General features: G+C 46.5%; 85 protein-coding genes. 68 read left to right on the forward strand and 17 right to left on the reverse strand.

The features are described 5' to 3' along the window. Positions 1 to 191: 191 nt before the first annotated feature. Positions 192 to 1142, reverse strand: a complete 951-nt coding sequence (locus FS818_RS21920; RefSeq protein ID WP_145334690.1) for an aldo/keto reductase — start codon at positions 1140 to 1142, stop codon at positions 192 to 194. A gap of 110 nt (positions 1143 to 1252) precedes the next feature. After that, the gene (locus FS818_RS21925) at positions 1253 to 2257 is read right to left on the reverse strand and encodes a Gfo/Idh/MocA family protein (RefSeq protein ID WP_145334692.1); all 1005 of its coding nucleotides are present in this window, start codon (positions 2255 to 2257) and stop codon (positions 1253 to 1255) included. A gap of 118 nt (positions 2258 to 2375) precedes the next feature. Here FS818_RS21925 and FS818_RS21930 point away from each other — a divergent pair, with 118 nt between their 5' ends. The 3 genes from FS818_RS21930 (at position 2376) to FS818_RS21940 (ending at position 4387) form a co-directional block, all read left to right on the forward strand. Beyond that, a complete protein-coding gene (locus FS818_RS21930) occupies positions 2376 to 3215 on the forward strand; it encodes an AraC family transcriptional regulator (protein ID WP_145334694.1) in 840 nt (279 codons plus the stop codon). A 139-nt stretch (positions 3216 to 3354) separates the two neighbouring features. Further along, positions 3355 to 3762, forward strand: a complete 408-nt coding sequence (locus FS818_RS21935) for an RrF2 family transcriptional regulator (RefSeq protein WP_090924327.1) — start codon at positions 3355 to 3357, stop codon at positions 3760 to 3762. Between the two features lie 172 nt (positions 3763 to 3934). Next, on the forward strand, positions 3935 to 4387 hold the full coding sequence (locus FS818_RS21940) for a nuclear transport factor 2 family protein (RefSeq protein ID WP_145334696.1): 453 nt from the start codon (positions 3935 to 3937) through the stop codon (positions 4385 to 4387). A 177-nt stretch (positions 4388 to 4564) separates the two neighbouring features. Here the strand turns inward: FS818_RS21940 and FS818_RS21945 are convergent, their stop codons facing one another. Continuing rightward, complete coding sequence (locus tag FS818_RS21945; protein ID WP_145334699.1) at positions 4565 to 5932, reverse strand: MFS transporter; 1368 nt, start codon at positions 5930 to 5932, stop codon at positions 4565 to 4567. Positions 5933 to 6139: 207 nt separating this feature from the next. Here FS818_RS21945 and FS818_RS21950 point away from each other — a divergent pair, with 207 nt between their 5' ends. The 6 genes from FS818_RS21950 (at position 6140) to FS818_RS21975 (ending at position 10428) form a co-directional block, all read left to right on the forward strand. After that, a complete protein-coding gene (locus FS818_RS21950; RefSeq protein WP_145334701.1) occupies positions 6140 to 6466 on the forward strand; it encodes an ArsR/SmtB family transcription factor in 327 nt (108 codons plus the stop codon). A 181-nt stretch (positions 6467 to 6647) separates the two neighbouring features. Beyond that, complete coding sequence (locus tag FS818_RS29415; protein ID WP_145334703.1) at positions 6648 to 6842, forward strand: hypothetical protein; 195 nt, start codon at positions 6648 to 6650, stop codon at positions 6840 to 6842. A 140-nt stretch (positions 6843 to 6982) separates the two neighbouring features. Beyond that, positions 6983 to 7897, forward strand: a complete 915-nt coding sequence (locus tag FS818_RS21960) for a helix-turn-helix transcriptional regulator (RefSeq protein WP_260984783.1) — start codon at positions 6983 to 6985, stop codon at positions 7895 to 7897. Next, positions 7890 to 8888: a cysteine peptidase family C39 domain-containing protein gene (locus tag FS818_RS21965; protein ID WP_145334707.1), complete on the forward strand. Its 999-nt coding sequence runs from the start codon at positions 7890 to 7892 to the stop codon at positions 8886 to 8888. The genes FS818_RS21960 and FS818_RS21965 overlap by 8 nt, the downstream gene beginning before the upstream one ends. 67 nt (positions 8889 to 8955) lie before the next feature. Continuing rightward, complete coding sequence (locus FS818_RS21970) at positions 8956 to 9990, forward strand: hypothetical protein (protein ID WP_145334709.1); 1035 nt, start codon at positions 8956 to 8958, stop codon at positions 9988 to 9990. 249 nt (positions 9991 to 10239) lie between these two features. After that, positions 10240 to 10428 carry an aspartyl-phosphate phosphatase Spo0E family protein gene (locus tag FS818_RS21975; RefSeq protein WP_123065934.1) on the forward strand — a complete coding sequence of 63 codons (189 nt, stop codon included), beginning with the start codon at positions 10240 to 10242 and terminating at the stop codon, positions 10426 to 10428. On the opposite strand, the gene FS818_RS21980 is transcribed toward FS818_RS21975, so the two are convergent. Continuing rightward, on the reverse strand, positions 10400 to 10675 hold the full coding sequence (locus FS818_RS21980; protein ID WP_145334711.1) for a hypothetical protein: 276 nt from the start codon (positions 10673 to 10675) through the stop codon (positions 10400 to 10402). The genes FS818_RS21975 and FS818_RS21980 overlap by 29 nt on opposite strands. A gap of 486 nt (positions 10676 to 11161) precedes the next feature. Between FS818_RS21980 and FS818_RS21985 the strand changes: the two genes are divergently transcribed. The 4 genes from FS818_RS21985 to FS818_RS22000 all read left to right on the forward strand — a co-directional run bounded on the left by FS818_RS21985 (position 11162) and on the right by FS818_RS22000 (position 16949). Beyond that, a complete protein-coding gene (locus tag FS818_RS21985) occupies positions 11162 to 12895 on the forward strand; it encodes a DUF6138 family protein (protein ID WP_145334713.1) in 1734 nt (577 codons plus the stop codon). Between the two features lie 100 nt (positions 12896 to 12995). After that, the gene (locus tag FS818_RS21990) at positions 12996 to 14108 is read left to right on the forward strand and encodes a formylglycine-generating enzyme family protein (protein WP_145334715.1); all 1113 of its coding nucleotides are present in this window, start codon (positions 12996 to 12998) and stop codon (positions 14106 to 14108) included. A 6-nt stretch (positions 14109 to 14114) separates the two neighbouring features. Beyond that, positions 14115 to 14843 carry a hypothetical protein gene (locus FS818_RS21995; protein ID WP_145334717.1) on the forward strand — a complete coding sequence of 243 codons (729 nt, stop codon included), beginning with the start codon at positions 14115 to 14117 and terminating at the stop codon, positions 14841 to 14843. 135 nt (positions 14844 to 14978) lie between these two features. Next, the gene (locus FS818_RS22000; protein WP_145334719.1) at positions 14979 to 16949 is read left to right on the forward strand and encodes a hypothetical protein; all 1971 of its coding nucleotides are present in this window, start codon (positions 14979 to 14981) and stop codon (positions 16947 to 16949) included. 152 nt (positions 16950 to 17101) lie between these two features. Here FS818_RS22000 and FS818_RS22005 read toward each other — a convergent pair whose 3' ends face one another. After that, complete coding sequence (locus FS818_RS22005) at positions 17102 to 18208, reverse strand: stalk domain-containing protein (protein ID WP_145334721.1); 1107 nt, start codon at positions 18206 to 18208, stop codon at positions 17102 to 17104. Between the two features lie 207 nt (positions 18209 to 18415). Between FS818_RS22005 and FS818_RS22010 the strand changes: the two genes are divergently transcribed. After that, positions 18416 to 19300, forward strand: coding sequence for a phosphotransferase (locus FS818_RS22010; protein WP_145334723.1), 885 nt, complete (start codon positions 18416 to 18418; stop codon positions 19298 to 19300). A 17-nt stretch (positions 19301 to 19317) separates the two neighbouring features. Here FS818_RS22010 and FS818_RS22015 read toward each other — a convergent pair whose 3' ends face one another. After that, entirely contained in the window at positions 19318 to 19524 is a 207-nt protein-coding gene (locus FS818_RS22015; RefSeq protein WP_090924310.1) for a hypothetical protein, read from the reverse strand. A gap of 395 nt (positions 19525 to 19919) precedes the next feature. Here FS818_RS22015 and FS818_RS22020 point away from each other — a divergent pair, with 395 nt between their 5' ends. From FS818_RS22020 to FS818_RS22050, 7 genes are all read left to right on the forward strand, one after another. After that, on the forward strand, positions 19920 to 21560 hold the full coding sequence (locus FS818_RS22020; protein WP_145334934.1) for a copper amine oxidase N-terminal domain-containing protein: 1641 nt from the start codon (positions 19920 to 19922) through the stop codon (positions 21558 to 21560). 237 nt (positions 21561 to 21797) lie between these two features. Then, positions 21798 to 22250, forward strand: a complete 453-nt coding sequence (locus FS818_RS22025; RefSeq protein ID WP_090924309.1) for a disulfide oxidoreductase — start codon at positions 21798 to 21800, stop codon at positions 22248 to 22250. A 42-nt stretch (positions 22251 to 22292) separates the two neighbouring features. Continuing rightward, positions 22293 to 22736: a FixH family protein gene (locus FS818_RS22030; protein WP_186331815.1), complete on the forward strand. Its 444-nt coding sequence runs from the start codon at positions 22293 to 22295 to the stop codon at positions 22734 to 22736. A gap of 86 nt (positions 22737 to 22822) precedes the next feature. Continuing rightward, positions 22823 to 24319 carry an alpha/beta hydrolase family protein gene (locus FS818_RS22035; RefSeq protein WP_145334727.1) on the forward strand — a complete coding sequence of 499 codons (1497 nt, stop codon included), beginning with the start codon at positions 22823 to 22825 and terminating at the stop codon, positions 24317 to 24319. Between the two features lie 33 nt (positions 24320 to 24352). Continuing rightward, the gene (locus FS818_RS22040; protein WP_311280906.1) at positions 24353 to 24745 is read left to right on the forward strand and encodes a MerR family transcriptional regulator; all 393 of its coding nucleotides are present in this window, start codon (positions 24353 to 24355) and stop codon (positions 24743 to 24745) included. Between the two features lie 162 nt (positions 24746 to 24907). Continuing rightward, positions 24908 to 25234 carry a hypothetical protein gene (locus tag FS818_RS22045; RefSeq protein WP_145334731.1) on the forward strand — a complete coding sequence of 109 codons (327 nt, stop codon included), beginning with the start codon at positions 24908 to 24910 and terminating at the stop codon, positions 25232 to 25234. A 65-nt stretch (positions 25235 to 25299) separates the two neighbouring features. Continuing rightward, positions 25300 to 25497: a hypothetical protein gene (locus FS818_RS22050; RefSeq protein WP_145334733.1), complete on the forward strand. Its 198-nt coding sequence runs from the start codon at positions 25300 to 25302 to the stop codon at positions 25495 to 25497. Positions 25498 to 25622: 125 nt separating this feature from the next. Here FS818_RS22050 and FS818_RS22055 read toward each other — a convergent pair whose 3' ends face one another. From FS818_RS22055 to FS818_RS22070, 4 genes are all read right to left on the reverse strand, one after another. Further along, positions 25623 to 26300, reverse strand: coding sequence for a M14 family metallopeptidase (locus FS818_RS22055; RefSeq protein WP_145334735.1), 678 nt, complete (start codon positions 26298 to 26300; stop codon positions 25623 to 25625). Positions 26301 to 26407: 107 nt separating this feature from the next. Then, on the reverse strand, positions 26408 to 27376 hold the full coding sequence (locus tag FS818_RS22060; RefSeq protein ID WP_145334936.1) for an ABC transporter ATP-binding protein: 969 nt from the start codon (positions 27374 to 27376) through the stop codon (positions 26408 to 26410). A 63-nt stretch (positions 27377 to 27439) separates the two neighbouring features. Then, on the reverse strand, positions 27440 to 28240 hold the full coding sequence (locus FS818_RS22065; protein WP_145334737.1) for an ABC transporter permease: 801 nt from the start codon (positions 28238 to 28240) through the stop codon (positions 27440 to 27442). Further along, complete coding sequence (locus FS818_RS22070; protein WP_145334739.1) at positions 28237 to 29013, reverse strand: ABC transporter permease; 777 nt, start codon at positions 29011 to 29013, stop codon at positions 28237 to 28239. Before FS818_RS22070 ends, FS818_RS22065 begins: the two co-directional genes overlap by 4 nt. Positions 29014 to 29320: 307 nt before the next feature. Between FS818_RS22070 and FS818_RS22075 the strand changes: the two genes are divergently transcribed. The 10 genes from FS818_RS22075 (at position 29321) to FS818_RS22120 (ending at position 38617) form a co-directional block, all read left to right on the forward strand. Further along, positions 29321 to 30163: a DegV family protein gene (locus tag FS818_RS22075; protein WP_145334741.1), complete on the forward strand. Its 843-nt coding sequence runs from the start codon at positions 29321 to 29323 to the stop codon at positions 30161 to 30163. Between the two features lie 249 nt (positions 30164 to 30412). Further along, positions 30413 to 31129 carry a response regulator transcription factor gene (locus FS818_RS22080; protein WP_145334744.1) on the forward strand — a complete coding sequence of 239 codons (717 nt, stop codon included), beginning with the start codon at positions 30413 to 30415 and terminating at the stop codon, positions 31127 to 31129. 2 nt (positions 31130 to 31131) lie between these two features. Beyond that, positions 31132 to 32070 (forward strand): sensor histidine kinase, encoded by a 939-nt coding sequence (locus FS818_RS22085; RefSeq protein ID WP_145334938.1) that lies wholly within the window; start codon positions 31132 to 31134, stop codon positions 32068 to 32070. Between the two features lie 193 nt (positions 32071 to 32263). After that, positions 32264 to 33187, forward strand: coding sequence for an ABC transporter ATP-binding protein (locus tag FS818_RS22090; RefSeq protein ID WP_145334747.1), 924 nt, complete (start codon positions 32264 to 32266; stop codon positions 33185 to 33187). Next, positions 33180 to 33887: an ABC transporter permease gene (locus FS818_RS22095; RefSeq protein ID WP_186331816.1), complete on the forward strand. Its 708-nt coding sequence runs from the start codon at positions 33180 to 33182 to the stop codon at positions 33885 to 33887. The genes FS818_RS22090 and FS818_RS22095 overlap by 8 nt, the downstream gene beginning before the upstream one ends. 117 nt (positions 33888 to 34004) lie before the next feature. Next, complete coding sequence (thiD, locus tag FS818_RS22100; RefSeq protein WP_145334753.1) at positions 34005 to 34817, forward strand: bifunctional hydroxymethylpyrimidine kinase/phosphomethylpyrimidine kinase; 813 nt, start codon at positions 34005 to 34007, stop codon at positions 34815 to 34817. A gap of 291 nt (positions 34818 to 35108) precedes the next feature. Further along, complete coding sequence (locus tag FS818_RS22105; protein WP_145334756.1) at positions 35109 to 35789, forward strand: response regulator transcription factor; 681 nt, start codon at positions 35109 to 35111, stop codon at positions 35787 to 35789. Then, positions 35786 to 37549 carry a sensor histidine kinase gene (locus FS818_RS22110; RefSeq protein ID WP_145334759.1) on the forward strand — a complete coding sequence of 588 codons (1764 nt, stop codon included), beginning with the start codon at positions 35786 to 35788 and terminating at the stop codon, positions 37547 to 37549. The genes FS818_RS22105 and FS818_RS22110 overlap by 4 nt, the downstream gene beginning before the upstream one ends. A gap of 21 nt (positions 37550 to 37570) precedes the next feature. Continuing rightward, complete coding sequence (gene pssA / locus FS818_RS22115) at positions 37571 to 38116, forward strand: CDP-diacylglycerol--serine O-phosphatidyltransferase (protein ID WP_123065912.1); 546 nt, start codon at positions 37571 to 37573, stop codon at positions 38114 to 38116. Positions 38117 to 38131: 15 nt separating this feature from the next. Beyond that, a complete protein-coding gene (locus FS818_RS22120; RefSeq protein ID WP_145334762.1) occupies positions 38132 to 38617 on the forward strand; it encodes a DedA family protein in 486 nt (161 codons plus the stop codon). Positions 38618 to 39866: 1249 nt separating this feature from the next. On the opposite strand, the gene FS818_RS22125 is transcribed toward FS818_RS22120, so the two are convergent. Together FS818_RS22125 and FS818_RS22130 are read right to left on the reverse strand one after the other, a co-directional pair. After that, entirely contained in the window at positions 39867 to 40529 is a 663-nt protein-coding gene (locus FS818_RS22125; protein WP_397351803.1) for a transcriptional regulator, read from the reverse strand. A 446-nt stretch (positions 40530 to 40975) separates the two neighbouring features. Continuing rightward, positions 40976 to 42166 carry a cation:proton antiporter gene (locus FS818_RS22130; RefSeq protein ID WP_145334765.1) on the reverse strand — a complete coding sequence of 397 codons (1191 nt, stop codon included), beginning with the start codon at positions 42164 to 42166 and terminating at the stop codon, positions 40976 to 40978. 382 nt (positions 42167 to 42548) lie between these two features. On the opposite strand from FS818_RS22130, the gene FS818_RS22135 reads away from it, so the two are divergent. The 5 genes from FS818_RS22135 to FS818_RS22155 all read left to right on the forward strand — a co-directional run bounded on the left by FS818_RS22135 (position 42549) and on the right by FS818_RS22155 (position 46191). Continuing rightward, on the forward strand, positions 42549 to 43133 hold the full coding sequence (locus tag FS818_RS22135) for a DUF420 domain-containing protein (RefSeq protein WP_397351804.1): 585 nt from the start codon (positions 42549 to 42551) through the stop codon (positions 43131 to 43133). A gap of 154 nt (positions 43134 to 43287) precedes the next feature. Then, positions 43288 to 44031 carry a 2,3-diphosphoglycerate-dependent phosphoglycerate mutase gene (gene gpmA / locus FS818_RS22140; RefSeq protein ID WP_145334768.1) on the forward strand — a complete coding sequence of 248 codons (744 nt, stop codon included), beginning with the start codon at positions 43288 to 43290 and terminating at the stop codon, positions 44029 to 44031. A 326-nt stretch (positions 44032 to 44357) separates the two neighbouring features. Continuing rightward, positions 44358 to 44540, forward strand: a complete 183-nt coding sequence (locus FS818_RS22145; protein ID WP_145334771.1) for a hypothetical protein — start codon at positions 44358 to 44360, stop codon at positions 44538 to 44540. A 264-nt stretch (positions 44541 to 44804) separates the two neighbouring features. Beyond that, positions 44805 to 45713 (forward strand): aldo/keto reductase, encoded by a 909-nt coding sequence (locus FS818_RS22150; RefSeq protein ID WP_145334944.1) that lies wholly within the window; start codon positions 44805 to 44807, stop codon positions 45711 to 45713. A 151-nt stretch (positions 45714 to 45864) separates the two neighbouring features. Next, positions 45865 to 46191 (forward strand): thioredoxin family protein, encoded by a 327-nt coding sequence (locus FS818_RS22155; RefSeq protein WP_145334774.1) that lies wholly within the window; start codon positions 45865 to 45867, stop codon positions 46189 to 46191. Between the two features lie 75 nt (positions 46192 to 46266). On the opposite strand, the gene FS818_RS22160 is transcribed toward FS818_RS22155, so the two are convergent. Beyond that, the gene (locus FS818_RS22160) at positions 46267 to 47157 is read right to left on the reverse strand and encodes a DMT family transporter (protein WP_145334776.1); all 891 of its coding nucleotides are present in this window, start codon (positions 47155 to 47157) and stop codon (positions 46267 to 46269) included. A 203-nt stretch (positions 47158 to 47360) separates the two neighbouring features. Between FS818_RS22160 and FS818_RS22165 the strand changes: the two genes are divergently transcribed. Further along, the gene (locus FS818_RS22165; RefSeq protein ID WP_145334779.1) at positions 47361 to 48251 is read left to right on the forward strand and encodes a LysR family transcriptional regulator; all 891 of its coding nucleotides are present in this window, start codon (positions 47361 to 47363) and stop codon (positions 48249 to 48251) included. A 79-nt stretch (positions 48252 to 48330) separates the two neighbouring features. Then, complete coding sequence (locus FS818_RS22170; RefSeq protein ID WP_123065904.1) at positions 48331 to 48513, forward strand: hypothetical protein; 183 nt, start codon at positions 48331 to 48333, stop codon at positions 48511 to 48513. Positions 48514 to 48683: 170 nt separating this feature from the next. Here the strand turns inward: FS818_RS22170 and FS818_RS22175 are convergent, their stop codons facing one another. Then, positions 48684 to 49472 carry an undecaprenyl-diphosphate phosphatase gene (locus tag FS818_RS22175; protein WP_240037061.1) on the reverse strand — a complete coding sequence of 263 codons (789 nt, stop codon included), beginning with the start codon at positions 49470 to 49472 and terminating at the stop codon, positions 48684 to 48686. 243 nt (positions 49473 to 49715) lie between these two features. Here FS818_RS22175 and FS818_RS22180 point away from each other — a divergent pair, with 243 nt between their 5' ends. The 27 genes from FS818_RS22180 to FS818_RS22310 all read left to right on the forward strand — a co-directional run bounded on the left by FS818_RS22180 (position 49716) and on the right by FS818_RS22310 (position 89508). Further along, positions 49716 to 50348, forward strand: coding sequence for a TetR/AcrR family transcriptional regulator (locus FS818_RS22180; protein ID WP_145334782.1), 633 nt, complete (start codon positions 49716 to 49718; stop codon positions 50346 to 50348). Positions 50349 to 50494: 146 nt separating this feature from the next. Further along, on the forward strand, positions 50495 to 51355 hold the full coding sequence (locus tag FS818_RS22185) for a transporter substrate-binding domain-containing protein (protein ID WP_145334785.1): 861 nt from the start codon (positions 50495 to 50497) through the stop codon (positions 51353 to 51355). A 31-nt stretch (positions 51356 to 51386) separates the two neighbouring features. Then, the gene (locus FS818_RS22190; RefSeq protein ID WP_123065900.1) at positions 51387 to 52031 is read left to right on the forward strand and encodes an amino acid ABC transporter permease; all 645 of its coding nucleotides are present in this window, start codon (positions 51387 to 51389) and stop codon (positions 52029 to 52031) included. Between the two features lie 15 nt (positions 52032 to 52046). Beyond that, positions 52047 to 52793, forward strand: coding sequence for an amino acid ABC transporter ATP-binding protein (locus tag FS818_RS22195; protein ID WP_145334787.1), 747 nt, complete (start codon positions 52047 to 52049; stop codon positions 52791 to 52793). Positions 52794 to 52867: 74 nt separating this feature from the next. After that, positions 52868 to 53290, forward strand: a complete 423-nt coding sequence (locus tag FS818_RS22200) for an OsmC family protein (RefSeq protein ID WP_090924948.1) — start codon at positions 52868 to 52870, stop codon at positions 53288 to 53290. 287 nt (positions 53291 to 53577) lie between these two features. Further along, a complete protein-coding gene (locus tag FS818_RS22205) occupies positions 53578 to 55368 on the forward strand; it encodes a cache domain-containing sensor histidine kinase (RefSeq protein ID WP_145334789.1) in 1791 nt (596 codons plus the stop codon). Next, on the forward strand, positions 55361 to 56968 hold the full coding sequence (locus FS818_RS22210; RefSeq protein WP_186331817.1) for a response regulator transcription factor: 1608 nt from the start codon (positions 55361 to 55363) through the stop codon (positions 56966 to 56968). The genes FS818_RS22205 and FS818_RS22210 overlap by 8 nt, the downstream gene beginning before the upstream one ends. A 137-nt stretch (positions 56969 to 57105) precedes the next feature. Then, positions 57106 to 60129 (forward strand): glycoside hydrolase family 2 protein, encoded by a 3024-nt coding sequence (locus tag FS818_RS22215; RefSeq protein WP_186331818.1) that lies wholly within the window; start codon positions 57106 to 57108, stop codon positions 60127 to 60129. Between the two features lie 299 nt (positions 60130 to 60428). Next, positions 60429 to 61412: an ABC transporter permease gene (locus FS818_RS22220; RefSeq protein WP_145334795.1), complete on the forward strand. Its 984-nt coding sequence runs from the start codon at positions 60429 to 60431 to the stop codon at positions 61410 to 61412. A 15-nt stretch (positions 61413 to 61427) separates the two neighbouring features. Then, complete coding sequence (locus FS818_RS22225; protein WP_145334797.1) at positions 61428 to 62330, forward strand: carbohydrate ABC transporter permease; 903 nt, start codon at positions 61428 to 61430, stop codon at positions 62328 to 62330. Between the two features lie 243 nt (positions 62331 to 62573). Then, positions 62574 to 64253, forward strand: coding sequence for an ABC transporter substrate-binding protein (locus FS818_RS22230; RefSeq protein WP_145334799.1), 1680 nt, complete (start codon positions 62574 to 62576; stop codon positions 64251 to 64253). Positions 64254 to 64649: 396 nt separating this feature from the next. Beyond that, positions 64650 to 66350 (forward strand): ABC transporter substrate-binding protein, encoded by a 1701-nt coding sequence (locus FS818_RS22235; RefSeq protein ID WP_145334800.1) that lies wholly within the window; start codon positions 64650 to 64652, stop codon positions 66348 to 66350. A 163-nt stretch (positions 66351 to 66513) separates the two neighbouring features. Further along, complete coding sequence (locus FS818_RS22240; protein ID WP_145334946.1) at positions 66514 to 68199, forward strand: ABC transporter substrate-binding protein; 1686 nt, start codon at positions 66514 to 66516, stop codon at positions 68197 to 68199. Positions 68200 to 68601: 402 nt separating this feature from the next. Continuing rightward, positions 68602 to 69948 carry a GH1 family beta-glucosidase gene (locus FS818_RS22245; protein WP_145334802.1) on the forward strand — a complete coding sequence of 449 codons (1347 nt, stop codon included), beginning with the start codon at positions 68602 to 68604 and terminating at the stop codon, positions 69946 to 69948. A 340-nt stretch (positions 69949 to 70288) separates the two neighbouring features. Continuing rightward, complete coding sequence (locus FS818_RS22250; protein WP_090924956.1) at positions 70289 to 70552, forward strand: hypothetical protein; 264 nt, start codon at positions 70289 to 70291, stop codon at positions 70550 to 70552. A 322-nt stretch (positions 70553 to 70874) separates the two neighbouring features. Beyond that, positions 70875 to 71846, forward strand: coding sequence for a ubiquinol oxidase subunit II (cyoA, locus tag FS818_RS22255; protein WP_145334804.1), 972 nt, complete (start codon positions 70875 to 70877; stop codon positions 71844 to 71846). Between the two features lie 21 nt (positions 71847 to 71867). Beyond that, positions 71868 to 73838 (forward strand): cbb3-type cytochrome c oxidase subunit I, encoded by a 1971-nt coding sequence (locus FS818_RS22260; RefSeq protein ID WP_145334806.1) that lies wholly within the window; start codon positions 71868 to 71870, stop codon positions 73836 to 73838. Then, a complete protein-coding gene (gene cyoC / locus FS818_RS22265) occupies positions 73839 to 74459 on the forward strand; it encodes a cytochrome o ubiquinol oxidase subunit III (RefSeq protein WP_090924959.1) in 621 nt (206 codons plus the stop codon). It abuts the gene before it with no gap. After that, the gene (gene cyoD, locus FS818_RS22270) at positions 74460 to 74789 is read left to right on the forward strand and encodes a cytochrome o ubiquinol oxidase subunit IV (protein WP_090924960.1); all 330 of its coding nucleotides are present in this window, start codon (positions 74460 to 74462) and stop codon (positions 74787 to 74789) included. 238 nt (positions 74790 to 75027) lie between these two features. Then, complete coding sequence (locus tag FS818_RS22275) at positions 75028 to 80637, forward strand: fibronectin type III domain-containing protein (RefSeq protein WP_145334808.1); 5610 nt, start codon at positions 75028 to 75030, stop codon at positions 80635 to 80637. A gap of 316 nt (positions 80638 to 80953) precedes the next feature. Continuing rightward, complete coding sequence (gene kduI / locus FS818_RS22280; RefSeq protein WP_090924443.1) at positions 80954 to 81793, forward strand: 5-dehydro-4-deoxy-D-glucuronate isomerase; 840 nt, start codon at positions 80954 to 80956, stop codon at positions 81791 to 81793. Positions 81794 to 81816: 23 nt separating this feature from the next. After that, a complete protein-coding gene (locus tag FS818_RS22285) occupies positions 81817 to 82575 on the forward strand; it encodes a DeoR/GlpR family DNA-binding transcription regulator (protein WP_145334811.1) in 759 nt (252 codons plus the stop codon). Between the two features lie 80 nt (positions 82576 to 82655). Next, positions 82656 to 83408, forward strand: coding sequence for a 2-dehydro-3-deoxy-D-gluconate 5-dehydrogenase KduD (kduD, locus tag FS818_RS22290; RefSeq protein WP_145334813.1), 753 nt, complete (start codon positions 82656 to 82658; stop codon positions 83406 to 83408). A gap of 40 nt (positions 83409 to 83448) precedes the next feature. Further along, on the forward strand, positions 83449 to 84297 hold the full coding sequence (locus tag FS818_RS22295; RefSeq protein WP_145334815.1) for a sugar phosphate isomerase/epimerase family protein: 849 nt from the start codon (positions 83449 to 83451) through the stop codon (positions 84295 to 84297). Positions 84298 to 84543: 246 nt separating this feature from the next. Further along, positions 84544 to 85851 carry a homocysteine synthase gene (locus FS818_RS22300; RefSeq protein ID WP_145334816.1) on the forward strand — a complete coding sequence of 436 codons (1308 nt, stop codon included), beginning with the start codon at positions 84544 to 84546 and terminating at the stop codon, positions 85849 to 85851. 572 nt (positions 85852 to 86423) lie between these two features. Further along, positions 86424 to 88535 (forward strand): heavy metal translocating P-type ATPase, encoded by a 2112-nt coding sequence (locus tag FS818_RS22305; protein WP_397351805.1) that lies wholly within the window; start codon positions 86424 to 86426, stop codon positions 88533 to 88535. 163 nt (positions 88536 to 88698) lie between these two features. Next, the gene (locus tag FS818_RS22310) at positions 88699 to 89508 is read left to right on the forward strand and encodes an alpha/beta fold hydrolase (RefSeq protein ID WP_145334818.1); all 810 of its coding nucleotides are present in this window, start codon (positions 88699 to 88701) and stop codon (positions 89506 to 89508) included. A gap of 144 nt (positions 89509 to 89652) precedes the next feature. Here the strand turns inward: FS818_RS22310 and FS818_RS22315 are convergent, their stop codons facing one another. After that, positions 89653 to 90384 (reverse strand): ZIP family metal transporter, encoded by a 732-nt coding sequence (locus FS818_RS22315; RefSeq protein WP_090924449.1) that lies wholly within the window; start codon positions 90382 to 90384, stop codon positions 89653 to 89655. 257 nt (positions 90385 to 90641) lie between these two features. Between FS818_RS22315 and trxB the strand changes: the two genes are divergently transcribed. Beyond that, positions 90642 to 91583: a thioredoxin-disulfide reductase gene (gene trxB, locus FS818_RS22320; RefSeq protein ID WP_090924450.1), complete on the forward strand. Its 942-nt coding sequence runs from the start codon at positions 90642 to 90644 to the stop codon at positions 91581 to 91583. 90 nt (positions 91584 to 91673) lie between these two features. Next, entirely contained in the window at positions 91674 to 91904 is a 231-nt protein-coding gene (locus tag FS818_RS22325) for a glutaredoxin family protein (RefSeq protein WP_111268376.1), read from the forward strand. Positions 91905 to 92122: 218 nt separating this feature from the next. Here FS818_RS22325 and FS818_RS22330 read toward each other — a convergent pair whose 3' ends face one another. Beyond that, on the reverse strand, positions 92123 to 92320 hold the full coding sequence (locus FS818_RS22330) for a hypothetical protein (RefSeq protein ID WP_123065878.1): 198 nt from the start codon (positions 92318 to 92320) through the stop codon (positions 92123 to 92125). Between the two features lie 154 nt (positions 92321 to 92474). After that, the gene (locus FS818_RS22335; protein WP_145334820.1) at positions 92475 to 93638 is read right to left on the reverse strand and encodes an ROK family transcriptional regulator; all 1164 of its coding nucleotides are present in this window, start codon (positions 93636 to 93638) and stop codon (positions 92475 to 92477) included. Between the two features lie 447 nt (positions 93639 to 94085). Here FS818_RS22335 and xylA point away from each other — a divergent pair, with 447 nt between their 5' ends. Continuing rightward, complete coding sequence (gene xylA, locus FS818_RS22340) at positions 94086 to 95402, forward strand: xylose isomerase (protein WP_090924454.1); 1317 nt, start codon at positions 94086 to 94088, stop codon at positions 95400 to 95402. Positions 95403 to 95687 lie beyond the last annotated feature (285 nt).

Genomic DNA, 95687 nt, shown 5'->3' on the forward strand with positions numbered 1-95687 from the left:
TGCGTGGTAATATTGCCAAAATATCTGGCCCAAGCTAATGTTGCGCTACATATAGCTATCCCCAAAAAAGGGACCAAGGCAGAAGTGCACTGCCTTAATCCCTTTTTTGTTCAGTCATTTGTAATTTGTTCAATGACTTATGTTTTTTATGTTTAGCGGATTTAAAGCTTTTAAAGTTTCAGATATAAACCTCAGACGCCTGCTGGCTTAATTTCACTCGCCAGATCGATCCAGGCGATCTCTTCCGAAGTTAGCGTGATGCGGGAGCCTTCGTCACAGGAGAGCAACTCTGCTTGATTCTGTGCACCAATTAAGGCACAGGTCGGGAAGGACTGATTCAATACATATGCTAACGCAATCTGAATCGCCGTTGTATTCTTGGATGCAGCCAATTCCCCGGCACGACGAAGTCGTTCCCAGTTGCCATCGCTGTAGAATACACGCACCAAGTCCGCATTGTCGCGTACCTCTGGTGTGAATCGACCAGTGAAGAAACCGCGAGCCTGGGAAGACCAGGACAGGAGCGGCAGTTTTGTTTGCTCATGCCATGCGAGCGTTTCGGCATCCGCCGATACACAGCCTGCCCAGAATGGCTCGTTCGCTTTGGCGAGACTGAGGTTTGGACTGCTGAACGTGAATCCTTTGAGACCATGGGAGGCGGCATAAGCGTTAGCTTCTTCTAACCGTTGCCAGGTCCAGTTAGAGGCGCCGATGGCACCGATTTTGCCAGACTCGATGTGTTCGTTCAGTGCCTCCAGAATGGCAGCCACAGGCATGTTAGGATCATCCCGATGCAGTGCGTATAGCTCGACATGCTCCGTCTGTAAACGCTCCAGACTTTCAGTTAGGTCTTTGCGAATGGCATCCGCATTCACGCGAGGGCCGTTCTGGTCATGGTGTGCCCCTTTGGTGAGAATAACCATCTGGTCGCGATTGCCGCGTTCCTTCATATAACGTCCCAGTACCTCTTCGCTCTGACCGCCGCAATAGATGTGCGCTGTATCCACCGTGTTGCCGCCGATCGCCAGAAACGCATCCAGGTTTGTTGCAGCTTTCTCATACGTATCATGGAAGAAATAATCTGTTCCTTTGATTAGCCTTGAGACTTTTTTGCCAGCACCGGCGATTTCAATATATTCCATAGATAAACCGTCCTCTCTTATATAAAGGTTACAATTCGTTTGGGAGTGCTTTGCAGTTCCTTACTGTTCTTTGCAGTATATTGTAGAGCATATAGTCTCTGGTTCGTGCCTCACAACGTAATTCGTGTACGTTCTTCTGCCGAGCGAAGACAAGCTTCAAGGACTTTCATATTGGCTGCCGCATCGGAAGGAGCGAAACGAAGTCCCTTGCCTTGAAGTACAGCGCGAGCCATATCGTCACCTTGTAATGCATAATGATTGACCTGTGGCACCTCAACCTCACGGCGTTCACCGCCTGCCGTAACATAGAAGTTAGAACTGCTGTCTGTACGGGCAATATAGGCAGAAGGGACTTCGATAATACCGTCAGAGCCAAGCACCTCTAGCGTATTACGGAAGGCTGCCCACATACTGCTGTCAAACGTAACGCCAACATGGTTATCGAATTCAAGCAGTCCGGAAGCCATCATATCCACCTGATCATGCTCTGGTGAGAACATACCGATAACAGTCACGGCCTTCGGCTCCTGTCCCAGCAGGAGGCGAGCCGCACTAATGGAGTAACAGCCGATATCGTACAGCGCGCCGCCGCCCCATTCCTTACGGAAACGAACATTGCCGGATGACCCGGAATTGTTAAACGAAAACGTACTGTGGATGCCACGGATTTCGCCAATCTCGCCGCTGGCAATAATCTCCTTAATCTGGTCATAACGCGGGTGATGGCGGTACATAAACGCTTCGGCCAGATGCACGCCTGCATCAGCACAAGCTTCAACCATCTCGAGCGCTTCTTTTTCCGTAAGAGCGAGTGGTTTTTCGCATAAAATATGTTTGCCAGCCTGTGCTGCGCGAATCGTCCATTCCCGGTGCAGATGATTCGGAAGTGGAATGTAAACGGCATCAATTGAATCATCTTCCAAAATGGCTTCATAGCTTCCGTAAGCCTTTTCAATTCCAAGTTTATCAGCGGTTTGCTGTGCTTTATCAAGATCCCGGCTGGCAATAGCGGTAACCTCGTTCAACTCCGATTGCTGCAAGCCAGGAATGACGGAACCTATTGCAATGTTGGCGCTGCCGAGAATGCCCCAGCGTAACTTTTGAACAGAATTCATAACTTGTTTCCTCCTGTATTTGAATGTATATTGTGATTATAAAGAATAGATGAATGAATTAAAATGATAATATATTGAATTGAATTAACACAATATTGTTTAATGGGGTGAACCGACCATGATGAGACAAACCGTATTGCTGACCCTGCAGGATATCCCCTATTTCTGTTATCCTGAGTCCGTTGGACACTATACGGATCATGCCCAGCACGCTGTATTACGTGAGGCAGGGGTGCTTAATAATTTTAACATTCACTATGTTGCGGCAGGCAAAGGATATGTAGAGGCTGATGGGGTGGTGCATGAGCTCAGGGCAGGTCAAGCAGTGCTTTATTTCCCGCATCAGCGGCAGCATTATTATAGTAGCGAAGATGAGCCGTGGGACGTACGCTGGGTTCATTTTTATGGGGAACGGTTGCATGATTATATGCTGGAACGAGGCTTGCACCGCAACCTTTTATGGACGCTGAGACAGCGTACTTCCTGGGAAGACGCTCATCTGGCGTTGCTTGAAGAGGTGGAACAGAACCGGATGCTTCGTCCAGCCCAGTTGTCCACGTTGACCTATGCTTTGCTGGCGGAATTTGTACAGCATGCGGTACCGCTCAAGAACACACGCACCACGAGCAAAACGGAGAGCAGAGTGCTGTCGTTATTGCCGCAGATGCAACAGGAGGCTTGTGAGCCTTTTCTGTTACAAGACTGGGCGGATCGCGCAGGAGTGAGTACGTATTATTTTTGCAAAATGTTCAAGAATGCCGTAGAGATGACGCCAATGGAGTTTATCACACGTTCCAGGTTACAGATGGCCAAGCAATGGCTGCTTGAACGACCGTCGGCTAACATTGGGCAGATTGCCGAGGAAGCGGGATATCCCAATGCAAGTTATTTTAACCGCCAGTTTATGGCGCACGAGGGCATGACACCTACTGATTACCGTGGGCTTTACCATAAATAAGAAAAAAAATGGATGAAGCAAACTTCCAGCAACGCTGAAACGCCATCTACCTTGCGACTCTCATGTGTATTCGTTTGACAGAGCCTTCAATCAGGTCTATTATGGATAAATTAAATCCGTATATATGAGGTGTCCTCTCATGAAATATTCCAAAGCGACCAACTATGCGTTGCATACGATGTTATATCTGGTTAGCACTGCGCCCGAGCAACTGATTAGCGTGCATCAACTGGCTGAATTCCAGAAAGTATCTCCAACGTACTTGTCGAAAATATTGACCAAACTGGTTAAAGCGGGCATGATCGAATCCACTTCCGGTGCCAATGGCGGTTATCGACTTAGTCGCAAGAACCCTGATCCTTCTTTTCTGGAAATCATTCATGCCATCGAAGGCAAGGCTTCCTTGTTTGAATGCTCACAGAATCATAATGCAGCGTGTTTGATCCAGCAGGTGATGGTTCAGGCGGAAGAAGAGATGGAAAGTTTCCTGCAACATAAAAAAATGTCTGAGCTCGCGTCCCAGATGAGGGAAGCTCATTCGCTGTAATCTTTACCGCTCTAGTGTGGCTCTTGAATGTTTCTATTCCAGTAAGATTGGGTAATGCTTTTAGATTTCTCACTTGTTGCAACGTTGTGCCTGACAGAAGGGCAATGCTACAATAAGGAAGATATTATCTATACATACTTAATCACATCTTACATCTCTGGAGGGAATACACATGAGCCAAACGACGGCGATGACGGAACTGGAGCAACTGCTTGCACTTGAAAATATTAGAAATACCAAGGCGCGTTACTGCCGCTATATCGATACGAAAGCATGGGACGAACTCGTTGACGTATTTGCTCCCGATGCCGTTGCCGATTTCAGTACGGAAGGCAATCCGATTCCCGTTCTGACTGGACGTGACACGATTGTACAAGTGTTCCGTGACCTTGTAGACCCGGCGGTGACTGTGCATCACGTACATAGTGCGGAGGTGGAGTTTGTATCTGCGACTGAAGCCAAGGTTATTTCTCCGATGGAGGACTGGGTGACGTTCCCGGAAGGCAACGAGAACAAATCTTTCCACGGATTCGGGCATTATCACGAAACATTTGTCAAGATCGATGGACAGTGGCGTATTCAGCATACCAGCTTGAAACGTTTGCGTCTGGATCTGTTCGAATAAGCAACCGCTAATTGATTATACAATTCACACGGAGAGTCTGATCTTGATCAGGCTCTTTGGTTTTGTTTTCTTTGCAACGATGACATCATTAAACATATCCCCGAGAAAATAAAAAAAACCAGAAGACCTGTCGGATGACAGTGCCTTCTGGCTTGGTCAAGCTAATCCAATTTCGAATTAGGCTACAGTACGTTTCCGTGACTGCATTCTCAGATAAATTTGCGAAAATATAACGGATGCGAGGCCCACCACGGTCATGCCCCAGAAAATAAAGCTATACGCCGAAGATAGCTGCATGTTCTGCATCGCGGTCAAAGCGACTCCGGTTACAGCTACGCTGAATGCACCGCTGAAAAATTGACTTAGCTGGAACAGTCCCATGCCTGCGCCCACTTGATCCATGGACAGATTGCCTGATAATTCGTTGGATACGCTAGTCGTCAATGATGAGAAACCGACGCTGAGTAGCATATATACAACCATGATGGCGTAGATGCTTTGGTCTGCAAACAGAGCGAACAGTCCGGCAGCGGCCAGGAGCAGCCAAGGAGCAAACTTCAATAACAACGTATTGCCATGACGATCAATCATACGCCCGATGCGGTTTGACAGCAGCATGGACACAAGCGCACCCGGGAAGATGACAAGTCCCGATTGTGCCGGTGTCAGTCCATAGAGATGTGCAAGAACCTGCGGCAGCAGGAACAAGGTAGCGAAGTTATTAATGTAAGATACGATTCCCAGCGAGCTGAGGATCATATATTTCTTGTCTTTGAACAATGCCGGTTGCACAAACGGATCAGCTGCACGGCGAATGCGGAACCAGAACAGCAACAGTGCGCTTACCCCGATGATGAGTGTAATGATCTGGCGAGAAGTCAGAAATAACAGAATCCCGGTTGTACCGATGGCAAGCAAAACCGCGCCTAGCATGTCGAAGGAACCCTTTTGCGGCGTCTCTCGCGGTAACAGTTTATAAAAAACAGGGATTAAAAACAGTGCTAAACCGGTAACGATAAACAGATCATGCCATCCCAAAAACTGTGTAATGCTTCCGCCAAGCACCGGGCCAAGTCCCAAACCCAGCGAACTGGCGGACATGATGACGGCCATGGATTTACCCCGGCGTTCATTCGGAATGTAGCGGGTAATCAGCACAATCGCAAGTCCCGGAACGGAAGCTGCACCTGCGGCTTGAACCAGACGCGCAATGAGCAGAATAATGAAGTGGTCACTGAAGAAACCCAAGACAGATGCGGTTCCAAGCAGTGTAAGCCCGGTGGTAAACAGGGTGCGTATCGGCACAAAATCGGACAAACGTGAGAATGTAATCGAGGAAATCGCAAATACGATGGAATAACCCGTAACAATCCAGGAAGAAGCAACAGAGGTCAGCTTGAATTCAGCCGCAATTTTAGGCAGAGCCAGATTAAACATCATCGTGTTCATCACGACGAGTACAACGGTGAAACCAAGTAATGCCACAATTAATCCTTCTTGTATGCTAGTCCGTTCCATCGGAGTTGCCGTAGCCGTGTTGTTCATAAAAACCTCCTATCGTGATGTGTATTTCGCAACATTTCAGAAACGGTGTGTAACATTTGCAAAATGGTGTATAATGTCAGCCCCTGTGTTCCACAACAAGGGATGCATGCGAAATGATATAAGTTCGATTGGTATCGAACATTAGAAATATATCATGGATGTATGTTAGAATACAATGCATAGTCTTAAAAAAAAGGAGACTGCCTTATGAAAATTTTACATCATCCACAAGTGGCGGATATTGAGCTTTCTTCAGTGCTTTATGCGCTCAGCGACCCGACACGGCTGGGCATTGTGGCTGAATCCGCCAGAAGCGGGGAGCAACCATGCAGTCATTTTCATGCTCGTGTTGTGAAATCAACGATGTCGCACCATATTCGTACTTTACGGGAGGCGGGTGTCATTCGCGTCCGAGTACAGGGTACACAGCATTTTATTACACTACGGTCGGAGGATCTGGAAGAGAGATTTCCAGGGTTGTTACAGCCTCTTCTCCAAGCTGCAGCACTGACAAGCACAGAATCGGCTGAATGAATGTCCTTTCTTCTATATGAAGAAGGGGCATTTTTTATTTTTGGGATAGATGCCCATGAAAGACTCCATATTGAACTCGATAAAAGATTGCTCCTGATGCGACATTCTGTGTCGTCCCAATGCCTCTATAATGATGGTGAACAAAAACACATAAACCCTATTGAAAAGAGGTTCACAATCATTGGCTAAAACAAAAAGAGGTCGCGTTCTGTGGAGTCTTCCGTCCAGAGGTCGGGGAACATGTCCAATATGCAAGAGTACACGAATCAAATTGTTGTATACGCAAACGAAAACAGATGGCACGAGTCTGAAAGTTTGCAAAAAATGCTCCAAAGCCGTGCAGTACAGAGTAGATCTGGCAGAAGCAAATGTATAGCGTTGAAAGCTAACATACGTGTACGTAAATGTTATACGGATAACCTGTCATGGCCTGTTCTTCGGAACAGGCTATGCCCTTTTGTTATAATACAGGAATAAACGTTGGAATGATTCAGGGGGTGAAATCGCTTGAGTAGTATGCATCGGATTCATTGGTTCGATGAACAGATTCGAAGCGGGCGTTTTCCGAACAGCGGTGGCCTGGCCCAACAATTCGAGATATCTCGGCGTCAGGCGCAGCGTGATATTGAATATATGGTAAATACCCTCAGAGCCCCATTGGTGTATGTAGCCAAGTATCGAGGGTATTGTTACGAGGATCAGACCTTTCGTTTGCCGCATTTATATATGACGGATGAGGAACAAGGCGTTCTCAAATATCTGGCTCACCGATATCGGCATTATGACTATGAGCATTCGGATACGGTGAAACGGGTGGCACACTTATTGGAACGTTTTACGATGGAGGAGCATCTGCCCAAAGAGCAGTATCCGGTGTTTGCGGCATCGCCCAGGCACCTTCAATGGTTTAAATTGTTGTCCCATGCGATAGAGGATGCACGAAAAGTGCATATCTATTACAAGAATCATGAGGGGGAGCACCAGATCACCTTCTGTCCAGTGAAGCTGACTGCCCAGTTTAATGCAGACTATGTAGTCGGTTATGAGACAGACCCGCTACAACAGACACCGATTCGGCTGGAAAGCATCATGCAGCTGACGCTACTGGACGAACGCTTTGAATGCAACCAGGATACATGGATCAGTAGCTGGGAAGATACGTTGCCTGTGCGGAAACCGTTTGTGGCCGAGATTCGTTTCCGTGAAATGCAGCGATCAGAGCTGTGGCAAGGGTTCCGGATTCGGGAGCGAAAGGGTCAGGTCTGCTGGATAGAATTTTACGATGCGGACGTATTTTTGCAACATCTGTACGCCGCGGAGTGGGAGGAACTACTCTCCCCGGGATGGCTCAGACGCAAGCTGATGAAGCGGGTAGAAGAAATGACAGAGCGGCTTAGCAGGGGACAGAAAGGGAGAGAACAGGATGGCTGAGAACATGCTGGAGCATCTGGTGATGACAAGGGAATCCAAATCATTTGTGGACAGCCTACATGCGATTTTGCGGCATACAGGTCAATTCCAGGGTGAGAAGTATATGCTTGCAGGGTATACCGGCATGGCCTTTAAATTATCGGTTCATAAGAGATTACTGCCGATGTCGGTAACGGCATACGGACAGTGGGGAGTGTCTCATCAAGGCGGAATCGACAATCTTGGCCTATTTACAATATATGATGGGGGACGCAGTCGCCATCCGACATTTGCCTATTATCAACAAGATGCTGTGAATTGGATCAAGCGTAGTCTGGATGAAGGCAAAGGCGTCATCTACTGGATGCCCGAATTTGGTGTCATTTATGGATACGATGATGCAGATCGGGTCTTTTATGTGCAGGATGGTTGGAGCAAAGAGCCGCATATTTTACTGTATGATAATTTCGGATTGAATTTCACCGGTTTCTGGTACTGCCAGATCTTTGGTGACCAGGTACAGCTTACAGAACAGGAGATGGTGCTGGAATCTTTACGCCTGGCAATGGAGGATTGGGATATTCCGTACCGTTTGTTACCTGATCGGGATATTGCTTCGGGCAGGCAGGCATATGACGTATGGATCGAGGCACTGCGCTCTGGAGTTTACGATGGTGCAGGAGCAGCCTACCTTCTGGATTCGTACTGCCAATCGCGTACCGAGATTCAAATGTATTTACATGATGTTCGCGGCTTATGGACTGAACTGGATCTGGCATTAACGTGTTATACCCAGATTGCTGAACGCATCCAGCAGATGAGATCATTTCTGGTAAGGGAAGAAAACGGGCTTGTACTGCGGGAGGATACCAATGAGCAACTTGCGCAGTGGCTTGGACAGGCGAAGTTACTTGAAGAACAGGCGGTTGATTCTTTTCGTAATATATCCGCGCAGTATGCCGATCGTAAACGATCTACGGTACCCCGCTGGGGCACACACTCCGCACGTTAGAACTGGGGATGGGGACGTACGATGAAGAAAAGGAAGGCAGAATGGATGCAGGAATGGGGCTCAAAGAATGAATAAAATGAGGTTATTGACTGATTTAGCTGATTTAATGCAGCGACTACCTCAGAGCAATTCGGAGATCACAAACACGGATGCATGGCGATACGGGGCAGGCACCTATGCAGATGCGTTATATCCTATTTTATTACACCAAAAGTGGACACATCTTCCGCGCTATATGATTGCAGGCATGACAGCAAGTCTTTTTCGTTTCGTGGTGGACCGTCGTCTGACGACAGAATCCATCTCGGCATATAACTGGATGGCAGAGAACTTTGTTGCTGCTGATTTCATCGGCGTGACAGCGAGTCAGGCTGCCGGGTTTTCCTTTGAACCGACGTTCCCACTCTATCAGAAGCAGGCATTGCATGATATTAAGGCCTCGATTGACCGGGGAACCGGGGCGGTGCTGTGGCATGATCAATTTGTGGTGGTTGTCGGATACGACGATGACGAGGAAGTCCTGTTTCTCTGCACAGGAGATGATCCTGACATGCTTCGTTTACCCTATTCCTTAGTCGGCCGGAATAACTCACCCTATTGGTATTATCAAGTGTTGGAAGCTCACCAATCCATCGATATGTGGGAGGTATGCAAGGAGTCGTTAATCCAGGCTGTATACAAATGGGAAACGCACGACTATATGCTGCCAGCGCAAGATTACGCTTGCGGTTCTGCCGCATACACCGCGGTTGCGGAGGTGCTGCAGTCCGGAAACTATGAGAGCCATCAGGCGGCAGCGGTGCTTCGCTATTATGCTTATACAAGAGGGGACATCGCCTCATATGTCAGAGCGCTTGAACATTTATCGCCGCATATGGATCAAGTCATTGTAAAATATACACAGCTCGCTGATCTCTATGCATCTATTGTTGAAGTACTGGATGATTCCGCGGCATGGGATGCAAGGGAACCGGAAAGTGTGCAGCAAGTTATTGAACTGATTCGAAACGCAGGGGGTACGGAACAGGCTGCCATTGATGCAATTAAACATGCTTTTCCTGAAACGATCAACAATCGCTTCTCGGATATTGGGCTCAGATAACAATACGACACTTTAACATTGAATAAGCTGTACATCTAGACATGTTAGACACCAGAAAGGCGATAAGCCAATCTGGTGTCTTTTTTGCATATCATTCGAGTTTCGAACTCAATAAGGATAAAAGCTGCTTTTAGAAAAATAATATATAAAATTTGAAATAAAGGTAATCTGAATCCCACTTCATTCCGAATATTATAATATATGGTCTTATTTGGATGATGAATTCAAGGAATGAATGGGGGCAGAACGATGGTACGGAACCCGGAAACCCTTCAGGAATGTATCGAAAACGCAAGGTTGAGACTTTACCAGATGGCAAACCAATATACGAGTCTGCAACATCCGGAAGTCATTCGTCAGTCGATGGTGCTGGATGAATTAATTAACGAATATAACGATGCCAAACGCTTTATTTCACAAAGGAACCATCATAGCTAGGGTCAAGTGTACGAACGGCAGACTGAACCTCCGAAACAAGTCGTCCGCGTTCTTCGTAGAGCGGCATCTCTTCTTTAAACTGAAAGTGAATCGTTCGGACATCGCCTTCAGAGAATGTTATTTTTTGTGACTCTAATTCAATGAAAAATGAGTCATCAAACCTAAATCCGTCTCGATCCCGGTAGCAGTACATATAGTCAATATCCTTTTCTTCAACCACTAACACACCTTCTTCTGTCAACTTCATCATGGTATCCTCCTTCATAAGTGTGGAATGCAATATCTATTTACATTATATAGCATCTGTTAAAATTTGGGGATAGCTATATCATACATAACCTGAATATTTTATAACCTGAATGATTTCTGTTTTGCTTAGCTGTAGGAGTTTAGTCTTCAAGTAATCGTACGAAAGTCCGACAAGGATATAGGCAATTTCATAAATACACTGAAACGACGTTGTTAACATCTCATTTCGGTGTATTTTTTGTGCTTCCTCCGAAGTTTCACGCCAGAGAAGGAACTCTTGATCAGAAGCAAGTAGGGGACAACCGTGCGTAAGACTTATTGTTGCGAGTATGACCGAGCGTGTAAAATATAGTTTGAATGCGAACGTTAATGCGCATTTTTATCATTCAATGTACAGACTGCTCAGGCAGTTTGAGATAGAAGCCGTCGTGGTGTTGGAGCAAGAGTACATACAACATGTTTTACGAGAAAGGCAGGAGATAGAATGACAGCAGCATTGGAACAAGCTCTGGAAGAGATGATTCAGGCCATTCATGAATGGTTTGATGAGCAAACGGCACGTAAGGATTTAGAGCAGACGATCCAACGAACGAAACTGCAGATGGGCATATTCGATGATATCTTTGTTTTGTACAAGCCGGGAAGAACGATCGTGGATAGCCTGGATATGGGATGGGATGAAGGCTCATTATCGACGCAGGCGATCCGGTTTACAGAAGAAATGGTACGCGCCGAAATCCAGCCAAGGCTGGTTGAAGTGGTTCAGGAAAAATTGGCTGAATGGGCAGATACACCGCTGATTGATTACCGGTTTACGTTTAGAGGGAAGTTTCCTACAAGCAACGGGATGCTGAAACTGACGTTGCTGGAATACATCAACGAAGAGAAAAGACAGCAGCTGCTGGAACGAATTCGTACGTATACAGAGCATAAACTGGAGAATGGTGTGTACCCGACCAAGCCGCTTGAAACGACTTTTTTGGCAAAACATCTGCTTGATCCCGTGTTGTTTCCATCCATGGATGCTGCATGGGTCATTAAACAATATGAACAGATTCAAACGTTGAATAAGGAACGGAAAGAGGCTCTCGCCGAGCACCGTCATACGATCATTTATGCGCTCACGCTATGGGCGGAGAAGCAGTTTTTGCCACAGTATTTCGACGTGAAGATATCAGAATATTGTGAAAATGAATACACGTTGAAGCCGGATCAGAAGCTGGGCGGACTTGTTAAATATATAAATATAAGTAAGGATAAGGAAATGGATCAGGATTTCGATCTGGCTCAGGCTCAGGATGAGGGTTCACACCCCATCGATCTGCTCCTCTATGCAGCGGTGATGATTTTGCGTTTCGAACCTAGCTACAGCAAGCCAAGGGGGCTTAAATTTCTGGAACTCGCGAAGCAGCTCGGTAGTGAGCAGGCAGATCGGATGTTAACTGAGGGCAGTGGTGCATATAAGCCGGAAGATACCTATGTTAAAACGGAGCAGGTGGAGTGCCAGGCCAATGATGTTTTTGCGAGGATAACGATTCAGATACATCAGAAAGGACCAGGAGCATATCAACAGGCGATAGCCTTTATTATTCGTTTGCTGGAGCAGGGTTTCCCCAAGAGTTATCACATCAAACTGAAATCAAAAGTAAAACAGTATCTTCCAATCAAGGGACTTGCCAAATCAGATACACACCGATTCTTTGCAAATGCTCTGGAATATCCGGAGCTGTATTCACTTCTGGAACAATACGCACGAGTAGCCATCCAGGAATTTGAGTTTTATGCTGATACAGAGGGGGAGAAGAGTGGAATGCCTGGAAGCTATGCAGCTTTTGGGCTTGGACTTACGAGCGAGCAGTATTTTCCTCTGATTCACGATTATATGGGGCAGGTCGATGATGAGCATCAGATGATTCAGGACAAATTTATTGCTGCCTTTGCCGATAAATATGGGGTGACAGCAGACTCAGTGCCGGTTCTCGTTCAGAGTTTGCGGCGTTCAACGGACGGACTGAAGCTCAAATTGCTGCCGGAGTTCGAGCAGGAAGAGAAGCTTGAATGGCTACTGGAACAGGTTCAAGAGTTGGAATCCTATGAAGTTCAGCGTGTGCTCTATCCGATTTTTGGCAAGGTGGAGAAACTGGTCGCACTGGCTCGCAAGGCGGAGGGGAAACGAAAAGAATTATTACTGAGGCTGTCGAAGGCCGCAGGCCAATAAACGATTCTTTTACCAATTAAACCAATTCATATAAATGACCTTGGCGATCCATTGAATAGTACAGTAGACACCATGAGATGTGATGAAAGGTGGAGTTAGGATGGAAGCTTTAACAAGAAGCGTCTGGCAGGGGCTGTCCGAGCAGGACAAGCAAGAGTGGATGCAACGTATTGTGCTCCAGTTGCCTGAAGGGATGCAGTATGAGGGATTGCAGACGTTCGAACGCTATGGGCAGCGGACTCAGACCGGAGTGTTTACACACGATGAGCAGCGATTCGTATTTGTTCCAGGTGATCAGGTAACATTAGGCTGGGAAAAGTGGCATCACGGAATGGATGAGCAAACGACTGCTGATCTGCACGAAACTGCAAGCAGTTACGGGATTGAGGACGTACAATCGTTTCTGGCAGGCCAGATGTCACCTGTGAGAGCGGTCAATATTGGCCCGATGCTTGTGGAGTGTGAGACCACCTCCCTGGGGTGGATTGAGGTAACCGAGGAAGAAGCATTTGCTCAGGAGCATGATGACTTTCCTAAAGCCTTAGCCGAATTCAAGGAATCAGGGCTGAATGAATATGAACTTCATCTGGAATTCAAACTGATTCAAGACCAAGGAGAGGTTCGCATTCTCTGGTTTAATGAAGGGATCGAACTGGAGGACATTGTAAAGGAAGAAACAGCGGCTGGATTCAGTTTGTTGACGGAAGACGAGTGGGAGTATATCTATGGTGGAGGTTGCCGCACGTTATTCCCTTGGGGAGACAGCTTTGACTATACGATGAGATTAAGACATTTGGGAATACCTCAAAATCAAGATCGGCTAGATCAATCGTTTGTTCATTCAGAAAAAGATACAGATACAGCTGTGGATACTGGGACAGATGCACTTACGGAGCCGACTGAATCCTCGCGAGCTGGAGCAAATCATCACCAGTATGATTTGGAGTTGCCGAATTTCTTCGGTATACAGTTTACCGGAGATCCATATAAATACGAGCTTACGCTGGGTGCAGATGATGAAGTGATGCCAAAAGGCGGAGATGGCGGGGCTCTGATCTGTGGAGGAACAGGGCCATTGCTTAGCTTCCTGCCTGCTGCTTCGGTGTTTTTTCGGGATATGAATGTGGATGAGCTGGATTGGGAGGAAGTGATGGATGCGTTGTATTATCGCCGGGTCATCCGTCTGAGGGATGTAAAGATTAATGGAGAGTAGTGTAGTATGGCGGAGTACATGACAAACAACAATCAAACAGAACCTTCGGATGATGAGGTGAATGCTACAAATGGTGCCGTGATGTTTAAGGGAAAAACCTATCCGAAGGAAACGTTCGAGAACTATTTGGTTATTTATGCATCCGATGGAATTCGGCTGAGTGCCGGCACGCTGGTTTTGTTTTTTCTGAATGTATTTCTGCTTATTCCGATCTTTAGTGTTCCATATCAATCTCTTTATGCATATCTTCTATTGCCACCATTAGCGATCTTGAACCTGTGGGCCATCGCTCTAATTATTGCTCCACGCAGACTTCAATTAAATTATGTATTGTTCCGGGGTGTATTTGGACTTGTGTGTTCAGTCAGTTTTATGGTGGTTATACAGAAGTTTGCGTACGGGACGTTGGGTATGACAACGCCATGGTATGTGATTGGTTCTTTCGTGATGTATGTATTTACTTTAATTCAATATGTGAGGTTTCGTTTGCAAAAATTAAAGCAGTCGCCTCGGCTTAACAAAATAGACAAAAACTTCAGGATGCCTATCGCTGTCATAGCCGTGATTTCAGGAGGGGCATACCTGATGGCTAACATTTCACTGGCTTTCTTTACAGAACAGACGGTAGTCGTTATTTTGATTTGCGTATATAACATGCTTATCTTTGTTGTGTTTCACTTTGTTATGGACTTGCATCGGTATTACTGGCTGCGCCGAGTCATGAATGAAAAATGAAGCTAAACGAATATCTCGTTTTTTATTTATGAATAAAGTTTTCATATATGGAATAATTAGTGATGAAACTTTCAGATAAAGGAAATATACTTAACAAGTCTCAATCCAATCCATTATATAGAGAAGGAGTTAAGTATGTCCAAAGAGTACAAGTGGTTTGTAGTCAGTGTTGTTGTTATATTTATCTTGATGTCTAACGTGTATGGATTCTCCGAGGCATCCGCTGCCTCACTTTCTCCAAGTGCACAGACTGGAGAACGAGTGAGCTCATCTGCGGATCGGGTGCAACATAACATTCGTTTTGCAATCCGAGGCACCGAAGTTGAAGTTTCGACCGTGAAGACCAGTTTTGATACCGGTGAAATGAAAAGAAACAATTACCATTTTACAGATCCAGCGGTTCTTCCACGAATACATACGGGTGTGACGACAACCTCTCACCATTATGATCCGATCGTCAGTGATACATCATCAGGTTTAAAAGGATACATGGTTTATTACGCAACGGAAAAGAACGAGCAATACTATGTTTTGTATGAGTATGATTATAGTTCCAACACCCTTCGCAAGGTTTATGAGAGTGAAAATCGTATATATATCGAACCGCAGCTGGGCATGTTTTACACCATGTACGAGAAAAATGCAGTGAAATATCAGTATTATTCGATGGCAACGGGAAAAAAAGTATATGCTCACGGGAAAATATATAAAGAAAGAGAGATTACTGACACGAAATATGCGGTATCGCCAATACCGAAGAATCGTGATTTCGGAGTATATTGTACATCGACGTTAAAAGATTGCCACTATCTGGAGTATGGTGGAATAAAGGGACAGAAGGCCAAAGTCAGCAATTTACAGATGATGCATGATATGAAGACAAAGCTAACATCAAAAACATTCCAAGCAAGTTCAGATGTGCAACTTAGCGTTTCGCAGGGAAATGTACATGATCGGAAATCGGATTGGACTGTGATTGCAACCAAGAATGGCAAAAAAACGACACTGATTAAAGAGCGTGTTGGCTATGTACATTCCTTTGTATCCCCTGAAAGAAAGACATTGGTATTGGTCACAGAGAGTGGTCTGGATAGTAAAATGGAATCGTCCAAAGTACATCTCTATGATCTAAAAACACTAAAGAAAATTCGCTCCTATGACTCACCGTATAAAGCTCGTACAGAAAGTATCCAATGGGTCACCGAGGATGAGTATGTAATTGAGCAATACTTTTCCAATCCAGGCGGATATCCGCCATCTTTATATGTAATTTCCGAGAACAAACATCTCAAATTGAGATATGACACTTATCGTGACTGGAAAAATCACTGGAATTCGTTTCAGTTTTCTACGATTTTCTTTCCAATGGAGCCTGTAGCAATTAAGTCCGGTAATGGCGTATTAGCGTATAAAGGCCAGCCATCCTTCTATATGGGAGGTCAGAATTATGTTCCTTTGCAAGAATTTACGCAAGCCTTCCATATTCAATATCAGCTGAGCAAAGACCGGATCACCTTTACTCGTGGTCAGCGCTCTTCCAGCATAAACAAACTTTCGAGTCAATCAATAACTTTATACAATCAGACCTTTATTCCGTTAGGTCAATGGAATAAGGATCTGGGATTGAAAGTTTCAGAAACGAAGGGCGGAATTCATAGTAGAGAATTAATTTTGAGTGATGAAGAAAAGGGTACTGAACTGGCAATGGCTCCTAAAGATCTTGCGTTTCGAGCATATGCACGATGGATGAAGAGTGTTGGCGACGGTTACCAGTTAGATATGGTAAATACAAGAACAGTGGAATCACCAGTATCGGACCGGTTAGAAAGTGTAGTGTTAAATTTTGACGGTACGATCACGTATGATTATCCTGAATCAACTTTGACTGAATTATGGTTTACCAGTCAGGATTTTAATACCGTCATTGGAACCTTGTCTGTATCCGATATTCCCGAGAAAAAGTGGGGGTTCACCACAGCTAAAATCCCTGCGAATGTCATACAAGACGGAATTGTGAATGTAATTGTTCCTAGGAAAAAAGGAATTTCAACCTATGTGCACTCGGTGAAACTTCCACCCCCGTTTGATAAAAACAAATTTGAATAGGCATGATCATAGGTACAGCCTCCGGGCTGTACTTTTTTCATGAACAAAACACATACCAGATCGGCTTTTACGTCTGGAGAACGGATGAGCCGAAATGGTGTGTGTTTTATTGTCAGTGCTTATCTTATGGTTTTCCCTCAAATATGAAACGTTTATTTTATTTTTTGCACAGCCACTGCCATTTGCTCCAGTTGGGTATGCGTCAATTGGTTATTTGGCGAGCTGAGTGTTACATATCGATCATCCAGCTTGAACGTAAGTATGTCGGTTTTGTCCGGAGTGTACCATTTGGCAGATACGCCGTTAGGCAATTTTACTGTTTGGCCATCATAGCTGAACGAGTAGTCTCTAGGAGACACCGTTACATTCATGCGGTTAAAGACAAAATTCACACCATCTCCGCCGGCACCCACGCTTTTGAATGCATCTCCCGCAACCATGTGTTGTGGTGCATAAGCGGTGGTGAAACCATCGAACTGAGCAAATGATTTACGGATCTGTTCCAGTTGCTGTTTGGAGTAACTTACATTTTCAAAAGCAGTAATGCCTTGATCATTGCCGCCCTTTACTTTTTGTACAGAGACAGCGACTTGTTGCAACTGTGTTTGGGACAGCTTATGATCTGGCGAGCTGAGTGTCACATACCGATCATCCAGCTCGAAGGTTAACATGCCGATATCGCTCGGTGTATACCATTTTGCACGAACACCGTTGGACAGTTTAACCTCTTTGCTCGTGTAGCCGTCCGAATAATCTCTTGGAGAAACATCCACTTTCATGTGATTGAAAATGAAGCTTACTCCATCTCCGCCTGCGGCTACGCTTTTGAATGTATCACCTGTAGCCATTTGCTGCGGCGCATAGGCTGTTTCGAAGCCGTCGAATTGAGCAAATGCCTTCTGGATCGCTTCTTTTTGCGTTGCGGTATAGGTTACATTGCTTAGTGCAGTTGGATTGCTGTTCGCTTTACCAATAATCACTTGTTTATTGGCACCATCATAAGTTACAGGCACATGCAGTGCATCAGCCAGTGCGCGAACCGGCAGATAAGTCGAGTTATTGTACGTGATTGGAGCCAGTTTTTTACCGTTCCCGTCAGTCGGCGAGTAGGCTGCACCGTCTACATTAAAGCCGATCCCATGATTGAGGTAAGCCGAGATTTTCTCTAATTGCGTTCCGGCGTATACACCGGCTGCTCCGGTTAAGGTCATACCCAGCACCATCATTGTAGCTACGGATTTCTTCATGTTTTTCTTCATCATATATCTCTCCTTTAAGTTGGGGTTATTTGTTGTCTTGCTGTTCCTTATGGCTTTATATTACCCCCCGAACTTATCCAGAATAATTCTGAATTATCTCCAACTTGTAAACATGTGTAACGATCTTTGCATCATGATGGGCAGTTGTTATGTAAAGGTTATAGGGGAAGCATCTTGTTTGAGTTTCATCATCAAGGAGGGACATGGATGGATCATCGCGTTATGAAAGAGTTTATTGAAGAGTTTTATGATATTGGTCGGATACAGCGCGTGGAAGTGATGAAACAGGGGACGAGCTCTGAAGCCAAATGCATTGAGTCTTCAGCAGGTAGATTTGTGTTGCGTAGACTTAGAGATGAGCAGCAGGCTGTAAACGAAGAGAGATTTCATCACGTCCTGTCATTGCAAAACATCTCTCCAGCAATGGTGATTGCGCGGAACGGGTTGTCCTATGCTCATTGGAATGATGAGATATATAACTTGCAGCACTATGTAAAAGGGACGATACCATACGATCATGCAACGATGGATTTTGTTTTGTTTGGAAAAATGCTTGCACGCTTCCGCCATGCCGCTCACAAACTTGAAATCGTGGATCAGCCGGATCGTTTTGCGTTATCTCTATTATGGTCACAAGTCCGTGATGAAGTCAGGGGATCTTCGTCAGCTATTATCGGTTTACTTGAGGGGCATGTAGAGCAATGTACAGAGTATGTCGTGAGAAATGATAGCCTGATTCACGGTGATCTGGGGGTGTGGAATATGTTATTTATGAAACAAAAGACGCTTTTGATCGATTTTGGAGAGGTGAGAAGAGGTGATCCGCATTTTGATGTGGCTGCCGCGCTTACTTCGATGATCCCTGCAACCGCAAGAACGAATGAGTGTTTATCAATGATAGAAGAAGTAATGAAAGGATATGCTGAGGCCGGGGGACTGCTCACGAGAGAACGGTTGTATGAACATATTCACCTTTGGATGCTGCGCGGCCGGTTGGCATTGATCAGGGAGAGGGGAGTTACCTCCCCGATGGTGCAACACATGGAACGAGGCGTGCGAAGAGTTGCCGTATTCAAGGAGATATTACTTTAGCCTTCAGAGGATCACGATCAGTTGTACAAATACAGGACAAATCCGCCTATGCCCAGTACGATGGCGCCGACGTATACATATGTAAGTTTACTCAGATTTTGCCGTGTACGGCGATCATATTCGGGGTTACTGATGCGATTGGCTTTCGAATTCCCGATGATAAGCGTAGCAATCCCGCCAAATAAGGCGATGCCGATAACCAATGCATAAGGTAGCCAAGTCATGAGTCGACCTCCTTCTCCAGTCGATAGAGAGCGTTTGCCTCTATTGTATCTCAGGTTCACTCGCAATGTAAGCTATTATTGAGAAATATAGGAAATTTGTGTGATCTGAATTTAAAGGATTTACATGGACATGTAGATGAATAGCGAATCGGAATCTAGACAGTATATTGAAGTTTGAGTTGTATGTTTTAGACTCAGATCACTAGAATTTTAATTTTTTTTAGATAAAAAAACATAGATGTATCAAGCGTTTGCGGCTTTCTTTATCGAAAGCTTCAATTTTTTTTGCCTGCGGAGTGATCCAGAATGGAAAACCGTGCGTTACACCCTATGAAGACAACGACAAAGAAACAAAGGAACCAAAAACATACTTAAGGAGTGACTCACCAATGAAGATGAAAATGAAAACATTTATTGCACCAGTACTTAGCTTGTCGCTGTTAATGCCAGGAATCGCGGGAGCTGCTGCTGCACCCCAGACTTCCACTTCCATGACCATGATGAAAGCATCCGTGAACACCCCTGCGGCTGACCTGAGAGCGAATCTGGATCATCTGTTGTCTGAACACTTTGCTCTTGCGGTGACAGCTATGGCGAAAGCTTATGATGGAGCCAAAGATGCAGATGCAGCGTACAAAGCACTCGACCAGAATGCACTGGATATGCAACCGGCGATTGCTTCGCTTTACGGTGAAGCGGGTGCCAAAGAATTCGAACGCATTTTCCGCGCACATAACAAGTATACTGACGATCTGGTGAAAGCAACCAAGATGGGTAACCAGGCTGGCATCAAGCAAGCTCAAGATAACATCAACGGATTTGTGGATGAATTCTCCACATTCCTGAGCACGGCGACAGAAGGCAAATTGCCGAAAGACGCAGCAAAACAAGCATTGAAAGTGCATGAAGATCTCGTGCAAAAAGTATTCGACGAGTACGTAGCTGGAGATTACACCGATGCATACAAGGCATATCGTGAAGGCTTCAAGGAGATGTTTGACGTAAGTAAGGCACTTTCCACCGCGATTACGACACAGATGCCAGAAAAATTTAACAATACCAAAGCAGATACCAAAGCAGCTGACCTGAGATCTGCGCTCAACCACTTGGCTTCGGAACACTTTGCGCTTTCCGCTCTGCAGATGCAAGAGCAATATGATGGACGCACAGCGGCATCGAATGCCCTCGTAACCGCAGAAGCTGGAAATACAGCGGACTTCAAAGCTGCGATTGCTTCCATTTATGGTAATGAAGGAGCGAATGCGTTCGAAAAAATCTGGGTGACTAACCATGTTAACGCTCAGAGTGATTATGTTAAAGCGGTAAAAGATAATGATGCTACCGCCCGTGCAGCTGTGCAAAAACGGATCGACGGATTTACAACAGAGTTTGCTACATTCCTGGATTCCGCAACAGCGGGCAATTTGCCGAAATCAGCAGCACAACAAGCGCTGACAACACATGAAAACCAGGTGCAAAAAGTATTGGATCAATATGCAGCAGGCAACTATGATGCTTCATACACTACGAATCGCGAAGGCTACAAAGTGATGTTCGGGGTAGGTCAAGCACTGGGTAACGCGATTGTGACTCAATTCAACGACAAGTTCCAAGAGGCAGCACCAACAACGCCTGCACCAACACCAGCACCAGATATGACAACCGTTTGGATGAAGCTGAACAGCAAAATGCTGAAAATTAACGACAAAACAACGAACATGGACACCACACCTGTGCTTTGGAAAAATACAACATACATCCCGCTCCGTTTCCTGAGTGAGGGAATCGGTGCAACGGTGAAATGGGATAAAAAAGCACAACAAGTGACCGTTATGGCTGGTGATGATACACTCGTATTCTGGGTGAATAACACGGTCATGGAAGTCAACGGTATGAAGAAAAACGTAGGTTCTACCGTGTTTGTTAACAAAGACGGACGTACACAAGTACCGCTGCGTTTCATTGCTGAATTGCTGCAATGGAATGTGAAATGGGCTCAAAAAGATGGTTCTATTACATTGACTAAAGCAATGTAATTCAGGCGTAATGCAAAATCAACACTGTGATTCTATACCGTCTTAAGTTGATATAACGAATCTCACATTCAAACCGAAAAGGCTGCCCCTGAGGCAGCTTTTTTGTATTCGCCTGCAAGAGCAAATATTTGGTATAATTAATTGCATGATCAATTACATAAGGATTTGAATAACTCAAGCAATACAAAGGAGTGTTCGATTATTCCAAAAGAACAAAAGGAAGAGGAGGACAGAGGTATGAGTGCAACATCCAATTCAGAGAAGCCTGCACGAAGTGTAGATACCCGATTGTTTATTGCCTGGGCTGTATCCGTCATTGCAACCTTGGGAAGTCTGTATTTGAGCGAGATCAAGCAGTTTCTTCCATGTGATCTGTGCTGGTTCCAGCGCATTTTTATGTATCCGTTAACGATTCTGCTAGGTATTGCCTACTTCAAGGATGACGTGGGGATTGCCAAGTACGTGCTTCCGCTTAGCTTTATCGGGGGCGGCATTTCCTTGTATCACGTAACGATTCAGCGGATCTTCTCGGCTACCGGCAACGCGGTGGCATGTGGCAAGGTGCCATGTTACACCGATTATTTGAACTGGTTTGGTTTTATCACGATCCCATTGCTGGCTCTGATCGCATTTATCATTATTATCGTGATGTTGTGGGGAATCGGTAAAACACCTAAATCTTCTAACTAAATGTTCTCCTTAAATCTTTTTACGCAGAAAGGACCAACGGTGATGAAGGGACAAGCTCGCTGGTTTACGCCTCTGCTCATCCTGATTTTTATTCTGGCTGGCTGCTCGTACACCGAGCAGCCAGCCACAGGTGAGATGCCGGAGATGATTCGTGTGAAGCTCATGATGCCGGATCAGGCGAAGGTGAACGAAGAAGTCGCTCTACAGATCAAACTAACCCAGGGAGAGAAGCCTGTAGACGATGCCGATCATGTACAGTTCCAAATCTGGAACGAACAGAACGAACCTGCGGCACCCTCCATCGAAGAAGGCATGATGAACGCCGATGAGCTTGAGGCACGCGGGGCAGTGAAGGCTAGTTCTGTAGGTGACGGCATATATGAAGTGAAGCATACGTTTCAGGAACCGGGGGTATATGTTGTTCAGGCACATGTAACCTCAGGCGCAATGCACACCATGCCGCGTACGAAGGTGACTGTCGAATAATGTTATGATCTTCATTTTAATCCTTGACCTTGAAGTATACTTCAAGGTTTATTGTTGTTGTATCAACAACGTTTGGAGGAAAAATCATGAAGATATTCGAATGGATTTTCGTACTAGTAACGATAGTGGGGGCGCTCGGTTTACCTTTTTATGCGAAAAAGCGAAAGCTTGCGATAGGCATGCTCAGTGCCTTGGTGATTGCTTTTCTGCTACATGCGCTCATGGATCCCATACGGGTGATGTTACTGCCGTCTTATATTGTCGCGCTCATTCTATTTATCCTGTTAATGATTCAAGTGATTAAATGGACTCGCAGTGTTGGAAGCATAGCACCAGAAATACATAAGAAGAAGTCAAAAGGACGTGCCTGGATGCGCGGCCTCTTCATCCTTCTTCTTGCTGCTTTCTCGGGCATTGGATCAGGAATGCTTACGAGGTATTTCCCGGCATTTACAATGCCCGAGCCAACGGGGCGATTTGCCGTCGGTACATTTTCACAACAGATCGTAGATGAATCTCGTGAGGAGACTCTTTCGCCCGAAGCCGGGGACAAGCGGGAACTAATGATTAATGTGTGGTATCCCGTAGACCCGGAAGTTGCAAAAGGCATTAGACCGGAGTCATACCCTGCGGAATTGGGGGAAGCAATCAGTCTGGTATTTGGCATCCCGTCACAAGTATTCAGTTATCTGGATACGATACCGACCCATGTGGTAAAAGGTGCAGCGATGTCTAATGCAAGTAACTCGTATCCTGTTGTCCTGTTCTCTCCCGGTGTCCGGTCTGCCCGTTTTCAAAGTATGACTGCGGTGGAGGAACTCGTCAGCCATGGCTATATTGTTGTAGGGATGGATCATCCGTATACGTCAGCTAGAGTAACCTTTCCGGATGGACATAAGGTCTCTTATGATGCCGGGCCAGAATTTGCAACATCGGGAGAGTTGTATCAATATAATGTACAGGGAGTGGGCATTCGTGCGGCCGATGCACGTTTTGTACTCGACACACTTGAACAGTGGAACGTGAGTGATCCGAATCAGGTGCTGGAGGGCAGACTTGACCTGAACCACACGGGCATTATGGGACATTCGTATGGCGGGGCGACAACAGCCGAAGCACTGGCGCAGGATGAACGTTTGCAAGCAGGACTCAGTTTGGAAGGCGGTTTCTGGGGCACTGTTTCGAAGTCGTCGCTAAAACAGCCGTTTATGTACATCATGTCTGGCAAGACAGCTAAAAGTCTGGGACCCAATCCTACCGAGCATGAAAAATTATTCTATCCCGAGTTTGAACCCGATCTAAAACATGTTATGAAGAACAGTCTGAATGATACTTATTATCTGACCGTGGATGGGTTTTTCCATCAGAGCTTCACGGATATTGCATTAATCTCACCGCGTTTGTTTGCCAAAAATATGTCTGCGGAGCATAATATCGATATTACGAGAAGTTATGCACTTGCTTTCTTTGACCGTTACCTGAAAGGTGAAGCACAACCTCTGCTACAAGGAAGTTCAGCCAAATTTCCCGAGGCATCTTATGATCATGAATATACGCAGATCCGTAACAAACAAGCGCAATGAGTCAGTTGGAAAGGGGAGAGCGTTGTGCAGACCATGACAAGAGGCCAATTGGCTAAAGAGACGGGAGTAAGTATGGCCACGCTTCGTTATTATGAGGATAGCGGCATATTGCCTGCTCCGCATCGATCCTCCAACGGATATCGCGTGTACACCGAGGATTATTTGGTCAAAGTGAAGTTTATCAAGGGTGCACAGACGCTTGGTTATTCGCTGAAAGCAATAAAGGAAACGCTAGAGTTGCTAAGCAATAACGATATGGAAAAAGAAACATTGAAGACCCTTGTCCGTGAACGGATCACCGACATTCAACAGCACATCGAACATCTGGAGCAGATGCAGAAACATCTGGCCGGATTGTTGCTTGTACCTGAGGACGAAATCGATAGTTACATCCAGTCCTTTAGAGTAGAGAAGAGAGAGCCGTAATCACGGCTCTTTTTTTTCTATTTTAAGAGTAGACAAGTCGTATGTAACGTGCAGGAAATGTGGGGAGAGAAACGATTATAATGAATACAACGTTTGAATCCTCCATTCGAGGTTGGTTAGCATAAACTCCGTATGGGATACTAGATAAAGGAGGTATTCAGTATGCTTGATGATCTAGAAGTAGCCATAAAAGAGAGGATACAAGAAAGGTACGATATTCTGGCAGAGCTTTATTCCATATGGTTTACAAAAAGTGAGTCTGCCGTTGTCCCTAAAAGCGTATTTTACCAAACGGAACACATCGAAAAACATAGGGCGATAACCTATTTATTAGATAGAAAATACATTGTAGCCGATTCGGTAGAAAATGATGTGGAAATGGTGGCAATTACAATAACCCCCGATGGAATTGATTTTTACGAACAGGGGTACTTGAGCGGAAAAGCTAAAGGTTTTCAAATTGTTTCTGATATAAAAAACATGGAGTAATTAAGCATAGAATCACTGCTTCAAGATTGATTTCACAAGTCAGTTTACTGATAAGGAGCCTTATGATGGAGTTATTCAAAGCGTTTAAAGAATGGTCTGACCAAAATGATGGCCAGATTGAAATATTTACTTCTGCGGGCAGAATGACAGCTATAAACAGGGTGAAACCTGGAGCAACTAATTTCGAAACATGGCTGGAGCGATTTATTCTCTCTCAGGGAGAGAAATTCTGGTATTGGAAAACAGATCGGTATACCTTTTAAGAAGGTTCTCGGAACTTACTGGAATTCGTGATGCAGAATCGATGATACTAAAAAAACCACCTCCATTGCGCCCGTCGATGTCATTTATCGGCTTTATTGCATTGGAGGTGGTTTTTGTTTTTCACTCAACTCATGCCTGCTTCACGTAGAAAATAATGCACAATCTCCGTCTGATATTTGATCCGTACAGCGCGTTTCAGGCTCCAGCACGTTTCCACGGTGACAGAATTCGCATGTAGCAACCTTGAAGCCGCTGTCCGAGCGGAGCCCGGCAACTCATGCCGCTTCAGATTAAAATGATGCTTGCCCACCGGTATAGATCGATTCATGCGTTCAATCACCCTGCGGCAGATCGGCACGCTGGAGCTGCCGGGATTGGTGATCAGCGTTTGTCCAAGTACGCGTGGACTGAGCTGTGACAGACCATTTGCCTCATGCAGATCGAGCCACCAGTCAGGCTGATGCTCGCGTGCAAGCTTGAACACGGCGGATGCCAGTGGATGCTTTGATTTTCCTGACTTGCGACGAGGAAAGGTGCGGTTCAGGTCGGGTTTGCCTCTGATTTTTTTGGCATAAGCCTGCTGGTTGACTCTCGGCACAATAATCAAGGTTCCGCGATGGATCACACGTCGTCCCGCCATACAATCATCGGCAAGCTTCTGCGCAGCGGCCATGCTCGCGGTTTCATTGCCATGAACTCCGGATGTAATTATCATGACGGGTCCGGGATTGGTTCCGCGTACGATGTAATAAGGCGTAGCATAGGGACTGGGTGCAGCAAGAACATGTCTGGTCACAAGCATGACCCTCACCTCCGCTACTACAGTACGTCATGTCCCTCTCTCCTGTAACGGCGTTCGAACAGTCCTGTAACCCGTTTCGCTATAAAATAGGCCAACCCCTGGACGAATCAATAGACTTTGTGAATGACATCCTCGAAGTCGGGTTCCTTCATCTCAATATCGTCAATCTCTCCCCACTGCTCCAGCTCTTTCAAAATGTCCATTGTACGCCATTCCTTCCGGTTCACCCGTGCCGTCAGCACCTGATTGTCCATACTTGTAACCTGAATGGCGGAAGGCAACGCATCTGGCAGTTGAACCCGTCCACGGAAGGCCACACGGATCAATGTAGGTAAACCGATCGTATCCCGAAGGGAGGCGATGGTTCCGTCATAGGTCAGTTGTCCGTGGTTAATAACCATGACGCGGCTGCATAGCTGTTCGATATCATCCATGTCGTGTGTAGTGAGCAGAATGGTTTTGCCAAACTCTTCATTTAGTGTGCGCAGGAACTGGCGTATATTTCGCTTCGCATTCACGTCCAGTCCGATGGTGGGTTCATCGAGAAAGAGTAGCTCTGGATCATGCAGCATGGATGCCGCCAGATCGGCCCGCATGCGCTGCCCGAGAGAGAGCTTGCGAACCGGGGTCGCCCAGAATGATTCGAGATCCAGCAGTTCAGCAAACTGGCACAGCCGTTTCTTTTTGACATCCGAACTCACGCCGTACATCTCTGCCAAAATATCATAGGAATCCTTCACGGGTAAGTCCCACCAGAGCTGGCTTCGCTGTCCGAACACAACGCCGAGCTTGCGAACCGTTTTACGCCGTTCCTCATGTGGATTCATCCCGCCAAGCATCACCTCGCCCCCAGTCGGGTGAAGAATGCCTGTCAGCATTTTGATCGTAGTGGATTTACCAGCCCCGTTGGGGCCGATGTAGCCAACAAACTCTCCTTGCCTGACATCAAAACTGATATCACGTACCGCTTCTTTGGTTACATACTGGCGTGAAAACAAGGTGCGTACCCCTGAGAAGCGCCCTTCCCGCACGACAGGGGTTTTGAATTGTTTTTGCAGGTTGCGTGCTGTAATCATATCCATGTGTATTTCGCCTCCTCCGTTAATGTGTAAATAAATCGTTCAATGTATATAACTTCTCTAACTACCCGTACTTTGATATTTAGTCATGCCGAACGCCCAGAACCGCAAACTGGCTACCAGACATATCACGGCTACCGCAGCAATGACGGCTAGCACCCAAGCGCCGCCTTCACCGCGAAGCAAGTAGAGGGATGGAATATAGTTTACAAATCCGACGGGAATGACGGTCAGCAGCAGGCTGGACATCCATTTGGGATAGAGGGTGAGCGGATATTGAGCCGCGGTGCGGGCTGCATCCTCCGTGATGACTTGCAACTCCTCGATGCGTGTGGTCCAGAAACCAAGAGTCGCTGTAGCGAGTCCGATGGAAAAAAGAATGATGGCTCCGGTCACAATGACGAACAGGGAGAGAGGGATAACCGTCCAGCCGATCTGACCGCTATGCATCATCCCCGCAAGCGACCAGCATAGAATGAATCCGCCTTGAAGTATTTCGCCAATCATGATGCGGAAGTTCTGCGGCATCAGTGCCAGCAGGACAGGCATAGGTCGTGTCAGCAGTTGATCCAGCTCACCGCCCACCAAATATTTTTCCAGATGATGCACTTCATTGCCGAATGTGCGATATAACGTTTTGGATAAGGTCATGATGGCAAAGAGATAACCAATTTCATGTAATGACCAGCCTTTAATTGCACCGAATTTGTGCAGTACTAACGCGACCATCAGAAATTCGGAGATTTGAATAAGTGCCGCCAGGATGGCTCCCAGCACGAAGTTAAACTTGTACTGCATCCGGCTGCGGATGCTGGTTCGAATGAGTATTTTATATAAGTGGAACCACGAGATAGGTTTCATCCTCCCTGCACCTCCACTTTACGGCGTAACACTTGGGTAAGGGCAAGACAGATTAACGTCATGACTACACACCAAAGCAAGGTTCCCCATAACAAGGAGCCATCTTCAAAACCAAGATAAATTCGGGTAGGGACGTAAAGCAGAAATGGATAAGGCGACAGCCAGGCCAGTTGTTCCAGCCATTTCGGCAGCCATTCCAGCGGGATAAAGAAACCGGCCATCAGGTTCATCAGGGCATGATTGGCCCAGTGCAGCCAGGACGATTCCGTAGTCCACATCGATGTGACTCCGATGATATAGTTCATGCAGATGGACAAGTACGCTGCGCCGGCAAGTGCAAGTGCGGCATAACCTAAAGTCCAGGCCTCTGAAGGCCATTTCAGGGAAAAAACGATAGAGTAGAGAAGATAGATCGGAAGGCTTTTGTACACGAACTGGTAGGCGATCTGCCCCCATTCCCGTGCCATCAGGTGAGTAAACAGATGTACCGGACGCATGAGATCCAGTGCAATCTGCCCTGTCCTGACACTGAGCGGAATACCGAGTCCGTTGGTCAGAAAGCCTGAGATCCAGAGTGATGCTTGCGTGAAGGCAATATAGCTGATCATCCCCTGAACTCCGTATTCTCCGAGCTGGTGGTCAGCCCCGATACCGATCCAGAGACAAGCATACATGTAGCCAAACATGGCGCTTGCCAGGTTATGTACCATGTGTGCCCCGCGATATTGCAGGTTTCGGGCGTAGGCTTTGGAAGCCAACGTGAAATAAAGCATATGACACCTCCGATAAGTGGATTGAACGGCGGACCCGTTCACTTCAGTCAAGGCGAAAAAGAGAGAAGGACAACAGCATACCAATATATTCCTTCACAGGCAAGACATTTTTTTAGTGATTACTAGAACGTAAGGGATTGTTCATGAATGCGCCACAAGACAGGCAGGGGAGAATTCCTTTATAATGAAGAGGTAAAACAGCAAGCGTTTACAATTGTGTTTATTCAAATTTAAAATAACCGCCGGGCATGTGCCTGACGATGGGTATAATACCAGCACGAACAATCCGGCAAGAGAGAAGGATGTCATGAAGAAAATTGCATGGGTCACCGACAGCACCAGTACACTGGATTCCGCTTTTGCGGAGCAAAATCATATCTACATCGTGCCGTTGCGCATTGTATTTGGCGAGGAATGTTACCGGGAGACCGAGGAAATCTCGTCCGATACATTTTATGAGAAATTGGCAGCTTCATCGCGCGCGAGCAGTTCACAACCGCCGATTGGCGAGTTTATCGAACTGTATGAATCCATTAAGGATCGGTACGATGAGATTATAACGATTCACTGCTCCACGGCACTTAGCGGAACGCTCCACACCTCGATGCAGGCAGCGGAGATGGCAGGCGTGACGGTTACCGCAATTGATTCTAGGGCAGGAGCCTATCCTCTTCGGGAGATGATTCTGCAGGGTCTGGAATGGCAGAAACAGGGATGTTCGGCTGCTGAAATTAAAACACGTATCGAACAGATGATTGATAACATGTCTTTCTATCTGATTCCTGCAAGTCTTCAAAATCTTCATCGCAGCGGTCGTGTGACAGGGACACAATTAATCATCAGCCAATTGCTAAAGATCCACTTGTTGCTTCGATTCGAAGAGGGGAAAGTGGTGGTGAATGAGAAGATTCGCACGTTCAAACGTACCAAAGAGCGCATGCTTGAGATGCTGAAAAAAGATATGGAAAAGGTGAAACATGTATGCATTATGCATGCAAACAATCACGATGAAGCCCATAGTATCAAACAGCAGATCGCGGAGCTGCTTCCACGTTTGAGAACAGAAATCATGCCATTTATTCCAGTAGTCAGCATTCATGCCGGGGCCGGGACAATCGGATTGTGCTGGATTCGTGGGGAACATGCATAGCAATTGAATGAACGTTGATCAATACTGGTTATATCAATGAAGTGAGAGAAAACCTCACCATAATTAACATCATAAATTACGTCATTAATTACGTCATATAAGCCTGATGAAGCACACTTGAATCTGAAGTGCCTGCTTGGTCAGGTTTTTTTGAACGATCATTGCCAATTTCATCAAACTGTGAGGTAATAAAGAAAACGGTCTTATAGAATAGCTTCATAGAAAATGTTTAATGCCGGAGGGGAGTTTATGTCAAGTCATCGCTTGTTGCTTGTGGAAGACGATCGTTCGATTAGCGAGATGGTCGGTCCTTATTTGGAAAAAGAGGGCTTTGACCTTACATATGCCTATGACGGTCTGGAGGCAGAACGGCTGTTCAACGAGGCGAAGCCTGGTTTTGACCTGATTATTCTTGATCTGATGTTGCCACATCGCAGCGGGATGGATGTCCTGCAAACCATTCGCGCGAGAAGTCTGGTCCCCGTGCTAATTCTATCTGCCAAAGATGGGGACGTAGATAAAGCACTGGGCCTTGGCTTCGGGGCTGACGATTACCTGAGCAAACCGTTCTCGCTGATTGAGCTGACAGCTCGCATCAAAGCGGCCATCCGCCGTGCCAATTACACCGCCCAGCCTGCGGAAGAAGAGACACATGACCACAGGATAATTCTCGGCGGACTTGTGGTAGATATGGAAACGTATGAGGTAGAGCGTGAAGGAGAGCCCATCAAGTTAACGTCCAAGGAGTTTGGTATTTTAAAATTATTGGTCACCCATCCCGGCAAAGTGTTCACCAAAGCTCAGATTTATGCGTCTGTCTGGAATGATCACTATTATGGCGATGAAAATATTATCAACGTACATATGCGCCGCTTGCGAGAAAAGCTGGAAGTTGATCCTTCTGCTCCACGTTACATTAAAACGTTATGGGGCATTGGGTATAAGCTGGAGGCGGAGCCGGTATGATTATGATGCTGTGGTTGCTTGCGGTATCTACGATCCTGCTTGCATGTGCTGTTATTGCGCTTGTATTAAAGCTTCGTAAACGAAGTACGCATCTAACCTATATTCACAATAAAGTGTCGGGTATTCTTGAGCAGGGTACGTTCGAACGACTACTTGTATTTGATAGCGATGCACAGGTAAGCCGGCTCTTGAACGACATGAACCGGTTGCTTGAGCACGCCCATCTGGCCAAAGCAGATTATGCCAACCAGGAGAAGGAGATGCGTCATATGCTCTCCAACATCTCACATGATCTGAAGACCCCGCTTACCGTTGTACTCGGGTACAGTGAAACGCTGCTGCACAGTTCTTCTCTGACCGATGAGGAGCGGAGGGGAATGACGGAGAAAATACAGGATAAAGCACAGGAAGTGCTGCGTTTGATGCATTCCTTTTTTGATCTCGCCAAGCTTGAATCGGGAGACCGTCAGCTGGAACTTAGCCGGGTGAATATTAGTGAGTTGTGCAGGGTAAAAATGTTATCGTTTTACGAATTGCTTACGAAGCTGGGGTTGCAAGTGGAGCTGAGCATTCCGGAGCAGGATGTGTTCGTTCGCGCCAACGAAGAGGCACTGGATCGCGTGCTGGACAACCTGATCACCAATGCGATGAAATATGGCGCCGACGGCAAGGAGCTCGGAATAGCTATACTGAACAGAGAAGGAGAGCCCGTTACTGTGCAAGTATGGGACCGTGGCAAAGGTATCCCGGAACAGGAGCACAGTCGTGTCTTTGAACGAATGTACACGCTGGAGGATTCCCGTAATCGGATGTATCAGGGTAGCGGTCTCGGTTTAACCATCACGAAGCGGCTCGTTGAACGCATGGGTGGACGTATCGAAGTACAGAGCGTGCCACATCAGCGGACGGCTTTTTCTTTTACATTGGAAGAAATGTTGTAGAGCCGTAAAGACTTAACTATTCCAAGTTGCTGGTTATTCCTATACAGGTCAATTTTCCAATGAAGTGTCTGAACAAATCAGCACGCGTTCCAACTTAAGATTTTTGTAAGATTTGATTAATAAAAAAGCAGACTTTTTTCTTTACAATACAGACATAAGCACCCGAGCAGGGGACGTAAAGGAGAATGACCAGATGAGTTATATAGCACGGACCATAAATCTTACCAAGGTGTACGAAGGAACAGAGGTCGTATCTGGCGTTAACATGAATATTAAGCAAGGTGAAATCTATGGATTTTTAGGGCCAAACGGAGCAGGGAAAACAACGTTAATGAAAATGTTAACCAACCTTGTTAAACCTACTGCGGGTGAGATCGAACTCTTTGGCGAAAAGCTAAACCCGGACTCTTACGAATTATTGAAACGAATGGGCAGTATTATCGAGTATCCCTTTTTCTATGACAAACTGTCAGCATGGGAAAATCTGGATCTTCACTGTGAGTATATGGGGTTCACGAGCAAACAGGTGATTGGAAAATATATGGAAATGGTCGGTTTGAAGGATGCGGGCAAAAAACCTGTGAAGGACTTCTCTCTCGGTATGAAGCAACGTCTTGGGTTGGCTCGTGCGCTGATTACGACACCCGAGTTGTTAATTCTGGATGAACCGATCAATGGACTTGACCCGGTGGGGATCAAAGAGATGCGTGATCTCTTTAAACGATTGAGCACAGAATATCGCATTACGATGTTGATCTCCAGTCACATTCTGGGTGAAGTGGAGCAGGTTGCGGACACGATTGGTATCATTCATGAAGGAAGGCTTGTCGAAGAAGTATCCATGGAGAGTATTCGTGGCAGTCATACCGATTATATTGAAGTACAGGCTGCGGATCCTAAGAGGGCTGCATACGTCGTAGAACATTTGTTGCACCTGAGCAATTATAAGCTGTTCGATGAGAAGACGTTGCGTGTCTATGACCCAGATATAACGACTTCCGATCTTAACAGCAAGTTGGTTCAGCACGGGGTTGAGGTGGAGTCGATCTCTAAACGTTCGCACTCCCTGGAAGAGCACTTCATGGGTCTGATGAAAGGGGCTGATGACGTTGCTTAAACTCATTCGTCTGGAATGGCGCAAGCATCGCTTTGCCCGGAATTTTGTGGGTGCAGGCATTGCCATTGTCAGCATTCTTCTATTTATGATTATGATCGGTTTTACAAATTTGGGGGCTGAAGATTATGCCTTGGCCGATTACCATGGGGCCTTTATGCTAATTGATACATTTTCCAGGGCCGTGTTTATTATATTTGCCGGTTCCTTGATATCCAAACTGATTATTAGCGAGTATAGGGATAAAACAATGAATGTAATGTTTACCTATCCGATCAAACGGCATAAAATCATTGGTGCAAAGTTAATGTTAGTGTTTGTGTTTACGTTTGCGATGATTATGTTTACGGACATTTTAATGGGTGCGCTCCTGCTAGTCGTAAATCAGTATTACGGTTTTATTACCGAGCCGCTGGGACCAGCAGCTTTGGGACAGACCGTGCTGAAATATACCATCAGTTCCCTATCTGCCGCCGCCATGGCTCTGATTCCTCTATTCTTCGGTATGCGCAAGCATTCGGTGACGGCTACAATGGTTGCTTCCATTTTTCTTGTTCTCATCGTATGCTCCGGTTTTAGCGGTTCCAGTGGGCCTACCATGTCGGTCAATAACATCATCGTAATTCCGTTGACCTTGGGTGCAATCGGCTTATGGATCGCTACACGTTCCATGACACGGTTGGAAACCAAAGACTTGAATTAAGACATGATCTCTTTTGTGCTGAAAAGCATGCTACGTGTGGCCTCACATGCCATTGACATCCGCTCGTACAAGGGATAGGATAGTGTCAACTGAAACACGAAGGAGAATAGAACGACCATGACGATTCCGAAAACATTAACAATCGCTGGCTCGGATACGAGCGGTGGCGCAGGCATTCAAGCTGATTTGAAAACATTCCAGGAGCTGGGCGTATACGGCATGACCGTATTAACAACGGTTGTTTCCATGGAACCTGAGACATGGGATCACCAGGTCTTTCCTGTAGAATTAAATGTAGTTGAGGCTCAGCTTCGCACGGTGCTGGACGGGATTGGTTTTGACGCGATGAAAACGGGCATGCTCGGTTCAGTGGATATCATTGAGCTTGTTGCCAAACATATTCGCCGTAGCGGTCTGCCGCAAATCGTTATCGATCCCGTTATGGTGTGCAAAGGTACGGATGAGGTGCTACAGCCGGAAAACACCGAAGCCATGATCGAATTTTTGCTCCCGGGTGCGGATCTTGTAACACCTAATCTCTTCGAAGCTTCCCAACTGGCAAAGAGTGGCCCGATTCGTTCGAAAGAGCAGATGGAAGCTGCGGCAGCCACCATTCACGCGCATGGTGCCAAACATGTCCTGATTAAAGACCGCGGTGTAATTAACCCGGGTAAAGCCATGGATTTGCTCTATGACGGAACCAATTACGATTGGTTCGAAGCTGATGTTGTCGGTTCCGGTTACACCCATGGTGCAGGATGCACAACATCTGCGGCTATTACTGCCGGGCTCGCTCGTGGACTCTCCGTGAAAGAGGCTGTACGTGAAGGAAAAGCTTTTGTAACCAAAGCGATTGCTGGCGGGTTCCCGTTGAACCGCTTTGTTGGGCCTACTTTGCACGTAGCCCATCGTTTGGAGCACCAACGTTAATTTGCGTTTTGTATAAGTTTGTCCTCAATAGGACAGGTTGCATCAAAGCGATAATTTTGATAAGCATATCCCGAATTTCATCTCAGGAGCGGTCAACGAACAGCGTAGTATCTGTTGGCTGCTTCTTTTTTTGCGTATTTTGATAAAAAATAGTAACTTTTGGTATATGTTAATCGTATATATGATGGGGCTATTCCTGAATATAAATGGATTTATATGGATGAATCAGGACACATGAACGACACATGGAGCAGGTATGTTATCTATAGAAATAAAGAAGGAGAGTCGGTCATGATCAGAACCGTGCTTCTGGTAGAAGACGAAAGCCGCATTCGTGAGATTGTGGCCGATTATTTTATAAAAGAACAATGGAATGTAATTGAAGCCGAGGATGGCGTGCAGGCGCTGGAACAACTAGCTTTACATGAGGTAGACCTGGTCATTCTGGATGTATTGATGCCTGAAATGGATGGATGGACATTATGCGGGCATATTCGCTCCACTTCTACCGTACCTATTATCATGCTCACCGCTAAGTCTGAGGATGATGATAAGATCCACGGGTTCCAATTAGGTGTAGATGATTATGTTACGAAGCCGTTCAGCCCCCGGGTTCTGGTTGCACGGGCGGACACGTTGATGAAACGAGTGGAAGGTGCGATGGGGCGAGAGCAGGGTTTGATTCGCTTTGGCGATGTAACTCTCGACCCCTGGGCCAGACGTTTGGAGAGAAACGGGATTGAGCTGGATCTTGCGCCTAAAGAATATGATCTGCTACTCTATCTGGCTCGCAATGCTGGCATTGTCTTATCCCGGGAAGCCATATTAAATCGGGTATGGGGATTCGATTTTGAAGGGGATTCCCGTGTGGTGGATACACATATCAAAAAGCTTCGTAGCAAACTGGGCGATGAAGCGAAGTGCATTCGTACTGTGATTGGTACGGGGTATCGTTTTGAGGCAGAAGCATGAGAAGAAATGGCGTAACGATGAAGCTGTTTCTGGTCATGGCCGGATTTGTGGTCCTGCTGTATGGGACAACGGTGCTTGCCCAACTGATCTGGTTCCCCGATTTCTACCAGCATCAGAAGGTTACCAGTATGAAAAAGAAACTGTCCAAGTTCGAACAGCAGTATTCGGCCAGTCGCTGGAGCGATTTGCAGCTTGCGAAGGAAACAGGCAGGTTCATGAGGCAAAATCAGTCCCATCTCGTCATTTTGACGAACACAGGCAAATTGGTGGATGATCCTTTTCACATCACGCTACTTCAGGAGGACGGCAAACGTGTGAAGGTGTCCTTGTCACTATTCATTAATAGTGAAAATGCAGGCTGGATCAGGTCTCATCTCAAATTTGGACAAAAGCTGACTGTAAAAGGGCCCTCCAGCGTTGAGGAGAAGCCGGAACCTATGGTGTACCCATTTAAAATTCAGGATGGAGCTTCTGCTGCATGGGGCACAGAAACTTTTCAGGAATCACTGCTACCCGTTCAGGAATGGACGGGGGTGCTAACGGAAGTTGTATTGCCTGACCTTGCTACGTGGAGTCAGAGGCAGGGGCTTCTCGTGCAGGCTCTCGAAAGTCGATTCCCCTTATCGTCAGACGATCAGCAGATGTTGTCTAACGGGAAGATGATTAATGAAGAGTGGATGGACAGCTGGAGTGGTGTTCGTAACGTCATTACGATTGCTCCCGTGCACCGTGCCGGAGCGGAGCAACAGTTGATTTTCTCACTGACTTCACTACAGGAGATGAGAGAAGCCAACGAGGCAACACGTTTATTTTACGGATACTTTGGTATAGGCGCGTTTGTACTGATTCTTTTGCTCGCACTGTTATTGTCCCGAATTATAACCAAGCCATTGCTCGCTCTAAATCATGTGGCGAAGAAGATGTCTACGCTCGATTTTACGGTGAAGTCTCCGATTCGGCGTAAGGACGAGATCGGTAGTCTTTCCGAAAGTCTCAATGCCTTATCAGGCACATTAGGTAAAACATTGGAGGAACTCAAGCAAGCCAATGACCAGATGCGTACCGATATGGAGATGAAGCAGCAGATTGAACAGCGTCAGCGCAAATTTTTTGCCGATGCCTCTCATGAACTCAAGACACCGATCAGCATTATTAAGGGATATTCCGAAGGTCTGAAAGACGGTGTCAGTGAAAACAAGCGGGAGCGCTACATTGAGGTCATTGTTGACGAAGCGATCAAGATGGAAACAATGGTTGAGGAAATGCTGGATTTGGTCAGACTTGAATCTGCCGCGATTCAATTAAATACCGGAGCGATTGCTTTGGCTGATATGATTGAAGATATTGCTGGGCGCCTTGGGCCTCAGTTGAAAGATAAAGGACTTGAAGTGGTGCTTGTATCGACTACGGAGCAGACCATTGAAGGAGATCGAAGCAAGCTTGAGCAAGTATTTTACAATATCATGATGAATGCTATACGTCACGCGGTTCCGCAAACCGATATAATGATTGAGATTAACAGACATGAAGGTTGTGTTCACGTTACAATCGAGAATAAAGGTGAACACATCGCGGAAGAGGAAAGGCAATATATATGGGAGAGGTTCTACCGTGTAGAGCGCTCGCGCAATCGTAAAATGGGAGGGACCGGGCTAGGCCTGGCCATTGCGAAACAGATCCTGGATCTGCACGGATGTGGTTATGGTGTGGAGAATACACCGGATGGCGTACGTTTTTATATTACATTTCCTAAAGCCTAGTATGAAAGGAAGTTAAATTTTATGAAGTCTTTACCATCCATTTTAACCTTGGGGAATTTAAGTTCGGGGATGCTTGCGGTCATTATGGCGATTCATGGGGAGTTTGCCTTGGCTGTGACGATGATATGGGTAGCGATGTTCTTTGATTTATTTGATGGTTATGCAGCACGCAAGCTTCATTGCGAAGGGGAATTTGGCAAGGCGCTGGATTCACTCGCTGATGTGGTTTCCTTCGGTACAGCGCCTGTGCTGATCCTTTACCTGAATTCGATGACAGAAGTGGGTATGCTCGGTATGGCATTGACGGCCCTGTTCCCGGTGTGCGGAGCACTTCGTCTTGCGCGTTACAACTGCCAGAAAACACCGGTTAGCGGTTTTGTCGGCATGCCGATTACCTTTGCAGGTGGACTGATGTCCTTCTTCGCTCTATGGAGCCCTTATTTTAATCATGCTGTAGCATATCTTGTAATTGTGGTATTATCCGGTCTCATGGTTAGTCAAATCCGTTTCCCTTCATTGAAGCAAATACTGCCCTCTCATGAGAAGGATATTGTGGAACCGAAATAAGGAGCGAGTCAAGTTATGGAATTTGCTAAAGAAATTATTAGTCAATATGGGTATTTCGCAATATATGGTTTACTCGCTCTTGGTGTTATTGGGCTACCCATTCCGGATGAGGTGTTGATGACCTTTGTCGGTTATCTCGCCTCGATATCCGTTCTGGATTATTCCGCATCCATCGCTGTTTGCTTTGGCGGTGCGTTTACGGGAGGCATACTGAGTTATACGATTGGCCGAAAAGCCGGCAGGCCCCTGTTTGACAAGTACGGTAAATGGATTGGGGTAAATGCCAAGCGATTTAGCAGGGTAGAAACGTGGTTTCTCAAATATGGGTCCTGGTCCGTTATTGTGGGTTACTTCATCCCAGGCGTGCGGAATCTGATGTGCTGTTTCTCCGGCATGAGCCGCATGAGGATGGGGAGATATGCTGTTATTTCTGGAATCGGTGCATTTGTTTGGTGCGTTGTGTTTATCTCGATTGGTTTCTATGTAGGTGTGTTAACCTAGATGGTAGATGGACAAGCCTGATAGCAGAGGGAGAGACGGGCTACTGAAAGGGCACTTAGCAACAGTGGAGCCCCTGAGGGGGTACGCCGCGGCAACAACAAACGGTTGGGAAGCGATCCAGCAAAACTTATAAATACAACTTAGAATGGAAGACCTCTTCGTGTGTAAGGTGGTCTTTTTTTGTTGTTACTATTCGAGATAACCAACCCAACCCAACCCAACCCAACCCAACCCAACCCCTTACTTTAACAACTAAGGAGCCAGTCTGTTTTGCACATGGCACACATCTGATGACATCATTAATATAAAGGTGGAAACCAGAAACAGAACATAAACGTAATACGGCAGAAAGTTGAAGTCTCCATTAGAAATCACAATTAGAAGTCCCCATTTAGAAGTTTCTAAAAACCTGCTAAAGTAGAGCCAATGAGATATAACACTCTTCCTGAAAATTCTAACGATCACAGTGGAGCTTATTTGCATGATTTTGAGTTGTTTGAAATTCTAACGATCACCAGGGAGCTTATTTCAGCAAAAACACGTAAAATATACCTGTTTCCACACCAAATGATCGAAATAAGCTCTCCTGAGATCGTTAGAAAATAAAAAGGTAAGATATACGACAGATAGCGTCTCTGGTGATCGTTAGAAAATTTCTGCTCATAGTTTCGCGCAAGACTACGGGCCGTTCCATCATCCACAGCAAAAAAAACGTTGAAACGATGTGTAGCTATCAGGGATGATGACTAACTGAGCCGCAATGGAATCATATTTAGATATGTAGATGTGTAAAGCAGGATATATAGAGCATTAATATCTCAGCACATTGCTAAGAAACGTTCACACATAATGTGACACATCTGAGACACATCTAACATGACACAGGGGAGACTCATTCACTCATAAATTAGCCGCGAGTAAGTAATCATTAACAAAAACCTAGATACTCGATGCCAATCCACCTACCAGCTACTACGGATCAAATGCAATCGTTACACTACGGAAAAACGTGTGCCCAGCACGCCCAGCACCGCATTAAGGAACAACGTGTGCCAAGCACGCCCAGCACCGCATCAAGGAACAACGTGTGCCAACCCCGCCCAACCCCGCACCCTAACAACGTTGGCCATATGTGTCTAACCGCTATGCCACGAAGTCACGTTCACTATATATGTGATACGCTAACAGTTCATCTTTGAGCTTCATCCGCCCAGCCGAGCCACATCCGAGCTATCCGCACACCACCCGTTTACATTCGTAGAGCATAAGTTCGATACCGCTGAATGCCGCTCGCAACATATATAATTTCTTGATCTAACAGGCTGCGGAGGACTCTTCTCGTATGTGCGTCAGAGATTCGCAGATGTGTTGCCAATTCCAAAGGGGTAAACGGCCGGATTATACGTCTCGCATACCGCACGGCCTCAGCATCCAACCAGTTGAGGGCTGCAGGCGCATCTGAAGCCATAAATTTTCCCATAAATGCTAGCACCAGTTGCTGACACTGTTTTGGTTCATCTTTAATGGAGAGGTAGGCAATCGGCAGGAAAAGCCAGTCTTCCAATGTTAGGAGACATTGTCGCCAGCATAGATCTTTGAAACGTCTCACATCAAGATCACGAGCATGAGGCCCATAACCCTGAATCTCAATACCGCCTTTCACACCGTTCCCTGGTAAGTAGGCAAGATCCAGATAACGATAACCGTTGTGAAAATCTCGAACTTCCCACTCGGGATGCAAATGGTTAAAATTTTTCATGACGGGAAACCAGACGGAGCGCAAAAATTCCAATGTACCATGTTCAAGCCCATGTTCAATCCGTGATCGAACGCGGGGGTTGGTTTCTTTTGTGAGCAGAGTTCTCATCCATTCTTCATATGCTTCATCAAAGTTTTGGATTATTGTACTCATGGCATGATAACCTCCTAAGATAAGTTAGTGGAAAAATGTAAAAAGCCGCTTTACCCAATCTTTCCTGCCTCCATAATTGGAAGGTTGGAAAAATGGACAAAGCGGCGTGTGCTTCACGACCGATTAATTCATATCTATTTACTAACATCTATAGCTACTTTTTCTACAATAATTCCAAGTATAACCTAGACCCGGTTTTGATGCTACTCCCGCTTACCTCCAGCGCCTACTGGTTGTGTAGTTTAATTTCATGAAGATTTTACAACGAAAGTATGAGTGAGTTCTAAAGAGTGAGTTAAGAGTGAGTTCATTATGGTAAGGATCTCTTGGGCTTAACACAGAAGTACCACTTTTACTATGAGTAAGTTTATGTCGGATTGGATGAACAACCAAGTCGTTTAACCGTTTCTGCTAAAAGAGAGCAACGCTTCCACGTACCATTCACCTTACCCGTTCAGATGAGAATCCTCAATCCCTTGTTCCACACGTTGCTCACCTTTTTTACGGGCAAACGTGATTTTGAGCAGTGGAGGTGTGACCAGTGTTGTGACGATGACCATAATGACAACGCTGGTAAAATATTCGGCATCCAGTAAGCCTGATGCAAGTCCCGTCGAGGCAATGATGAGCGCAACTTCGCCTCTGGAAATCATGCCCGCCCCGATAGCAATCGAAGAAGAACGATCAAAACCGGTCAACCGGGCTCCGGCACCGCCTCCGAGAAGCTTGGTGACAATGGCAACGATGCTAATGACGATGATCAGGCCAAGCTGTGACCCAACGCCCTCAAAGGTTACATTCAGTCCAATACTAACGAAGAAAACAGGCACAAATATACTGTAGGCGATCGGTTCCACCTTTTGCTCCACTTCATGCTTGAATCCCGTTTGGGAAATCGCAATCCCTGCCGCAAATGCACCGATAATCCCTGCGACGCCCATCCATTCTGCGAAGTAGGAGAAACCAAAGCAGATAATCAACCCTGCTGTAATCACTGTTTCTGTCACACGTAACGGAGCCATCCATTTCATAATTCGTGGTACAAGCAGCCAGCTTGCCGCAATAATAATAACGAAGAACAATAGCTTTTTACCGATAAGCCAGCCAATGGAGACATCTCCGCCACCTGTTCCAAGTACACTCATCATGACAGCAAGCAGTACAACGACGAGCACATCATCGACTACCGCTGCCCCCAGAATGGTGGTACCCTCACGCGAACCAAGCTGGTTCATATCCTTCAACGTTTGTACGGAAATACTAACGGAGGTCGCACAGAATAACAAGCCAAAAAACAGTGCGTGTGTCTGCGACATCCCAAAAGCTATTGCCGAACCGTATCCTCCGATAAAAGGTAAAATAACCCCGCCCACCGCCACGGCGAAAGCGGCCTTCCAGTTTTTCTTTAATTGCTCCAGGTCGGTTTCCAGACCGGCGATAAACATAAGCAGTAATACCCCGATCTCGGCCATATAATGCACAAAATCACTTTTATCCACCCAGCCCAGTAGAGCAGGTCCAATGACAACACCCACAATAAGTTTACCCAGCACCGATGGCTGACCTAACCGAACGGAGAGATCACCGGCAAGTTTGGTGAAGATCAAAATAAGGGCAAGCACTAAAATAAATTCCACGAATGGTTTCTCCTCTCTGATCGCGCAATCTTAGAATATCCTTTCCAAGGGAAAACATCTCTGTTCCACCCGGCCTGAACAAAAAAAGGCACGGAACAACGATAACAAGTTACCGTTCCATGCCTGTAAAAGACAAAGAGGGGCCCTTGGTGACAGGCTCCTCCATGATCGACGCGTATGTGATTAAGTGCATTAATTATACCACATTTGAGGACTTGGGTAAAATAGTACCCTCACGAAGAGGCATGAAAATAGCCTAAAACGGGCATTTATACGTAAGGACAGCCTGTTTTTGTTCAGAGTGTTGTCACTTAACAGCCCTGATTTACCGAGATATAATGATATAGAACACAGAAAGTTAGGATATGAGGAGGACTTTGCATTGGCTAAAAAGGAAAGAGGGGACCTGAACACGTCATCGAATCAGATCACCCCGACCAGTAATAAAAATTTCGCAGGTATCATTATTACCATCTCCATTCTTGCTAACGTTATCATCTTGTTATTGTTTTTCGCACCATCGATCGGGTACAAAGGTGACGTCACGTTTGACATTACGGTGTTGCCACGTTTTAATGCCGTGTTTAACAGTTTTACCTTTATCTTTTTGCTGGCTGCGCTGATCGCGATTATCAAACGTAACGTCAAGCTGCATAAACGCTTTATTTTGGCGGCATTCTCAACCACGCTGCTGTTCCTGGTCACGTATCTGACGTTCCATTATCTGTCTCCGGAAACCTCCAAGTTTGGTGGCGAAGGCATCGTTCGTTCGATCTACTTCTTCATTTTGATCACACACAGCATTCTGGCTGCCCTGATTGTGCCGCTTGCGCTCTTTACGCTCGTCTGGGGCTGGACAAACCAGTTGCAGAAGCACCGTAAAATCGCACGCTGGACGATGCCGATCTGGTTGTATGTCAGCTCTACAGGCGTAGTCGTTTACTTGATGATGGCACCGTATTATTGATTTCTTTACGTCATTAACCATTGGTATGATGAATATGGTTTTATCTGAGCGGAAATGGCGTTTTGAATGGGTTATATTCACCAATGACGCATACGCCTAATGTATAATTTAGCTGGTTCTTCGGGTAATGTATCCAAGGAAGGAGGGGCACGTGATGTACAGAATAGTGTTGATTCGCCATGGACAGAGCATGTGGAACGTGGAAAACCGGTTTACGGGCTGGACGGACGTGGATCTGACCGAGGATGGGTATGGTGAAGCGCGTAAGGCCGGAAAAATCCTGAAGGAGCAGGGGTTTGATTTTGACTGTGCCTACGCGTCGGTGCTGAAACGTTCCATTCGTACACTGGATATAGCGCTGGATGAGATGGACTTGATGTGGATTCCGATTGAGAAGACGTGGAAGCTGAACGAGCGCCACTATGGTGCGCTGCAAGGGCTGAACAAGCAGCAAACGGCGATGAAATACGGGGAAGATCAGGTTCACGAATGGCGTCGTTCGATTAACGTTTCCCCGCCAGCACTCGATGAGAACGATGATCGATATGTGCAGGATCTGGACAAGTACAAGCGCCTTGGCTGCACGATCCCGCGTACGGAGAATTTAATGGACACGTCCAAACGGGTGCTGGAGTACTGGGATGCAGAGATTAAACCGATGGTTTCTTCGGGAAAAAGGGTGCTGATCTCCGCGCATGGCAATACGCTCCGTTCACTTGTCATGCATCTGGACCAATTGTCCGAAGCAGACGTGATGGCGCTCAACATCCCGACAGGCATTCCGCTGGTCTACGAGTTGAACGAAGAGCTACACCCGACCGGTCATTTTTATCTGACAGCCGATGGCTCGACCTACAAGCATGAAGAGATGAGCCGAGTAGCCCGACCATCCGACTAATGGCGAGGGGTTAGGTCAATAGCAACCCAATAAAACAATGAATCCATATGATGCCTATAAGCTCATATGGATTCAAAACCAAGCCTTGTATCGCTCATGTAGACTCACGTTACGGAGCATAATAACCGAGCAAAAGATGATCACCGAACCATTCTTCATTTCGGTAATCATCTTTTTTTGTACTGCCGAACCGTAATAGCCGGGTGTGCCAGTTGGAGAAACATTTTATTTTTTACAGGCAAGCTTGGATATCGTTTCGTTTGTGCTGGATCGGGTAAAACTCAAACAAGACACGATGTACATGAATCCAGAAGGAGGAGAGCTACATGTCGAAACGTAAATTGCTTATGACGGCGATTGGAGCTGGCGTGACGTATCTGATGAGGAATAAACAGGCTAGGGACAAGGTGATCAGCACCGTATCCAATATGGTGAAAAAAAACGGATCATCTTCAGCCCGTACCGCTAGACCGCGGGTAGAGGTTAGCAACCAAGATTGGAGAAACTAAGCAATACCTCGAATAACTTGAGTTACACAAAGTTAAACATATAAGTAGCTTGCATGTACGTACTTGCTACTTGCAAGCACATATGGTGATTGAGCACATCAAAGAGACCTGGGACGATTGTTCCGGGTTTTTCTGATGTGTTGTCTAAGTATCACTGGAGATCGCTTCCTATGCGATTTTTTCCATGAAGAATGATACAATGAATACTTGCAGAACGTATGGAGAGGAGATGCACTTATGGAAAAAGGTCAAACGGGCACTTCGATGAAAAAAAATCGTTTGGGCACATCTGAACTAATGGTAGGGGAGATCGGACTGGGCTGCATGTCGCTTGGAACGGAACTAAAACCTGCGGTGGAACTGATTCACGAAGCACTGGATCTTGGGGTTAATCTGCTGGACACAGCTGATCTGTATGATGCCGGTCGGAACGAAGAGATCGTGGGACAAGCGATCAAAGGGCGCCGGGATCAAGTCATTCTGGCAACCAAAGTGGGGAACCGCCGTATTCCTGGCAAAGAGGGCTGGTCATGGGACCCGTCCAAAGCTTATATTAAACAGGCCGTGCATGAAAGCCTCAAACGACTGCAGACTGATTACATTGATCTGTATCAGCTTCATGGTGGCACGCTGGATGATCCAATCGCTGAGACCATTGAAGCGTTCGAAGAGTTGAAGAAGGAAGGACTTATCCGAGAGTACGGCATCTCTTCCATTCGTCCGAACGTGATTCGGGAGTATACAGAGAAATCATCCATTGTCAGCGTAATGAACCAATACAGTGTGCTTGATCGCCGTGCTGAAGAGGAAGTTTTACCTTTACTCGAGCAAAAAGAAATCAGTGTCATCGCTCGTGGTCCCGTTGCCAGTGGTGTACTGGCAGCATCCGGAACGGCAAAGGCGGATAAAGGATATTTGGACTACACGCCAGAGCAGCTGCATCACATTCGCCAAGGTCTGGCTGGAATGGTCACCGATGATCGCAGCATGGCACAGACAGCCATCCGTTATGCACTTGCGCACCCGGCGGTTGCAGCTGTCGTTCCAGGAGCCAGCTCCAGAACGCAATTGCTGCATAACATTGCTGCTGCTTCTTCGGCGCCGCTCACCACTGCCGAGATTCAGTTCATACGGGAGCATAGTCCTGCCAACCGTTATACGCAGCATCGCTGAGGGGCGGGTTGCCTGTTTTCAAATGTAACTATTTGAAGTACAATAAAGACAGGCAACAGATGCAGCAAGATGAGTAGCCTGAACCATGAAGTGCACCAAACTCTACACAAAGTACAACCATTAACTAGAACGACATAAGGAGAGAAAAGATATGGAAAGAATTCAAAGTGAACAGCAATACCGCGACCTGATTAACTCCGACGGTTTAACGGTCATTAAATTTGATACAACCTGGTGCCCGGACTGCAAAAACCTGGACCGATTCATCGGTGACGTTATTGACCAGCATACCGACAAAACCTTCTATGCGCTGGATGCAGAAGAATTCCAGCCGTTTGCGGAAGAGAATGGCGTACGTGGCATTCCGAGCCTGCTGGTGTTCCAGAACGGTAAAAAGCTTGCACATCTTCACAGTAAATGGGCCAAAACCCCTGCCCAAATCTCCGAGTATCTGCAGACTCTTGAATCCAAAGTGTAAGCTGATGCTTAGCAAACCCCTGCTTGTCTTATGACAAAGCAGGGGTTTTTTTGAATTGTGATCGCTTCGTTGGCGTTACAGTTTAACAAGTTTACTTCTTGTTGACTTGAGATTGACAAGCAGAATGCTCGCAATAATCATGACCAGTCCGGCAATCAGGTTGAAGGTGATCGACTCTCCAAGAAACAGCACGCTGCACAGCAGAGCAATTAACGGAATCAGAAAGGTGAAGGAGCCCACCTTGCTGGCTTCCCCGGAACTGACAAGTTTGAAGAACGCAAGCCATCCGAGAGCAATGACAAATACAGAGATGAACAGCATATCCAGCACAAAAGGCAACACCCATTGTATGGCATTCCAGTTCTCTGTTGCCGTTCCTGTTAATGTCAGAATCACCCCGCCAATAAGAATCGGAATGGCTGTCATCCAGATTCCGTCCACTTTGGCTGAAGTTTTCTTCATATAGATCGTGCCAGCAGTCCAACTGATGGCACTGAACAATCCCAGCATGACACCTTCCGGGGACACTTTCCCAGTCATGCCACCGATGCTGATCGTTGCTACGCCAGCAAAGCCGAGCACGAGTCCTATTATTTTCATGGCATACATCGTCTCACCCAGCCACAGCCATGCCCCAATGCCCAGCAGGACAGGCTGCAGGAACACGATGGAAGAGAACAGTCCTGCGGGCACTTCGGTCAGACCGACCGTCTGGAAGCCGTAGAAGAAAGTGATGTTAAGTACGGCAGATATGGCGTAAATATACCATGTTTTACGAAACTGAATTGTTTTGTACCGAGGAAATGCGTAAATGCTAAGAACCAGTCCAGCAATCAGCAGGCGCATTCCGGCAAACAGAAGGGGTGGTGTATAGTTTAATGCGTATTTGGTCAGTGGCCAGTTGATTCCCCACATGAGAACCAGAAAAGCCAAGATGTAGCCTGCTTTTGAACGTGATAAAGCCATAGATTATCTCTCCTTCAAGTTATATGCGAAAGTCTGTTGAACGGCAAAGGCCAGTACAGTTAGTTTTTCATCTGAATCAACCCATTCGAATGTTCTTTGGCCATTGTATTTACCAGTCGTTGATCGTCCGTGTTCACCATGATACAATAACAAACGTAATAATTGAAATGCATGTTATTTATGAGGAGCATACCAGAACTGTTATGAACAATTCACAATTACAGTTATTTATTAAAATAGCCGAGACGAGAAGTTTCACACGAGCCGGCCAAGAGATGAATATGACGCAGCCTGCGGTGAGCCGTGCCATCTCCGCACTGGAGAGCGAACTGGATGTTTCGCTCATCATTCGAGACCGACGTAACGGTATTATGCTGACCGATGTAGGGCAACGAATACTAGTCATTTTCCGCAGAATTTTACAGCAGTATGATAAGGTACAACAAGTAGTTGCTGCGGAGAAAGGGCTGGAGATTGGAACCATTCGCATCGGTTCTTTTCCGATGTCCTCGGCTCATCTATTGCCTCGAATTATTCGATCTATCCGTGATCGTTATCCGCAGATCGAATTCGAGCTGCACGAAGGCAATATTGTGGAGATTCAGCAGTGGTTGCATTCGCGTGTTGTTGATGTGGCTTTAATGATTGCAACGGAGCAGGAGGCGGTAGAACTAAACTATGAGACAATGCCGCTGTACAACGAAGAAATGCTTGCGGTATTCCGTGAGGACGAGACGTTTGCTGATCAGGACATACTGGATGTGAAACGGCTGAGCGGGCAGTCAATGATTATCTGTAACGGTGGTTATGAGATGCCTATTGTAGATCTGTTTGCCCGTGCGGAAGCAGAGCTTAGCATCGGCTTTATTGTTCATAATGTCAATACGTGTCTAAACATGATCGAACAAGGATTGGGAACGGCCATATTACCTGCCATTTCGTTATCATGGCTTCCACCTGGTGTCAGAGCTCTGCCAACGGAGCCGAAAGCCTATCGACCCGTTCAGCTTGCTGTACCTTCCTTTACGGAGGCTTCTCCAGCTTCGCGCTTGTTTGTGGAAACGGCATTACAATTGTTCGGACAGCAGCAGTAAAAATCTTGTTTAGAATTTGTTCAGTATCGTTCGCTATACTTAATAGAACAAACTGAATATTGGAGTGAACAAGAGCCACATGAGCAGAGAGATTATAGATGAGATGCACCAATTAAGCCACAATGACGACCGCCGATATCACTTGTTGATGATGGGGGTTAAACAAATGTTACATGAACAGAAGCTGAACCGATATCGCTGGCTGGGGAGACTTAAGGAGCGGAGAAGACAACGAAGCATTCAGGCAGACCGCTGGGAGTAACGATCTAACTTCCTGAACATGCCATAGAAATACGATGGTATATTTACATATGAAGTGATAGCAAAATGGCGGCCCTACTTCCGTGAGGAAGACAGGGCCGCCATTTTTGTTAAAGCAAAACGATCTGTTTGATGTTTGATATGAATTGAACGGTGTTTACACAGATTCCATTACATCATCAGGATCACAAAGAATACAGCTGCCAGTACAAAGCGGTACACAGCGAAGACGGTCAGGCTCAATCTTTTCAAAATAGACAGGAATGTCTTGATCGCCAGCATGGCAACGATGAACGCGGCGATAAATCCGATCGCAAAGATCAGAAAATCATCGCTGTTCAGATGATCGATGCTTTTGTACATATCATATCCCGTGGCACCAATCATAATTGGAACGGACACGAGGAAGGTGAACTCTGCCGCAGCTACCCGGCTGATTCCGGCAAACAAGCCGCCCGAGATCGTGGAGCCGGAACGGGAGAAGCCCGGCCACAACGCCAAAATCTGAAACATACCCACAGCAAACGCTTGTTTGTAGGTAATATCGTCAACGTCATGTGTGGTAATGCGTGAGCTCTTATGGCTCCAGCGTTCAGCTACGATCATCAATATACCACCGATCACAAGGCTGTACAGTACGGTTTGCGGACCAAACAAGTGAGCCTTGATCCAGTCCCGGAACACGAGTCCGATGACAACGGCAGGAACCATCGCCAGAATGATATGTCCCAGATTGAGGCGGCGGGAATACGGCCTTTTGCCTCCAGTAAAGCGAAACATATCAATGAATTTGTTCCAGTACAGTACGACAACAGCCAGTACAGCACCAAGCTGGACAACCACCTCAAACGTTTTGACTGACTCGTTGTCCTCTGATAGACCCAGCAAATGAGCTGTCAGAATCATGTGTCCGGTAGAGGACACGGGCAAAAACTCAGTCAAACCTTCGATGATGCCCATAATAATGGATGATATAAAGTCCAATTCTCTTCCTCCTTGAGATGCAGATGACAGCCATAAGGCTTGTCCTGCTATAACGATGTCTGTCCTTTCGAACAAGACTATCCTCTATTATGCTCAGAATTGCCTCCCACTTCAACTCTATGCTTGTAACCCGTTGTTTAAAACTATATTGACAAAAACCTAGTTATCCCATAGGATATATATTAACTGACTGACTGATCAATCGGGAGGGTAAAAAGCATGGCCAAAGTCAACGGTTTGGGACCCGGAGAAGAACGAAGGGACCAAATTATTCGTATAGCGATGGAACGATTCGCAACTCAAGGGTATCATCAGACGAAAATCTCTGATATTGTTCGCGAAGCTGGAGTCGCTCAGGGAACCTTTTACTGGCACTTCAAGAGCAAGGAAGCCATTGCTTCCGAGATTTTGTTAACGGGCAGAGAACAATTGCTTGAAGCAATCGGGCAAGGGTACCGGAAGGATGCCGGGTCGGTTGAAGATATGGTGAAGGCCTCGGAGAAGCTGTTTACCAACTTGTTCACCTTTGCAGCGCAGAACCGATATTTCATGGAGTTGTTGCTTAAGGGGATCGTGACCGAAGAATCCGTCCAGAGGCTAGTTGAAGAGACTCGCAATGCGGTGGAGACAGCATTCCGTCACAATATGGAGCGTGCCATCGAACTGGGGATGCTGCCAGCAGATATGAATGTACCCTTACGCGCGGCATTGCTTGTAAGCATGATCGAGGGCATGATCTCGCGCTGGTTGTTCGGCTCAGAGGAGCTACACGGCCGTTTCGCGGAGATGAGCGCTACTGAATTGGCAACTGAAGCGGCGAGTTTTGAGTTTTACGGCCTGCTCGGTACATAATGTCGGCAGGGCCTGGGGCTTTATTTTTCAGGCAAAAGAGGCAGCAAGGCTTCACATTTAACACACTTCTTCACATGATTAAGCCAGTCACAGGGAATAATGGAATCACCAAGAGAACATAAGATGAATGAGAGGAAGTTAACGTCATGAACAACACATATGGAACTAAAATTCGCAAAGGGTGGTCACTCACCGCAATTCTGCTCATGGTTGTGCTTGTACTAAGTGCGTGCGGCAGCAAACCAGCGGCGGAGAATGGCAATACAAACAATGCAGCACAGTCTGGCGGCAACGAACTGGAGCAGATCAAATCAGCAGGTGTCATGAAGGTCGGCATGATGGGTACGTATCGTCCATACAACTTCTTGAATGACAAGAAAGAAATGGACGGATTTGATGCGGATATCGCACGTGAAGTAGCGAAGCGTCTTGGCGTTAAGGTTGAGTTTGTATCTCAGGAGTTCTCCGGTCTGACACCAAGTTTGCAGGCGAAAAAGCTGGATGCGATTATCAGCCAAATGACGATTACGGACGATCGTAAAAAAGTGCTGGATTTCAGTGATCCGTATATCACCAACCAGGTCAAAATTATTGTTAAAGAAGACAACAACGATATTACGAAACTGGAAGATTTCAAAGGCAAAACGATTGGTGTAGGTTTGGGCACAAACGATGAAACATACCTGCGGAACGAAGTGCTGCCAAAAGTCGGAGATTTTACAATTAAAACATATGATGATGTTATCTCGTCTCTGAAAGACCTGAACGCAGGACGGATTGATGCCACGATCAACAACCTGTATGCTTTGAAGCCCATCGTAGATGCAAATGGATTCAAAATTAAAGCTGTAGGCGAAGCAATCAAGAGCGACCAGGCAGGTATTGCGGTACGTAAGGACAACCCTGAGCTTGTAGCAGCACTGAACGATGCACTGAAAGGCATGAAGGATGACGGAACGTACAATACCATTTTCAAAAAATGGTTCGGTGAAGAGCCTGCGCAATAATGGACCGGCAAGGCGAAGGGAAGTTTGATCCATGGAACTGATATTCGAAAACATCCCCTTCTTTCTGAAGGGGGCTTATTATACGCTTTATGTCACCGTGATCTCTATGTTTTTTGCCTTTATCATCGGGGTACTGGTAGCTATTGCCAGGCTTAAAGGACCGATGTGGTTAAGGCTGATCGCCAGATTTTATGTATCCATCATGCGGGGAACCCCGCTGCTGGTGCAATTATTCGTTATCTATTACGGGCTTGTGGATTATGGCGTAACCCTCGGGTCACTAACGGCCGCTTGTCTTGGGCTCAGTCTGAATGCGGGGGCGTTCCTGTCCGAGACGTTCCGAGGTGCGATCCAAGCTGTACCGAAAGGGCAAACGGAAGCTGCATACGCTACGGGTATGACCCCGGCTCAGGCGATGAGACGGATCATTTTCCCGCAGGCGGTGCGCATTGCCATTCCGCCGATGGGCAATACCTTTATTGGCATGCTCAAGGAAACGTCGCTAGTCGCTGCAATTGGCGTTACCGAACTGCTGCGTTCTGCACAGCTCCTGGTATCCCAGTATGCGCTAAATATGCCATTTTACCTGGCGATCGGAGTCATTTATTGGATTATGAGCATCGGCTTCTCGGCCATTCTGGAGCAAGTAGAGCGCCGGCTGGCCCGGGCTTACTAGAGGGGGAGAGAAGCGATGATTACAACAACCGGACTGACCAAACGTTTTCAAAATCATGAAGTGCTCACCGATATCGATATGCATGTAGATGCCAAGGATATTGTTGTTCTGCTGGGTCCCAGTGGCTCAGGCAAAAGTACCCTGCTACGCTGTCTTAATGGACTGGAACAGTTGTCCGGCGGACAGATCGAAGTGAACGGCGTTGTGGTAAACAGCGCAGATCCGCTGCGCGTTCAACGTGCCCGGGTGCTGGAGATTCGTCGCCAGACCGGCATGGTGTTCCAACAGTTTAACCTGTATCCGCACAAGACCGTGCTTGGCAATGTAATGGAAGGTCTTGTGACCGTGAAAAAAATAAAGCGGGACGAAGCCGCTGAACGCGGACGGCTTTTGCTGGACCGTGTAGGTCTGTCGGATAAGCAGGATGCGTATCCTTCCCGTTTATCCGGCGGACAACAGCAACGCGTAGCCATTGCACGGGCACTGGCAATGGAGCCGGAAGTGATGCTGTTTGACGAACCGACCTCGGCCCTCGACCCCGAACTGGTTGGAGAGGTGCTGTCGGTCATGAAAGAACTGGCGCAGGAAGGCATGACCATGTTGGTCGTGACACATGAGCTGAAATTCGCCCGGAACGTGGCGAACAAAATTGTTTTTATGGCGGATGGCTCCATTGTGGAGACGGCAAGCCCTGAAGCCTTTTTCGAACATCCGGCGCAAGAGCGTACACGCCAGTTCCTGCGGCAGATCACGGAATTTTAAACCACCCGGTGAGTGGAAGGTTATTCTGTCATCGCAGTGTATGTGTAAACTACTATAGAAAGAAGGAAAACATCATGAATGTAACAACAGTATGGAAGGGAAAACGCGCGTTTACCTCCGAAGGACCCTCAGGGTATGCTGTAGGCATGGATGCCACAGCGGCATATGGCGGTGACAGCCAAGGCGCTACGCCGATGGAATTGTTACTCGCCGGACTTGGTGGTTGCATGGGAATCGACATCACGATGATTCTGGATGCTTTTCTGGACAAGATCGATTCGATTGAGATTGAAGCACAAGGCACACGGAGCGAGGATATGCCCAAAGGTTTTACGTCCATTGACCTGATCTTCAAAGTGGACGGGGACATCCCGGATTACCGGATCTGGAAAGCCATCCAGATGGCTGAAGAGAAATACTGCGCCGTTTCCGCATCACTGAGCGCAGATATCCATCCGAAGCTGATCCTCAACGGCGTGAGCACACCGCGTCCTTAAAAGCTTTAATTTCACTTTCACTAAGGCGAAGAACAACTTCAGATCTAATGATAAATCTAACGTTAGTTTGAATGAAAAGACACTTCCAATCACGGAAGTGTCTTTTTAGCTTGGCATATTTTATTGAATCCCACTCATGTATCTATAACAACTCAGGTCCATATCTCCACTTTAATGTCGAATCGAAGACCGCAGTTATATGGTATGATGGATGCGCAGGTGAGAATGATCTGCTTCGGATGATCGCAAGTTGTAAGCGCTTATACAAGATGACGGAAGGTGCGGATATGTTAAAACGGCTGATTCGTATTACAAATGATCTCAAATTAAAGCATAAATTACTCATTTCCTACGTGCTTGTTGTCATGGTTCCCGTCCTGATTATCGGTCTCGCGGTGACCAGTTATTTTCGTCAGCAAGCACTGGATAATGCCATTGGGCAAACGATCATCAATGTGGATAAAATTAAAAGCCAGACGGCAACGATGCTGCGCGTGCCTACGGACATATCCAACTTGCTCATGTTTAACAGCGATCTCAAGGAGATCGTGAATCGACAGTATAAAAGTGTGGTGGAGCTGACCTCGGCTTACCTCGCATATAAAGATTTCCAGGAATATCGGCGGCTATATCGGGAAATTGCAGGTATACGTTTTTACTCGACGAACCCGACATTGATCAACAATCTGGAATTTATTCCGGTCAATGAGCGAACCAAGCAGAGTTACTGGTACAAGGAAGCGCTGAAAACAACGAGCATCGGCTGGTTTTACATCCCTGGCAACGAAGACAATCCGGTTCACCGGCTTAGTCTGGTGCGCAAGGTTCCTTTTGCCGAGTATAAGACCGAAGGTGTGCTGATGATCGTAATCAATCAGGAGGAACTTAACGGTTTGTTGCGCCAGGAGCAGTTCGAGACACTGATTACCGATGAGCAGGGTTACGTTGTTGCGGCGAAAAATACCGACCTGGTCGGGAAAACGCTGGGTGAGCTTGATTTTGGCGTAGACCTCCAGAGTCAACCCAAGGGTACCATTGAGGCTGATTTTCAGGGGGAACCCTCGAATATTGTCATTGATGAATTGGGCCCGGGATCAAGCTTTAACAAGCTAAAGGTTATCTCGGTGTTTGCGACCAAAAATATCGTAAAAGATGCCAACCAGATTAGCCAGATCGGCATGATTTTTATTACCATGGTGCTGGTGATCGCGTTGCTTCTGGTGTACATTATTTCATTCCTCACGTCGAACCGGCTACTACGCCTCAGTAAACATCTGAACAAGCTGGCTCTTGGAGATTTGAACGTCACTTCGCGCATTGACGGGAACGATGAGATCGGGCAATTATCACGTCAGTTCAACTACATGGTGAAAAGTATTAACGAACTGATGACCCAGGTGGTCGAGACAACAGAACAGAACAACCAATTGGAAATCGCCCAAAAAGAGATTAAACTGAAAATGATGGCCAGCCAGATTAATCCTCATTTTTTGTTTAACGCACTTGAATCCATTCGCATGAAGGCTCATATCAAGGGAGAAGCAGAGATTGCGAATATTGTCAGGTTGCTTGGCAAGCTGATGCGGAAAAGTCTGGAGATTGGCAGCGGCAAAACAACGTTTCGGGCAGAACTGGAAATGGTGCGTTCCTATTTGGAGATTCAGAAGTTTCGGTATGGGGACAGGTTAGCCTTTGAAATTCATCTGGACCCTGAGGTGGAGAGGATGTATATCCCGCCTTTGATTATTCAGCCAATTGTGGAAAACGCTATTGTGCATGGATTAGAGAACAAAGAAGGAACCGTGCGGGTGCACATTCTGATTTGTATGGTAGATCGTATGGTCACGGTACAAGTGAAAGATGATGGAGCGGGCATCACGCCGGAACGACTTGCAGAAGTGATGCAGTTTGTCAGCGGTCCTGAAGAAGAGGAGAAGAGCCGGATTGGCATGCGCAATGTGCATCAGCGTTTGACTTTGACGTACGGGGAAAATGCCGGGTTACAGATTAACAGTGTGTACGGGGAAGGAACAGAGGTTTCTTTCACCTTGCCAGCAGGAGGGAACCAGCATGTATAAAGTATTGTTGGTAGACGATGAACCAAGCATTCGCGAGGGATTGACGACGATTATCGATTGGGAAAAATACAGCTTCCAGATCATGGCTACAGCCGGAAGCGGGCGCGAGGCCATCGCCTGTTTCAACGAACTCAAGCCGGACCTGACCATTATTGATATACGGATGCCAGGCATGACTGGCCTGGAAGTCATCGAAGAGATCCGCCAGCATGAACCTGATGCACATTTTCTGATTTTGAGCGGTTATGCTGACTTTGATTACGCCAAGAAAGCAATCAGCTTCGGCGTGGATGGTTATCTGCTGAAGCCGGTGGACGAAGAAGAGATCATCGCTGAACTGGAACGAATTGCGGGACAGCTTCATCAGGAACAGGAAACGCAGGCTCGCTACGCCGGAGAAGATACGGCATACAGAGAACATCAGATTGAGGCATTGTTATATGACTCTTTACAAGGTAAGGGGAGCGAGGAAGAGGACAGTCTTGGACTGCACTGGCCGCAGTATCAAGTGATTTTGCTGGAGATTCATGCAACGCTTGATCTGCAGCGGGGGAATGAGATGAAACGCAAACTGATTGAAGCATTCGATCAGAAGGACAAAGGTATCGTATTTTCATATCATTCCGGCTTGGGGTTATTGATCAAAGAAGCGGTTACTCAGAATACCTCATCACAGAATCTCTATGATGAATTGCAAGCATTACTCGCAGAATGGAACATTCACATGTACGCTACCGCTGGAGAACCGGTACAGTCTACTACTGAGATTGCCAGATCATACACACAGGCGAGTAGCCTTATGGCAGAACGGTTCCTGTTCACAGAGCAACGGATCAAACGCTGGGATGAAGGGCGACTGTCTCCTTCAAGTGCGGAGGGTAACGGTACGGGAACCCAGCCAGACGGCGCTCAAGAGCCTGATGAAGTTGAACTTGCGGACAAGCTGTATTATGCCTTGGACATTCGCAGCAGTGAATCTGTTATGCGTGTGCTTGGAGAGATGGAGGAGCGATTGATTCCGTATCATTGGACGGAGCAAGCGATCAAAACGGCATTTTCGCAGGTGTTCTCGCTCGCGTTCAATAAACTTGCTGCAGCGAATCAGCATATGCAAACCATTATGCAGGATCACTCTGTGCTGATTAATGAGGTGTATCATCAGTTCACGATGGCTGATCTTAAAGCGATGGCGGCGGAACATCTGGATCGTCTGATTCAGCGTATGGGCGGAGGCAGTACAGATACCGTGATGAAACAGATGATTGAGTTCATTCAACGGAATCCCGGTGAGAATCTCAAGCTGGAGGTTCTGGCCGAGGTGTTTAACTACAACAGCAGTTATCTGGGGAAATTGTTCAAGAACCACACGGGCGAGTCTTTTAACGCCTTTCTGGATAAAGTTCGAATCGAGAAAGCGAAAGCTTTGCTTGACGAAGGGTTAAAGGTGCATCAGGTGGCTTCAAGAGTCGGCTATGCCAATGTGGACTATTTTCACGGTAAATTCAAAAAATACGTAGGAGAATCTCCTTCGGCGTATAAACAATCCAGATCCCAATCTCACACGAGAGAAACGAATCACCATGACAATGAAGAGGAATAAATAACCCGGGGTGGTACGGGAGTTCTTCATAATATAGTCCATGTACTTCCCCGAATAAGCAATGGTTTGTCCAAGCTGTACACCGTAGACTGATTGTACAAAGTACAAGAGTCCAGATGAAGGGATGGCTGCAGGATATGAATCGTACTGATTTAACGACTGTACGTCACACGATAAAGTTGAACGGAACATGGCATTTCCAATTAGCTGAACAGAGTGGAGAACGAAGAGAACGAGGAGAACGAGGGAATGCTGGGCCAATTAATCCTCCGCACAGGGATGATGTCTTGTGGAATACGATTCAAGTTCCGGGGTCATGGGAAGAGCAAGGATACGGGGAAGCGCCGGAGTACGCCAGAATCGACACATGGACCAAAATCCGGGAGTATGAGGGGGCAGCATGGTATGCGCAGGACATTTATATTCCCTCTGATCCACAGAACGGACACTATGTATTCAGACTTAAAGGTGTACGTTGGACATCAAGGCTGTGGTTCAATGGGAACGAAGCGGGAGAACGAGATAGTCTGCTGACGGAACAGACGTGGGATGTGACCCCTTGGGTAAGGGCAGGAGAAATCAACCGTGTCGAGATTCGGGTCGATAACACGATGAAGCTTCCTCTCGCGGGCAGTCACATTCATTCATTACATACAGCTACGGCTTGGGGAGGTATTACAGGAGGAGCCTATTTGGAGAGACAACCCATGCAGCGGGTACATACGGTGCGTATTGAACCCGATCCTGCTAACGGAAGGATAGCAGTTCGGTATACGGTTAATAATCCGGCTGCAGACTCAGTCGCACCGTTGCAGCTTCTAATTGATATCCAGCATCCGGATGGATCATGGCTTAAGCGAGAGTGTTTTGATATCGATTGTACTGGGAACAGTGCAAACACTGGAAGTGATGATGATTCCTTGAATAGCAGTGTTGAGAAGGGCTGGGTTACGGGGGGATGCCAGATTGCATTGGACTCCGAGAAAGCGATTGCCATGTGGAGTGATGAGAGGCCCCTCTTATATCGGGCGGTAGTCCAATTGCAGGCAGGCGAACAGAAGCTTGACCAGGAGGAGCAGCGGTTTGGCATGCGTTCTTTTGCATCCAAGGGTAAACAACTTGTCCTGAACGGAACACCAGTGTTTCTGCGCGGGTATGTGGACTGTTGTATCTTTCCACTTACGGGATATCCCGTTTGGGATGCACAGTACTATGTGAAGCAATTTCGCATAGCCAAGTCATACGGCTTCAACCATGTTCGTTTACACGGGTGGAGTCCACCGGAACCATTCTGGGAAGCCGCCGATGAAGAGGGCATGCTTGTACAGGCAGAGCTTCCTCATTGGTCACGTTTTTTTGAACAGCGGGATATGCCTGCTCCAGTTGAAATACGGACGTATCTGACACAGGAGCTGGATCGGTTGCTGGAAGCATTGCATCGCCATCCTTCCTTTGTCCTGTTCTCCCTCGGCAATGAGTTAATTGGCGCAAACGGGCATCCTGAACTGAATGCGCTTATTTCAAGAGCAAGAGATACAGATCCGTCGAGACTATATACGGATAACACAGGATTTGGACAACTTCCAGCTCAAGGCAGAGAGACCGATTATTTTATTCAATCATTCAACTGGCATCCCCCGCTGGAATCTGTATTGGCGGCGGTACCCGACACTACGCTGGATTATCATGCGGTTACACGGCTTGCATCACATCCGGTGATCGGGCATGAACATGCGCAATTTACGATGTATGTACGTCCGCAGGAACGAGAGAAGTATACAGGTGTCCTTCGTCCTACGTGGTTAGATCCTGTCGAAGAGTCGCTTACACGTAAAGGCATGATTGCAAAGCTGGAACAATATCAGCAGGCAACGGGCATCCATCTGATGCGATCCCTTAAAGAAGCGATGGAGCGAGTAAGACGTACGCCAGATGCTGCGGGCATCCAGCTGCTGGATATCCGTGATTTCCCGGGACAGGGACACGCCACCACGGGTTTTCTGGATGTCTTTTGGGAAGATAAAGGGATAACCACACCGAATGAAGTGAAGCAATTCAACGCTGAGGTGGTCATCCTTCTTGGCTCCAGAGAGCGGACATACTATGCTGGAGAACCGATCGAAATCGAAGTACGTGTATCCCACTTTGGCAAAAGGGTGTTGAAAAATGCTTCCATTCACTGGAGAATGGTTACGGTTACGGACGAACGGAAGCTTGCTGAAGGAGAATGGAGCTACGGAGATATGCCGTGCGGTGCGGTAACATCTCTCGGGAGTATTATGGTTAACTCGCCGGCCGAAGGTGTAGTTGCGTTTCGAGTGGAGGCTGAGCTACGTTGCGACCATGTGAATGATCCGTTGCATTCCGGTAATGCGGAGCATTCCACCGTTTACTCTTCCCATCGTTTAGCAACCGTTACGATAGCCCGGAATCAGTGGCATGGTTGGTCTTTCCCACAGATGAAGATGCAAAACGAACGTCATGGAGAGATGAAGCGCATCTGGAATACGGTAAAGGAACTACAGCCCTTATTGGCTGATTCTTATCATGATGCTGTAGATCATGTGAATGGCTTCCGATGGTTAAAGGAAAATCAGCATGACCTGTTGATCGTGAAGTCGTTAACATCCAATGTACTGGATCTTCTCTTGAATGGTGCAAGAGTTTGGCTTATGCCGGGTGCAACGGATCTGTATGATCCAGTGGAAACGAAGTACCTGCCAGTGTTCTGGAATTATCTCATGTTTGCCACCCAGCCGGGGGCTACGATGGGCATGTATATGGAGAAAGAAATGGCTCTTCTCGGAGCTTTTCCGCAGGATGGAGCTTCGGATTGGCATTGGTATCATCTTGTGAATGGTACGCCGGCCATATGCCTGGATACCATGCAGGGGGCTACACCGCTGATCGAGGTGGTAGATCATTTCCACCGAGCGAAACGGCTGGCTTATGCTTTTGAGGCCAGAGCGGGGAAAGGGAGTATCCTGGTATCCTCTTTTCCTTTTACCGATACAGCCTTGATGAAGCGTCCGGAAGCTGCGTTTCTTTTTCAAGAGATGTTGTCTTATGCCCGCGGAGAGCAGTTTCATCCGGAAAGCTCCGTTACAGCCGCCGAGTTGCTGGGGGGATTCAAACTTCAACCTATTCAATTCACATTGTGATAAGGCACGAATCAAGACACTAAAGGGACCTGACCAGGTCTCTTTTTTTGATGTATGAAATGTGAAGTAAACGGTTTCCGAAAAACGTTTTCGCATTTTAGTTAAAAAAGTTATTTTTTACTTCATATAGATTTTATAACACTAATAAGTATTTAATATCACTAATTTTAACGGATAAATGTCTGATTTTAGAGGGGGATATCTAATTTCTATATGATTTTCTCTAAAATCCAGATGGTATTTTGAAAACGCTCTATAGATTATGATTATTTTATAAAAACAGAGGAGGGGGAACGGAGATGGAAACGCTAACAAAAAAATCCGCTTCCGCGAAAAGAGGCAGTGACTCCCAGCCGCCATTGAAGCCAAGGCGTAACGGAGTTTGGGACAGAATGAAACAGCAGAAGTATCTTTATCTTATGTCATTGCCATTCGTCGCTTGGGTTTTTGTATTTAACTATCTTCCGCTGTGGGGATGGACGATGGCTTTTCAAAACTATAAACCGGCCAGGTCGTTCGGTGAACAGGACTGGGTTGGTTTTAAACACTTTGTAGAATTGTTCAGTGATGACAGGTTCTATCTGGTGCTTCGAAATACACTTGCGATGAGTTTGATGGGACTGGTTGTCGGTTTTATCGTGCCGATTTTCTTCGCGATCCTCCTGAACGAAATGAAAGGCATGTTCTTCAAACGGGCTGTACAGACCGTATCGTACCTGCCTCACTTTGTATCCTGGGTCGTTGTCGCGGGGATTATTACCAAGATGCTGTCCACGGATGGAGGCATTATCAATGACCTGCTCATCGGTCTCAATATTATTGATCAGCCCATTCAGTTTATGGCCAAAGGCAATCTGTTCTGGTACATTGTAACCGCTTCAGATATGTGGAAGGAAACGGGCTGGAATGCGATCATCTATCTGGCGGCCATCACCGGTATTGACCAGGAACTGTATGAAGCATCCCGTGTAGACGGTGCAAACCGTTTTAGACAGATGTGGCATATTACACTGCCAGGTATCCGGACGACGATCTCCGTATTGTTCATCATGTCCATCGGACATCTGATCAGCATCGGTTTTGAGAAACAATTTTTGCTACAGAACAGTCTGGTCCTGGATTACTCGGAAGTCCTTGATCTCTACGCACTCAATTACGGTTTGAATATGGGCCGATTCTCGTACGGTACAGCGATAGGTATCTTCAACTCTGTTGTCAGTATCATCCTGTTGTTTACGGCCAACGGTTTGTTCAAAAAATTCACCAAAGAAAGCATCATGTAGGGAGGGGGAGACATTATGGCGAACAAAACATTCAATGCCACACGGGGCGATAAAGTGTTCGATATATTCAATATCCTCGCGATGACCATGGTGCTGATTGTAACACTCTATCCATTCCTTAACGTACTGGCGATCTCACTGAACAACTCAGCGGATACGGTACGCGGCGGAATTTACTTATGGCCTCGTGAATTTACATTACAGAACTATCAGACGATCTTCCAGTATGAAGGTCTGCTCCAGGGCTTAAAAATCTCCATTATGCGTACGCTCGTGGGCACACTGCTTGGACTAATCAGTTCATCCATGATTGCCTTTACGCTAAGCAGACCTGACTTCGGTCTTCGGAAGTTTGTATCTACAACACTGGCGCTGACGATGTATTTCTCGGGTGGTCTGATTCCGGTATACATCCTGATGCGTGACCTGAACCTGATCGGTACATTCTGGGTATACGTATTGCCTGGCATGATCAGTGCCTGGAACGTATTTATCATCCGTTCATTCATTGACGGCTTGCCCTATGCCTTGCAGGAATCAGCCAAGCTGGACGGTGCGAATGATTTTAAAATCTATTACAGCATTATTTTGCCGCTCTGTAAGCCGGTACTCGCAACGATTGCTTTGTTCCTGGCAGTAGGTCAGTGGAATGCGTGGTTCGATACGTACCTGTATAACGGCTCAAAAGCACATCTGACGACGTTGCAATACGAGTTGATGAAAGTACTGCAAAGTACACAACAAGGTTCGGGAGCCGGACGGAATGCGAATGATATGGCACAGCAAATGACGCAAATCTCTCCAGAGTCGATCAAAATGGCGATTACGATCGTCGTTACCGTACCAATTCTGATTGTATATCCATTCCTGCAAAAGTATTTTGTTGGCGGGATGACGCTTGGAGCCGTAAAGGCTTAGACCTGTAATCTCGTAGCATAGACCTGTAATCTCGTAGCATAGACCTGTAATCTCATGTGAAGACTGGCTTAATAATGGATCGTACACCTATAATAAAGTACTTATACAAGAAGCTCTGAATATCCGAACTGCTGCCGTACGGCATGATTTACAGCTACGGCGGCAGAGGATGTTCATGAAGCTATAGAGAGGAACAGAACAGTTCCGTATAAGACAGACGTATGAATAGGGAGGATTACCATTATGTCCAGTTTCAAAATGAAGGTCGCACTGGCGCCTGTTCTGGCTTTACTTTTGCTCACAGCCTGTGATGGAGGCGTTGGCGGTAAAACGTCACTTACGAATAAAAGCGGAGCGCCATCTCCACTTACGTTCGATTTTTTCAGTGTTGATCCGAGTCCGAACTGGAATGGCATGAAGGATGAAGTGGGCAAGGTCATTACAGCCAAAACAGGCATCATCCTGAACGGTGAATTTGCCGTTAGCGGGGGACAGGATAGAATATCCCTGATGGCAGCAAGTCGAGACTATCCAGATATCGTTTCCCCGAAAGGGGAACTCAGCAAGCTGGTTGATGCTGGAGCGATGCTCGACCTGACAGACCTGATTGAACAACACGCTCCCAACCTGAAAAAGCTATATGGTAATTCCATGAATCGGTTGAAATACAGCAACGAGGATCAGTCTATTTATGTATTGCCGACGTATTATGCGGTGGACCAGAAGTATTTTGATGCCGGCGGGGGATTCGGTATTCAGCATCGTGTGCTCAAAGAGCTGGGATACCCCAAGGTTCGTACGCTTCAGGATTATGAAAATGTATTGCGAGTTTACAGCGAGAAACACCCCATGACGGATGGTCAGCCGACCATTCCGTTAACGCTGGATGCTGATAATTGGAGAATCATGATCACCGTTACGAATCCTGCGTTTCTGGCGACAGGCGCGCCGGATGACGGCGAATACTACATTGATCCAGTCACCTATGAAGCGAAGTTACATTATAAGCGCCCAGAGGAGAAGGAGTACTTCCGCTGGTTGAACCATATGTACAACGAAGGTTTGTTAGATCAGGAAAGCTTTGTACAAAAATCAGATCAGTATAAATCCAAGATTGCGAGTGGACGCGTGCTGGGTCTCATTGATCAGGATTGGGGATATGCCGACGCTGAGGACGCATTGAAATCGGCGGGCAAAGCGGAGGCAACCTATTCCCATTTTCCGGTGACGTTGTCCGAAGACATGAAGGATCATTCTTTTCAAGACACGGGATTTGTATCGGGCTGGGGAATAGGCATAACGACTTCAAACCCTGATCCGGTGCGCACCATCCAGTTTTTTGATTATTTGGCTTCTGAAGAAGGTCAGATCTTGATGAACTGGGGCATACAAGGCAAGCACTACGAAATCAAGGATGGCAAACGTGTAATTCCTGCAGAAGTCCAGGATCAAAAAACAAACCATGCTTCTGCTTTCCAGAGAGAGTCTGGCATTGGACTATATAAAAATATGTCTGGACGTTACGGGGATGGTGTAAAAGACTCGACTGATAATTATTATACGACGAATTTCCCTGAACAAATTCAGGCTTCATATACCCAGGCAGAGACAGAGACCCTACGGGCATATGGTGCATCCACTTGGAAGGACCTGTTTCCCAAGGAAGAAGCATTCCCGGTTAAACCTTGGGGAGCAGCTTATAACATGCCTACACCAGGGGACTCGGATTATAATGTCATTTTCCAGAAAACACAGGATATTATTCGCAAACGGATTCCCGAAGTTGTCTTAAGTTCGACGGATCAATTTGATGCCATCTATGATGGCTTGATCGCTGAACTAAACCAGGCGGGAGCAGAAAAAATGGAAAAACAATATACGGTTTTAATTCAAAATCGCGTTCGTTTGTGGAACGCTGATTAGTGTTGGGATAGTACAGACTTGTCCACTTGAAAAATAGAACAAAACCCGGAATATCGGGTTTGTTTTATACAGAAAACGTTTTAGTGAAACCGTTTTAGTTTTGTTAAATTAGCTATTGACAAGGATTTTTTTAACGATTATGATTCAACTGTGAAAGCACTTACAATTACTTGTACACTTTTGATAATCTCTCAAGTTAGCACTAAATTGTATGACTGGGAAGTTATCAGAGCTTGGTTAGGTCAGAATCGCATCCCTTATCGTTTTAGGAAATAGGTAAGCGCTTTTAATGTTACTGCATCTGAGAAATACATTCGATTCACCCGGATATGGTATGAGCAGGCGTGTCCTGTTGTACAAATACACAGCTTCATTTTATCCAAAGGGGGATTATACATGAAGGGCAGAACACCAAAAACATTTGCAATGCTTTTGTTAGCGAGCGCTCTTGCGATCACAGCAGGATGCGGAACTAGCGGAGGAAAATCAGCTGAAGAAAAACCGGTGGATACGGGGGATACAACCACGCCAATCACCTTTACATTCTTCGGAGCCGATGCCAGTCCGAACTGGAATAACATGAAGGATGCTGTTGGGCAAGAGATCACGAAGGCAACCGGTGTTACGCTTGAAGCAGAGTTTGACGTGAATAATGGCGGAGACCAGAAGATTCCGCTGATGGCTGCTAGTGGAGATTACCCTGATATTATCTATCCTAAAGGAAACCTGTCGAAGCTGGTGGATGCAGGTGCAATGCTTGATCTAACCGACCTGATTGAGGAACATGCGCCTAACTTGAAGAAAATCTATGGTGACCAGATGAACCGTCTGAAATATAGCACGGAAGATCAGGCGATCTATACGATTCCAACGAATATGGGTGTAGGTAACGTAGCATTTGACGCTACGGGTGGATTCGAGATTCAGCAGAAAGTATTAAAAGAGCTGGGTTATCCCGAAGTGAAAACACTTGAAGATTATGAAAATGTGCTCCGCACGTATTATGAGAAACATCCAACCATTGATGGGCAACCTACCATTCCGCTGACGCTGAATGCCGATGACTGGAAGATTATGATTACGGTTACAAACCCGGCTTTCCAGGCAACAGGAGCACCAGACGATGGTGAGTATTATATTGATCCGGAGACATATGAAGCAAAGCTGCACTATAAACGTCCGGAGGAGAAAGAATATTTCCGCTGGCTGAACAAAATGTACAACGAAGGTCTCTTGGACAAAGATACGTTTGTTCAGAAGGACGACCAGTATAAATCCAAAATCGCCAGTGGCCGCGTTCTCGGTTTGATTGACCAGGAGTGGAACTATGGCGAAGCTGAGAATGCGCTCAAATCCAAAAACAATGGCGAGAGCACATATGCCCACTTCTCCGTTTCCCTGAACAAAGACATCGTAGATCATACGTTCCAGCCAACCGGCTTTGACGGTTACGGTATCGGTATTACAACGTCTGCGAAAGATCCTGTTCGTATCATCAAGTTTATGGATTGGCTTGCTTCTGACGAAGGCCAGGTGCTCCGGTACTGGGGTGTTGAGAACCAACACTACAAAGTCGAGAATGGAAAACGCATCGTACCAGATGATGTGCAGGATCGTAAAACGAACGATAACTCCGCATTCACGAAAGAGTCTGGAGTCGGAATGTATAACATCTTTAGTGCCAGATATGGGGATGGTATGAAAGATTCCACAGATAACTACTACACAACGAACTTCCCTGAACAGATTCAGGCTGGATATACAGCAGCGGAGAAAGAAACGTTGAAAGCGTATGGCATCACAACATGGAAAGATTTCTTCCCATCTGAGGATAAGTTGAAACTGAAGGATTGGGGTGCAGCATATAACATGCCGGTGCCTTCCGATACCGAATACAACGTTACTTTCCAAAAAACACAGGATATCATCCGCAAACGTATTCCGGAAGCGATTTTGGCGAAGCCGGATCAATTTGACAGTCTCTATGACGGGTTGCTGGCCGAACTGGATAAAGCAGGCGCGGTAGAGATGGAAAAACAGTACACCGAATGGATCAAGGATCGTGTATCCCTGTGGACTGGTAAAGATGTGAAATAAGTGTTCAGCATGATCAATGCATTGAAGGGAATTGTAATTATATTTTTCAGGATCAAGCTTGGCTCAAATAAGATGCGGTATTCACAGGCACCAAGCCTGTTATACAGATAAAACCTTCATAAATAGGGGAGATAGACAAATGAGAGGCAAAATGAAAGGCAGAATGACAGGAAAAACACCCAAGACGTTCGCAATGTTAATGTTGGCTAGTGCAATGTTGGTTACGGCTGGATGCGGTAACTCCGGTAGTAAAGAGACTACCGAATCCAGCGGTACCGACCCGATTACGATCTCGTTCTTTGGTGCGGACCCAAGTCCAACCTGGAACAACATGCAGGATGCCGTTGGTAAAGAAATCACAAAGCAAACCGGCGTTACGATTGAAGCTGAGTATGATGTTAATAATGGCGGTGACCAGAAGGTTGCGCTGATGGCGGCCAGCGGAGACTATCCAGACATGATTTTCCCAAAAGGAAACTTGTCAAAATTGGTGGATGCAGGTGCAATGATCGACCTCACCGATCTGATTGAGGAGCATGCTCCTAACCTGAAAAAAATCTATGGTGATCAGATGAACCGTCTGAAATATAGCACCGAAGATCAAGCGATCTATACCATCCCGACCAACATGGGGGTAGATAACGTTGTCTTTGACGCTACAGGCGGATTCGAAATCCAGCAAAAGGTATTGAAAGAACTGGGTTACCCTGAAGTAAAAACACTGGAAGATTACGAAAATGTACTTCGTGCGTATTATGAAAAACATCCTACCATCGATGGTCAGCCAACGATTCCACTGACGCTGAATGCCGATGACTGGAAAATCATGATTACCGTCACGAATCCGGCCTTCCAGGCAACGGGTGCACCGGATGATGGGGAGTATTACATCAATCCTGAGACGTATGAAGCGATGCTTCATTATAAACGTCCAGAGGAGAAAGAATACTTCCGCTGGTTGAACAAAATGTACAACGAAGGTCTCTTGGACAAAGATACATTTGTGCAAAAGGATGACCAGTACAAGTCCAAAATCGCCAGCGGCCGTGTTCTGGGTCTGATTGATCAGGAGTGGAACTATGGTGAAGCCGAGAATGCGCTCAAATCCGCAGGTAAGGATGACAGCACGTATGCTCACTTCTCTGTGTCTCTGAACAAGGACATCGTAGACCATACATTCCAACCAACCGGCTTTGACGGTTACGGCATCGGGATCACGACGTCTGCCAAAGATCCGGTTCGCATCATCAAGTTCATGGATTGGCTCGCATCCGACGAAGGTCAAGTCCTGAGAAACTGGGGCATTGAAAATGAACATTACAAAGTAGAGGATGGCAAACGTGTCGTTCCGCAGGATATACAGGATCGTAAAGTAAACGATAACTCCGCATTCACCAAAGAAACGGGTATCGGCATGTATAACATTTTCAGTGCCAGATACGGTGATGGCGTGAAGGATGCGACGGACAATTACTTCACAACCAACTTCCCTGAACAGATTCAGGCCGGATACACGGCAGCTGAGAAGGAAACGTTGAAAGCTTATGGCATTAACACGTGGAAGGATTTCTATCCTGCTGAAGACGATCTGAAGCTGAAAGAGTGGGGGGCAGCGTACAATATGCCCGTACCTTCCGGTACAGATTACAGTGTGAAATTCCAGAAAACACAGGATATCGTGCGCAAACGTATTCCGGAAGCTGTTCTGACTTCACCGGCGAACTTCGATGCAACCTATGATGCATTCCTGGCTGAACTCGACAAAGCCGGTGCAGTGGAGATGGAAAAACAATACACGGAATGGATCAAAGATCGTGTATCCCTGTGGACAGGTAAAGATGTGAAATAATAATGTTCATCTTTATTCCAATTTCAAATCGAAGTAATAGGAAACGGCCCTCATTGTGAGGGCTTTTTTTCTGTAGTTATATCTTTTGATAATTCTGTAACGAGAAGCATTGACGTCATTTTTGAAATCGCATATAATCCTCTTATTGTAAGCACTTCCAGTCAACAAAACAGATAAATTCTAAGTTTTTCATGTTTACACCTTTGTTATTTTTTTATTTAAGCATGTTCGAAAACGTTTTAGGAAACTAGTTTCGCTATTTGCCTATTTCGGAAGATGAAATAATTTAAGCGATAAGCGAGATGGAATCAATGGAAATCATGCCTTACATGCATGACCCTATTACTATTGAATGACGTGGGATGCACGATCTGTACGTCATCTGAAATGGAGGATTTAGCTATGACGATTTTTCAATTTCCGCAAGATTTCCGGTGGGGGACCGCAACCGCGTCCTATCAGATTGAGGGGGCTGCACAAGAGGGAGGGCGTGGAGTATCCATCTGGGATACATTCGCACGTACCCCTGGTAAAGTGTTTAACGGTGATAATGGTGATGTTGCGTGTGACAGTTACCACCGCTATGAAGAAGATATTGCACTAATGAAGAAACTTGGCATTAACACGTATCGTTTCTCTATTGCGTGGCCGCGCATTATTCCAGATGGGGATGGAGAGATCAATCGTGAAGGATTGGATTTCTATCATCGTTTTGTAGATGCTCTGCTAGATGCTGGTATTGAACCGTTCCTCACACTGTACCATTGGGATTTGCCGCAGACACTGGAGGATAACGGGGGCTGGGGAAACCGCAGAACGGTGGATGCATTTGTCAAATATGCTGAAGTGATCTTCAAAGAATTTTCAGGCAAAATCAACTTCTGGCTGACCTTTAATGAACCATGGTGTATTGCGTTCCTGTCCAACATGCTGGGCATTCATGCACCAGGTAATAAAGATGTGCAAACGGCAATTAACGTGGCTCATGGTCTACTCGTTGCACATGGTAAAGCTGTTCAGTCCTTCCGCCGTATGGGGATTACCGGTCAGATCGGTATCGCACCTAATGTATGCTGGGCTGAACCATATAGTAAATCTGCTGAGGATCAGGCAGCGTGTGACCGCTCTATCGCGCTGAATACAGACTGGTTCCTTGATCCAATCTATAAAGGCTCCTATCCTCAGTTTCTGGTGGACTGGTTTGCTGAAGCAGGAGCAACTGTACCGATTCAAGATGGAGATATGGAAATTATCTCTGAGCCGATTGACTTGCTTGGCATTAACTATTATACGATGGGCATTAACCGTCATAATCCCGAAGCGGGTGTGCTTCAGTCGGAAGAAATGAACATGGGATTGATTAAAACAGATATCGGCTGGCCGGTTGAATCACGCGGCCTGTATGAATTTATGCATTACTTGCAAAAGTATGGCAACGTGGATGTGTATATTACCGAGAATGGTGCATGTATTAACGACGATCTGGAAAATGGTAAAATTAACGACGATCGCCGCATTTCTTATTATGAGCAACATTTGGCGCAGATCCACCGCATTATCAATGATGGCATCAACCTGAAGGGCTATATGGCTTGGTCGCTGATGGATAACTATGAGTGGGCTGAAGGTTACCGGATGAGGTTTGGTTTGGTGCATGTTGATTTTCGTTCGCTTGTAAGAACGCCTAAGGAAAGCTTTTACTGGTATCAAAGCGTGATTAAAAATAATTGGCTGGAGATCCGGAACTAGATTCTAAGCGAATGTCTTTTTTAACAGAAATTATTTTTTCTACTATATATAGGCGGTTCTGTCGGACTTCTCCGACAGGCCGTCTTTTTCTATTTGTCACAAGTGAAATCGGAACTTACTAAATTGTTCATAAAGGTTAACTAAATTTCTGTTATAAAATGATTGTTTTTGGGTTATAAGAAGTATGGTGATGGCGATGATGTATTTGTCAATATGTTTTGGAGAAATAAAGTGTCAAAAATAAGAAAATAATTTGAACATTTGTTGACTAAAATTCATACTGATGTGGTATATTGGTATTAGGAAAGCACTTACAAAAAGGGAAAAGGAAGTGTTTACTATGGCATCTAAAACAGCAATGGTCAGCCAATTAGAGCGTAAAGATAAAAATATGCGTCGCGCAGTTTTGACGATGACAGTTCTGGCATGGGTTGCCCTCATTACTGGAGTCGTACTGTGCCTGATTAACTTGAATGATTTTAATGATCGCAATTTGGGATTAATGGTAGGCATTGGTTTTCTCGTAGGTAGCGTATTTATCTACGTTATTGCCAAATCGATTGGTCTGGTTCATACACGGCATGAAGATGAAGGTGCAGATTAATTATAATCTTGCGTAAAATCGTCCATAATAAGACTGGAATATTCCCCGGAAATCCAGTCAATAAAGCCCTTTGCGGATTCGTTGACAATTGTTCAACGTGACTGCAAAGGGTTTTATTTTGTGACCTGAAGTGTAAAGATTACAATGTACAAATATCAACCGATCAAGCGATTTGTGAGAAAAAATTCACACATTTAGGGTGTAAAATCGACAAATTTGTTAACATGAACAAAAAAGTCGCTCGTTTCTGATATCTTTAGTGAGAAGAGAGTAGTATACTGATTTTTTAGTATTAGCGAATATTTAAGGAGAGGGGATCAAAATGAACAAGAAACCTAGGTCGCTTATCCGGATTATTATTCCGGTAGTCCTGACGTTGGTTACAATTGCGTTGATTGTCTGGCCAATGCTGGCAGGCGGGCAGTATGTTGTTCTGGATCCGAAGGGGCCTATTGGCGCTGCACAGAAAGATTTGATTATTATTTCAACTCTTCTGTGTGCTGTTGTCATCGTCCCTGTGTTGATTATGTCTGCAGTAATCGTTTGGCGTTACCGCGACAAACCAGAAAACAAAAACGAGTACAAGCCAAACTGGGCTCATAGTACAAAGGCGGAAGTCATCTGGTGGACAATTCCGATTGTCATCATCGGACTTTTGGCCATCGTTACTGTGCGCTACACCTATGATTTGGAGCCTTCCAAACCACTGGCACATGAGAAAGAGCCAATTACGATTCAGGTATCTTCACTGGATTGGAAATGGTTGTTCCTCTATCCTGAGCAGGGCATTGCAACAGTTAACACATTGAATATTCCTGCAGACCGGCCTGTGAAATTTGAGCTCACTGCGGATTCACCCATGAACTCGTTCTGGATTCCGCAATTGGGTGGACAAATTTACACGATGTCAGGAATGGCAATGACCTTGTATTTGCAAGCTGACCATGAGGGTCAATACTGGGGTTCAGGCGCGAACTTCACTGGTGAACACTTTGGAGAGATGCGTTTTGATGTCAATGCAACGTCGGATGAAGAATTCGATAAATGGGTAGCTGAAGTGAAGCAACAATCCCAGCCAATGACTCAAGAAACGTATGACACGCTGGCTAAGCCAGGAACAAGCAATGTTGCGTATTATTCTGCATTCCCTGAAGGACTGTTCCAGAAAATCGTAACTAAATATGTTGTTGACGGTAAAAGTGCTCACAGCAAGCATGAAGGTTCAAGCTCGAACGAGTCTGCTGTTGGAGATAAATCCTTGTCTGTACCGAAATTAAATACAAGTACGAACTAAAGATTCGAAAGGAGGCCCCCAATGTTAGAGAGATTAAAGGAGTTTGCATCGGAGTTTTTCGTTACCGGCGACCCACTGATCTATGGAGCAGACGTGGCTATCGGGATTACGACCATTGCGATCGTAACGGTGCTGACTTATTTCAAAAAATGGGGCTGGCTCTGGCGTAACTGGTTAACTACTGTCGATCACAAAAAGATCGGTATTATGTATATCATTGCTTCCATTATCATGTTGTTCCGTGGTGGTGTGGATGCATTGATGATGCGTCTGCAGCTGGCTATGCCTAATATGGATTTCTTACATCCAGAACACTATAATCAGGTCTTTACAACACATGGTACGATCATGATCCTGTTCATGGCGATGCCATTTATGTTCGGTTTGTTTAACGTCATTGTGCCGTTACAGATCGGAGCAAGGGACGTGGCATTCCCGTTCCTGAACGCACTGAGCTTCTGGTTATTCTTCCTGGGCGCAATGCTGTTCAACCTGTCCTTCGTTATCGGTGGTTCACCGGATGCAGGATGGCTGAGTTACCCGCCTCTATCGGAGCTGTCACACAGTCCGGGGGTAGGACAGAACTTCTATATATGGGGTATCCAGATATCGGGTATCGGTTCCCTGGCAACCGGTATCAACTTTATGGTTACCATCATTAAAATGCGTGCGCCAGGCATGAAATGGATGAAACTGCCGATGTTCACATGGTCGGTATTCTCCACTTGTATCATTATCTTGTTTGCATTCCCGATCTTGACGGTGACGCTTGCATTGCTCTTCCTCGACAGGTTTGCCGGGGCGCATTTCTTCACGCTTGATCTGGGCGGCAACCCAATGATGTATATCAACTTGATCTGGATGTGGGGTCACCCTGAGGTATACATTGTCGTCTTGCCGGCATTTGGTGTGTTCTCCGAGATCGTAAGTACGTTCTCCAAGAAAAAACTGTTTGGTTATAAATCGATGGTATTCGCGATGTTGATCATCAGCTTCCTGTCCTTCTTCACATGGGCGCATCACTTCTTCACGATGGGTTCCGGAGCGGACGTGAATGCATTCTTCGCGGTTACGACGATGTTGATTGCCATTCCAACAGGGGTTAAGATATTTAACTGGCTGTTTACGATGTATAAAGGAAGGATACGCATGGCCACTCCGATGATGTGGACACTTGCCTTTATCCCGTGCTTTATCGTCGGAGGTATGACAGGGGTTCTGTTATCCGTTGCTCCTGCTGACTTCCAGTTCCACAACAGTTACTTCCTGATTGCCCACTTCCACCAAGTATTGATCGGTGGCGTTGTCTTTGGATACTTCGCAGGTCTGTACTACTGGTGGCCAAAAATGTTCGGTTTCCAACTCGAAGAGAAACTGGGTAAATGGGCATTCTGGACTTGGAATATTGGTTTCTATGTGTGCTTCATGCCGCAGTACGCTGTCGGTCTGATGGGTATGACTCGTCGTCTGAGCACTTACGGCTGGGATACCGGCTGGTGGGAACTGAACTTCGTATCCACAATCGGGGCATTCCTGATGGGCGTTGGTTTCTTGTTCCAAGTTGCACAAATTGCAGACGGTATTCGCAAATACAAAACACTCAAAGCTTCTGGCGATCCATGGGATGGTCGTACGCTCGAGTGGTCGATTCCTTCACCAGCTCCAGAATATAACTTCGCTGTTACACCGCGCGGAGATGATGTGGATGAGTGGTGGGAAGAGAAAGAACGTCGTGCGAAAGGAATTCATCCGCCTGAGCCTGTATATGAGCCAATTCATATGCCGAAAAATTCCTCGATTCCGTTCATTATGTCTGTCTTCTGGTTCGTTGCCGGTTTCGGCTTCGTCTTTGGATGGCTGTGGATGGCAATCCTCGGACTCGCTGGCGTGGGTATCTGCATGATTGCTCGTTCCTTCTCTTACGATACGGATTATTACATTCCGGTCGATGAAATCAAGCGTACCGAAGCGTCGTTAAGGGGGTCGGTATAGATGGCTCAAGCAGCCGCTAAACACGGTGAGAATCATGCACACGGTCATGACCATGGCCACCATGATCCACAGGAAATGAAAATTCTCGGATTCTGGTTCTTCCTGATTTCCGACGTTATCCTGTTCTCCGTATTGTTCGCAACCTTCATTGTGTTGCGTGACAATACGGCGGGCGGACCGATTTTGTCTGAACTGATCAAAATGCCTGGTGTTATTGCTGAAACCTTCTTGTTGCTCACAAGTTCATTCACGAGCGGACTTGCGGTTCTGGCAATGAACCAAGGCAAAGTAAAACAATTGATTAACTGGTTGATCGTTACAGCCGTTCTGGGTGCAGGCTTCCTTGCCCTGGAGATCTATGAGTTTGTTGAGATGGTTCACGAAGGATTCAGCTACACAACAAGTGCAGCATCCGGCGCGTTCTTTACCCTGGTAGGTACTCACGGACTTCACGTATCGCTCGGTTTGATCTGGATGATCGGCTTAATGTTCCAACTGAAAAAACGGGGTATTACCGATGTCACTCGTGGTAAAATCAACGTAATCAGCTTGTACTGGCACTTCTTGGACGTTGTATGGATCTTCCTCCTGACCATCGTCTATCTGATGGGGGTGATGTAGATGGCACAGCACAACGCACATGATTCTCATGGCCATGAACAACATGGTTCCCTGAAGTCTTATGTCATCGGCTTCATACTGTCCATCGTTCTGACCATCATTCCTCTGGTAGTGGTGCTGAACGACATGATGGGTAAAACAGGAACGATGATTGTTATTTTGGGAACTGCGGCACTGCAGTTTGTCGTTCAACTCTTCTTCTTCATGCATATCCGTGAAACAGAGAAACCTCGCTGGAACGTGATGGCTCTCATTTTCGGATTGCTGATGATGTTGACCATCGTTATTGGTTCGATCTGGATCATGCTGAACAACGCAGTTGCACATTAATAGTCTTTAACGAGAACCTTCTTGTCTGAATTTCAGACAGGAAGGTTCTTTTTTTTTCAATTAGGCCTGATGGCAGTAAGGTTACAAACCGATAAAGACTTTATAGGGATGATTTGTGGGAGGGGCTGGAGCGAAACTTTAAATTTAGGATTTTAAAATCAGTGATGTAATCTCGAGCAAAATAAGATTTTGTAATAACTTTTGCATAGTCTACGGTTCAATAAAAAGGAGAATAGCGATGAAAAAGGCCACAGCTGAAAAAGTCGGGTTGCAAAGACATTTATCCCATCCAACAAAAAATGCGAAGAGCTACCTTAATAAGATGTTCTCTTCTTTCATGGCAATTGTACTTTTCGTTAGTTTGCATTCTTTTCCTGTATGGGCTGCTTCAGGGATTACAAGCAATTCATATCCCGGTTTCTACGGTATCCCTTCTGCAACGACTCAAGCCGCGAATGGAGACTTGTATCTCGCATATCCTGAAATGGGAACTATTCAAGGTGGAAGCCAGGGTATTAAGGATTTTAAAATTTATAAATGGACTTCAGCGAGCAATTCTTTTTCACTAGAAACAAGTGTCAACGCAGCGGTTGGACTGAACCAATTTGATGTCTATTATGGGGAATTAAAGATGGCAGTTGACACCAACGGCACATTACACGTTGCTTTTATAAAAACAGGTTCTTTCCATGATTTGAATTGGTACTCCTATACCAAAGGAATATATTACGGCACATACAATACAAACAGCAATTCTTGGTCAAATGAATTTTCTGAAATGGAGACACAGGGGCTTCCTACACAATTAAGTGCAACCCGTTACTTTTATACATCGCTACAACTTCAAGTGAATTCATTGGGTGAGGCTGCTATTGCCTATGTGAAAAATTCAAATACAAGTCAGAATGATTACCATATTAAAATTAAAGTTGGTTCGAATTCAAATACAACTTGGTCCGAGACTATATTGAATACAGGGGATAATGTTAGTGTTAACAGTCTCTTGGATGATAACAACGGAAACTTTAGTGTTGTTTATTCCGTTGAGACGGGGATTGGTCCGGATATCTATGTATCCAGCGCCCCCTTTGCCACTTCAGCTAAAGTGCTAACTGGAGATGATAACTATTATTCTTATTACGGATCGGCAATAGATTCATCAGGTCACATTTATGTTGTATATAGCAACCTTTTTAATGGTGGTTTTGGTATTGCATCTAATACGGGGAGCGGTGGTTCCTGGGAAACAACAATAATTGATAGCATTGATGTTGCAGCAACAACTGCGATACCCAGTGGACAGCCTAACGGGTCTTTAGTTATTGATGAGAACGACAATATGTTTATATTTGTAGCTTCAATTGATACAAGTACTTATCAGCCGGCCTCTTTCTACTATTACGGTAAATTCTCAGGCAACAATACATGGAATAAGGGTTTGATTGATATTCCCGAATTAAGCAACCTGCTGGGTAAGAGTCTGAATGTCCTCTATCCGTTCGCTCCTTCGACTGGAAATCTGATGCTGCAGTATTTTGATGGGACTAACATGGAGGCAGGTTATGTTTCTGGCAAACAAACTGACTTCTTTGCTTCTTCCGGCTTGAGTGGTGATGCAACTTTGACCAGCGTATTGGGGCAGACCCTAACGACAGGTTCGGAAGCGGGTACGACGTCAGCTCCGAAGACTGCAACCATCGAGGTAAGCAATGGAGTATCATCTGTATCGGCCGGGGATATCGTCAAGCAGGACGCAGGAGCAACGGTAACTTTCTACGGAACAGACAGTACTTTCGTGACGCCTGATGTCGGCAGTGTAAACCTTACATCCGGTTCAGGAACAGATGTATACATCAAAGTTGTTGCGGAAGACAATACAACCTTGTACTACAAGATCAGTATCAACAGGATGGCACCGATCTCTAACTTTGTGAATACGGCGAAGACGAGTACAACCGCAAGCTTTAGCTGGACAGCAGCCAGCGGAGCAACCGGAATCGTGATCGAACAATCGCCAGCAGGTGCGAACACGTGGACAACGGCACAAACGAGTGGAGCGATTTTAGCAAACGCCACAAGTGCAGCCGTAACAGGATTGAACCCAGCCACGTCCTACGATTTCCGTCTTGTGGTTACTGGCGGTACGAATGCGGGCACATCGAACGTGGTCTCGAACATCACGACGGATAATGCACCGAGCGTGCCGCTCACCGACTTTGCAAGTACGGCGAAGACGAGTACAAGCGCAAGCTTTAGCTGGACAGCAGCCAACGGAGCAACAGGGCTGGTGATCGAACAATCGCCAGCGGGCACGAATACGTGGACAACATCGTCCACAAGCGGAGCCCTTGCGGCCAATGCCACAAGTGGCACGGTGACAGGATTAAACCCGGCCACGACATATGACTTCCGTCTTGTGGTCACTGGCGGTACGAATGCGGGCACATCGAACATTGTGTCAAACGTGACGACGGATAATGCACCGAGCGTGCCGCTCACCGACTTTGCGAGTACGGCGAAGACGAGTACAAGCGCAAGCTTTAGCTGGACAGCAGCCAGCGGAGCGACCGGGCTGGTGATCGAACAATCGCCAGCGGGCACGAACACATGGACTACAGCGTCTACAAGCGGAGCCCTTGCGACCAATGCCACAAGTGCAACCGTAACAGGATTGAACCCAGCCACGTCATATGACTTCCGACTCGTGGTTACTGGCGGTACGAACGCCGGCACATCGAACATTGTGTCAAACGTGACGACGGATAATGCACCGAGCGTGCCGCTCACCGACTTTGCCAATACGGCGAAAACGAGTACAAGTGCGAGCTTTAGCTGGACAGCAGCCAGCGGAGCAACCGGAATTGTGATTGAACAATCGCCAGCGGGCACGAATACGTGGACTACAGCGTCTACAGGCGGAGCCCTTGCGGCCAATGCCACAAGTGCAACCGTAACAGGATTGAATCCGGCCACGTCGTACGATTTCCGTCTCGTGGTCACTGGCGGTACGAATGCGGGCCCATCGAACGTGGTCTCGAACATCACGACGGATAATGCACCGAGCGTGCCGCTGACCGACTTTGCGAATACGGCGAAGATGAGTACAAGTGCAAGCTTTAGCTGGACAGCAGCCAGCGGAGCAACCGGGCTGGTGATCGAACAATCGCCAGCGGGCACGAACACATGGACTACAGCGTCTACAAGCGGAACCCTTGCGACCAACGCCACAAGTGGCACGGTAACAGGATTGAACCCAGCCACGTCGTATGACTTCCGACTCGTGGTCACTGGCGGTACGAACGCTGGCACATCGAACGTGGTCTCGAACATCACGACAGATAATGCACCAAGCGTGCCGCTGACCGACTTTGCGAGTACGGCGAAAACGAGTACAAGCGCAAACTTTAGCTGGACAGCAGCCAGCGGAGCAACCGGAATCGTGATCGAACAATCCCCAGCAGGTGCGAATACATGGACAACGGCACAAACAAGTGGAACGATTGCGGCCAACGCCACAAGTGGCACGGTAACAGGATTGAATCCAGCCATGTCGTATGACTTCCGACTCGTGGTCACTGGCGGTACGAACGCTGGCACATCGAACGTGGTTTCGAACATCACAACAGACAATGCACCAAGCGTGCCGCTCACCGACTTTGCGAGTACGGCGAAGACGAGTACAAGCGCAAGTTTTAGCTGGACAGCAGCAAGCGGAGCAACAGGGCTGGTGATCGAGCAATCGCCAGCGGGCACGAATACGTGGACAACATCGTCCACAAGCGGAGCCCTTGCGACCAACGCCACAAGTGGCACGGTAACAGGCTTGAACCCGGCCACGTCATATGATTTCCGCCTCGTGGTCACTGGAGGTACGAATGCGGGCCCATCGAATATGGTCTCGAACATCACGACGGATAATGCACCGAGCGTGCCGCTGACCGACTTTGCGAATACGGCGAAGACGAGTACAAGTGCAAGCTTTAGCTGGACAGAAGCCAGCGGAGCAACCGGGCTGGTGATCGAACAATCGCCAGCGGGCACGAACACATGGACTACAGCGTCTACAAGCGGAACCCTTGCGACCAACGCCACAAGTGCCACGGTAACAGGCTTGAACCCGGCCACGTCATATGATTTCCGCCTCGTAGTCACTGGCGGTACGAATGCCGGTACATCGAACGTGGTCTCGAACATAACAACGGATAATGCATCAAGCGTGCCTCTTACGGACTTTGCCAATACGGCGAAGACGAGTACAAGTGCAAGCTTTAGCTGGACAGAAGCCAGCGGAGCGACCGGACTCGTAATCGAACAATCCCCTGCGGGTGCGAACACATGGACAACGGCACAAACGAGTGGAGCGATTTTAGCAAACGCCACAAGTGGCACGGTAACAGGCTTGAACCCAGCCACGTCCTACGATTTCCGTCTTGTGGTTACTGGCGGTACGAACGCTGGCGCATCGAATGTGGTCTCAAACGTATCGACGAATACCGCACCGAACGTGCCAAACGTGCCTAATATCCCTAACGTACCAAGTTCGCCGACCAGTCCGGTAAATAGCAGTTCGGGTAGCGGCGCTCCTTCAAGCGGCACTACTGGAGTAGACATTCTTGTTAACGGGAAAGTGGAGAGTGCGGGTACAGCCACGACATCGCAACGCAACAATCAAAGCGTAACCACGATATCCGTCGACCAGAACAAGCTGGACAACAAGCTTGCATCGGAAGGCTCTGGAGCCGTAGTGACTTTACCGGTTAATACGAAATCGGATATTGTGATTGGTGAATTGAACGGTCAGATGATTAAAAATCTGGAAAGCTATAGTGCAACATTGGAGATTAGAACAGCCCGAGCAACATATACGTTGCCAGCTCAACAAATAAATATTAATGCCCTATCCGCCCAATTGGGTAAAGAGTTGAACCTGCAAGACATCAAAGTTCGCATTGAAATCGCCGCTCCAATAACGGATATGATGCAAGTGGTAGACCAAGCGGCAGGGAAGAATGGGCTCACGCTCGTTGCCCCACCGACGGATTTCAAGATTAGCGCAACATATGGAAGCACGACCATTGACGTATCAAAATTTAACGCATATGTTGAAAGAAGCGTTGCTCTTCCGAACGGTATTGATCCGAATAAGATTACAACAGGTTTGGTGGTAGAGCCGGATGGATCAGTAAGACATGTACCAACCAAAGTGATTTTCAAGGAGGGAATGTATTACGCTCGGATCAACAGTTTAACAAACAGTACTTATACGGTTGTCTGGCACCCGTTAGAATTCAGTGATGTTGCGAAGCACTGGGCTAAAAAAGCTGTGAACGATATGGGTTCCCGAATGATTGTCAACGGTACCGGCAATGAACAGTTCAATCCCGACCAAGATATTACACGCGCGGAATTCGCGGCCAGCATTGTTCGAGGACTGGGGCTTAAACTTGAGAACGAGACTACGCTTTTCTCGGACGTTAAGTCTTCCGATTGGTACAGCAGTGTAATTAGTACGGCTTATGCATACGAATTGCTTGATGGCTATCCAGATGGTACCTTCCGACCGATGGATAAGATTACACGAGAACAGGCAATGGTGATCCTTTCCAAGGCAATGACTCTGACCAGATTGAAGGAAAAGCAACCTGTACAATCGACAGATGGAATACTTCATTCATTCCAAGATGCGGCTAGTGTCTCTCAGTGGGCACAAAGTAGCGTTATGGAAAGTGTACAAGCAGGCATCATATCCGGCAGAAGTGCCACAGCACTTGTACCTAAGGCTTATATTACAAGAGCTGAGGTAGCCACGATTATCCAGAAGCTTCTTCAAAAGTCCGAATTGATCTAATGTAATGAAGTTCAATTCATCAAGCGATCTTAAAAAAGAGAGTTGACTAAAAAGGGTGATTTCTGCATCTTGCAGAAATCATCTTTTTTTCGTGGGGAGTTGTATGGTTAACTGGAGTCACAAGTTTTACTAGAAATAGCCAACAAAATTCAATGATTTGCATGAATCATAAAATAAGGGTACACAAATGATAGGAAATGAACTAAAATGAACTTATATGAACTTTAATAAACAATAGTGAACTTATTGAAAGCCACAAAGCATCAATGAGCTCAACTCTAAACTTAATTCACAAGACGAAAGGAATGGATAACAAATGGAAAACCGTTATGCAGCACACCCGAATGAAGTAAAAACGTATGATACAGCTCGTTTGCGTGAGGAATTCCTTATGGAGCAATTGTTTGCCAAAGACGAACTGGTGACTGTGTACTCTCATGTGGATCGTTACATTGTCGGAACTGCGGTTACACAGAGCAAGGACATTACCCTTGAAGTCAACTTGAAAGATATCGGAACGGACTTTTTTCTGGAGCGCCGTGAAATCGGTATCATCAACGTGGGTGGACAAGGTACAGTAACAGCGGACGGAGAAGTGTACGAAATTGGAGCCAAAGAATGCCTCTACATCGGTAAAGGGGTAAAGGAAGTGGTATTCAAGAGCAATGGCACAGAGCAGGCAGCTCAGTTCTACTTTGTTTCTACACCGGCTCACCATACCTATCCAACGGTAAAAGCAACTCAAGAGCAAGCACAGCCGAACCACCTCGGCAGCATCGAAACCTCCAACGAACGTACCATCTACCGTTACATTCACCAAGGTGAAGGCGGAATCAAGAGCTGTCAGCTGGTGATGGGGATCACTGAACTGAACAAAGGTAACATGTGGAACACGATGCCGGCACATACGCATAACCGCCGCTCTGAAGTGTACCTGTACTGGAACCTGCCCGAAGATGGCGTTGTATTCCATATGATGGGTGAGCCGACGGAAACGCGTCACCTCGTTGTACGTGATCGTCAGGCGATCATCTCTCCAAGCTGGTCTATTCACAGCGGTGTGGGCACAAGCAACTACACTTTCTGCTGGGCAATGGCTGGAGAAAACCAAACGTTCGAAGACATGGACGGCGTAGCGATGAAGGATCTGAAATAAGAACGAAATAGGAAGTTGATTAGATGAATCCATTGAAACGACATGAAAAGATCATGGAGGCTCTGCTGGAACGCCAGGAGGTCACGGTTAGTGACCTGAGCGAACTGTTGCAGGTGACTGGCAAAACGGTGCGAGAGGATCTCGATAAGCTGGAGAGTATGGGATTGCTTGTGCGTGTACACGGCGGAGCGATGCTGGCTCAGAATGACCAATACGGGATTCTGAACAGCCGCGGGGCACTGGAGAAACACCAGTCCGAGAAAACCGAGATTGCCGAACGAGCCCTCGCGTACATTAAGCCCGGGGATATTGTAGCACTGGACGGTGGTAGCACCACGCTAGAGATGGCCAAGCGGCTCGACAACCAGCCGCTAACGGTGATCACTAGTGATTTATACATCATCGCAGAGCTGACGAAAAAGGAGCAGGTGCGACTGGTCGTTCCTGGTGGAGCGCGTGTGCGTAATATGCTGGTGGGTGAAGATACGGCGGCATTTATTTCCGGTCTGAACATTCACAAAGCCTTCATTTCAACAACGGCGCTTCATCCTGAATTTGGCTTGTCCATCTATACAGGCGATCTGGTTCCTCTGAAGAAAGCAATGATTGCGGCCGCGCAGCAGGTATTTGGCGTGGTGGATCATTACAAATTCGGGCAATTTGCACTCCGTACCTTCGCACAGTGCTCTGAACTGGATTATATTATCAGCGACCGGAATCTGGACGAAGAGACAGCGGCTTTATACAGGCAGAGTGGTGTCAACGTGGATTACACAAGTTAACTTCATGTATTTTTAACGGGATGAAATAACGAACGATACAGTTGTAATTTGCATATCAAAGACATATGGAGGAAATGTTCATGAACCCATTTGATTTAAGCGGACAAGTTGCAATGGTGACAGGTACTTCAGGAGGGCTCGGGCAAGGGATGGCAGTTGGCCTCGCTGAAGCGGGGGCAGATGTGGTGCTGGTGTCTTACTCCAAACCGGCAGAGACGGCAAGTGCAATTGAAGCACTGGGACGTAAAGCGTATATTATCGAAGCTGATCTGAGCAAGGAAGAAGAACTGTCAGCTGTGTTTGAAAAAGCACTTTCTTTCCAAGGCAGAATTGATATTCTCGTCAACAATGCCGGCATTATTCGCCGTACTCCGGCAGCGGATCACGCACATCAGGATTGGCATGATGTCATCGCGTTGAACCTGAACAGCGTGTTCTTCCTGAGCCAGCTGGCGGGTAGACATATGATTGAACGTGGAAGCGGCAAAATCATTAACATTGCATCGATGCTTTCCTACCAGGGTGGCATTAATGTACCGGGATATACGGCAAGTAAACACGGGGTTGCCGGGTTGACGAAAGCACTTGCCAATGAATGGGCTGGCAAAGGCATTCAGATTAACGGTATTGCTCCAGGTTATATGGAAACGGATAATACAACTCAGATTCGTGCGGACGAGAACCGTTACCGCGATATTACGGCACGTATTCCAGCAGGTCGCTGGGGAACACCAGAAGATTTGAAAGGTCCGGTTGTGTTCCTGGCTTCCGCTGCATCCGATTATTTGAACGGTCACGTACTGAATGTAGACGGCGGTTGGATGGCGCGTTAATTCGTCTTTCGAAGTCCGTTTTGCAGAAGGAGGCAATGAGATGAAACTTGGTGTTCTGGCCCATACGTTTGGTAAACGACCTACAGCTGAGCTGGCGCAAATCATTGCGGACAACGGATTCAACTCCGTGCAACTGGCTCTTGCCAAAGCGTTGTCGGACATGGATTCAGCGAACGGCAAATTGAGTCCTGGATTCGCTAATGAGGTAGGGGAACAATTTGCCAGCCGCGGGGTGAAAATAGCCGTTCTAGGTTGCTATATCAACCCGATTGATCCTGATCCTGTAAGCCGTCGAGCAGATATTAACCGGTTCAAGGAACATCTGCGTTATGCCCGGGATTTCGGGTGCAGTATGGTGGCAACAGAAACAGGAGAACGAACGACCTATCGGGATACCCATCCAGACACGTACGATGAAAAATCTTGGAGTGTCCTGAAGGACACGCTTGAGGAAATCACGGAGGAAGCCGAAAAGTGGGGCGTGCATGCTGCTATTGAACCCGTGGCGACCCATACGCTTCATACGCATGAACATATGACCCGGTTGTTTGAAGAGATTCCGTCATCCAATCTGGGCATGTTGTTTGATCCGTGCAATCTGATTAAACAACATCATACAGCAGATCAAGGAGCTTTTCTGCGTGAAGTCATGGAGAAGCTGTATGAGAAAATCATCGTGATTCATGCAAAAGATGTAGCATTCAATACAGAGGGTGAGAAATATAATCCTGTACCTGGTGAGGGCATTCTAGATTATCCGTTGTTCTTCGAATTGCTCAAGACGTATAAACCACACATTGATATCTCGCTGGAAGGTGTGAATGCAGAAGAAGCTGTGCCTGCTGCCAAGCATCTGCGAGCGGTATGGGACGCTGTGAAGGTAAGATGAGGTAGAAGAAGTTCTAACGATGAATGAACTGAAAAACCTTTGCCATGGCAAAGGTTTTTTTAGTACAGCAGGATCGTTTTTTACATATTAACATTTCTTATCGGAAAAATCGGAAATAACTCTTTTCAAAACCGACATCTTGTGAGAGAATATGGAAAACATAAGCCGCCATGATGAGACATCAAGAAGCCAGCAATTGAGATCAGGATGCACAAGAATGCATATATCAAGGGAGGATTCAGAATTATGTCAAACGAACGTGAGCTTTCATTTGAAACATTAGCTATTCATGCAGGTCAAGAGATTGACCCGACAACCCAATCTAGAGCTGTACCTTTGTACCAGACCACATCTTATGGATTCCGTGATACGGAGCATGCTGCTAATCTGTTTGGTTTGAAAGAGTTTGGCAACATTTATACACGTCTGATGAATCCGACAACCGATGTATTCGAGCAGCGGATTGCGGCATTGGAAGGTGGAGCAGGTGCATTGGCTACGGCTTCGGGTCAAGCAGCCATTACGTTCTCATTGCTGAATATCGCTGGTGCTGGCGATGAGATTGTGTCCTCGGCAAGTCTGTATGGGGGTACGTATAACCTCTTCTCCACAACGTTGCCGAAACTGGGCCTTGATGTGAAATTTGTAGATTCCAGTGATCCGGAGAACTTCCGCGCGGCGATTACGGAGAAAACAAAAGCGTTGTACGCTGAAACGATCGGTAACCCGAAGGGGAACGTACTGGATATTGAAGCGGTGGCAGCGATTGCCCATGAACATGGGATTCCGCTGATCGTAGATAACACGTTCCCGAGTCCGTATTTGCTTCGTCCAATTGAACATGGAGCAGACATTGTCGTTCATTCGGCGACCAAATTTATCGGAGGACATGGTACGTCCATCGGTGGTGTCATCGTAGACAGCGGTAAATTTGATTGGAAAGCAAGTGGTAAATTTCCGGGACTGACTGAACCAGACCCAAGTTATCACGGGGTTGTGTATACGGAAGCGGTCGGCCCGATTGCTTATATTATTAAAGCGCGTGTACAGTTGCTACGTGACTTGGGAGCGTCCATTTCACCATTTAACTCCTGGTTGTTGGTACAAGGTTTGGAGACATTGCACCTTCGCGTGGAACGTCATAGTAGTAATGCGCTGGCAGTTGCAGAGTATCTGGAGAAACATGAGGATGTCCTGTGGGTGAGCTATGCTGGTCTGCCAAGTCATCCATCCTATGAACTTGCACAGAAATATCTGCCAAGAGGGCAAGGTGCGATTCTGACGTTCGGTATTAAAGGCGGCGTAGATGCAGGACGTAAATTAATCGAAAGCGTAAAATTGTTCTCCCACCTTGCTAACGTAGGCGATTCCAAGTCATTGATCATTCACCCGGCAAGCACAACCCATGCTCAATTGACGGAAGAAGAGCAAACAGCAGCTGGCGTAAATCCGGAATTGATCCGCCTCTCTATTGGTACGGAAAATATTCAGGACATCATCTACGATCTGGAGCAAGCGATTCAAGCGAGCCAAGGTGCAAGCGTAGGCGCTTAAAAAGTACGTTACAACTGTAGGTGTATCAAAGCATGTAAAATGGATTAGAGCGATGTAACAGAATTAAAGTGGTGTAAGAGAAAAAACATACAGTACATTGAAAGGTCAAAGCCACGTTCAGAGGGGCTTTGACCTTTTTGTATGGGAAGTTTTTAGTGTCAGGTACATAAAGAAAGAGTATGCCTTTGTTTTTAGCTCATTAAAACGAGGGGAATGAGGCGCTAGCGCTAACGATCTCCACGGAGCTTATTTGCCTCTTTTTACCGAGATTTAAAATCTAACGATCAGCAGAGATGTTATTTATCTATTTTTTAGCATTCTCATGATCGTTAGCCTGAAACACCCATTTACAAATGAACAGCACAGGCTTATAATTGAACAAAAGTTGTATTGAGTAAAAAAAATTGCATAAGTACAAAAATGATTATCATTCTCACTGGATTAATGATCTAATGAACGTGCCAAATCATCTCTAAACCATGCTGCTGCGGGATTCCCGCAGCAGCATGTGCCATTTTTAGGGGAATAACAATGGCTCTCATTCTCAATACAACCTGGGTTAATGCAGTCAGATGAGAACAAAACTATCCGAAGGGAACGTGATTTATATGCAAGCGATACATCAGCCTTTACAAGGGAAACAGCAAGCCAAGCAACAATCGGCCCATACTCCTGGACCTAAACGGGGCAAGAAACCGAATTTCCGCGCGATGTTGCAAAACAAGGAGATGCAGGCAGCGCTGGGCAGTGGCATCATGATGCTGATTGCATGGGGAATAGCACCTTATTTTGCCACGTTGTCTGTGATAATCTACATTGCCGCTTACGGGATTGGCGGTTGGACGAAGGCCAAGGAAGGTGTCGAAACATTGGTTAAGGATCGTGATCTGGACGTTAACTTGCTAATGATTGCCGCATCACTTGGAGCAGCGACGATTGGTTACTGGAATGAAGGCGCGATGCTGATCTTTATTTTTGCCCTTAGTGGAGCACTGGAAAGCTACGCGACGGAGCGCAGTCATAAAGACATCTCATCCTTGCTGGCACTTAAACCGGAGACGGCACTGCGGATCGAGGATGGACAAATGAATGTCGTGGCGATTGAGGATTTGAAGCCGGGGGATCTTTTACTCGTGAAGCCAGGCGAACTGATTCCTGCGGATGGAGTTGTTTATCGTGGAAGTTCTTTTATCAATCAATCGTCGATTACCGGGGAATCCATGCCAGTCGATAAGAGTGCAGGGGACGAAGTTTACGCTGGTACAGTGAATGGTGAGGGGGCGCTATATGTCGAAGTCACCAAGTCGGCCGAAGGCTCACTGTTCGGAAAAATCATCAAGCTGGTGGAGGAAGCGCAAGCCGAGGTACCGGATTCGCAACGTTTTATGGAACGTTTTGAAGGTATCTATGCACGAATTGTTGTAGGTGTTACGCTTCTTGTTATTGTAGGAGCACCGCTACTCCTGGGATGGACGTGGGATGAAGCTTTTTACAAAGCTATGGTCTTTCTTGTGGTGGCATCACCTTGTGCACTGGTGTCCTCCATCATGCCTGTGATGCTGTCAGCAATGTCCAGCAGCGCTCGCCGCGGGATATTGTTCAAGGGTGGAGCGCATATGGAGAATATTGCTCATACCCGAGTGGTCGCTTTTGACAAAACAGGTACGCTCACGATGGGAACTCCCAAAGTAACGGATATCCTAACTGCACCGAGCGTAAGCAGAGAGCAATTATTGTCCGCAGTGGCGTCCGTTGAAAATCTCTCGATGCACCCCCTTGCTCGGGCTATCGTGGAACAGGCGAGCAGGGAAAACGTACCTCTACAAGAGGCAGAGCATGTGCAGTCTATTACAGGACACGGCATTGAAGGAATCGTAAATGGCGTCGTGTGGAAGATTGGACGGCTGGATGGAACAATGTGGGCACAAGAGATACAAGAGATGCAGACGATGGAAGAGAGAGGAGCTACGGAAACGCTAGCTGTAACGCCAACTGGCGAATTACAGAATGGCAAAGCTGTGGAGTCCATAACTAATGATGTACCTGTAAACGGTGAAGCAGACTGGGAAACGGTATGTACCCGACTGGAGCGGGAAGGTAAAACGATATCTGTTGTAACCGTCAATGGTGAGTTTGCGGGTTTGATTGCGATACGGGATATGATCCGTCCGCAGGCGGCTGAAGCTGTGAAGAAGCTGGAGAATATGGGTGTCAAAGTAGCGATGTTAACCGGTGATCGTGCCCGTTCAGCTTCGGTCATTGCTGGTGAAACCGGGGTTAGTCTTGTCTATGCTGATCTGCTACCAGAAGATAAGGTCAAACAGGTACAAGCGCTCCGTGAGCAATATGGTCATGTGCTGATGGTTGGTGACGGGGTTAATGATGCGCCTGCGCTTGCGGCAGCAACGGTGGGGATGGGCATGGGCTTATCAGGCAGTGGAACAGCGATCGAGGTAGCGGATGCGGTGCTTATGAATGACAATATCGAAGAGATTGCTTGGGTAATCGGGCAAGCTCGGCGAGCAGAACGCACGGTGAAATACAATATGTGCTTTGCCATTACAGTTATTTTGGCGTTAATCGCGGGTAACTTCTTACAAGATATTGCTTTGCCACTTGGAGTGGTTAGTCATGAAGGCAGTACTATTTTGGTGATTCTGAATGGACTTCGGCTGTTGCGTTAAGTTGTGAGAGGGCCATAGGGACAACCAGATTTGACGCACAGTGCTTCAGCAGTTCCCGTTTGAACCTGTGGTCAGAGGGTAATAGTCGAAGAGACAATACAATGCAAATGCAATGTATCTCACTGACGATAATTACTTTTAACCATAAAGGGAGCTGTGATCAATGGGCCGTTACGTACAAGTTGAACCGAATGTAAAAGTATATGTTGAAGATATTGGTGAAGGGACCCCGGTACTGTTTTTGCACGGCTGGCCTGTCAATTATAAAATGTTTGAATACCAATTGAATGTGCTACCGAACCACGGCATTCGTACCATTGCAATGGATTTCAGAGGTTATGGTTTATCCGATAAGCCGTCAACCGGATATGATTATGACCGTATGGCAGACGATGTTCGTGCTGTTATTGACGACCTGGGGCTGACAGATGCCATACTCGCTGGTTTCTCCATGGGTGGTGCTATCGCGGCACATTACATGGCGCGTCATGAGGGTCACGGAGTATCGAAGCTGGCACTGCTATCCGCGGCGGCTCCTGTATTTACACAGCGTGATGGATATCCATACGGCTTGACGCCAGATGAGCTGAATGAGCAGATTATTGAGCCGATTTTTACAGATCGGGCGAAGCTGCTGGATACGTTCGGCGGGATGTTTTTTGCAAAAGAGCACAGCCAGCCGTTCATGCAATGGTTCCATGCACTAGGCATGGAGGCTTCGTCTTATGGCACGATTAGCAGTGCGATGGCGCTACGTGATGAGGATTTGCGCGGGGAATTGGAAACGATCCGGGTGCCTACAGCCATTTTCCACGGTAAAAAAGATGAAATCTGCCCATTCGAATTCGCTGAAGAGATGCACAAAGCGATCCCTTCGGCTGAAATGGTTGTGTTTGAAGAAAGTGGACACGGTGCCTTTTACGATGAATTGGAAAAATACAATGCTGCACTGATTCGATTTATTCAATCTTGATCGTTTGGATCAAAAAGAAAGTATAAATTGCCTTACAGATGATTTCAGCAATTTCAGTAATTTCATGGAATCTTCATTTATGGCTAAAAAAAGAACCCAACTTCAGCATCTGCTGGGGTCCGGGTTCTTTTGCCTTTCGCCAATCTAGAACAGTTCGGTTAGTCCGATCATCGTAATCAGACCAAACAGGAAGGAGATTGTAGCTGCGCGTGCATTGCCGTCACCATGACTCTCAGGGATTAGCTCTTTATAAACGATGAACATCATCGCACCTGCTGCGAACGCGAGACCGTAAGGCACCAGTCCGGCAACAAGACTACTGAGTGTATATCCGATCATGGCCGTTATAATCTCTACAGCACCGGTCAACGTTGCAATGCCAAGTGCCTTGAAGCGACCGATGTTCTGATTGACGAGAAAGAGAGCGACCAGAAAGCCTTCCGGTGCATTTTGCAAACCGATCGAAAAGGCAATCAGATTCCCTAAGTTTTCATCCGTACTTGCATAACTTACACCGACAGACAAGCCCTCCGGCAAGTTATGCATCGTAATGGCTGCGATAATCATGAAGGCTTTGCCTTCAATTTTGAAAGGCATCTTTTCGGGGTTTTCCAGATCTACGTGTGGAATCCGCATCTCCAGCACCAGCAGAACCAGACTGCCGAGCATAATGCCAAAAGCAAGAACAAATAAATTAGATTGTCCCAGTGCTTCGGGAATGAGATTGTACACCGAGGCTGAGGTCATAATACCCGCTGCGTAAGCGAGTAAAATGTCGCGCAGACGATGTGATATTTTACGCATAAATAAGATCGGTACGGCTCCAAGTCCAGTCGACATGGCCGAAATAATACTGCCGAGTAGAGCGTCGTTCATGCTTCCATTTTCCCTCCTGATGAAGACTTCTTCATAATCGCTGCCGAGCATTGACACCGTACGTAAAAGAGATCATAATGAACAACAGATTAGAATGATTATAAATTAGAATTCCGTTTCTGCATAGGTGAATCGTCATATTCGTAGGCAGCTCTTATGGACATGATGTGGGCTATCCGTTCTAGTGTATGCAAAGGCTTGCGCTTTTGATGCCGGAGAGCTTGATCTTTTTGCAGAACATGGGGGAGGAACTATACATGTATAAATCAATTATTATTGGAACAGGCCCTGCAGGGCTGACAGCAGCAATCTATCTGGCACGCGCCAACCTGAACCCGCTCGTTATTGAAGGACCGCAACCTGGTGGACAGCTGACAACAACGACAGAAGTGGAAAACTTCCCGGGTTTCCCTGATGGCATCATGGGCCCTGAACTGATGGACAACATGCGTAAACAAGCGGAGCGTTTTGGCGCAGAATTCCGTACGGGCTGGGTAAACAACATCGACATGAGCGAGCGTCCTTTCAAAATTCAAGTCGAAGGTATGGGCGAACTCGTATCCGAGACGTTGATCTTGTCTACTGGCGCATCTGCTAAGTATTTGGGTATCCCGGGAGAAGAAACAAACGTGGGCCGCGGTGTCAGCACTTGTGCGACATGTGACGGATTCTTCTTCCGCAACAAAGAAATCATCGTTATCGGCGGTGGCGATTCCGCACTGGAAGAAGCAAGCTTCTTGTCCCGTTTCGGTTCCAAAGTAACCTTGGTGCACCGTCGTGAAGAACTGCGTGGCTCCAAAATCATGCAAGATCGTGCACGTAGCAACGAGAAAGTAGAAATGGCCCTGAACCGCACACCACTTGAAGTGATTGCTGGCGACAACGGCGTAACTGGCCTCAAAGTGCTCAACAACGCAACTGGTGAAGAAGAAGTGATTCCGGCAAGCGGCGTATTTGTAGCGATTGGTCACACACCAAACACGGGTTTCTTGGGTGGTCAGATTACTACAGACGAGCATGGTTACATTTTGACTACACCAGGAACTTCTGAAACGAACATCCCAGGCGTATTCGCATGTGGTGACGTTCAGGATACACGCTACAAACAAGCGATTACCGCTGCAGGTAGCGGATGTATGGCTGCAATGGACACCGAGAAATTCATTGAAAGCCTGGAGCACAGCGCAGTAGCGTTGTAATTCGGAAAGTCCGGTGTTTAAACAGTGCTTCATTAAGCTTATAAATAATTAACCGTATAAATCAAATAATCATTATGAGGTGAACTAAACATGGAAAACGTAATTGTATACACATCCACGAACTGCCCGAACTGCAAATCCGTGAAGTCTTTCCTGGCTGATAAAGGTATTGCTTACGAAGAGCGCAACATCGAGACAAGCGACGAGTTCGCACAACAAGTATGGGACATGGGCGTACGCGCAGTTCCTCTGACTGTGATCGGTGAACACCGCATTCTGGGTATGAACAAAACCCAATTTGCAAAAGTATTGGACGCTTAATTAACGCTTGCCTAGCTCTGGTTGCTGGCAATGTAGTTTAGAAAAGTTGAAGCTATTCCGGTTCGCGCGAGCCGTTTGAATATAGAAGTGAATAAGAAAGCCGTACCGGATGAGGTACGGTTTTTCTGTTTTTACATGTGGAATGGATAGAAAAAAAGAAGACGCGTAAGGCAACGTCAGGACTTAAGGACATTGCGCATAAGCGTCTTCTTTTTGAGCTAGAAAAAAATACTCATACACGTCTGAAATACGACATACACCAGTAAACCTGACAGCATGTACATGAAACCAGCCTTCTTTTTGCTCTGAAAAAATCGAAGTATGCCCAGGCTGAACAGGGGCGCAAGCACAATCAGGAACAGGAGTACGGTGACAAATACTGGCGCCGAGATATCTGATGTATCCACGTAGGTCACGAGTTTTCACTCCGTTTCATTATCGGATAACACAGCAACTATAGCGCTGCCATGACAAAAATCACATAGTCTCATTATACCTCTGGATTTCTTTAACAAAAAGGGAGGAAATGGGGCAAAATCTTGTCCATTTAATATTTTTTTATGCAAAATATTAAACAGATACCCGTACATTTCCTAAAAATTGGGATATTGCAGAATAGGCAGCCCCAATTCTGGTCGAACGGCTACCGAGTGCAGCCCATTCCACTTGCAGACTTCGACGGTGGTAAGGCAGCGTACGTTCCTCGACCACCTGTTTGAGCGCCGATTCAATCCAAGGCTTAGCCTCTGAAAGCGGACCGCCGATAATAATACGCTCCGGGTTAAAGCTATTTACGATGTTGGTAATGCCGACGCCCAGCTTGCGTCCAATAATGTCGTACAATGCTATCACGTCCTGGTGTCCATTCCGGGCGTGTTCAATCAGTTCTTTGGTCGTATATGCAGGCAGGTGCTGCTGATCCGGGTGTTCGTATACTTTTTCCGAGGCATATAACTCCCAGCATCCCCGATTACCGCAAGAACAAGGCAGACCCTCTGCTTCAATGGACATATGTCCAGTCTCACCGGCGTATCCCCAAGCACCCTTATATAATTCACCATCAACCATAATACCTGAACCAATTCCAATCCCTGCACTGATATAGATCAGATGACGTACACCAACACCTGCACCAAAGTTCAATTCACCACGCGCACCGGCGTTAGCTTCATTATCAATCGTGACGGGCAAGTTGAAACTTTCCTCCATCATGGCTTGCAAGGGAACCATTTCCCACTTCAAGTTGGGTGCAAACAGCACGGTGCCTTGCTCGTCCACCATCCCTGGCACTCCAATGCCAATGCCGATGACTCCGTGTGGAGAGGAGGGAGCCTGATCCATTAGGTGCCTCGCGGCCAGCTTTAGTTGTTCAAATACAGACGTTGCATCATGCTGCTCCAGATCAACGGCATATTCGGCAACGATATGACCTTCGAGGTCGGTGAGAACACCTTTCAAACGGGTTACGCTCAGTTCCAGACCAACAGCATATCCAGCCGTACCTCGAAAAAGCAGCATTAGAGGTTTACGTCCACCGCTGGACTCCCCAGGGCCAATCTCCTGCACCAGCTCATCGCTGATCAGATCCGCTACCAGATTTGAAACCGTTGCTTTGTTGAGACCGGTCACTTCGGATAATTTCGCCCGGGAAAGGGGGGCATGACGGCGAATCGTATCCAGTACGATCGACTTGTTTATTTTTTTGACCAGCATCTGGTCTCCGGTAATTTTCATATCGTTAAGGCACTCCTATTCTTTCTCTTTTTATATAAATTGAACTGAACAGATTTACACGGACACTTCGATGACAGAATAACCTTTGGATCGCTGTTATCCCCAGATTTTTCGATTCCCTATTAAAGGGGAAAATCCGGTGATAAGCTTATGCTTCCGATGTAGCTTTCTTTCAGAAAGCTTTTAAGCGAACACTTCGCTTCTACAGTTTTTTTCTGTCCTCTCCGTTCATGTGTAAATTAAATGGTTCAATTTATATAAGTAAAGGCTCTCATGTATATCCGCTAAGAAGCTATTCGACTATTATAGCGTAAACGAACCGGGAAAAAACAATTTTATTTTTACTTTGTTTAACCGATAGACAAAGTAAATCCAATGTGTTAGGATAACGTTGTAAACGATTTCTTAATCAAACTCTTTTAAAACTTTTGAGGAGGCATTTATCACATGGCCTATTTTGAATCCGTTAATAAGATTGCATTCGAAGGTAAAGATTCCAAGAATCCATTTGCTTTTAAACATTATAATCCACAAGAAGTTGTCGCTGGCAAAACGATGGAAGAGCACTTCCGTTTCGGTATGGCTTACTGGCACACATTAACTGCAGGCGGTAGCGACCCGTTCGGTGCTGAAACAGCAGTACGCTCATGGGATAGCTACTCCGGATTGGATAAAGCGAAAGTTCGTGTAGAAGCGGCTTTTGAATTTATGGAAAAAATGAATCTGCCTTACTACTGTTTCCACGATGTAGACGTGGCTCCAGAAGGCGCATCACTGCGTGAATTCTACAGCAACATCGATACGATCGTTGATCTGTTGGAAGAGCACATGAAAGCAAGCGGCAAAAAACTGCTGTGGAACACGGCTAACATGTTCTCCAACCCGCGTTTTATGTTTGGTGCAGCATCCACTTGCAACGCAGACGTATATGCTCACGCAGCAGCGCAGATCAAAAAAGGTCTGGAAGTAGGTAAACGTCTGGGTGCAGAAAACTATGTATTCTGGGGCGGTCGTGAAGGGTACGACACATTGCTGAACACGGACATGCAACTGGAGCAGGACAACATTGCTCGTATGTTCCATATGGCTGTTGATTATGCAAAAGAAATCGGCTTCGACGCTCAGTTCCTGATCGAGCCTAAACCAAAAGAGCCAACAAAACACCAATACGACTTCGACGCAGCAACTTCCATTGCGTTCTTGCAAAAATATGATCTCGACAAACAGTTCAAACTGAACCTTGAAGCGAACCATGCAACGCTGGCTGGTCACACATTTGACCATGAAATCCGCGTTGCTCGTATCAACGGCATGCTCGGTTCCCTGGATGCAAACCAAGGCGATCTGCTGATTGGCTGGGATACGGACGAGTTCCCGGTTGATATGTATGATGCTACTCTGACCATGTACGAAGTGTTGAAAAACGGCGGTCTGGGCAAAGGTGGCGTAAACTTCGACGCGAAAGTTCGCCGTGGCTCCTTCGAACCTGAGGATCTGTTCCTGGCTCACATCGCAGGTATGGATACGTATGCGAAAGGTCTGAAAGTCGCTTCCAAACTGATCGAAGACCGTGTATTCGATGAATTCATCGAGCAACGTTACAGTAGCTTCAACGAAGGCATCGGTGCAGAGGTTGTTGCAGGTAAAGCAACACTCGCTTCCCTCGCAGAGTATGCTTTGAACAACGAAAACCCACGCAAAAACCAATCCGGACGTCAGGAACTGCTGAGAGCAAAACTCAACCAATACATTCTGGCTGACTAATCACAGTCATAGAGGAAGAGTAAAATCATGCCCGAATGAACTGGCTATGGCTCTATGACTAGATCATTGCCGCACATAAAGCAGGAATCATCACTTCCTATTCGGTGCAAAAGTATGTTGCACCCTGGACGTTGAATAAGCGTGACATTCAAACCGTCCCCGCTTTCCTCTGGGAAGGCGGGGACGGTTTGTTGGTTTGGAGGTTCGTTGCCCCAAACGAGTACGGTTGTACCGTTTGAAAGCAACGTTACAAGCGGCATGCAGAAACGGAGTGGGCAGAAAGAA

It is taken from the genome of Paenibacillus xylanexedens (assembly GCF_007680605.1).
Classification (GTDB): Bacteria; Bacillota; Bacilli; order Paenibacillales; family Paenibacillaceae; genus Paenibacillus; species Paenibacillus xylanexedens_B.

Bases quoted from the DNA above. Each gene is read 5' to 3' on its own strand.
- FS818_RS21920 (WP_145334690.1), bottom strand. From the start codon at position 1,142: ATGGAATATATTGAAATCGCCGGTGCTGGCAAAAAAGTCTCAAGGCTA.
- FS818_RS21925 (WP_145334692.1), bottom strand. From the start codon at position 2,257: ATGAATTCTGTTCAAAAGTTACGCTGGGGCATTCTCGGCAGCGCCAAC.
- FS818_RS21930 (WP_145334694.1), top strand. From the start codon at position 2,376: ATGATGAGACAAACCGTATTGCTGACCCTGCAGGATATCCCCTATTTC.
- FS818_RS21935 (WP_090924327.1), top strand. From the start codon at position 3,355: ATGAAATATTCCAAAGCGACCAACTATGCGTTGCATACGATGTTATAT.
- FS818_RS21940 (WP_145334696.1), top strand. From the start codon at position 3,935: ATGAGCCAAACGACGGCGATGACGGAACTGGAGCAACTGCTTGCACTT.
- FS818_RS21945 (WP_145334699.1), bottom strand. From the start codon at position 5,932: ATGAACAACACGGCTACGGCAACTCCGATGGAACGGACTAGCATACAA.
- FS818_RS21950 (WP_145334701.1), top strand. From the start codon at position 6,140: ATGAAAATTTTACATCATCCACAAGTGGCGGATATTGAGCTTTCTTCA.
- FS818_RS21960 (WP_260984783.1), top strand. From the start codon at position 6,983: ATGCATCGGATTCATTGGTTCGATGAACAGATTCGAAGCGGGCGTTTT.
- FS818_RS21965 (WP_145334707.1), top strand. From the start codon at position 7,890: ATGGCTGAGAACATGCTGGAGCATCTGGTGATGACAAGGGAATCCAAA.
- FS818_RS21970 (WP_145334709.1), top strand. From the start codon at position 8,956: ATGAATAAAATGAGGTTATTGACTGATTTAGCTGATTTAATGCAGCGA.
- FS818_RS21975 (WP_123065934.1), top strand. From the start codon at position 10,240: ATGGTACGGAACCCGGAAACCCTTCAGGAATGTATCGAAAACGCAAGG.
- FS818_RS21980 (WP_145334711.1), bottom strand. From the start codon at position 10,675: ATGAAGTTGACAGAAGAAGGTGTGTTAGTGGTTGAAGAAAAGGATATT.
- FS818_RS21985 (WP_145334713.1), top strand. From the start codon at position 11,162: ATGACAGCAGCATTGGAACAAGCTCTGGAAGAGATGATTCAGGCCATT.
- FS818_RS21990 (WP_145334715.1), top strand. From the start codon at position 12,996: ATGGAAGCTTTAACAAGAAGCGTCTGGCAGGGGCTGTCCGAGCAGGAC.
- FS818_RS21995 (WP_145334717.1), top strand. From the start codon at position 14,115: ATGGCGGAGTACATGACAAACAACAATCAAACAGAACCTTCGGATGAT.
- FS818_RS22000 (WP_145334719.1), top strand. From the start codon at position 14,979: ATGTCCAAAGAGTACAAGTGGTTTGTAGTCAGTGTTGTTGTTATATTT.
- FS818_RS22005 (WP_145334721.1), bottom strand. From the start codon at position 18,208: ATGAAGAAAAACATGAAGAAATCCGTAGCTACAATGATGGTGCTGGGT.
- FS818_RS22010 (WP_145334723.1), top strand. From the start codon at position 18,416: ATGGATCATCGCGTTATGAAAGAGTTTATTGAAGAGTTTTATGATATT.
- FS818_RS22015 (WP_090924310.1), bottom strand. From the start codon at position 19,524: ATGACTTGGCTACCTTATGCATTGGTTATCGGCATCGCCTTATTTGGC.
- FS818_RS22020 (WP_145334934.1), top strand. From the start codon at position 19,920: ATGAAAATGAAAACATTTATTGCACCAGTACTTAGCTTGTCGCTGTTA.
- FS818_RS22025 (WP_090924309.1), top strand. From the start codon at position 21,798: ATGAGTGCAACATCCAATTCAGAGAAGCCTGCACGAAGTGTAGATACC.
- FS818_RS22030 (WP_186331815.1), top strand. From the start codon at position 22,293: ATGAAGGGACAAGCTCGCTGGTTTACGCCTCTGCTCATCCTGATTTTT.
- FS818_RS22035 (WP_145334727.1), top strand. From the start codon at position 22,823: ATGAAGATATTCGAATGGATTTTCGTACTAGTAACGATAGTGGGGGCG.
- FS818_RS22040 (WP_311280906.1), top strand. From the start codon at position 24,353: ATGACAAGAGGCCAATTGGCTAAAGAGACGGGAGTAAGTATGGCCACG.
- FS818_RS22045 (WP_145334731.1), top strand. From the start codon at position 24,908: ATGCTTGATGATCTAGAAGTAGCCATAAAAGAGAGGATACAAGAAAGG.
- FS818_RS22050 (WP_145334733.1), top strand. From the start codon at position 25,300: ATGGAGTTATTCAAAGCGTTTAAAGAATGGTCTGACCAAAATGATGGC.
- FS818_RS22055 (WP_145334735.1), bottom strand. From the start codon at position 26,300: ATGCTTGTGACCAGACATGTTCTTGCTGCACCCAGTCCCTATGCTACG.
- FS818_RS22060 (WP_145334936.1), bottom strand. From the start codon at position 27,376: ATGATTACAGCACGCAACCTGCAAAAACAATTCAAAACCCCTGTCGTG.
- FS818_RS22065 (WP_145334737.1), bottom strand. From the start codon at position 28,240: ATGAAACCTATCTCGTGGTTCCACTTATATAAAATACTCATTCGAACC.
- FS818_RS22070 (WP_145334739.1), bottom strand. From the start codon at position 29,013: ATGCTTTATTTCACGTTGGCTTCCAAAGCCTACGCCCGAAACCTGCAA.
- FS818_RS22075 (WP_145334741.1), top strand. From the start codon at position 29,321: ATGAAGAAAATTGCATGGGTCACCGACAGCACCAGTACACTGGATTCC.
- FS818_RS22080 (WP_145334744.1), top strand. From the start codon at position 30,413: ATGTCAAGTCATCGCTTGTTGCTTGTGGAAGACGATCGTTCGATTAGC.
- FS818_RS22085 (WP_145334938.1), top strand. From the start codon at position 31,132: ATGATGCTGTGGTTGCTTGCGGTATCTACGATCCTGCTTGCATGTGCT.
- FS818_RS22090 (WP_145334747.1), top strand. From the start codon at position 32,264: ATGAGTTATATAGCACGGACCATAAATCTTACCAAGGTGTACGAAGGA.
- thiD (WP_145334753.1), top strand. From the start codon at position 34,005: ATGACGATTCCGAAAACATTAACAATCGCTGGCTCGGATACGAGCGGT.
- FS818_RS22105 (WP_145334756.1), top strand. From the start codon at position 35,109: ATGATCAGAACCGTGCTTCTGGTAGAAGACGAAAGCCGCATTCGTGAG.
- FS818_RS22110 (WP_145334759.1), top strand. From the start codon at position 35,786: ATGAGAAGAAATGGCGTAACGATGAAGCTGTTTCTGGTCATGGCCGGA.
- pssA (WP_123065912.1), top strand. From the start codon at position 37,571: ATGAAGTCTTTACCATCCATTTTAACCTTGGGGAATTTAAGTTCGGGG.
- FS818_RS22120 (WP_145334762.1), top strand. From the start codon at position 38,132: ATGGAATTTGCTAAAGAAATTATTAGTCAATATGGGTATTTCGCAATA.
- FS818_RS22125 (WP_397351803.1), bottom strand. From the start codon at position 40,529: ATGAGTACAATAATCCAAAACTTTGATGAAGCATATGAAGAATGGATG.
- gpmA (WP_145334768.1), top strand. From the start codon at position 43,288: ATGTACAGAATAGTGTTGATTCGCCATGGACAGAGCATGTGGAACGTG.
- FS818_RS22145 (WP_145334771.1), top strand. From the start codon at position 44,358: ATGTCGAAACGTAAATTGCTTATGACGGCGATTGGAGCTGGCGTGACG.
- FS818_RS22150 (WP_145334944.1), top strand. From the start codon at position 44,805: ATGAAAAAAAATCGTTTGGGCACATCTGAACTAATGGTAGGGGAGATC.
- FS818_RS22155 (WP_145334774.1), top strand. From the start codon at position 45,865: ATGGAAAGAATTCAAAGTGAACAGCAATACCGCGACCTGATTAACTCC.
- FS818_RS22160 (WP_145334776.1), bottom strand. From the start codon at position 47,157: ATGGCTTTATCACGTTCAAAAGCAGGCTACATCTTGGCTTTTCTGGTT.
- FS818_RS22165 (WP_145334779.1), top strand. From the start codon at position 47,361: ATGAACAATTCACAATTACAGTTATTTATTAAAATAGCCGAGACGAGA.
- FS818_RS22170 (WP_123065904.1), top strand. From the start codon at position 48,331: ATGAGCAGAGAGATTATAGATGAGATGCACCAATTAAGCCACAATGAC.
- FS818_RS22175 (WP_240037061.1), bottom strand. From the start codon at position 49,472: ATGGGCATCATCGAAGGTTTGACTGAGTTTTTGCCCGTGTCCTCTACC.
- FS818_RS22180 (WP_145334782.1), top strand. From the start codon at position 49,716: ATGGCCAAAGTCAACGGTTTGGGACCCGGAGAAGAACGAAGGGACCAA.
- FS818_RS22185 (WP_145334785.1), top strand. From the start codon at position 50,495: ATGAACAACACATATGGAACTAAAATTCGCAAAGGGTGGTCACTCACC.
- FS818_RS22190 (WP_123065900.1), top strand. From the start codon at position 51,387: ATGGAACTGATATTCGAAAACATCCCCTTCTTTCTGAAGGGGGCTTAT.
- FS818_RS22195 (WP_145334787.1), top strand. From the start codon at position 52,047: ATGATTACAACAACCGGACTGACCAAACGTTTTCAAAATCATGAAGTG.
- FS818_RS22200 (WP_090924948.1), top strand. From the start codon at position 52,868: ATGAATGTAACAACAGTATGGAAGGGAAAACGCGCGTTTACCTCCGAA.
- FS818_RS22205 (WP_145334789.1), top strand. From the start codon at position 53,578: ATGTTAAAACGGCTGATTCGTATTACAAATGATCTCAAATTAAAGCAT.
- FS818_RS22210 (WP_186331817.1), top strand. From the start codon at position 55,361: ATGTATAAAGTATTGTTGGTAGACGATGAACCAAGCATTCGCGAGGGA.
- FS818_RS22215 (WP_186331818.1), top strand. From the start codon at position 57,106: ATGAATCGTACTGATTTAACGACTGTACGTCACACGATAAAGTTGAAC.
- FS818_RS22220 (WP_145334795.1), top strand. From the start codon at position 60,429: ATGGAAACGCTAACAAAAAAATCCGCTTCCGCGAAAAGAGGCAGTGAC.
- FS818_RS22225 (WP_145334797.1), top strand. From the start codon at position 61,428: ATGGCGAACAAAACATTCAATGCCACACGGGGCGATAAAGTGTTCGAT.
- FS818_RS22230 (WP_145334799.1), top strand. From the start codon at position 62,574: ATGTCCAGTTTCAAAATGAAGGTCGCACTGGCGCCTGTTCTGGCTTTA.
- FS818_RS22235 (WP_145334800.1), top strand. From the start codon at position 64,650: ATGAAGGGCAGAACACCAAAAACATTTGCAATGCTTTTGTTAGCGAGC.
- FS818_RS22240 (WP_145334946.1), top strand. From the start codon at position 66,514: ATGACAGGAAAAACACCCAAGACGTTCGCAATGTTAATGTTGGCTAGT.
- FS818_RS22245 (WP_145334802.1), top strand. From the start codon at position 68,602: ATGACGATTTTTCAATTTCCGCAAGATTTCCGGTGGGGGACCGCAACC.
- FS818_RS22250 (WP_090924956.1), top strand. From the start codon at position 70,289: ATGGCATCTAAAACAGCAATGGTCAGCCAATTAGAGCGTAAAGATAAA.
- cyoA (WP_145334804.1), top strand. From the start codon at position 70,875: ATGAACAAGAAACCTAGGTCGCTTATCCGGATTATTATTCCGGTAGTC.
- FS818_RS22260 (WP_145334806.1), top strand. From the start codon at position 71,868: ATGTTAGAGAGATTAAAGGAGTTTGCATCGGAGTTTTTCGTTACCGGC.
- cyoC (WP_090924959.1), top strand. From the start codon at position 73,839: ATGGCTCAAGCAGCCGCTAAACACGGTGAGAATCATGCACACGGTCAT.
- cyoD (WP_090924960.1), top strand. From the start codon at position 74,460: ATGGCACAGCACAACGCACATGATTCTCATGGCCATGAACAACATGGT.
- FS818_RS22275 (WP_145334808.1), top strand. From the start codon at position 75,028: ATGAAAAAGGCCACAGCTGAAAAAGTCGGGTTGCAAAGACATTTATCC.
- kduI (WP_090924443.1), top strand. From the start codon at position 80,954: ATGGAAAACCGTTATGCAGCACACCCGAATGAAGTAAAAACGTATGAT.
- FS818_RS22285 (WP_145334811.1), top strand. From the start codon at position 81,817: ATGAATCCATTGAAACGACATGAAAAGATCATGGAGGCTCTGCTGGAA.
- kduD (WP_145334813.1), top strand. From the start codon at position 82,656: ATGAACCCATTTGATTTAAGCGGACAAGTTGCAATGGTGACAGGTACT.
- FS818_RS22295 (WP_145334815.1), top strand. From the start codon at position 83,449: ATGAAACTTGGTGTTCTGGCCCATACGTTTGGTAAACGACCTACAGCT.
- FS818_RS22300 (WP_145334816.1), top strand. From the start codon at position 84,544: ATGTCAAACGAACGTGAGCTTTCATTTGAAACATTAGCTATTCATGCA.
- FS818_RS22305 (WP_397351805.1), top strand. From the start codon at position 86,424: ATGAGAACAAAACTATCCGAAGGGAACGTGATTTATATGCAAGCGATA.
- FS818_RS22310 (WP_145334818.1), top strand. From the start codon at position 88,699: ATGGGCCGTTACGTACAAGTTGAACCGAATGTAAAAGTATATGTTGAA.
- FS818_RS22315 (WP_090924449.1), bottom strand. From the start codon at position 90,384: ATGAACGACGCTCTACTCGGCAGTATTATTTCGGCCATGTCGACTGGA.
- trxB (WP_090924450.1), top strand. From the start codon at position 90,642: ATGTATAAATCAATTATTATTGGAACAGGCCCTGCAGGGCTGACAGCA.
- FS818_RS22325 (WP_111268376.1), top strand. From the start codon at position 91,674: ATGGAAAACGTAATTGTATACACATCCACGAACTGCCCGAACTGCAAA.
- FS818_RS22335 (WP_145334820.1), bottom strand. From the start codon at position 93,638: ATGAAAATTACCGGAGACCAGATGCTGGTCAAAAAAATAAACAAGTCG.
- xylA (WP_090924454.1), top strand. From the start codon at position 94,086: ATGGCCTATTTTGAATCCGTTAATAAGATTGCATTCGAAGGTAAAGAT.